Below are 115,343 nucleotides of genomic sequence, written 5' to 3'. Positions count from 1 at the left end.
AACTGTCTGACGATGACCCGCAGGCACGGCAAAAAGCCTTAATGCAGATGCAGGCCGGGATCGATCGCGCTACGCGTCTGGTCGATCAGTTACTGACGCTTTCGCGCCTTGACTCCCTCGACAATCTTCAGGATGTGGCGGAAATCTCGCTGGAGGAGTTGCTGCAATCTGCGGTGATGGATATCTACCATTCGGCCCAGCAGGCGCATATTGACGTACGTTTGCAGATTAACGCGCATGGCATCACATGTACCGGGCAACCGCTGTTACTCAGCCTGATGGTGCGAAATCTGCTGGATAATGCGATTCGCTATAGTCCCCGGGGAAGCATTGTGGAAGTGACGCTCAACGCCCGCAATTTTAGCGTCAAAGATAATGGTCCTGGTATTGCGCCGGAAGTTCTGATGCACATTGGAGAACGCTTTTATCGCCCACCAGGGCAAAGCGTGACCGGCAGTGGTCTGGGGTTGTCAATTGTTCGTCGCATCGCGACCTTACACGGAATGTCAGCCTCGTTTGGTAATGCGCCGCAAGGTGGCTTTGAAGCTAAAATCAGTTGGTAACTGCGTTATTATTGCGCGGTCAGCAAAAGACTTTGCACATTTTGCTAATTTCACCGTACCGATCATCAGCGTAGAATCGGCCTCAAACGTTATTCTTTGAGGACACAAAATGAGCAATATCCTGATTATCAACGGTGCGAAAAAATTTGGCCACTCTAATGGGCAATTGAATGACACCCTGACCGAGGTCGCGGACGGTATCCTGCGCGACCTCGGGCATGATGTTAGAGTCGTACGCGCTGACAGCGATTATGACGTGCAGGCAGAAGTGCAGAACTTCGTCTGGGCAGACACCGTTATCTGGCAGATGCCGGGTTGGTGGATGGGCGCGCCGTGGACGGTGAAGAAATACATCGATGACGTGTTCACTGCCGGGCACGGTACGCTGTACGCCAGCGATGGTCGCACGCGTTCAGATGCGTCAAAAAAATACGGTTCCGGCGGACTGATTCAGGGCAAAAAATACATGCTGTCTCTGACCTGGAACGCACCGATGGAAGCCTTCACTGAAAAAGACCAGTTCTTCCATGGCGTTGGGGTTGATGGCGTTTATCTCCCGTTCCATAAAGCAAACCAGTTCCTGGGAATGGAAGCGCTGCCGACCTTTATCACCAATGATGTGATTAAAATGCCGGATGTCCCGCGTTATATCGCAGAATATCGCAAGCATCTGAACGAAATTTTTGGTTAACTGGTAACCTGGAATTAGAAGGAGTTAACCATGCTTACCGTTATTGCAGAAATCCGTACACGTCCAGGTCAACATCACCGCCAGGCGGTACTGGATCAGTTTGCTAAAATCGTTCCGACCGTACTGAAAGAAGAAGGCTGCCACGGCTACGCGCCGATGGTCGATCATGCTGCTGGCGTCAGTTTTCAGACGACAGCCCCGGATTCAATCGTCATGATTGAACAGTGGGAAAGCATCGCCCACCTTGAAGCGCATTTGCAGACCCCGCATATGAAAGCCTACAGCGAAGCCGTCAAAGGCGATGTGTTGGACATGAATATTCGTATTCTTGAGTCTGGCATTTAAGTTTGTCGATTTGCCGGATAACGCCACCAACAGACGTATCCGGCTTATACCGCAATCCTCAGGCCCGGTAAGCGCAGTGCCACCGGGCATTCTTTACCAGTAAAGCTTCCAGCTCTGAGTGAAGCGCATTAACGCCTCAACGTAGAAATAATCCCCCCAGCTTGCGCACTCATCGACCCCTTTGTTGCTCGACAGGTGATACACCGAGTGTTTCAGTATACCGTTCCCCTGCTCATCTTTGCCCATCAGATAGTGCCTGGTCAGTGAAGACATAATCCCCATCGCCCACTGCAGATAGCGCTCGCGATCCGGGTCGGTCACCGGCAGATGTTTAATCAGCTCCAGCAGTCCGCAGACGGCAATCGCTGCCGAAGATGAATCGCGCAGCGCATCTGTCCCGACTAATGCCAGATCCCAATGGCAAACGGCATCTTCCGGCAGACGATTAAGAAAATAGTTGGCCAACTTTTTCGACAGTTGCACCATCTGGTTATCGCCGGTGTAAATATAGCTCAGCAGAAAACCATAAATTCCCCATGCCTGCCCACGTGACCAGCATGAATCGTCGGCATAACCCTGCTGGGTATTACCGTAACGCGGCGCGCCGGTTTGCACGTCCATATAGTAGGTGTGGAAGGTCGACGCATCCTGGCGGATCAGGTATTTTGCTGCCTGCGCAACGTGGGCCTTTGCCGCATTCGCAAAACGCGGATCGCCCGTTTGCTCGCTTGCCCAGTACAACAGCGGCAGATTCATATTGCAGTCGATAATCATCCTCCCGGCCTGCTCGGGATCACGAAGATCGCCCCATGCCTGGATGATCTGCGCCTTTTCATGAAAACGCTCCAACAGCGCTTCTGCCGCCATCAGGGAAAACCCTCGCGCATCACGATTACCCGTCAATCGCCAGGCCGCCACGCAGGAAAGTGTGTAGAGGAATCCCAGGTCGTGGGTGTTGGTATCGTGGCGTCCGGCAATACGCAAGCCAAACGAACGCACATGTTTCTCCGCCATCTCACGAAATTTGCTCTCACCACTCATTTCCCACGCCAGCCATAACTGCCCGGTCCAGAAGCTGGTCGTCCATTCCACATTCTCTGTCAGCGGGTAATAACCTTGCACACAGGTTTCGGCAGGAAATTGTTCACCGAACTCCGTTAAATGACGGCTAATCAATTCGAGGACATGTTCCCGGGCGCAACGCATTTGATCCTGAAAGCTGCCGGGATTGACCGGGCTACCAGGAAATGCGCGCAACGATTCCTCAACGATATGATTTAACATATTTCGGATCCTTATTACGTAAATTATTTTGCAGGATTATTTTCAGCAATATCGAGAGCGATATTTTTGCCTTGTTTGCTCTGACAGGCAGATAAAGTAAATGCCGATATCAATGTAAAGGTCAGCGCCACAATGCCCATAATGATATATGTCTTCTCAAAACCGATCCGGTCATACATTAATCCAGCAGGTGATGAAACTACCACGTTACCGACATACAGCATGGCCTGATAACCCAGTAAATACATGGTCGCATTTACCCGTTTATCAAAATGCTCGGCAATATATTTAAAGACGGAAACCAGTAATAAACAGATCTCCAGACCGTATAGCGGTTTCAGCACAGAAATGAGCAGATGAGAGTCGCACAGACCGGAGATAACCAACCGTGCGCCCACCAGCAGCCCAACAATCAGCAGGCCACGCTTCGCGCCAACATAATTGACGAATAACGGGATGACCATGTACATGACAAATTCCATTCCCGACTGCACGGTCCCCAGATAGCCAAACACGGCGTTCCCTTCATGCACATCCGAGAAGAAAGTAACGAAGTAGCGGGAGAACTGCTGCTCAGCGATGAACATCATCCACGCTACGCCTGCAACATACAGGCAGAAAGCCCAGAATTTGCGATTTCGCAGCAGGGCGTACACATCCGCCGGGGCGATTTTCTCTTTGGTTAACACCTGCGAGGCGTTGGCCGCATTGACATTGACTTTCAGACTCAGCAGAACAACCAGCATCACCACCGACGCCACGCTGCCGAGCATAAAGTTATAGGCCGGAGAGAGGTTAAATAGCAGGCCAGAGAACGATGACGCCACTGCCCAGCCAAGTGACCCCCACATGCGGATTTGCCCAAACTCCATGCCGTTCAGGCGGCTGTAGCGATCGGAATACGATTCACAGGCAGCCACCCCGGCATACCACGCAAAGCTTAAGTAAATCGCGCCAACGATAATGCCCAGCATTGTATTGGACAGTAATAATGGCTGATAGACATAAATAAAAAAGGGTGCCATTAGTGCAGACATCACCACGACAAAATAGAGCAGATATTTACTCATCCCTATTTTATCGAGAATATAGCCATAAATAGGTTTCAGAATAACCGAAAAAATACCATTCACGGCAAATACGGTGCCGATCACCGTACCACTCAATTGCGCTTTTTGCCCTAACCAGATAGCCAGCAGACCAATACTTGCAGACCACGTAAAGAAATAGAGGAATATAAAACTACTTATTTTATAATATTCAGTGCGATTTCCCATTGAACTATTTTTCATACCATCCTCGCTATAAAAAGAACGACAACTGGCGTGCACTTTCAGGCTGCTGAATAACAACCTGGCTATTGTTGATAGAAAGCAACGGAACGGCGGCGTACTGTATTTGTTGTCCACTTGCGCTTACGGCGCAGCAAAGCCAGCTTTCGCCCTGTGGGATTTCGGCGGTAAGCACAGGGATCGAGGCGCATTCAGGGAACATGATGCTGCTGTTTGGCGGCGTGACCACGTTGCCAGGCTGACAAACTATGGACGGTGAAAGATCAACGATAACGCTGGTTCCATTACGTGCCGCAATGAGACAGCCGCGATCGCGTAGCTGAGGCTCGGCTTTCATTACCGCAAATCCCCCTTCCACCGTTTGCAGGCTTCGCGCGCTGTGAATACGGTGCAAACGAAGATGCCACTCACCAAACGGGACCAGCCATGTATCAAGGGTAACGTCATGCCAGGGAGACCAGCGGGACCAGATAAAATTCTCATCAACCCGAACGTCATCGCACTGACGACGGCCACGATAGTAGCCATCGCCGTCTGCCAACAGCAGCATAGAGTCACAGGCCGCATGTTTGATGCCGTAACGGCCACGCTCAATGGTGAAACCGAAACGGCTGGAGTAGGCGAATTTGGTGTATTTGGCTTCGGTATTGACGTAATTGTTCAGTTCAAGCTGGCCTGAGGTCAGCATCGTGACATGTTCAGAATGCTCACTGTGCTGCATGATCTGCGCAGCATGCGTAATCACCCGTTTTTCATCAAGTACGGGTAAGGCCTGCTCTTCAGCCTGCCAGAAGGGATGCTTCTCGGGCAGAGCGAGGATCAAAAAGACCTTCAATGCCCAATAGGGCGATCCCGGCGAGTTGTAATCTTCGCACATCGCCAGGTTCGGGTAGGCAAACCCCAGTGTCAGAATGCCATCACGATCGAAAATCGGCTGCTTCTGCCACCAACGCAGATGACGTAGGATTACGCCTTTAATGACGCCTGGCGAAAAGACATCCAGTTCAGCAAACGCTACTGCGCTCCAGAACGCAACCATGGCAAAGCGGTAGGTCAGGCTGCGACCAAACGGCACCGATGCGCCGTCTGCTGCGGACAGATAAATGAAATCTTCGGCAAACAGACGCGAGCGCTCACGCAGAGTGGCGGCGCGATCGGCATCATCGGGGCTTAGGGTGGCATACAACAGGCCATAAAAGTGGAAGGCCATTGAGATGTAGTAATCTTTTGGACGCCCGGGACCATCGGAATACCAGCCGTCGCCAAGATAATAGGCTTCCATCAGCTCAAAACGGCGATCGATAGCAGCCTGGTCATAAGGCAGACCCGCCCGCTTGAAGCCAAGCTGAACGATAATCGCAAAGTAGTTCCAGTTGCTGTCCGGCATTTGTGCATCGGTTATCTGGTTCAGCCAGCGGTGCAAATTTTCGCGTTCACGCAGGGAGAAACAGTCCGTCAGTTGCGTCTGTAACAATGCCAGACCCAGACCATATGCCGCCATCTCGACCAGGCGCTGATCGTACGGGCCGGTATCACCCCAGTAGTGTGGACTTTGCGGGTCGGTGCCAAGTTTTATCGCCTGAATGTATTTTTCGGCATACGGCGCATCAGCCCCGCCCGCCATCAGCGGAAACAGTCCCCACAGCGCCCGGGAAAGTCCTTCCATACAGGCAATATCCACGCTGTAGTGAGCACAGGTATTGCCAAGTGAAAACTGAGCCTGTCCCGCCGGAAACTGCTGATCCAGCGCACGCAAAATGGCGTTAACAGCGCACGTTACGTCTTCGCGTGATGACAATGGATTTGATTTTTCTTCAGTTGCTGACCACATACTCTGCCCCTCTGAATTAAGTGGCTAAAGAATAGTGAATCGCAGAGCCGCAGAAATGTTACGCCAATCACACCACTGTCATTAAAATAAAACAGCGATTGATAAAATTTAAAAATAGGGTTTATAAATGACTATTCGGCGGCAAAAATTTAAATTTATTGCACTATGAGCTTATCCTCACAGCAAGAACATCTGGAGCTGATCGCCCTCAACGATGCGATTGCATCGTTCAGTCGTTTATTCGCCAATACGGTGCGTTACCACCACTGGCATCAGTGTCTGGAAGTGCTGTATGTGGAAGAAGGCTTTGGCGTGGTCACGGTTGACCATAAGCAGTTCACTATGCGACCAGGACGGATGTTCTTTTTTCCGCCGTTTACCCTACACAAGATATGGGTCGATGAGCAGGCGCGGGATGTTTATCGGCGTACCATTATTCATCTCGATCAACATGCGGTGTTGAAGGTGCTACGCGACTTTCCGCAAACTCAACAGCATCTGCAAAATCTGAGCGTGCGCGGCAGCGAAGCATGGGTCGTCGACGCGGCGGATATCCACACACATATTGATTTTCTTTTCAGCCGTTATGAAAAAATGGCCACTCAGAAGCCGCTTAACACTGAACACGTTGCCTGCCTGTTAGTTAATTTATTCAGCCTGTTACCCGAAGATAATGGCAATATGCTGGAAATTAGCAGCGGAATAGCCAGCCAGGTGATGTTCTGGCTGGATGAGCATTACACCCACAAATTTAGTCTGGCGGCGCTGGCGCAGGAATTGAATAAATCAAAAAGCTATGTTTCCCGCCGCTTTCAGATGGAAACGGGCGAGAGCATTCTCGACTATCTCAATACTCTGCGGCTGCGTAAAGCCTGTGAAGCGCTGTTACACAGTGAAATCAGCGTGCGGGAAGTTGCTCAAAAGGTAGGGTTTTCAGAGGTAACGTATTTTATCAGCGCCTTCGGCAAAGGTATTGGCGAGACGCCGCTCCAGTATCGCAAAAGGCATAAAAATAATCCGTAGGCCCGATAAGCGTAGCGCCATCGGGCAAGAACGCATCGCCGGATGGCGGCGTAAACGCCTTATCCGGCCTACAAATAGCGCTCCCGTAGACCCGATAAGCGCAGCGCCATCGGGCGGATTATCCTTCGAGATCCGCCAGGTCGCCTTTCTCCTGCAACCAATTACGACGATCTTCAGAACGCTTCTTGGCCAGCAGCATATCCATCATCGCGTTGGTGCGCTGATCGTCTTCATCATCAATGATGAGCTGCACCAGGCGACGGGTGTTCGGATCCAGCGTGGTTTCGCGCAGTTGCATCGGGTTCATTTCACCCAGACCTTTAAAGCGCTGCACGTTCGGCTTGCCTTTCTTGCGCTTTAACTGCTCCAGTACGCCCGCTTTCTCTTCTTCCGTCAGCGCGTAATACACCTCTTTCCCGAGGTCGATACGGTATAACGGCGGCAGCGCCACGTAGACGTGACCGTGTTTCACCAATGTGCGGAAGTGTTTCACAAACAGCGCGCACAGCAGCGTGGCGATGTGCAGACCATCGGAGTCCGCATCCGCCAGGATACAGATCTTACCGTAACGCAACTGGCTCAGGTCGTCGCTGTCCGGATCGATACCGATCGCCACCGAAATATCGTGCACTTCCTGCGAGGCCAGCACTTCATCAGAAGATACTTCCCAGGTATTGAGGATCTTACCTTTGAGCGGCATGATCGCCTGATATTCACGATCACGCGCCTGTTTGGCCGATCCGCCCGCTGAGTCACCTTCGACGAGGAACAGTTCGGTGCGATTGAGATCCTGCGCGGTACAGTCCGCCAGTTTCCCCGGCAGCGCCGGACCGCTGGTCAGCTTTTTACGTACCACTTTTTTCGCCGCGCGCAGACGACGCTGGGCGCTGGAAATCGCCATCTCAGCCAGCAGTTCGGCTGACTGCACGTTCTGGTTCAGCCACAGGCTGAAGGCATCTTTCACCACGCCAGAGACAAATGCCGCGCACTGGCGCGAGGAGAGGCGCTCTTTGGTTTGCCCGGCAAACTGCGGATCCTGCATTTTCACCGACAGCACGTAGGCGCAGCGATCCCAGATATCTTCCGCCGACAGCTTCACGCCGCGCGGCAGGATATTGCGGTATTCGCAGAACTCGCGCATCGCATCCAGCAGGCCCTGACGCAGACCGTTAACATGCGTACCGCCCTGCATGGTTGGGATCAGGTTTACATAGCTTTCGGTCAACAGCTCGCCGCCTTCCGGCAGCCAGAGCAACGCCCAGTCAACGGTCTCTGTCTCACCGCTAAAATTACCGATAAACGGTTTTTCTGGCAGCGTCGGCAGGCCATTCACCGCTTCGCTCAGATAATCATTCAGACCATCCTGGTAGCACCAGCGCTGTTCGCTATTGTTGACCTCATCTTTAAAAGTGATCTCAACACCCGGACACAATACCGCTTTAGCTTTCAGTACATGCGTTAAGCGCGAAACGGAAAAACGCGGGCTGTCGAAGAAAGTTTCATCCGGCCAGAAGTGCACGCTGGTTCCGGTATTGCGTTTACCGCAGGTCCCGACAACCTGTAAATCCTGCACCTTATCGCCGTTCTCAAACGCGATGTTGTACACCTGCCCGTCGCGACGTACGTTCACTTCCACACGCTTCGACAGGGCATTGACCACAGAGATCCCCACCCCATGCAAACCACCAGAGAACTGATAGTTCTTATTGGAGAACTTACCACCCGCATGTAAACGGCAGAGGATCAACTCAACCGCCGGAACACCTTCTTCAGGGTGAATGTCTACTGGCATGCCGCGGCCATCATCAATGACTTCCAGAGATTGGTCGGCATGTAAGATCACGTCCACACGTTTTGCGTGGCCCGCCAGTGCTTCATCCACACTGTTATCAATCACTTCCTGCCCAAGGTGGTTCGGACGGGTTGTATCGGTGTACATCCCCGGGCGACGGCGTACCGGCTCAAGCCCAGTGAGTACCTCAATGGCATCAGCGTTATAAGTTTGCGTCATGGTTTAAATAAGCAATTCGAATTGATCGTCAGAAACTGTGCAGTCCAAGAAAATCGACAATCTGGTTGAAATAATCTTCGAAGCCCGTGAATGCGTGGTTTCCGCCCTCAGTCACTGTCTGACGGCAGGAGGCGTAATACGCCACCGCCTGGCGGTAGTCCAACACTTCATCGCCCGTTTGTTGGAGCAGCCAGATTAAATCCGGCGCTTCCAGCGGGTCAATCTGCATGACTTTAAGATCGTAAATATGGCGTGACTCTAGCACATATTGCTGCCCCGTGTAGGGGTTCTCGTTTTGACCGAGATAGTCGACCAGCAGTTCATAAGGCCGGACCGCCGGATTCACCACCACCGCTGGCAGCATAAAACATTGTGACAGCCAGGTGGCGTAATAGCCGCCCAACGAGGAACCGACAATCCCCAGCGACTCGCCGCCATGCTCAAGAACGATCGATTCCAGCATCTCTGCGGCCTGAGCAGGATACGGCGGCAGCTGCGGTACGATCATCTCAACGTGCGGATGGTGTTCCGCCAGCCAGCTTTTCAGCAAACATGCCTTCGCCGAACGAGGAGAACTGTTAAATCCGTGGAGATAGAGAAGTGTAGACATCAGTAACCTTCTGAAGCGGTATCAGGGTGGAACCGATTACCCTGCAGACGACACACCTGAGTCTGCAACGTACCGTCAGCAAATAGCTCCAGCGTACGCCAACCGGGGCTGATGGTATCTAACGTGAAATTAGAACAATGCGGCTTAAACTGCACGCAGGTCGACGGCGTCGCCAACAGGCGGCGACCGTTCCAGTCCAGATCCAGTTCCTGATGAATATGCCCGCAGAGCAGATACTTCGCGCGCGGGTAGTTCACCAGCACGTTGTCCAGTTCGGCGGCATTGCGCAGACTGTGCTGATCGAGCCAGCTGCAGCCCGCAGGCAGAGGATGATGATGCAGAAGCAGCAAAGTATTGCGTTCAGGCGCATCGGCGAGTTTACGCTCCAGCCATTCGAGCTGAAATTCGCTTAACTCGCCGTGGGGAACGCCAAACACCTGACTGTCCAGCAACAAGATTTGCCACTGTTCGCCAATGAAGACGCGCTTAGCCGGGGAAATGCCAGCTTCCTGCAGCGCGCTGTACATTGCAGGCTGAAAATCATGATTACCTGGGAGCCAAACGCAGGGCGCACGAAAACTTGCGATGCCCTCAGCAAAATGCTGATAAGCCGCAGCGGATTGATCCTGCGCCAAATCACCAGTCGCGACGATCAGATCGTACTCTGGCGACTCAGCATGTATTGCATCCAGTACGGATTGATAGCTGTCCCAGGTGTTCACACCCAGCAGCGTTTCATGCTTTTCGGCAAACAGGTGAGTGTCTGTAATTTGTAAGATCCTGACTCTGGCCTCACCAGCCAAAGGAAGGGTTAACAGGCTTTCCAAATGGTGTCCTTAGGTTTCACGACGCTAATAAACCGGAATCGCCATCGCTCCATGTGCTAAACAGTACCGTAACCAGTCGGCCAGAAACTGGTTAATTTGATGCTTTTCGTCGCGTTGATGCAACTTTTTATTTGGATAATCATACCGCGCTTTGAAGCGAAAGATCTGCTGACTTGAACACACTTCAGCGACCCTCGCATCATGATACAGACGCACGGTTAACGACGGCAGGCTCCAGTAAGTCACAGCCGGTGCCGTTTGTTCGATCGCGACAAGCGTAGTGTATCGGGTCGATTCAACGATCGTTAACCGATATTGTGCGTTTGCCACCTGATAGCTCACTGTTTCGCCGGCTGCGTCATTACGCGGCAACAGGCGGCGCAATTGCGAATAATTGGTTTCGCACAGGCGCATCATTTCAGGGAAGTCAGGTGTGTAACGCTTCATTTTTTCCACTCAGTTTTTAACTCTTGATAGTGCAGCTGTAACCATTGCAAGGCGATGACAGAAGCCGCGTTGTCGATTATCCCCTCTTCTACCCATTGATAAGCCTGTTCCCGGCTCACCACATGAACACGAATATCTTCGTTTTCATCAGCCAGACCATGAATTCCGCTCGCGGTCGTGGCGTCCACTTCACCCACCATAATCGATGAGCGTTCGCTGGTGCCTCCCGGGCTTGCCAGATAACTTAGCACCGGTTTTACGCGTTTAACGTTAAGCCCAGCTTCTTCCATCGCTTCACGGCGCGCGACATCTTCAACACTCTCGCCTTCTTCGATCATCCCGGCCACCATTTCCAGTAGCCATGGGCTGGCGCTGGTATCAAACGCCGCGATGCGGATCTGCTCGACCAGCACAACTTCGTCCCGCTCAGGGTCAAAGGGTAGCAAGACTGCCGCGTGTCCGCGCTCAAAAATTTCGCGCTTTACCTCACCGCTCATCCCACCGTTAAACAGGCGATGGCGGAATCGATAAAGATCCAGTGAAAAAAATCCGCGGTATAGCGTTTCTCGTGCAATAATTTCTACATCATTTTTAGTGAAAGTCATTGGCAAGTTGTCTGGTTTACGCATTGTGCTGTCCTGAAACCAATAGTGTTTAAAATGTGAATTTCAAGGTCGTTTGACTGATGTTTCAACGCCCTTGTGTTAAATTGATGCAAATTAACGCCGTATGGCACGTAACGCCAACTTTTTGCAGTGGCGGATTCTGCTAGAATCAGCAAATATTTTTACAATTTGATCAGCGCTAAATACTGCTTCACAACAAGGAATGCAAATGAAGAAATTGCTCCCCATCCTTATCGGCCTGAGCCTGTCGGGGTTCAGTACTCTGAGCCAGGCAGAAAACCTGATGCAGGTTTATCAGCAAGCACGCCTGAGCAACCCGGAATTGCGTAAATCCGCCGCCGATCGCGATGCTGCATTCGAAAAAATTAACGAAGCGCGTAGCCCATTACTGCCGCAACTGGGATTAGGTGCCGATTACACCTACAGCAATGGCTACCGTGATGCAAATGGCGTCAACTCCAACGCCACCAGCGCATCTCTGCAGTTAACTCAGTCCATTTTTGATATGTCAAAATGGCGTGCCCTGACGCTGCAAGAAAAATCAGCGGGCATCCAGGACGTGACCTATCAGACCGATCAGCAAACGCTGATCCTGAATACCGCCACCGCCTATTTTAACGTACTGAACGCGATTGACGTGCTGTCTTACACCCAGGCACAGAAAGATGCGGTTTACCGTCAGTTAGATCAGACCACTCAGCGTTTTAACGTTGGCCTGGTCGCTATCACTGACGTGCAGAACGCCCGTTCACAATACGATACCGTGCTGGCAAACGAAGTTACCGCGCGCAACAATCTGGATAACGCGGTGGAACAGCTGCGTCAGGTAACCGGTAACTACTACCCGGAACTGGCTTCGCTGAACGTTGATGGTTTTAAAACCAACAAACCGCAGGCGGTGAACGCACTGCTGAAAGAAGCGGAAAACCGCAACCTGACCTTATTGCAGGCGCGTTTAAGCCAGGATCTGGCGCGTGAACAGATCCGCCTGGCACAGGACGGTCATTTACCAACTCTGGACCTGACCGCATCTACAGGTGTGTCTGACACCTCTTACAACGGTTCCAAAACTAACAATAACGCCCAGTATGACGACAGCAACATGGGCCAGAACAAAATCGGTCTGACCTTCTCGCTGCCTATTTATCAGGGTGGAATGGTTAACTCGCAGGTGAAACAAGCACAGTACAATTTTGTTGGCGCAAGTGAACAACTGGAAAGCGCACACCGCAGCGTAGTGCAGACCGTTCGTTCTTCGTTTAACAACATTAATGCGTCCATCAGTAGCATCAACGCGTACAAACAAGCGGTTGTTTCTGCGCAAAGTTCTTTGGATGCAATGGAAGCCGGTTATTCCGTTGGTACACGTACCATCGTGGATGTATTGGATGCCACTACCACGCTGTACAACGCTAAGCAACAGCTGGCTAATGCGCGTTATACCTATCTTATCAATCAGTTAAACGTTAAATCCGCGCTCGGTACGCTGAACGAGCAGGATCTTGTGGCCCTGAACAATACGCTGGGTAAACCGGTATCCACTACCCCGGATACGATCGCCCCGCAAAACGCGCAGCAAGACGCCGCAGCGGATGGTTATACGTCCAACAGCACGACGCCGGCGGCGCAGCCGACAGCAGCACGTACAACCAGCAGCAACGGCACCAACCCGTTCCGTAATTGATGCTGATGACGGGGCTTCGGCCCCGTCTGAACGTAAGACAACGTAAAGATCCGCCCCTTCCTACGCATTCTCGCCTCTTCCCGCTTCAATTTCGACCAGTCATCCTCTATTCTGAGCAGTATTTACCACTGGGTCCTGGAAGACATAAATGAAACGGACAAAATCGATACATCACGCCTCGTTCCGCAAAAGCTGGAGCGCACGCCACCTGACTCCTGTCGCCCTGGCAGTTACCGCTGTGTTTATGCTCGCGGGCTGTGAAAAGAGCGACGAAACGGTTTCGCTTTATCAAAACGCGGACGACTGCTCGGCAGCGAATCCGGGTAAAAGCGCCGAATGTACTACCGCGTTCAACAATGCGCTGAAAGAAGCGGAACGCACCGCGCCAAAATATGCCACTCGCGAAGACTGTATCGCCGAATTCGGCGAAGGTCAGTGCCAACAGGCACCTGCGCAAGCGGGTATGGCGCCGACCGGCGAAGGCCAGGCTCAGGCGCAGAACCAAAGCAGCGGCAGCTTCTGGATGCCGCTGATGGCAGGCTACATGATGGGCCGACTGATGGGCGGCGGTATGGGCGCGCAGCAACCGCTGTTCAGCTCGAAAAATCCGGCCAGCCCAGCATACGGCAAATACACTGATGCCAGCGGTAAAAACTACGGTGCAGCGACGCCGGGTCGTACCATGACCGTGCCGAAAACCGCCATGGCGCCGAAACCAGCCACCACCACTACCGTCACCCGCGGCGGATTTGGCGAATCTGTGGCTAAACAGAGCACTATGCAGCGTAGCGCCAGCGGCACCACCACACGTTCAATGGGCGGCTGATGGTCATGGAAAGAGTCAGTATTGTTGAGCGCCCGGACTGGCGCGATAAGGCCACCGAATACGGTTTCAACTTTCACACTATGTACGGCGAGCCGTACTGGTGTGAAGACGCGTACTATAAGCTCACGCTTGCTCAGGTTGAAAAGCTGGAAGAGGTCACCGCAGAGCTGCATCAAATGTGCCTCAAAGTGGTGGAAAAGGTCATCGCCAGCGATGAGCTAATGACCAAGTTTCGCATTCCAAAGCATACCTGGGGCTTTGTTCGTCAGTCCTGGCAGACACAGCAGCCGTCACTTTATTCGCGTCTGGATCTGGCGTGGGACGGCACGGGTGAACCCAAACTGCTGGAAAACAACGCCGATACGCCAACGTCACTGTACGAAGCCGCGTTTTTCCAGTGGATCTGGCTGGAAGATCAGCTCAATGCCGGCAACCTGCCGGAAGGCAGCGATCAGTTCAACAGTCTGCAGGAAAAGCTGATCGAGCGCTTCACCGAGCTGCGTGAACAGTATGGTTTTCAGTTGCTGCATCTGACCTGCTGTCGTGATACGGTCGAAGATCGCGGAACGATCCAGTACCTGCAGGATTGCGCTGCCGAGGCTGAGATCGCCACTGAATTCCTTTATATCGAAGATATTGGCCTGGGTGAAAAAGGTCAGTTCACGGATATGCAGGATCAGGTTATTGCTAACCTGTTCAAGCTCTATCCGTGGGAATTCATGCTGCGTGAAATGTTCTCCACTAAGCTTGAAGACGCGGGCGTTCGCTGGCTGGAACCGGCCTGGAAGAGCATTATCTCCAACAAGGCGCTACTCCCGCTGTTGTGGGAAATGTTCCCGAACCATCCGAACCTGTTGCCTGCTTATTTCGCCGAAGACGACTATCCGCAGATGGATAAATTCGTCGTTAAGCCAATCTTCTCGCGTGAAGGCGCTAACGTCTCCATCATTGAGAACGGGAAAACGATCGAAGCCGTGGAAGGGCCGTATGGCGAAGAAGGTATGATCGTCCAGCAGTTCCATCAGCTCCCGAAATTTGGCGACAGCTATATGCTGATCGGCAGCTGGCTGATTAACGATCAACCTGCTGGCATCGGCATTCGTGAAGACAGAGCATTGATCACGCAGGATCTCTCGCGCTTCTATCCGCATATTTTTGTCGAATAATCGTTGTGCCGGGTGAGGCGAATCCGTCACCCGGCATTTCTCATCCAATCTGTACCGACAACATACTTAAACTGCCCATCTCAATCCCGTCGACAGGAATAGTCACCGGCTCTTTGCCATCCCACGCGCCCAATACATACAGCAGCGGCAGATAGTGATCTGGCGTCGGGTTCGATAACGATCCACCTTCATGATCGAGATAGTTGACCAGAGGGTGCTGTTCAACCGGTCCCTGCCATGTCAGGTTTGCCTTCACATAATCGTTGAATGAGGTCGCCCACGGGTATGGCGTGTTCTCACCGTGCCAACGCGCAGTACGCAGGTTGTGTACCACGTTGCCGCTGGCCACCAACATAATGCCTTCATCACGCAACGCCGCCAGTTTGCGCCCCATCTCAAAATGCCAGGCCGCAGGTTTGGTACTGTCGACGCTTAACTGCACCATCGGAATGTCCGCATTCGGATACATCTTGATCAGCACCCCCCATGAGCCGTGGTCAAATCCCCACGCTTCCTGGTCTAAGGTCACTGGCACCGGAGCAAGCACCTCAACCAGATGCTGCGCCAGTTCCGGTGAACCGGGGGCCGGGTAATGCGTGTCATACAAAGCCTGTGGAAAACCGCCAAAATCGTGGATTGTTTTTGGCGCTTCCATCGCCGTCACGCCTGTTCCACGGGTAAACCAATGCGCCGACACCACCACAATGGCTTTCGGACGCGGCAACGTTTCCCCCAGTTGCTGCCAGGCACGGGTATAAACGTTATCTTCCAGAACATTCATCGGGCTACCGTGGCCCAAAAACAATGCTGGCATACGAGCTGAAGACATGATGATATCCTTACTGAGGGAGTCATTTTGATACCATCACAATACGCTTTTTCGGTTAATGAAGAACTCAGATAACCATGATGAAGATCATCAGTTATTTTGACGATCTGGCCCGGACAGCAGATTGATAAGGAGTTAGATTTGTCGATGTCAGTACCTTTACTTCTGACTTTACTGGCAGGCGCCGCCACGTTTATCGGCGCATTTCTCGGCGTGCTGGGGCAAAAACCCTCTAATCGCGTTCTTGCCTTTTCTTTAGGTTTCGCCGCCGGGATCATGTTACTGATTTCTCTAATGGAGATGCTACCTGCTGCGCTGGCGGCTGACGGCATGTCGCCGGTGTTGGGTTACGGGATGTTTATTGTGGGCCTGCTGGGCTACTTTGGCCTCGACCGTATACTGCCGCATGCTCACCCTCAGGATCTGGTGCAAAAAACCACGCAGCCTTTACCCGGTTCCATCCGGCGTACCGCGATTTTATTAACGCTCGGCATCAGCCTGCACAACTTCCCGGAAGGAATTGCGACATTTGTTACTGCCAGCAGCAACCTCGAACTGGGCTTTGGTATCGCCCTTGCCGTCGCATTACACAATATTCCTGAAGGATTAGCCGTGGCGGGTCCGGTCTATGCGGCTACGGGATCTAAACGCACCGCGATATTCTGGGCCGGGATTTCGGGCATGGCGGAAATCTTGGGCGGCGTGCTGGCGTGGTTAATTCTCGGTAGTCTGATTTCGCCGGTAGTAATGGCGGCGATAATGGCGGCCGTTGCAGGTATTATGGTCGCGCTGTCCGTCGATGAATTGATGCCATTGGCAAAAGAGATCGACCCCAATAATAATCCCAGCTATGGGGTATTGTGCGGAATGTCGGTGATGGGGTTAAGTCTCGTCATTCTCCAGTCTATGGGAATCGGCTAATCCAGAGGGCGGATGCCACCCTGCAAGTTTAACAGCATCCGCTCATCCATAGCAGAACGCGAAGGACTATTCCTGTCCCTTAACCGCGCCGTTATCTTCGCCAGGTCGACGAAAGAGTTTGTTACGCGCCTCAAGCAGCGCATCTCTGTCCTGGCGGAACGCACGACAATAACGCTTCATATGACAATAATAACCCACCGCAACGAGTGCAATTAATACAATCCAATACCAGGCAATAAACATTCTTTTACCCTTAATATTTAACATCATTAAACATTTAACGTTAAAATTTTACACTACCTTATTCTGACCTACTCCTATAGTGGCATATTCCAGAAACAAATATATGATTTCGATCATATAAATAAGCGACTACGCTAATAGCCCAAATCGTTATAGAAAATTAAACTATGTCGACAAGATCACACAATGCAATAATAAATATTGTTCTTAAAATGTCTCACTCATACTATCCAAAAATAATAAAAATTAGAATCTGCAGAATAATACGCCTCATCAATATTAATTGATTCATCATCAAAGCAGCATCAGTAATACTATTCTTTGATTAATTAACATCGGAAAAACATAATATATTCAGCATCATTATATTTACAGGTGATATAAGGAGATATATCCATGTTTACGCAATACCGAAAAACATTTCTCGCTGGAACGCTGGCACTGACGTTTGGATTAACTGTGGGAAATTCATTTGCCGCAGGTTTTCAACCCGCCCAACCCGCAGGAAAACTGGGCGCAATAGTTGTTGATCCTTATGGAAATGCCCCACTTACCGCACTGATTGAATTAGATAGTCACGTTATCTCGGATGTTAAAGTCACCGTTCATGGTAAAGGTGAAAAAGGGGTCCCGGTTACTTATACCGTTGGCAAAGAATCACTCGCCACTTACGATGGCATTCCTGTTTTTGGCCTTTATCAAAAGTTCGCTAATAAAGTTACCATTGAATATAAAGAAAATGGCAAGGCCATGAAAGAAGATTACGTGGTGCAAACATCCGCCATCGTTAATCACTACATGGATAACCGTTCTCTTTCTGATTTACAGCAAACTAAAGTTATTAAGGTAGCCCCCGGCTTTGAAGACCGTCTGTATCTGGTGAATACCCATACTTTCACCGCGCAGGGCGCAGAATTCCACTGGCATGGTGAAAAAGACAAAAATGCCGGCATCCTTGATGCGGGTCCCGCCGGTGGCGCATTACCCTTTGATATCGCCCCTTTCACCTTTGTCGTCGATACGGAAGGTGAATACCGTTGGTGGCTGGATCAGGATACCTTCTATGATGGCCATGACATGGATATCAATAAGCGCGGTTACCTGATGGGCATTCGGGAAACACCACGCGGAACCTTCACCGCCGTGCAGGGCCAGCACTGGTATGAATTCGATCTGATGGGACAGATTCTGGCCGACCATAAGCTACCGCGTGGATTCCTGGACGCTTCGCATGAATCGATCGAAACGGTCAATGGCACCGTGCTGCTTCGCGTGGGTAAACGCGATTATCGCAAGGAAGATGGCATTCACGTGCATACCATCCGCGACCAGATTATTGAAGTCGACAGATCTGGTCGCGTTGTTGACGTATGGGATCTGACAAAAATTCTCGACCCGATGCGTGACGCCCTGTTGGGAGCGCTGGACGCGGGCGCGGTATGCGTCAACGTCGACCTCGCTCACGCAGGCCAACAGGCGAAACTGGAGCCAGATACACCCTACGGTGATGCCCTCGGCGTTGGTGCGGGTCGTAACTGGGCTCACGTCAACTCCATTGCCTATGACGCTAAAGATGACTCTATCATTATCTCTTCCCGTCATCAGGGAGTCGTAAAAATTGGTCGTGATAAACAAGTGAAGTGGATCCTGGCGCCATCTAAAGGCTGGAATAAAGCGCTGGCAAGTAAGCTGTTAAAACCGGTAGATGCTAAAGGCAACGCGCTGAAATGTGATGAAAACGGCAAGTGTGAAAACACTGATTTCGATTTTACCTACACCCAGCACACCGCATGGCTCTCCAGCAAAGGGACATTAACCGTTTTTGATAACGGCGATGGTCGTGGACTTGAACAACCGGCTTTGCCGACGATGAAATACTCCCGTTTTGTCGAATATAAAATTGACGAGAAAAAAGGAACCGTTCAGCAAATTTGGGAATACGGAAAAGAGCGCGGCTATGATTTTTATAGTCCCATCACCTCGGTTATCGAATATCAAAAAGATCGCGACACCATGTTTGGCTTTGGTGGATCGATTAATTTATTTGATGTTGGACAGCCGACCATTGGCAAAATTAATGAAATTGACTACAAGACCAAAGAAGTCAAAGTTGAAATTAATGTCCTTTCCGATAAGCCAAACCAAACACACTACCGTGCATTACTGGTCCACCCACAACAAATGTTTAAATAATCACGTTAGATTAAGGATTAATTATGTCATCTAAATGGATCGCTTCATTATTTAAAAGCGTGGTATTAACCGCCGCACTTGTCTCACCGTTTGCCGCATCGGCTTTTACCGAAGGCACTGATTATATGGTGCTGGAGAAACCAATTCCTAATGCGGACAAGACGTTAATCAAAGTATTCAGCTACGCCTGTCCGTTCTGCTACAAATACGATAAAGCCGTAACGGGCCCCGTGTCAGAAAAAGTCGCCGACGTAGTTACCTTCACACCGTTTCATCTGGAAACCAAAGGAGAATACGGCAAACAGGCTAGTGAAGTATTTGCGGTAATGATTAATAAAGACCAGGCGGCAGGAATTTCATTGTTTGACGCCAAATCTCAGTTCAAAAAAGCCAAGTTCGCATATTACGCAGCCTACCATGACAAGAAAGAACGCTGGTCAGACGGTAAAGATCCTGCCTCATTCATTAAGACGGGGTTGGATGCTGCGGGTATGAGTCAGGCGGATTTTGAAACCACACTGAAGGAGCCAGCTGTCCAGCAAACGCTGGAGAAATGGAAAGCGGCATATGATGTCGCCAAAATTCAGGGCGTACCGGCTTACGTCGTCAACGGCAAATACCTGATCTACACCAAAAACATCAAATCCATTGATTCTATGGCTGAGCTTGTCAGAGAGCTGGCGGCAAAATAAACAGGGACCCGGCTATGGCTTTCATTAAAGGATTGTGGCGAGACTTATGTATTGCACCGGTTGATACCCTGGTGAGATGGCAGGAACGGCGCTTTCTGTGGTTACTGATGGCTTGCGCAATGGGTGGGTTAATTATTCTGGCGCACTCATTCTTCCAAATCTATCTCTACATGGCCCCCTGCGAGCAATGTGTATACATTCGCTTTGCCATGTTCGTGATGGTTTTTGGTGGGCTGATCGCGGCGATAAACCCTAAGAATATTGTTCTGAAGCTCATCGGCTGCATCGCGGCATTTTACGGCAGCATCATGGGCATTAAGTTTTCCATCAAACTTAACGGCATTCATTATGCAGTACATAACCCGGACCCGGATTCGCTCTTTGGCGTACAGGGATGTTCCACCGATCCGACCTTCCCGTTCAATTTGCCACTGGCAAACTGGGCGCCGGAATGGTTTAAGCCCACAGGAGACTGCGGTTATGACGCACCTGTCGTTCCCGATGGCGTGGCGCTCAGCAGTATGCAAAAGTGGTTTGTCGATCTGTACCAACAATCCGAAGGTTGGTATCTCCTGCCGCCGTGGCATTTTATGAATATGGCGCAGGCCTGCCTACTGGCCTTTGGCGTATGTTTGCTGCTATTAGTGATTATGAGCGGTGCCTGGGCAATCAAGCTGACCAGAACTAAATAGTCAGGCTGCAATAACAAAAAACCGAAGCCAGAAAACTGACTTCGGTTTTTTTAATCTTCTACAGCAGGCGCGGTAACGCGCTATCAGCTGGCTTTACGCTCATGTGCCTGACGGTAAGCCACCAGATCTTCGATAGTGACCACAGCCATATTATGCTTGCCGGCAAATTCGATGCACTCCGGCGCGCGCGCCATGGTGCCATCGTCATTGGTCAGTTCGCACAGTACACCTGCGGGTTTAAAGCCTGCCAGCGTCATCAGATCGATGGTGGCTTCAGTATGACCGCCGCGAGTCAACACACCGCCTGCCTGAGCGCGCAGCGGGAAAACGTGTCCCGGTCGGTTCAGATCGGAAGGTTTTGCGCCATCCTTAATTGCCGCACGTACCGTAGTAACACGGTCTGCAGCGGAAACGCCGGTAGTCACGCCTTCTGCGGCTTCAATGGTCACGGTAAAACCGGTACCGTAAGCACTGGTGTTATTTTCCACCATCATTGGCAGATCGAGCTGTTTGCGTCGGTCTTCAGTGATGCACAGGCAAACAATACCACTGCCGTGACGGATGGTTAGCGCCATCTGTTCAACGGTCATGGTCTCTGCCGGGAAAACCATATCGCCTTCGTTTTCACGATCTTCGTCGTCAAGCACCATCACACCGCGTCCTTCACGCAGCGCAGACAGCGCATGTTCAACACGTTCGAAAGGCGTACCAAAAGAGGAAAGTAGCGTCTGATTCATGGTAAAAAAACCTCACTAAAATTATGGTTACCAGAATCAGGGCAGTCTTAGGAGTACCGTCTAAGCGGCAAAAAAATAACGTGAGCGGGTCCATGCCCGACTGGATCGTTACTCTCTCCCATCCGGACTTTAACCGTCGGCCCCGGAATTACACCGGATCTGCTGACCTTTGAGTTTGCACTCAAAGCGCTCGCGGGCTTTCAGCATTAAGCTGATTTACCGCCGGTGGGGAATTTCGCCCCGCCCTGAGAATAAGCGGGTTAACTATAACGCTATTGATTACCTTCATCAACGCCTTTACTCGACTTAGCTTCACACAATTCTGGTTTATGCCTGCGCCCATTCGCACTACAATAAGCAGCAACACGTACCAGTTCAGGGAAACCACAATGATTGACCCGAAAAAAATTGAGCAAATTGCTCGTCAGGTTCACGAGTCGATGCCGAAAGGGATCCGGGAGTTTGGGGAAGACGTCGAGAAGAAAATTCGTCAAACGCTGCAGTCACAACTGACCCGTCTGGACCTGGTAAGCCGTGAAGAGTTTGATGTGCAGACTCAGGTTTTGCTGCGTACCCGTGAAAAGTTGGCGCTGCTTGAACAACGCCTGACTGAGCTGGAAGTGCGTGAAAAAACGGCAGAAGTTAAGCCTGCCCCTGCGCTCCCCTCAGTCGATCCGCAAGAATAAAAACGACAACGGGCCGCAAGGCCCGTTTTTTGTTAGTGTTCCAGTTCGAGTTTCTTCGCCTCTGTCGCCTGCTGGCAGTACAGCGCATAACGTTTACAAAACCAGCTACGATGTTCCTCATCCATATTGCCCGTGACGGCCTGGATATCAACAGGGTGGCCCTCAGCCTGCATCCTGGCAAAACTGCGGGCCAGGAAATCGAAATTGTTCATTGAATACATGTTGCTGTGCATGAGCATACCCTCCAGTTATTGAATATCTGCTAAGGCCATATGCTTTTTCTAGTTTCAGTATTTCCCTATACGCGAAATGGTTTTGTACATAATGTGCGCAAATTTATAGCCCAGGCTCACACTTTCCTATGAAACCTACGCCTCGTGCTGAGAGTGAAAAGATGCTGTAGCAAAACGCGACAATCGCCGCCTTTGAGACAGAGCGTCATCATAAAGCTGAACCGCTGAAAAACAGCCCACAGCCTGTTGAGAAAACGACTGAAGAATAAGAAACAGAAATGCCGGATGGCAGCGCTTACGCGTTTTATCCGCCATCCGGCAAACTTCCCGGCGATTATTTATCGCTGTCTTTTTGGATCTTTTTGATGATATTGGTCGTTGAGCAGCCGTCTTCGAAGTTCAGCACCAGCACTTCACCGCCGTTCGCCCACACCTCTTTGCTACCCGCAATATCTTCCGGCTTATAATCGCCGCCTTTTACCAGCAGATCCGGCAGGATGCCCGCAATCAGACGTTGCGGTGTATCTTCTTCAAAAGAGACCACCCAATCGACGGCCTCCAGCGCACCCAGTACGATCATCCGCTGTTCCAGCGGGTTGACCGGACGCGTTTCGCCTTTCAAACGTTTGGTCGAAGCATCGCTGTTTACCGCTACGATCAGGCGATCGCCCAGCTTGCGCGCGTTTGCCAGATAGGAGACGTGACCCGCATGCAGGATGTCGAACACCCCGTTGGTCATCACGACTTTCTCACCGCGTTTGCGGGCGCTGGCAACGGCCTGTTTCAGCTCAGATTCGCTCATCACGCCAAAGCCAGTATCTGCCCGACCTCGCACGGCGTTTTCCAGTTCAATGGGAGAAACGGTGGAAGTCCCCAGTTTACCTACGACAACACCGGCTGCGGCGTTAGCAAAGTAGCACGCTTCTTCCAGAGAGTTACCCGCCGCAAGCGTCGCCGCAAGCACGCCAATAACCGTATCGCCCGCGCCGGTCACGTCATACACTTCCTGCGCCTGGGTCGGCATATGCAGCGGTGCTTTACCCGGTTGCAGCAGCGTCATCCCCTGCTCGGAACGCGTGATCAGCAAAGAGGAAAGGTCAAAATCAGCAATCAATTTCATGCCGCGTTCCACCAGCTCATCTTCGCTTTTGCACTTACCAACAACCGCTTCAAACTCAGACAGATTCGGCGTCAGCAGCGTGGCGCCACGGTAGCGTTCAAAATCGGTTCCTTTCGGATCGATAAGCACCGGAACTCCGGCCTTACGCGCCAGCGCAATCATCTGCTGGACGCTTGCCAGCGCGCCTTTGGCGTAATCAGAGAGCACCAGCGCGCCGATAGAACCCAGCGCCTGATTAATACGCTCGTGCAACGGCTGCGGATCCACACCTTCAAAACCTTCTTCGAAATCCAGACGAATCAGCTGCTGGTTACGGGAAAGCACGCGCAGTTTGGTAATCGTCGGATGGGTCGGTACGGAGACGAAATCACATTTTACGTTCACATCCGCCAGCGTTTTGCTCAGCGCACGCGCCGCGTCATCAATACCAGTCAGGCCCACCAGACGCGAATTCGCTCCCAGGGAGGCAATGTTCATCGCCACGTTTGCTGCGCCACCGGGACGTTCTTCGATGGTATCCACTTTCACCACCGGAACCGGCGCTTCAGGCGAAATACGGCTGGTAGGACCGTACCAGTAGCGATCCAGCATCACATCACCGACAACCATTACTCCTGCACGTTCAAACTCTGGCAGCGTTACTTTCATTCCTGTCTCCTGAGAGATTCTCTGAGGGTCTTAAAATTTGCGCGCGATAATAGCACACTTCACTCGGCAACCAGCCACTTCTGCCAGCTGTCGCGCACCAGCGTGCGTTCAGCCTCAAAGCACTCTGGCGCCACATGGCCCGGAAGCTCCTGCAAGGCAAGATGGTGAAGTTCATCACGCAGCGTCGTATAAGCACGGGTAAGCGCCAGCGCCTCCTGCTCATCCATAATGTCGTTTTGCGCCAGTAATTCCAGAATGCGCACGTTATCCGACCAACGCGTCAGCTTCGGTTTTTCATGGGCATAGCGCAGCACCAGGTATTGCGTAATGAACTCAATATCGGTGATGCCGCCTTCGTCCGCTTTGATATCAAAACGATCGCGATGCTTATTGCCCAAATGGGCACGCATTTTCTCACGCATTTCGCGCACCTCGGTTTGCAAGGTTTTTCCGTCACGGACGAGGGTCATGATAGCGCGACGCACCGCGTCAAACTGAGAGGTCAACTGCGGGTCACCGTACACTACGCGCGCACGCACCAGCGCCTGATGCTCCCATGTCCAGGCTTCATTGCGCTGGTAATCGGCGAAAGCGTCCGCTGATGTTACCAGCATCCCCGCCGCACCGGACGGACGCAGTCGCGCATCCACTTCGTACAAAATACCGGAGGAGGTACGGGTGCTGAAAAGGTGCATAATGCGCTGCGCAAGACGCAGATAGAACTGTCGCCCGTCAATCTCACGTTCGCCATCCGTCATGACATCCATCGGACAATCGTGCAGGAAGATCAGATCGAGATCCGAGCTATAACCCAGCTCCCAGCCGCCCAGCTTGCCATAGCCGACCACGGCAAAACCGCGTCCCTCGCGATCGCCAATATGGGTGGGTTGCCCGTAGCGAGCGACCATCTGCGTCCACGCCTGCTGGACTACCGCATCGATAATGGCTTCCGCCAGCCAGGTTAAGTGATCGCTCACCTTCATCACCGGCAACGTACCGGCGATATCAGCCGCGGCAATACGTAACAGCTGGGTTTGCTTAAACTGACGCAGCGCTTCCAACTGTTGCTCTTCGTCATCTTCCGGCACGCGCAGTAAATACTGACGCAGCTCATCACGGTAGGCATCTGTCGCCGTGGGTTGATACAGCGTGTTCGGATCCAACAGCTCGTCGAGCAACAGCGGATACCGCGCCAGTTGGCTGGCGACCATCGGCGAGGCGGCACACAGTGAAATCAGGTGTTTGAGCGCGCCGGGAAATTCGCTCAGCAGCTCCAGATAGGTTGTACGGGTGACAATGCCCACCAGCAGCGGCGTAATGCGCGACAGCGGTACCGAGGCGTCGTCACGCGAACAGACATCGCTCAGCAGATGCGGCATTAGATGATCCAGCACCTGGCGTCCGCGCGGGCCAATGGTGCGTTTATCCAGCTCTTTACGGAAATCCGCGATCAGCGACAGGACGCGTCGCCGATCGTCATCCGCCAGATGCGTCAGCACCGGCGTGCTGTCATCTTCCTGTAAGGCGTCCTGCCACAATTCGCGCCACTGTTCTGACAGTGACTCCTCCTGTGTTTCGGCTTCGTCATCGCCAATCAACTCGTTAAATACCCGACGCACATTGTGCATATGGCCAGCCAGCACATCTGTCAACTGCTGCCAGTCATCAACGTTCATTCCCCACGCCAGCCGCGCACGATTCAGTTCATCACCCGGCAGCGTCTGGGTCTGTTCATCATTGATGCTTTGCAGCAGGTTTTCCAGACGGCGTAAATAGAGATAGGCTGCGCGCAATTGCTCCGCATCAGTATCTGGCAACAGGTTTAATGCATTGATGGCGCTCAGCGTCGGTAACAGCGAGCGGGATTGTAGCGACGGCTCGCGTCCGCCGCGAATAAGCTGGAATACCTGCACGATAAATTCGATTTCACGAATACCGCCCGCCCCCAGCTTAATGTTGTCCTTCAGTCCGCGACGGCGCACTTCACGGGCAATCATCCCTTTCATGTTACGCAGAGACTGGATCACGCTGAAATCGATATAACGACGGAAGACAAACGGTCGCAGCATGGCGCGGAGTTCATTGACGTAAGTGCCATCGGCATCGCCCATAATGCGGGCTTTGACCATTGCATAACGTTCCCAGTCGCGGCCTTGTTCCTGGTAATAATCCTCCAGCGCGGAGAAGCTCAGCACCAGCGGACCACTGTCGCCAAATGGGCGTAGGCGCATGTCCACCCGATAAACAAAGCCATCCATTGTGGGCTGATCCAGGACCTTGATGAGCCGCTGGCCCATACGGGTAAAGAACTGCGCGTTATCCAGCTCGCGTCGCCCGCCCTGCGTACTGCCGTGCTCCGGCCAGGCAAAAATCAGGTCGATATCGGAGGAAAAATTCAGCTCGCCGCCGCCCAGTTTCCCCATGCCTAAAATCAGCAGCGGTTGCGCAACACCGTCTGGATTACAAGGCGTTCCCCATTCGCGACAACAAGCGGCGTATAACCAGTCACGCGCGGCAACGATCAGCGTTTCAGCCAGATGGCTTAGCTGCTGCAAGATACTCTCTTCCGTCACCAGCGACAGCGTCTGCACCCACGCGATACGCACCATAATACGACGGCGAAACAGGCGTAGCTCACGCATCAGCGCGTTTTCGTCGCTGACCTCGGTCAAAGCCTGCTGTAACCAGGCGGCATAATGTTGCCATTCGTCCACCTGAGGCGCTGCGCTTTCCAGCTCCAGCAGCCATTCAGGATGGGCAATAAGGCTGTCGCGGACAAAATCACTGAATGTAAGCACTGACTTCGCCTGCACGCTAAGCGAGGACTCAGATATTGTTGTTGGCAGCCGCTCAACAACGGTCGGCCAGTACTGCTGTAACGGTGAAGAGAGCTGCTTCATTTATGAGTTATCCTTTGAATAGCGCCAGATGGCGGCCTCAGTCCTGATTATCGTTTTCCGCTGTGCAGCCAGAACGGTTCCAGCGCGATTGCCTCATTGCGGAAGTGTTCAATTTCAACATATTGGTTGGCCGCAATGGCGTGACGCAGGCCCTGCCAGTTGGCGATCCATTCCGAGGCGACATTTTCGTCATAATATCCCGCCAGCATCAGCATGCTATCAATGTTGCGCGTCAGGCGTGGAAGCTGATCGGCATACTGATCGCCCAGCGGCTGAGCAAACGCGGTTTTCAGTTCAGCGGCATGGCGCGAGAGATGAATATCTGAGAAACGCTTAAAGGAGTCGGCAATTTTACCCTGCGCCTTCGCATCAAGGAACGGCTGCCACCCTTTGGTTACCAACCATTCGGTCAGCGCCAGTTTTGCCATCGCCGTTTGTGTGCTGTAAACCGCCGAAACGGCAGAAACGTCCGACGCCATAATCGCTTCCGACTGGGTCAGCAAATCGCGTAAGTGAGCACTCGCTTTTCGTGGCACAATACCGCCAAAAAGCATCAGAATGTGGCGCACCAGGCCCATTGCCCCCAGTACCTCGGCTTTTGCCCCCTTGACGCCACGTACCCACAGCTCTTCATGGTACTGCCACTGTGATAATGCCAGCTCCAGCGCCGCTTCCAGGCCTTGCTCGATGCTCGCCTTCGCGGGAACCCGTAAAATGCGCGTCGGTTTGAGTTCACGCGGCGCATTCCCCTGCGCTAAATGATAGCCGCGCGCCGCTTTGCTCAGGCTACCCTGCCGTAAACCAGTTTGTGAAACCAGCTGGTTTGCCAGCTTCAGTACCGCACGGGTATCGCCGCTTAGCAGTTCCAGTTCAAGCTCACAGATAGGTTCAGCAAACTCGCCCGCTTTCACTTCCCCAAGGTCGAGGGCTATCTCAATCCGGCTACCGTCGACATCAAGGCACCATTTCTCACGGTAAAAATCGGTGCTAAACAGCGGCTGCACCTGAGAAGCGAGTTCCATGGGTAGCTTGCCATCCGGCCAGACTTCAGCGGGAAACAGGGCGAGATCCAGCTCAGGCGTGCTCAGCGCAACGTTATATTCTGGTCGCTGATGCAGACCGCCCGTTACCCGTCCGGCAATTTTCATGGTCATTTCATAATGACCGTTTTCACCGCGAATACGCAGTCCCATATCGTGACCACGCAACCAGGCATCCGGCGTTTCGTAGTAGATATTCAGCAACTGGCTGGGCGCGTGATGCTCTCCTCCCAGCGTATTCAGACGCTCACGTAGCGCATCTACAGCATCACTATTGACGATAAATTTTAATTCGATTTCCTGGGCCATGGTCTTGTACTTATGGGTTATGTCACAGTTGAGAAAACTGACTGCGAACTAAGTTCGTTCTTAATGGTCAAGTAGATAGTATTTTGCGCCAAATTGCCATGCAACGAGCAATTTGACGGGCGTAAAAGTTTCGGGTGGTGGCAAAAAGAACACAGATGATTCCGATTGATGTCGAATGCTTTGCGTAGAGACACTGATGCCACTACTATCGTTCCACTTTCTATGACAATAACGACAGCCTGATGCCAAAATTACGCCTGATTGGATTAACTTTACTCGCACTTAGCGCCACTGCAGTCTCACATGCCGAAGAAAAGCGCTATGTCTCTGACGAACTGAACACCTGGGTCCGCAGCGGTCCGGGAGATAATTATCGCCTCGTGGGTACGGTTAACGCCGGCGAGGAAGTCACGCTTTTACAGACTGACGCCAACACCAACTACGCCCAGGTGAAAGACAGCACCGGACGTACCGCCTGGATCCCGCTGAAAGAGCTGAACAGTACGCCGAGCCTGCGCACCCGCGTTCCCGATCTGGAAAACCAGGTTAAGACGCTGACAGATAAGCTCAATAATATCGATACCACGTGGAATCAGCGCACCGCCGATATGCAGCAAAAAGTGGCGCAAAGCGACAGTGTGATCGACGGGCTGAAACAAGAAAACCAGAAGCTGAAAAACGAACTTATCGTGGCGCAAAAGAAGGTCAGCGCAGCCAACCTGCAGCTTGATGACAAACAGCGCACCATCATTATGCAGTGGTTTATGTATGGCGGCGGTGTGCTGGGTCTTGGTCTGCTGCTCGGCCTGGTTCTGCCACACATGATCCCAAGCCGTAAACGCAAAGATCGCTGGATGAACTGAATCGCCTTCTCCGCCACACTGACATATGATTAAGGGATGATTTTTTTCAGAAGGAAAGTGGCGTGAAGATTTATCTGGTCGGTGGTGCTGTTCGGGACGCGCTAATAGGGCTACCGGTTAAAGATAAAGATTGGGTTGTTGTCGGCGCCACGCCGCAAGAGATGCTTGACGCGGGCTACCAGCAGGTAGGCCGCGATTTTCCCGTGTTTCTCCATCCGCAAACCCGGGAAGAGTATGCGCTGGCGCGTACCGAACGTAAATCTGGTTCGGGTTATACCGGGTTCACCTGCTACGCCGCAGCGGATGTCACGCTGGAGGACGATCTTCAGCGTCGCGACCTGACTATCAACGCGATGGCCCGCGATGACGACGGGGAGATTATCGACCCCTATAACGGACGCAGCGATCTGGAAAACCGCCTGCTGCGCCATGTTTCTCCCGCCTTTAGCGAAGATCCGCTACGCGTGCTGCGCGTGGCGCGCTTTGCCGCCCGCTATGCACACCTCGGTTTTCGTATCGCTGACGAAACCATGACATTGATGCGCAACATGACCGCTGCCGGTGAACTGGAGCATCTGACGTCAGAGCGGGTGTGGAAAGAAACGGAAAACGCCTTAACCACCCGTAATCCCCAGGTATTCTTTCAGGTTCTGCGCGACTGCGGCGCATTGCGCGTCCTGTTCCCGGAAGTTGATGCCCTGTTTGGCGTTCCCGCGCCCGCGCAGTGGCACCCGGAAATCGATACTGGTATTCACACCCTGATGACGCTGTCGATGGCGGCCATGTTAAGCCCCGAGGTTGACGTGCGCTTTGCCACGCTGTGCCACGATCTTGGCAAAGCATTAACGCCTAAAGCGCTGTGGCCACGCCATCACGGTCACGGTCCGGCGGGCGTCAAGCTGGTCGAGCAACTGTGTCAGCGCCTGCGCGTGCCAAATGACATCCGTGATTTAGCCAAACTGGTGGCCGAGTTCCACGATCTCATTCATACCTTCCCCATCCTGCAGCCAAAAACCATCGTGAAACTGTTTGATTCCATCGATGCCTGGCGTAAACCGCAGCGTGTAGAGCAAATCGCCCTGACCAGCGAGGCCGACGTGCGTGGGCGTACCGGCTTTGAAGCGGCGGATTATCCACAAGGGAGACTACTGCGTGAAGCCTGGCTGGTTGCGCAGGCGGTGCCAACGAAAGACGTCGTTGAGGCCGGATTTAAAGGTCAGGAAATTCGGGAGGAGCTGACGAAACGGCGAATTGCGGCGGTGGCCAGTTGGAAAGAGCAGCGTTGTCCGAAACCCACCACCTAAACGGATATAACCCGTAGGCCGGATAAGGCGGAACGCCGCCATCCGGCACCACGGTAAGTCATCAGAAGAACACGACGTAAACGGCGGCCGCCACAATAAAGCGGTAAATCGCAAACGGAATAAACGAGATGCGTTTAATCAGTTGCAGGAAGGTTTTGATCGCTACCAGCGCCACGATAAACGCCGTCACGAAACCGACTGCAAACATCGGAATATCTGACGCGCTGAGGAACGACCAGCTTTTGTAGAGATCCAGGGCCGTCGCGCCCATCATCATCGGTACCGCAAGCAGGAAAGAAAACTCAGATGCCGCGTAACGGCTGACCCCCATCAGCATACCGCCAGAAATCGTCGCCCCAGAGCGGGAAAAACCCGGCCACAGCGCCAGACACTGGAAACAGCCAATCATAAACGCCTGACGATAAGTCATATCATCCAGCCCCGGCGCGCGCGGCTCTTTCGGCTTCAGGCATTCTGCGGCTATCAGCAGCACGCCCCCTACCACCAGCGCATACATCACGTTGATCGGGTTAAACAGTGATTTGATTGTATCGTGGAAAACCAGACCGAGGACAACGGCCGGAATCATCCCGAGCAGGATATGTCCCAGCGTCAACCGACCTTTGCCAGTCCCTTCGTGTTGGACCTTGCCAAAGTGAATGCCAATCAGGCCAAACAGACGTCGCCAGAACATCACTACGACGGCCAGAATAGAACCCAGTTGGATAACCACTTCAAATGTTTTTGCGGTATCGCCCTCAAAACCCAGCAGGTGGCCAACAATAATCATATGGCCGGTACTGGAAACGGGTAAAAATTCCGTCAATCCTTCGACCACACCCAAAATTGCCGCCACCAGCAGCGAGTGCATATCACTCATTAATAAACCCCTAGATAGAGAAACCACGGCAAAAAAGAGCCGACGAAAGGACCCTTTTATACCCGTTTGTTTTAGAAATTATTAAATTAATTATTTTCTTTCAGATTACTGCCACGCTCAATGATAACCCCGACGTTTGCCGCACGCGCCACCGCGCCAGGTTTACTGAGTTTGATACGCACCCATGGGGAATTAAAGCGACTAAGCAGGAGGTCAGCCACTTCTTCCGCTACGCGCTCTACCAGAGCAAAACGCCCGCCTTCCACATGATTAACAACCGTTTGAGCAATATCAGCATAGCTCAGGCAATCAGCGACATCATCGCTTTTAGCCGATTTACGGTTATCCCATGCCATTTCGATATCGAACACCAACTTTTGCTCGATTGTCTGTTCCCAGTCGTAAACACCGATGGTGGTGATTACTGAAAGTTGCTCTATAAATACAATATCCATCACGACCCGCCTGCTTTTTGGCTAACCCGGATACCACTTCCGGCGAAATATGCGTATTATCCACAGAAGTAGCGTTTTACACGACATTTTCAAAACGGAACAGCTTATGAGTGCAATCGCGCCTGGAATGATTATCTTCGCGTACCTCTGCGGCTCTATTTCCAGTGCCATTCTGGTATGCCGCCTCGCTGGATTGCCGGACCCGCGTGACAGCGGCTCTGGGAATCCGGGCGCGACAAACGTGCTACGCATAGGTGGCAAGGGAGCCGCCGTCGCCGTACTGATTTTCGACGTACTGAAAGGCATGTTGCCCGTCTGGGGTGCCTATGCGCTAGGCGTCAGCCCCTTCTGGCTGGGATTGATAGCGATCGCCGCCTGTCTGGGACACATCTGGCCGGTATTCTTCGGCTTTAAAGGTGGGAAAGGCGTTGCCACCGCCTTTGGCGCAATTGCGCCAATTGGTTGGGACTTAACGGGCGTAATGGCGGGAACCTGGCTGCTGACTGTCTTACTCAGCGGCTATTCGTCATTGGGCGCTATCGTCAGCGCGCTGATTGCTCCCTTTTATGTCTGGTGGTTCAATCCCCAGTTCACCTTCCCGGTTTCCATGTTGTCGTGCTTAATTCTGCTACGTCACCATGACAACATTCAGCGTCTGTGGCGCCGTCAGGAGCCGAAAATCTGGACCAAACTGAAGAAAAAACGCGAAAAAGATCCTGAGTGACGATACTGCCGGATGGCGGCGCTTAAGCGTCTTATCCGGCCTGAGGGACGTGATACCCTTCAATTGGCTTACCCAATCGGTGCTGACACCACGTCGCCAGAAACTCCACACAGACGCGAAGCTTCACGCTGCGATACAGCGGCTCCTGATAAACCGCCCAGATATTGGCGCTTTGTGCATAGTCCGGAAGTACACGCACCAGTCCACCGCTTGCCAAAAACGGTTGTACGTCCCATTCGGAACGCAACATGATCCCTTTTCCCTGCAGCGCCCACTGCAACACAATCTCACCGCTGTTCGATGAAAGGTGCCCAGCTACCTTGACCGATTTTTTCTCCTGGCCGTTATCCAGCTCCCACACTCCGTGGGTCATATCGCGTTCTTTGGTGACCAGGCAATCATGCCGACTTAATTCCTGTAGCGTCATCGGCTCGCCATATTTTTGTAAATAGGTCGGGGCCGCACACAATATTCTTTTGTTTTTCGTTAACAAATGCGCAATATAATAATCAGGAATTTCATCATTAATACGAATATCCAAATCGATATTATCCTGCGCCAAATCAATTTGCCGATCGTAAAGCTCAAAATGCACCTGTAATTCAGGGTAGCTATGCATCAGTTCGGTAATGGCCGGCGCAATATAGCTGCGCCCAAAACCAAAGCTACAGCCGATACGAATCATCCCCGCCGGGCGCGTTTTGATTTGCGTGACGTCATCAACCAGATGCTGGTAGCCCGCGAGGATCGTCTGTGCATGTTCATAGCAACGTTGACCACTCTCAGTTAACGCCACGCCGCGCGCAGAGCGGTTAAGCAACGTCGTCCCCAGCGTGGATTCGAGGATTTGAATACGTTTTGTCACAAACGCTGGCGTCTGTCCCAGCGTGGCGGCAGCGGCGCTAAAGCTGCCGCTATGAACAATTTCAACCAGCACCTGCAGGTCTTTCGCCAGGGGATACGTGTTCAGCATGGTCGGTATATCCGTAATGTTGTTAACCGCAGTGTAATTCTCTCACGCGTATTAAACCCTGCCTTTGCGCAATTTTTATTGCCTTATTTGGACATCATTCACGAACTGTTAATTGGATATTCACAGTGGCAAATAATATAAATCCCTATTTTTAGTGGTAGTTTGTGGCGGAGAATTTATTTCCAGAAAATAAAAGAACTGGAGTTTACAAGATGAGCAATCAAAATAACCAAAATGCGATAAATACGCTGACAAACATTGTCGCGAATTTTACCGCCATGATTTCTACCCGTATGCCCGACGACGTAGTGGATAAATTAAAACAGCTGCGTGAAGGCGAAGACTCGCCGATGGGTAAAATCATCTACCACACCATGTTTGACAACATGCAGAAGGCAATCGATCTGAACCGTCCGGCCTGTCAGGACACCGGCGAGATTATGTTCTTTGTAAAGGTCGGTTCCCGTTTTCCGCTGTTGGGTGAACTGCAAAGCATCCTGAAACAGGCCGTTGAAGACGCCACGGTCAAAGCGCCACTGCGCCATAACGCGGTAGAAATTTTTGACGAAGTGAATACCGGCAAAAATACCGGCACCGGTGTGCCGTGGGTCACCTGGGACATCATTCCTGATAATGATGACGCGGAAATCGAAGTCTACATGGCTGGCGGCGGCTGTACCCTGCCAGGACGCTCGAAAGTGTTAATGCCTTCAGAAGGCTACGAAGGCGTAGTGAAATTTGTCTTCGAAAATATCTCCACATTGGCCGTTAACGCCTGCCCGCCGGTGCTGGTGGGCGTAGGCATTGCCACCTCAGTAGAAACTGCCGCAGTACTCTCCCGTAAAGCGGTGCTGCGTCCTATCGGCTCACGTCATCCCAACCCCAAAGCGGCCGAACTGGAACTGCGTCTTGAAGAAGGACTTAACCGCCTGGGTATTGGTCCGCAAGGGTTGACCGGCAATAGCTCCGTGATGGGCGTGCATATCGAATCCGCCGCGCGCCATCCGTCGACTATCGGCGTTGCTGTTTCCACCGGCTGCTGGGCGCACCGTCGCGGCACGCTGCTGGTTCATGCTGATCTCTCCTTCGAAAATCTGTCTCACACCCGGAGCGCGTTATGAAAAAGATCCTCACAACCCCGATTAAAGCCGAAGATCTGGAAGATATTCGCGTTGGCGATGTCATTTACCTGAGCGGTACGCTGGTGACCTGCCGCGACGTGTGCCACCGTCGCCTGATCGAACTAAAGCGCCCAATTCCTTATGACCTGAAGGGCAAGGCTATTTTCCACGCCGGCCCAATCGTGCGTAAGAACGGTGAAAAATGGGAGATGGTCTCCGTCGGTCCAACCACCAGTATGCGTATGGAAGCCTTTGAGAAAGAGTTCATCGAGCAGACCGGCGTCAAACTGGTGGTCGGTAAAGGTGGTATGGGACCGTTGACAGAAGAAGGCTGCAAGCAGTTCAAAGCACTGCACGTGATCTTCCCGGCAGGTTGCGCCGTACTGGCGGCTACTCAGGTTGAAGAGATTGAAGAAGTGCACTGGACGGAGCTGGGCATGCCGGAATCCCTGTGGGTGTGTCGGGTCAAAGAGTTCGGCCCGTTGATTGTGTCTATCGACACCCACGGCAACAACCTGATCGCCGAAAACAAAAAGCTGTTCGCTGAACGCCGCGATCCCATCGTGGAAGAGATCTGCGAGCACGTGCATTACATCAAATAATCCTTCCGGAGAGGCGCAGCGCCTCTCCCCTTTCGCAGGGATATCACAATGGCACCTTTAGCTGGTTGGTGGCGATACCTGGCTCCGCTGGTGGTCATCGCCATTATTGCTGTTTTACCCGTTCCCACCGGTCTTGAGAGCCACACCTGGCTCTATTTTGCCGTCTTTACCGGTGTGATTGTGGGGCTCATTCTGGAACCTGTACCCGGCGCGGTAGTGGCGATGATTGGTATTTCGATCATCGCCGTGCTTTCACCGTGGATCCTGTTCAGCCCGGAGCAACTCGCGCAGGACGGTTTTAAATTTACCGCCAAATCGCTGTCGTGGGCCGTGTCTGGCTTTTCTAACTCGGTTATCTGGCTGATTTTCGCGGCCTTTATGTTTGGTACCGGCTATGAGAAAACCGGCCTCGGTCGGCGTATCGCGCTAATGTTAGTAAAAAAGATGGGGCACCGGACGTTATTCCTCGGCTACGCGGTGATGTTCTCTGAGCTGATCCTCGCCCCCGTTACGCCTTCCAACTCCGCGCGCGGAGCCGGAATAATCTACCCGATTATCCGCAACCTGCCGCCGCTGTATAACTCCCAGCCCAATGACGCCAGTTCACGTTCTATTGGCTCCTACATCATGTGGATGGGCATTGTCGCCGACTGCGTCACCAGCGCGATTTTCTTAACGGCGATGGCGCCGAACCTGCTGCTGATCGGCCTGATGAAAGGCGCATCTCATACGTCGCTCAGTTGGGGCGACTGGTTCTTGGGTATGCTGCCGCTGAGCATTTTACTGGTGTTGATCGTGCCCTGGCTGGCATATGTGCTGTACCCGCCGGTACTGAAATCCGGAGATCAGGTACCGCGCTGGGCGGATACAGAGTTAAAAGCGATGGGACCGCTCTGCGCACGTGAGAAAAAGATGCTCGGGCTGATGGTCGGCGCGCTGGTGTTGTGGATCTTCGGTGGCGATTATATTGACGCCGCGATGGTCGGTTACAGCGTGGTGGCATTGATGTTGGTGCTGCGCATCATCAGTTGGGATGACATCGTCAGCAATAAAGCCGCATGGAACGTCTTTTTCTGGCTGGCCTCGTTAATAACCCTGGCGACCGGGCTGAATAACACCGGTTTTATTACCTGGTTCGGCAAGCTGCTGGCAAACGGGCTGAGCGGCTATTCACCGATCATGGTGATGGTGGCGCTCATCGTGGTCTTCTATCTGCTGCGCTACTTCTTTGCCAGCGCCACGGCGTATACCTCCGCCCTCGCACCGATGATGATCGCCGCCGCGCTGGCGATGCCGGAAATCCCGTTACCGGTCTTCTGCCTGATGGTCGGTGCCGCTATTGGCCTGGGCAGTATTCTGACTCCCTACGCCACCGGCCCAAGCCCTATCTACTACGGCAGCGGCTATTTGCCAACGGTCGATTACTGGCGGCTGGGCGCTATTTTTGGCCTGATTTTCCTCGTGCTGCTGGTGATCACCGGTCTGGTCTGGATGCCCCTCGTTTTACTGTAAAACCCCATTGGGGCGACCTCTTGTCGCCCCTTTATCCATAAGCTTCTCATATGATCGATTTCCCGATGCGCTGAGGCATACTTTTTTGTATGCAAACACCCTCTTGCTGATAAGGGAAACGCTCTGGACACGCTGGCGCACGAGACACTCACACGAGGCTGGCAGGCCGAACTGGATCTGCACTTTACCCTCACCGGACACAAAACGGTGCTCGCCTCGGCGCGTCACTATGGACCTTTGACGGTTCAACGTCCGTTTTATCCCGAAGAAGAGGTATGTCACCTCTATTTGCTTCATCCACCTGGCGGGATCGTCGGCGGGGATGAGCTACATATTTCCGTATCACTCGATGAAAACAGTCATGCGTTAATCACTCAGCCCGGCGCGGGAAAATTTTATCGCAGCCGTGGGCCGCAGGCGTTGCTACGCCAGCATTTCACGCTCGCCCCGCACGCCACGCTGGAGTGGCTGCCGCAGGATACGATCTTCTTTCCCGGCACTAATGCCACCGTCCAATCCGTATTTCATCTGACGTCCGCAAGCCATTTGCTGGCCTGGGATCTGCTGTGTCTCGGACGCCCTGTCATGCAGGAAACGTTCTGCCACGGCACGCTACAAAACCGTCTGGAAGTGTGGCGGGATGGGCAACCGCTGCTGATAGAGCGTTTGCAGGTGCAGGCAGGGGATCTGCATGGGATCGCACATCATCCCTGGGTCGGTACGTTGCTGTGTTATCCGGCCAGCGAACAGATGCTGGAGGGGACGCGCGAGCGGCTTACGCCACTGGGGGATTATGCCGGGGCAACGCTTAACGACTCGCTGCTGACAATTCGATTTCTGGCGAACGACAACCTGATTGTTCAGCGCGTTATGCGTGACATCTGGCAATTTCTGCGCCCGCTAATGACACACAAAGCGCCCATGCTACCGCGAATCTGGCAAACCTAAGAGGCCCATTATGGAACTGACCCCCAGAGAAAAAGACAAGCTGTTGCTGTTTACCGCCGCGCTGGTGGCGGAACGTCGCCTGGCCCGCGGGCTGAAGCTGAATTACCCGGAATCAGTGGCGCTGATTAGCGCTTTCATCATGGAAGGGGCGCGCGACGGGCAAACCGTGGCCGCGCTGATGGAAGACGGGCGTCACGTGCTGCGCCGCGATCAGGTGATGGAAGGCGTACCAGAGATGATCCCGGATATTCAGGTTGAAGCCACGTTTCCGGACGGTTCGAAGCTGGTCACCGTCCACAACCCGATCGTCTAAGGAGCGGCAATGAACCCAGGTGAGTATCAGATCTCAGCAGGCAACATTGCGATCAATCAGGGGCGCGAAACCTGCACGATCGTAGTGGAAAATCACGGCGACAGACCCATCCAGGTGGGATCGCACTATCACTTTTACGAGGTGAACCCGGCGCTGCGCTTTGACAGGGCGGCTACGCGGGGCTTCCGTCTGAACATTGCCGCAGGTACAGCGGTACGTTTTGAACCGGGGCAAAAGCGCGAAGTCGAACTGGTGCGCGTCGCTGGCGCACAAAGGATGGTGGGTTTTCGCAGTGAAGTGATGGGCGCGCTGGAGGCAGATAATGAGTAACATTTCCCGCCAGGCGTACGCCGACATGTTTGGCCCAACCACCGGCGATAAAGTGCGCCTGGCGGATAGTGATCTGTGGATCGAGGTGGAAAAAGACTTCACCACTTACGGCGAAGAGGTCAAATTCGGCGGCGGAAAAGTGATCCGCGACGGTATGGGCCAGGGACAAATGCGCGCCCAGGCGTGTGTGGATCTGGTGATAACCAACGCGCTGATCGTTGATCACTGGGGGATCGTCAAAGCGGATATCGGCATCAAAGACGGCAGGATCTTCGCCATCGGCAAAGCGGGTAATCCCGATATTCAGCCCGACGTCACGATCCCGATAGGCGTAGGAACAGAAGTCATCGCCGGAGAAGGCAAGATCGTCACCGCGGGCGGCGTGGATACGCATATTCACTGGATCTGCCCACAGCAGGCGCAAGAAGCGCTGGTTTCAGGCGTGACGACGATGATCGGTGGTGGTACCGGTCCGGCCGCAGGCACTAACGCCACCACCTGCACACCGGGCCCGTGGTACATCGCCCGCATGCTGCAGGCGGCAGACACGTTGCCGGTTAACATCGGTTTGCTGGGCAAAGGCAATGGTTCAAACCCTGACGCCCTGCGCGAGCAAATCACTGCCGGCGCCATTGGCCTGAAGATCCACGAAGACTGGGGCGCCACGCCTGCCGCTATCGACTGTGCGCTGACCGTGGCCGACGAAATGGACATTCAGGTGGCGCTGCACAGCGACACGCTCAATGAGTCCGGTTTTGTTGAGGATACGCTGGCAGCGATCGGCGATCGCACCATTCATACTTTCCATACCGAAGGCGCAGGTGGCGGCCATGCGCCGGATATCATCACCGCCTGCGCACATCCGAATATTTTGCCCTCCTCCACCAACCCGACGCTGCCTTATACCGTCAACACCATCGACGAGCATCTCGACATGTTGATGGTCTGCCACCATCTCGATCCAGATATCGCTGAAGACGTCGCCTTCGCCGAATCGCGCATTCGCCGGGAAACGATCGCTGCCGAGGATGTGCTGCATGACATTGGCGCGTTTTCCCTGACCTCGTCCGATTCACAGGCGATGGGGCGCGTGGGCGAAGTGATCCTGCGCACCTGGCAGGTGGCGCACCGCATGAAGGTTCAGCGTGGCTCGCTGGCGGAAGAAACGGGCGACAATGACAACCTGCGCGTTAAACGCTACATCGCCAAGTACACCATCAATCCGGCGTTGACCCACGGTATCGCCCACGAAGTCGGCTCCGTTAGGCCTGGCAAACTGGCCGATCTGGTGCTGTGGTCACCGGCCTTTTTTGGCGTAAAACCGGCGACCATCGTGAAGGGCGGGATGATCGCCTGCGCGCCGATGGGTGATATCAACGCCTCAATCCCTACCCCGCAGCCGGTGCATTACCGCATGATGTTCGGCGCGCTTGGCGCAGCGCGGCATCACACCCGTCTAACCTTTATTTCACAGGCTGCCGACGCGCAAAACGTCCCGCAGCAACTTAATTTGCAAAGCGCTATCGCCGTCGTCAAAGGCTGCCGGACGGTAAAAAAGGCTGACATGATCCACAACGCTCTGCAGCCTAATATCACCGTCGATGCCCAGACCTACGAGGTACGCATTGACGGTGAACTGATTACCAGCGACCCGGCAGACGTTTTGCCGATGGCGCAACGCTATTTCCTGTTTTAAGGAGTGAGGATGATCTACCTGACCCAACGCCTTGACCACGCCCACCGCGTCACCGCAAGCGTCACGCTACCCATTGATGTTCGCGTAAAAAGCCGCGCCAGAGTGGCACTGAGCGATGGCCGCGAAGCCGGCTTAATGCTACCGCGCGGTTTACTGTTACGCGGCGGCGATCTGCTGACTACCGACGATGGCCGCGAGGTGATCGAAGTGATCGCCGCGCCGGAGTCGGTTTCCGTCGTGCGCTGCGCCGACCCTTTTTTGCTCGCCAAAGCCTGTTACCACCTTGGTAATCGCCACGTACCGTTGCAGATCCTGCCCGATGAGCTGCGCTACCACCACGATCATGTGCTGGACGATATGCTGCGCCAGTTCAACCTCGAGGTGGCGTTTGCCCAGTTGCCGTTTGAGCCGGAAGCGGGTGCCTATGCGAGCGAGTCACACGGGCATCATCACGGCCATGCGCACTGATGCATAGCACCCAACAGCTGCGCCTGATGCAGCTCGCCAGCAGCAGTCTCCCGGTGGGATCGTTTACCTGGTCTCAGGGTCTGGAGTGGGCGGTGGAAATCGGCTGGGTGAAAAGCGTCGATGACTTCTCTGACTGGCAAATTCAGCAGATGGAGCACAACTTTTTTACCGTTGACCTACCGTTGCTGGCGAGATTGTATCGCGCCTGTGAGCAGGACGATCTCGCCGCCGCGCGCCGCTGGACCGCTTACCTGCTGGCCTGCCGGGAAACCCGCGAACTGCGGGATGAAGAACGCAGCCGGGGCCTCGCCTTTACGCGGCTGGTCACCGACTGGGAACCAGACTGTTCCCGGGATTGGCGCACGCTCTTTGCCGATAGCCAGCTGTGCGGTATGGCCTGGCTGGGCGTACGCTGGAAAATCCCCCTGACGAATCTGGCGTTAAGCCTCGGCTACAGCTGGATTGAGAGCGCCGTGATGGCAGGCGTCAAACTGGTTCCCTTTGGCCAGCAGGCGGCTCAGCGATTGATTATTTCGCTTAGCGATCGTTATGCGCAAGGTCTGGCACAAGCGCTGGCGTGTCCTGACGCCTGCCTCGGATCCGCAACGCCGTTAGCCGCCATCGCGTCTGCCCGGCATGAAACCCAATATTCCCGCTTATTCCGTTCCTGAGGAGAAAAAATGAGTAACTACAAGCATCCCCTGCGTGTGGGCGTTGGCGGCCCGGTTGGCTCGGGCAAAACGGCGCTGCTGGAAGCGTTATGCAAAGCCATGCGCAACAGCTATCAATTGGCGGTAGTGACCAACGATATCTACACCAAAGAAGATCAGCGCATTCTCACCGAGGCGGGCGCACTGGAGCCTGAACGGATCGTCGGCGTGGAAACCGGTGGCTGCCCACATACCGCCATCCGCGAAGATGCGTCGATGAATCTGGCCGCCGTAGAAGCGCTGAGCGAGAAATTCGGCAATCTGGATCTGATTTTTGTGGAAAGCGGCGGCGATAATCTGAGCGCTACCTTCAGCCCGGAACTCGCGGACCTGACGATCTATGTGATCGACGTTGCTGAAGGCGAGAAGATCCCGCGTAAAGGTGGTCCGGGGATCACCAAATCCGATTTTCTGGTGATCAATAAAACCGATCTGGCTCCTTACGTCGGCGCATCGCTGGAGGTGATGGAGCGCGATACCTTGCGCATGCGCGGCGAGCGTCCGTGGACGTTTACTAACCTGAAAGCGGGCGACGGTCTGGCGACGATTATTGCGTTTCTGGAAGAGAAAGGAATGTTGCGGGTGTAGCGTGGTTTATCGCCGGGAGGCGGCTTCGCCTGACCCGGCCTACGGTTTTGTTGGCCCGGTAAGTAAAGCCACCACCGGGCAAAAAACTCACGCCGCCGGTAATTCCGCCAGCGGCCAGCGTGGACGTACGGTCACGCCAAGATCCGCCGTTGCGCCCGCTTTAAAACGCACCATACCCGCGTAGGCGATCATCGCCCCGTTGTCGGTACAAAATTCCGGGCGTGCATAGAACACTTCGCCGCGGCGTTTTTGCATCATTTCGGCAAGCTTCGCGCGCAGCGTGCGGTTAGCGCTCACGCCCCCCGCCATCACCAGACGTTTAAAACCGGTGTGATCCAGCGCGCGTTTGCACTTGATCATCAGCGTATCAACCACCGCATCTTCAAACGCTCGGGCAATATCTGCACGCGTCTGATCGTCATTTTCGTTATTACGAATCGTATTCGCGGCGAAGGTTTTCAGGCCGGAGAAGCTGAAATCCAGTCCCGGACGGTCGGTCATCGGACGCGGGAAGACAAAGCGTTTTTCCACACCCTGTGACGCCAGCTTAGACAGCATTGGGCCGCCAGGATAATCCAGCCCCAGCAGCTTGGCGGTTTTGTCGAACGCTTCACCTGCCGCATCATCAATCGATTCGCCCAGTAATTCATACTGACCGATACCGGTGACGCTGATCAATTGTGTGTGCCCGCCGGAAACCAGCAGCGCGACGAACGGAAAAGCAGGAGGATTCTCTTCCAGCATCGGCGCCAGCAGATGCCCTTCCATATGGTGCACAGGAATTGCCGGCACGTCCCAGGCGAACGCCAGTGAACGTCCTACGGTTGCACCGACCAGCAGCGCGCCAACCAGACCCGGACCTGCAGTGTACGCCACCGCATCGATCTCTTTCGCCGTCAGTCCCGCTTCTTTCAGCGCGGCCTGAATCAACGGTACGGTTTTACGTACGTGATCGCGCGAGGCCAGTTCTGGCACTACGCCGCCGTAGTCAGCGTGTAATTTCACCTGACTATACAATTGGTTGGCTAAAAGACCTTTTTCATCGTCGTAAATGGCGATGCCGGTTTCATCGCAGGATGTTTCAATACCCAGTACACGCATGACTTGTTTTACCTCGCTCTATTACCGCGCAGTGTAGGACCAATGCGGGTTGATGTAAAACTTTGTTCGCCCCAGGCGCATGCCTCGTGTATACTCCTTGTCCTTATAAAAGTCCCTTTCAAAATCGCGTGGGTGCTTTACAAAGCAGCAGCAATTGCAGTAAAATTCCGCACCATTTTGAAATAAGCTGGCGTTGATGCCAGCGGCAAACCGAATTTATTAAAGGTGAGAGTTACATGCCGGTAATTAAAGTACGTGAAAACGAGCCGTTCGACGTAGCACTGCGTCGCTTCAAGCGTTCATGCGAAAAAGCAGGTGTTCTGGCGGAAGTTCGTCGTCGTGAGTTCTATGAAAAACCGACTACCGAACGTAAGCGCGCTAAAGCTTCTGCTGTGAAACGTCACGCGAAGAAACTGGCTCGCGAAAACGCACGCCGTACTCGTCTGTACTAATCCATTGAGAGCTAAGGCTCTCAATTCAGACTGAGTTGTAGTTGTAAGGCCGTGCTTCCGGAAGGAATGCGCGGCTTATTTTCGTTTATACACGTCATCATTCAAGCTGCCTCAGTGTTGGCTGCAGTCGCTCACCCCAGTCACGTACTTGCTGTACGCTCCTGAGGATTCGCTTCCTTGCCGCCTTGATGCATCCTGAATGATTTTGTGTATATGAGTCATCAAAAAACAGGGGCTTATGGCTGGACGAATTCCTCGCGTTTTTATTAATGACCTGCTGGCAAGAACCGACATCGTCGATCTCATCGACGCGCGGGTAAAGCTGAAAAAGCAGGGCAAAAATTATCACGCGTGCTGTCCGTTCCATAACGAAAAAACCCCCTCTTTCACCGTAAACGGTGAAAAACAGTTTTATCACTGCTTTGGGTGTGGCGCGCATGGCAACGCCGTCGACTTTCTCATGAACTACGACAAGCTCGAGTTTGTGGAAACCGTCGAAGAACTGGCCGCAATGCACAACCTTGAAGTGCCCTATGAAGCAGGCAGTGGCCCCAGTCAGATAGAGCGCCATCAACGGCAAAGCCTTTATCAATTGATGGACGGCCTGAACACTTTTTATCAACAGTCTTTGATGCAGCCCGCCGCTACCCCTGCGCGCCAGTACCTGGAAAAGCGAGGATTAAGTAGCGACGTTATCACCCGTTTTGCTATTGGTTTTGCGCCCCCCGGCTGGGACAACGTCCTGAAACGGTTTGGCGGCAATGCTGAGAATCGCAAATCGTTGGTCGATGCGGGGATGTTGGTCACCAACGATCAGGGACGCAGTTACGATCGCTTTCGCGAACGGGTGATGTTCCCCATCCGCGACAAACGTGGTCGGGTCATTGGTTTTGGTGGACGCGTGCTGGGCGATGCCCTGCCGAAGTATCTGAACTCCCCGGAAACCGATATTTTCCATAAAGGTCGCCAGCTGTATGGCCTTTATGAAGCCCAGCAGGATAACGCCGATCCGCAGCGCCTGTTAGTGGTGGAAGGCTATATGGATGTGGTAGCGCTGGCGCAATACGGCATTAACTACGCCGTGGCATCTCTTGGGACGTCAACCACCGCCGATCACATCCAGCTGTTGTTTCGCGCGACGAACAACGTGATTTGCTGCTACGACGGCGACCGCGCCGGACGCGATGCAGCATGGCGCGCGCTGGAAACCGCACTGCCCTATATGACAGACGGCCGCCAGCTACGCTTTATGTTTTTACCTGATGGCGAAGACCCCGATACGTTAGTGCGTAAAGAAGGGAAAGAGGCCTTTGAAGCCCGGATGGAGCAGGCGTTGCCGCTCTCCGCGTTTTTATTTAATAGCCTGTTGCCACAGGTGGATTTGAGTACCCCGGACGGACGCGCACAGCTCAGCACGCTGGCGCTGCCGCTGATCACTCAGGTGCCGGGCGAAACGTTGCGCATTTACCTGCGACAGGAGTTGGGAAACAAGCTCGGCATTCTGGATGACAGTCAGCTTGAACGTTTAATGCCAAAACTGGCAGAAAATGGCGCTTCCCGCCCTGTTCCACAGCTAAAACGTACGACCATGCGTATACTTATAGGGTTGCTGGTGCAGAATCCGGACCTTGCTCCACTGGTTCCGCCGTTAGGCGCACTGGACAGTAATAAACTGCCTGGACTTGGCTTATTCAGAGAACTGGTCAACACTTGTCTGGCTCAGCCAGGCCTGACCACCGGCCAACTGTTAGAGCACTATCGTGGCACAAATGATGCTGCAACCCTTGAAAAACTGTCGATGTGGGACGATATAGCAGATAAAGATATCGCAGAAAAAACCTTCACCGACTCACTCAACCATATGTTTGATTCGATGCTTGAACTGCGCCAGGAAGAGTTGATAGCTCGTGAGCGCACACACGGTTTAAGCAGCGAAGAACGCCGGGAACTCTGGACGCTGAACCAGGAACTGGCCAAGAAATAGCTGAAAGACAAAAGTATTTAACGGCTTAACTGCCGAATATCGATCGGGAAGCCCCCGACAGCCGCACGGAGAGGCAGCGGCAAAATATAAGTATGCCCTCGTTTTGCCGTTGGCGGTTTTACCGCCCAACACCAATCAAACGAATTAAGTGTGGATACCGTCTTATGGAGCAAAACCCGCAGTCACAGCTGAAGCTTCTTGTCCAACGTGGTAAGGAGCAAGGCTATCTGACCTATGCCGAGGTCAATGACCATCTGCCGGAAGATATCGTCGATTCAGATCAAATCGAAGACATCATCCAAATGATCAATGACATGGGTATTCAGGTGATGGAAGAAGCACCTGATGCCGATGATCTGCTGCTTGCTGAAACCTCCAACAGCACCGATGAAGACGCGGAAGAAGCGGCTGCCCAGGTTCTGTCCAGCGTTGAGTCCGAAATCGGCCGTACAACTGACCCGGTCCGCATGTACATGCGTGAAATGGGTACCGTTGAACTGTTAACCCGTGAAGGCGAAATCGACATCGCTAAACGCATCGAAGACGGGATTAACCAGGTTCAATGCTCCGTAGCCGAATACCCGGAAGCCATCACCTACCTGCTTGAGCAATACGATCGCGTAGAAGCTGAAGAAGCGCGTCTGTCCGATCTCATCACCGGCTTTGTCGATCCGAACGCGGAAGAAGACATGGCGCCAACGGCGACCCACGTCGGTTCTGAACTCTCTCAAGAAGAGATGGATGAAGATGAAGACGAAGATGAAGAAGATGACGACGACAGCAGCGATGACGACAACAGCATCGACCCTGAATTAGCGCGTGAAAAATTCGCTGAACTTCGTACCCAGTACGAAATCACCCGCGACACGATCAAGGCCAAAGGCCGCAGCCATGCTGCCGCGCAGGAAGAAATTCAGAAGCTGTCTGAAGTGTTCAAACAGTTCCGCCTGGTGCCTAAACAGTTCGACTACCTGGTAAACAGCATGCGCGTCATGATGGACCGCGTGCGTACTCAGGAACGTCTGATCATGAAGCTCTGCGTTGAGCAGTGCAAAATGCCGAAGAAAAACTTCATCACCCTGTTCACTGGCAACGAAACCAGCGAAACGTGGTTCAACGCGGCCATCGCGATGAACAAACCGTGGTCTGAAAAACTGCACGACGTGGCAGATGACGTTCACCGCGGTCTGCAGAAACTGCAGCAGATTGAAGAAGAAACCGGCCTGACCATTGAGCAGGTTAAAGACATCAACCGTCGCATGTCCATCGGTGAGGCGAAAGCCCGTCGTGCGAAAAAAGAGATGGTTGAAGCGAACTTACGTCTGGTTATCTCTATCGCTAAAAAATACACCAACCGTGGTCTGCAGTTCCTCGATCTGATTCAGGAAGGCAACATCGGTCTGATGAAAGCGGTTGATAAGTTTGAATACCGTCGTGGTTACAAGTTCTCCACCTACGCAACCTGGTGGATCCGGCAGGCAATTACCCGCTCTATCGCGGATCAGGCGCGCACCATCCGTATCCCGGTGCATATGATTGAGACCATCAACAAGCTCAACCGTATCTCCCGTCAGATGCTGCAAGAGATGGGCCGCGAGCCGACGCCGGAAGAGCTGGCCGAACGTATGCTGATGCCGGAAGACAAGATCCGTAAAGTGCTGAAGATCGCCAAAGAGCCTATCTCCATGGAAACGCCGATCGGCGACGATGAAGATTCGCATCTGGGTGATTTCATCGAGGATACCACCCTCGAGCTGCCGCTGGACTCTGCGACCACCGAGAGCCTGCGTGCCGCAACGCACGACGTGCTGGCTGGCCTGACCGCCCGTGAAGCGAAAGTGCTGCGTATGCGTTTCGGTATCGATATGAACACCGACCACACGCTGGAAGAAGTGGGTAAACAGTTCGACGTTACCCGCGAACGTATCCGTCAGATCGAAGCGAAGGCGCTGCGTAAACTGCGCCACCCGAGCCGTTCTGAAGTGTTGCGTAGCTTCCTGGACGATTAATCTCGCCGTATAAGTTCAAACGCCACCGCAAGGTGGCGTTTTTATTTACATCCCGCGCATGACCAGCGCGTCATCCAACTCGCGATACGCCTCCACCAGCTTATCCAGTGTAATCCGGCTCAATCCGCTGGGATTTGGCAATACCCAAATCTGCGTCGCGCCAATGGTCAGCGTCTGCTTTCCCCACTGCGCTCCACGCTGACTGAAGCCTTGCTCGAACGCCTGCTTACCAAGGATCGCCAGCGCGGCAGGCTGATAGTCATCAATCTTTTCGATAAGCTTACGGCCACCGCTACGCATCTCCTGTAGCTTCACTTCATTAGCCTGCACCGTCGGTCTGTCGACAAACTTGGTCACGCCACAGCGGAAGTCCAGCAGGTGTTGCGCCTCTTCTGGTTTGAGCTGGCGATCGGTAAATCCCGCCTGATGGATGACCTTCCAGAAGCGATTGGCGGGATGCGCAAAGGGGAACCCCGTACCTGCGGAAGATAGCCCCGGATTGATGCCGCAAAACACCACCCGCAGCCCCGGTGCCAGTATGTCCTTAACCATAATTACTCCGAACAATACATCAGAGTAACAGTATAACGGACTGAAAATACATTGTTTATAAAATCAGCATCCGTACGCTTATGTCTGGATTGCAACGCAGAGTTACTTTATAATCCACCGCCACGGCCCCTTAGCTCAGTGGTTAGAGCAGGCGACTCATAATCGCTTGGTCGCTGGTTCAAGTCCAGCAGGGGCCACCAAATTTCAATAAGTTACACAGACCACTCAACTAATTCAATTTGCCAGGATACCTATAGGATACCTTAGCAAAGTAGTTTCAGGTATCAGTGCAGTTATCTTTGCCCATTGAAAATGACTTCAACACTATCTTTTCGAAGCAGGCAGGCTTTAGTATGAATGTTTTCATTAGCTGGTCAGGTGATACTAGCCATCGTGTGGCGAAAGTTTTAAGAGATTGGATCCCAAGTGTAATCCAAGCGGTAGAACCGTATGTATCCTCGGAAGATATTGATAAGGGTACAAGATGGTCTAGTGATATTGCTACCGAACTAGATAAATCATCTTATGGAATTATTTGTCTAACGAAACAAAACATCCATGCTCCATGGATTAATTTTGAGGCAGGAGCTTTAGGCAAAAGCGTAGATAAAAGCAAGGTAAGTCCATTCCTTTTTAGGATGAATCCTTCAGACGTTAATGGTCCACTTTTACAATACCAATCTACCCGTCATGATAAAGATGATATTTATAAACTGATGTTATCTATAAACTCATCATGTGGTGAGCAGGCCCTTGACAATGAAAGATTAAATAAAATCTTTGAAGTCTGGTGGCCTAACCTCGAAAAAAATCTAGACGAAATCCCTGCAGAAGTAGTTGAACAAGCCTCAACAAAACAAAATTCATCGCCAAAATCTGCTGATCTTGAGAAGTTTTCTAAAATATTTGAAGAACTGTTAGACCTAAGCAGAACCAATCATCAGCTATTAAGAAATCCAGAAAGCTTGTTACCTAAGGACTATCTTGATTTTGTTTTGAATAATAAACCAAAAGATGGCGAACGTGAATTACCACACGTCATTAGAGATGCCTTTGATAGGTTCAGAATTTTAGAAGAACTCATTTTAGAATTATCTACAGATGAAAACCTAACAGAAATACGTCAAGCACTGATTGACCTTAAGCGGCCGATTAATTATTTAACTAATAATTATCTTGACACAGGAAAAATCCGCTCACGTAGAATAACAAGAGCAGTTTAATACAAAAAAGACGCGTTAACGATGCGTCTTTTTTAAAACCATACTTCACATAATATTCCCAACGGACAAAATTATAACGATATTAATAATAAACACCGTGTCATTTAATACTTACATCAACCTACATTGGTCATTTTCCAAGTTTCATTCGAGTCATTCTCCGCAATTTTTTGGGCCATTTCATCACGCAGATCGTCGATAATTGATTGCACACGGCTAACAGCCGTTGGCGTAAGTGCACAGTCGCGTTCCAGAATATCAGGGAGCGTTTCCAGCACCATGACGACAGCTTTTGCTAGGAAAGAGTATTCGCGGACCACCTCATCTGCCGGAATTAGATCCCGCGCAGCTTCTTCAAATTTAAGCCTTTCATTTTCTGACTGATACCAGGCTTTCCTGTCCTGCGGAGACATTTCCCCATTTTCTTTCATTGAGGGCGTAAGTATGGCTTGTAATGCTGCCCCAAGCTCGTACAGCTTCAGGTTTTCTCCATTCCCGCCCACCAACTCAAGTTCACGCAATCGACGTGCCACAAGATTACGATTCATGCCCACCAGCTCAGCCAGCTGCGTAACATTGACCTGCATCCTGCTCAGTTCCATTTCACACCCCGCTGCACGGTCACTTTTGCAGCAAAAGCAACTCGTATCTTTTAATATCAATAAATTAACTAAGTGCTGCTGCACGCATAAATTGTCAAAAACCAGCCGTTTTCCGCGTGTTCCCGTCCCCTCGGTGTACATAATCGCCGGGAGGACCCGAAAAAAGGCGGCCCGAAGACCGCCAAAAGGATTACCACCAGAATTCATTAAGCCCCTTCCGACTTCACCAGGCCGCGCCAGTCAAGTGGAGCAACTCCCGCATCGATACGTACCTTGAACGTTACACCATCAACGGTGAAGCCCTGCTGTTGCTCCAGATATGGCGTTTCAATGCCATCCAGATAAGCCACCTCAATTGTGTCTTCCCCCTGTCCCGCCAGCATGTACCAGGCTTTAAGACTTTCAGCATCCAGCCGCGGCTCAGTAATTACAGTCAGCGCATCGTTATACGGGTTGAATACACCGCTGTTCTGCGCTTCAGGTAACGAGGTGGAACGAATCAGTTGATTGGCCTTATCCTCGAGTTCAACCGGAACCAGCAGGAAGCGCGGCGGGATATTCAGAACAGCACCAGCGCCGTTTTTCTGCATACGCATCGCTTTTCGCCCGGCACTCAGCCCCGGGATATCCAGTGCAATCTTCATCAGGTTGTTATGTGCAGCATCGAAAATCGCTTTGCCATCGCCCATTTTGGGATTGCCCAGCAACACGGCATAGACCAGATCCCCGACCGTACGGCTTGCGGCCGCGCCCATTTTTTGAGGAATGCTCGTTAAGGCACTCATATCATCGTTAATGATGGCCTGGCGATCGATACTGAATAGTTCGCCGTAAGTCGCGAGAGCAATTGGCTCGCTACGATCTGAGGTCGTGGCATATTTATATTCAGCCCCTGGGCGAACCTCTCGCAGCGACTTGAAGCCGTCCAGCCCCGTCCGATGGGATACTTTGAAATCAGGCAGCGTCCCTTTTTTCGTCCACTGCTGGAATGTTTCAGGCGAGTTATCCCAGCCTTTCAACAGAGATTTATTCGCAACGTCTGCCAGGATGCCACCAAAATCACTGCTGCTGTGTGTAAACGCCATTCCGACCATACCCAACGGATTGCCCGGTATACCACTTACACCACGATCCACCAGCGAAGCTCGCGCCAGTTCCCGCAGCGTATAGCCGTTATAGCGGTTATCTTTTTCAGCTTTTTCCAGCCCTGTACGCGCCAGCAATGCCGCCTTAACTGAGTCCCCTACAATGTTCCCGTTTCCTGAGTACACGTTATATGCTCCTGGTCCGGCACACGGTGTCGTTCCCGCAGCCAGATTGGTTAGAATTTTTTGTCTGGCCTGCGCCTCGGTGATGCAGCCGCTCACAAACTCAGCCCGGATACCGGCGGCCCACTCATGCCCCGCAAAAGCAGCAAAAAGAACGTCTGCTTTCTGCTCTGTGTTTTCTGTCTGGCTGGTGGTCTTCATCGCTTCGCGTAGTTGATCCGGCGTGCGGGTAAATTTTGCCACCAGCGAATCACAGCCCGGCGCCATTGCGAACATCCGCCCTTCTGCCGGGTAGATTTCATCCACAAAACCTTTTTCTTTTGCCTCCGCTGCCGTTAACCAGGTTTCAGCATCCATCATGGCCTTTACTTCTGACTCGGGAAGACCGGATTTAGCTACATAGGTGGCCAGCATCGTTTTACCGATTTTTTCCAGCACTTCCGCATGACGTTGCATATCCCCGGCTTCACCCGCCATCACTCCCCACGGATTGTGAACCATCCACCAGCCGTTATCGGCTATAGCGACGCGTTTAGCTCCAAGTGCAACGATGGTCGCCATTGATGCGGCAATACCATCAATCCGGGCTACTGTATGGCCTTTGTAACCGCGTAAGGCGTTAAAAATCGCCATTCCGTCAGTAACGTTTCCGCCACCGCTATTGATTGCGACTGTTACCGGGCCTTGTGCCACCTGTAAGGCATCACGGAAGCGTTTCGCAGTCATCCCTTCTATCGGTTCATACAGTGATATTTCCATTGCAGACCAGCCTTACAGCGCACCGGGCGCGTTGTTTTTTGCAGGAGCCATCCCCAATTTTTCACGCAGCAGGGAACGGGCAAGCCAGCCAATGGTGGGGGCATTACCGGGGATACCTTCACGCTCATAGCGCTGGCGAATTTCTTCACGCATACGATTGAGCACTAAGGTGGTTTCATCATCGATATATACCGACATTGCTTTCTGTTTAGTCACTTCTGGGTCTCCATATGTACTAGATGTACATACAGTATTGATCAATAAATGTGGTAATTAAACTGTTATTTACCATAAAAAGTGGTAACAGAGTTTTGGATGTAAAAAAACCGGCTAATGCCGGTTCATTCTTGTTGCCGATAGTTAATCTTTATTAACGAGATCAACTTCTGGGTCGACAATGATAAGAGAAAGTCTTGTTGCTAGTTTCAGATAACGTTCAGCTTCATCTCGTGTTAATTCGAAATCTCTTAAATGTGCGGCTGAATTTCGCAAATGCCGCATTTTTTCTACTAATTTAGCGGTGTTCTTATCTATTCTATGTTCACGAGCCAACCAATCTAAAAAAAGAGGAATGTTTATGCGAGGGATCGCCGCGCCCTGAACGAACCCAGCTTTACCTGCGGCTTCCTCAATTAATAGCCATGACTCCATTATTGCAGCTCGAGGAGAAACATCAGCGATTCGTTGTAGAGCAGATAATCTGCGAGCAAACTCGGTATCTTCATCGTGTACGGCATCTTGAATATTTACTACTGGAGTATCAACAGCCAGTGCCTCAGCCACATCAAGATTTTCAGCGAATTCCGCCTCAGCGCTCCCCATTTTGATACGAGATAATCTTAGTATAAGAGACTTAACATCATCACCGTATTTTTTAATAAACCAAACGGTTACTCCGGGCCAAACCAGAACCGACACCAAATCAACTATCGTAGACATTTATGTTCCTCAGGCACTCTCCATAGGCCTCATTTTCCCTCTTAGCTGCTTAATCTGAAAGTACAAAATTAAAAAATATACGTTTAAGTGTTCACCTGTTCACCATCACGGATTTTTTAATTAAATTCATGTGGTTATGTGGTGAATACTCTTCTTTCAGGTATTCACTAGTGTTCACCCTACTATTCACCATTTAGAACGAAAAATAGTCAAAAGGTGAACAGGTGAATACTTGGTGAATACTTAATAAATAAGTGTTCACCCCTTAACCCGTTGTTATAGATAAACTTTTTAACAGGGTGAATACTGGTGAACACTTTATCCATAACTTTACTCTATCCCACCACTGTCAGAAACACTGTTACATAATGGCATCCAGTCGTCTGAATCATCGTGCAGAGTTACGTTGGAACGTATCCCATGCTTTGTTTTCCGCTTCTGGTACTCCTTACCATATTCAGCCATTGCGCCAGGCATATCTGTTCCGAACCGCATCAACGAAACGGGCCTGTTGAGACCATTGGCTCGCATGTATGCGAGGTAGGCGTGATAAAGATACTTTCGTGGGCTGAATGGCACTATCTCGGCATTACCGATAAGCATCCCGTCACATACTACCGACGCCATCAGGTAGCCGCAGAAGTCCACCAGCGAATCACCTTCACGTTTTATTGCCAGAGCCTCTTCTGATTTCTGCTGTTCATACAATAGACGTCTGGCTTCGTCCTGGTCTGCAAAACGTGTAAGCAGATGGCGGATAACTACAGCCAGTTCCCCTTCTATTTTTTCTGCCAGCATCGAGTCTCGCTCGTTTTCCGGTACAACCTCTGAAAAGTTGAATATCACCCGTCGCCGCGAGATCCCCCCGCTGCGGTCGCTGAATGTCATAGCATTGTTGTTGACCGCCAGCACCACTGCCGGAATACGGGTTGAATATGGCGCTTTATGTTTCGGATCGATAGACACCTTGTCACCACCCGTTAACAATGGTATCGCCGTACTCAACCTGTCCACGTTCGGCTGGTGGGAGGTTTTCGAGCTTTGTTTTCGTAAATTTGAATGTTTCCACAAACACTCCACACCAAGCGATCGGGGTATCCTGCAAATCGCTTGTTTTGCTCTAGGATACCTATAGGATACCGCAAAGGAGTATTTTAGAGTATTTCTGGTTATTTATACAGTATTTCAGTATCAATTAAGTTACTGAAAATTATAGATAAGTATTTTAAGGTAAGAAGTTGCATTCTAACTCATAATCGCTTGGTCGCTGGTTCAAGTCCAGCAGGGGCCACCAAATAAAACAAGGGCTTAGATAAGAAATTATCTAAGCCCTTTTTCTTTGCGTCAAATTTGGGTCAGGTAAGGTTTTGATTCCTTTCTACCTTAGATATCAGAAATGTCATCCAGCCACGACTATCAGAGTAATGCTTGACTAAATCAGAAAGCCTTTAGCTCTGATAAATTACACTAAGTCTGGATTAACACCTTTTTAGTGGACGTGTTCATTATTACCAGCCGCCCAGAGAACGGTTGATGCCCTGAAGAGCTTGTGTCTGCTGCTGCATCAGCATCATTTGCTGTTGCTGCTGTATCTGCTGGTTTGCCTGCTGCATCTGCTGATTGTTATACGCGTCTTGTTGCGCTTGCTGGGCTTGCATCTGCTGCCCCATTTGCCCGATTGCCGCCCATGCAGCTTGTGATCGCGTGGTCTCGGCTTGTTCCTGAGAAAGCTGGTTAACACCAGCCTGTGAAAGCGCCTGGCAAGTTTCTTTTGGTACACTCAATACACCGCCGTGCGCATCCATACGTTTCTGTGCTTCATTACCAACTTCAAGCATACGATTTGAATCACCCGCCGCCATTGAATAACCGTAGGTGGTACAAAGTTCTGCATCAGTCATCTGCATAGCTGGTTTAAGTGGAGTCGTCGAGCAACCCGCCAAGAAAGATATGGAAACTGCTATTGCAAGGGCTATATTTTTTGCTTTCATCATCACTTTTCTTTTGGTCTGTTTTACACCGTAGAGCGGTTATTTACTTCCTGCCGCTTGCGGTATTGTTTTTGGGTTTTATGTTCCAGATATAAGCTGGATAACTGTACTCATGCTGCATCCATCACTATTATTAGGTTCTTCAGCATTGTAGCCACTGCCGGTTATCTGGTTTGCCAGTTGGCCGCGTTGCCCCCTGGACTTACTCATCCTGTACGTCACGATATTACCGTAGCGGTAGACACGTACAGTCTCGGTGCTAAACGTTGCAACAGTGGTGCTGGTTGTATACCAATGATTCATACATAGTGTTGGCACAATAAGAAACCTCTACGATAATTGCAGATAATGGTGTTTTATTCATTTGAACTTTAACTCTATGATTTATCTTATCTCAGCCAGACTTATTTAAAATAAAAACAACTACCTATCGATTAAAACGGTACTAACACAATACAAGAATAAAAATCACAATATCAATCAATAACTATGCTGCATAAATATTTCTCATCACACAAATATAAACAACAATCACACACCCGGTTAACAGGATATCAATCTTAATTAATTTATATTTAATCTCGACTATTGCGGATTTAACAATTAAAAGACCCACGAGAAAACGTGGGTTAGCAATCTAATTAATCAGTATATTAGTTTTAGTAGCAGGTACCGCCTGCATGGTGGCTACCAGTACCGCCATGCGGATGAGTGCCTGCCGGGCAAGCTTTAGCAACGCCAGTGAATGCTGCGACAGCCAGAACGGCAGCAAGGATAATTTTTTTCATTTTTCGCTATCTCATTTTTGGAAGAATTCCCCGGCTCTGCGAGGAATGATATTTATCTGATTGTTGTAATAGTCTCGTACAACAAACTGCGAAAATCTACGGCAGCTTCTTCTTTTCAGCAACCCAAAAAAGATATCCATTGTGAAAAAAGCATGGAAGCCTGTGAAAACAAATTCCTTTAGCTATTCGTGCTTTGAAAAATTGTTTCAATACTTGATATGGAGTTAACAAATAAGAGCAGGAATGCCTCAAGCTCCGTTTATCATTCCGCGCGTTGCTATTTGGTTACAGAACTTTCCGGCCCAGTCTTAGACATTATCTAACCATTACGGTGCCACTCGTGAATATGCCCAAAAATCAAGGTTGCAGGCAGTTGATGTCTGATAAATTACTGCTCATACAACATGAGCAACAGCCCTGACTCCAACGCATCCATTTCAGCAGTTTCGGTAATATCCAGCTTATTCGCTAAAACTAAATCAACTGAACCAGGCTGATAACGCTCTGCCTGTTTGCATCGAAATGTGAAATGAGTACCAAGAAAAACAAGTAGGCGAGCAAAGAAGGTGTATCACGAGACACGCCGATTAAGGCAGTTACATACGAAAGGTAACCCTTCTGGACGCCGCCATCCTTAGATGGAAACGTCCGTTAGCGTTTTATTCAATAGTCAGCTCACACGAGTTCTTTGAGCTGCTCCTGCATATAGGTCGAAAAATACTCTGGGTTTTTGATAAGGATGCGGTTACCGGAGGCGACTTTTTCTGCCCATCCGGCCACTTTTTTCGTGAACTCAGGATTCCATCCCTCCTGCTCACCCCGTGCCATCACAACTTCCGGACTCGCTGGCACACCTAAGTCATGCAAATACTTTAGAATTCCCTTAGCGGTGCTTTCATCCATTGAATGGGGTACTGACGCCGAAGTGTTCATACCACCAATAAAATCCAAGGCTTTTTCAATTGCTGTTGGCATGCTCTTATCCTTAAAATTAACCACGTGAGAGACACCTTGATACTATGTACCCAACTCCGCCGGGATATCAAAGAGAACATCGCCTTTCTTTGACTTACCCCGCAGCTAAACGCTTGCGCGGCTGTTTTCTGCACTATTTTTTGGCTTCTCCGGCTAAAACCAGCCCGGTCGCCACCGCATTGCGCGGGCCTTCAGTACCACGGATATTACCCTGCCCAGCGACAACGCCGTACTGCGCCAACGCATCGGTGATCATCTGCGGAATTTCAAAATCCAGCGATGAGCCACCTACTAGCACCACAAAAGTGATATCGCGAATCGAGCCACCGGGCGAGACCTGACGTAACGCGCGTAGACAGTTGGTCACAAAGACTTTCTCTTTGGCCTGACGGCGCACCAGACGAATCTTCTCCAGCGAGGTCTGGTTATCGACCGGGATCAGCTCGCCCTCTTTCAGATACACCACTTTGGCAAATACTGACGGGCTGAGCGGTTCACGAAAAAACTCCACCGCGCCGTTCTCGTGGCGAATGCTGAACAGGCTCTCCACTTTGGCCAGCGGGTATTTTTTAATTTCCTCTGCCAAAAACGGATCGCTTAAGCCCAGTTCCGTTTGAATTAGCAGGCTGACCATATTCCCCGCCCCGGCAAGATGTACCGCCTTCACTACGCCGTCGCTATTAATAATGGCGGCATCGGTGGATCCTGCGCCTAAATCGAGGATCGCCAGCGGAGCGGCGCATCCAGGCGTCGTTAACGCGCCAGCCACGGCCATGTTGGCTTCCACACCACCGACTTCAACTGGGGTATTTAACCGGGCGCTTAGCTCGCTGGCGATAGCCTGCATCTGTAAGCGATCGGATTTCACCATCGCCGCAATGCCAACGGCGTTCTCCATTGAACATTCCCCGGCAATGCCACCCTGCACCGCGCGGGGAATAAACGTATCCACCGCCAGAAGATCCTGAATATGCACGGCGTTCATGTCATGACCAGTCAGCGAGGCCATTACCTTACGTACCCGCTCAAGCATCCCGCCCGCGTGCGTACCTGCTTCACCGCGAATATCGCACACGGGCGCACAGGCGCTCATCGCCTGCATAATGGCCTGCGCGCCCTGCGCTACGTCGGCTTCACCGCCGCGCTTTTCGCCACGGATAAAGATCTTACCCGCCGGGATCGTTCGCGACTGCACATCCCCCTGCGGCGTTTTCAGCACCACGGCGGAGCGGTTACCAATCAGCGCTCTGGCGATGGGGACGATGGTTTGCGTTTCCTCCGGCGTCAGGGCAAAAAAGGTTGCGATACCGTAAGGATTCGACAATACCCGCACCACCTGCCCGGCGGCCGCCACTTCCACCGCCGCCAGCACGCCTTCCGGCACCTTCTCAAGTAAGGTGACTTCATCAACCACCGGCATTGCCCGACGCAGGCGATTGTTGACCAGTACGCCATCATCCTTTTTCAGGATCGCCGCCACCACGTTGATCCCACGATCCAACGCCGCATTGATAAGCCAGACCGCTTCAAGGAAATCGATCTCTTCGCCCACCAGCGGGATCCAGCCCTGCGCAAAGCAATCCTCGCTCAGTGATGCCAGCTTATCCACGCTGATGGTGGTTCCCATCCCCACGCCGACGCCACCCGGCGTTTGCGGGTTATGGCCAATCATTGTCGATTCAGTAATGATGGTTTCAGTGATGGTTTCCATCGCCACATCGCCAATCACCGGCGCGGCCTCATTGATGCAGATTTTCGCCACGTCCTGAAGCGACCACGGTGTTTTATCCAGTGCCTGCTGCAGAGAAGCGACCACCCCGGCAATGTTGTCCCGCGTCCCTTTCATGCCCGTGGTGGCGACAATCCCGCTGGCGATAAACTGCCCATGCTGCGCCAACGCCACTTCGGTGGTGGCGTTGCCGATATCAATCCCGGCGATTAACGGCATACCTCCCTCCGTCACTGGCTACCTTTACGCAGCTTGTTTCTCTGCTGATACACCTCTGCCGACTCGCGGACAAAGGCAGCGTTCACCGTGGCATGCCAGGTGTGCTCCAGCTCATCGGCAATCGCCTGTAGTTCCGCGAATGAAGAACGAAACGGACGTAGCGCATTATAGATTTCCAGAATACGAGCATCCGGGATGGCAATCAGTTCCGCCGCGCGACGGAAATTGCGCGCCACGGCGTGACGCTGCATCTGTTCGGCAATCTGCGCCTGGTACTCCAGCGTTTGCTGAGAAATACGCACATCCTGCGGCCCGACCTTGCCTGCCAGCACATTCTCAAGGGTAATGTCGGTTAACGGTTTCCCGCCAGGCGTCTGGATTTTCTCCGGGCAGCGGGTGGCTAATGGGTAATCCTGCGCGGTCATGATGTTGTCGTTCATGGTCATTCCCTCACCAGTGCAATATGCAGCGTGACAGGCGCAGCATCCTGCACCACATGTTTGGTTTCTTTGATGTGAAACAGCGCGGCCTTGGCCATAAATTTAGGGCGCACCATCTGGTCATTGACCACCGGCACCGGCGAAGGCGACTCTTTGCGTGCATAGCGCGCGGCGTTTTTACCGATCTGGCGATAGGTTTCCAGCGTCAGCAGCGGAGCCTGAGAGAACAGTTCAAGGTTACTCAGCGGCAGCAGATCGCGCTGATGAATCACCGTGGTTCCCTTCGACTGGATACCAATTCCGATGCCGGAACCGCTAAGGTTTGCCGCGTCCCACGCCATAAAAGAAACATCCGAGGTGCGCAGAATTCTCACCACCCGCGCATGCAGCCCCTCTTCTTCGATCCCCGCCACCAGCTCTTTAAGAATCGCCTTATGCGGCATATCAATCAGAGTCTTGTGCTGGTGCTTATCAAAGGCCGGACCGACACCAATCACCACTTCATCTACGCGTTCGTCCGCTTTAGCCGCTTCGCCTTCGCTTACCTGCAAGGTGAAAACCGGCTTACATTCAGTTGTGCATTCCACGGTGTACCACCTTATTCAATTGAGCCAGGCTGAACCACGCCCGCGATATTTTTAATTTCCGCCCAGCGCTCGGCGGAGATGCGATAGCCGGTGCCTGGTCCCTGATAATCATTAATGTCGTTAACGGCGCTTACCACCTCAAACTGGCGATCCAGAATGGCCGACGTTTGCAGGTAATCACCGGTGACGCGCTGTCTCAGCATATTGAGAATGTTACTGGCGATATCTTCGAAGCCGCTACGGCTTAGCGCGCCGACGATATCCAGCCCGGTGATATTGCGCTTCATCATCTCTTCCACGGCGGCCAGATCTTCCACCACATTGCGCGCGGGCATATCTTTGCTGCCGTGAGCATAAGTGGCGGCCTCAACTTCCTCATCGCTAATCAGCGGCAGGCCCAGTTCGCGGAACACCGCCTGAATGGCGCGTGCCGCCTTGTTGCGGATGGCGATGGTTTCTTCTTCGGTTACAGGACGCAGACCACCGTCAACCATCAGATCGCGTTGCAGAATGTTGTAATCATCGAAGTCTTCCGCGTCGAAGTTCGACCCGGCAAACATGTTGTCGTAGTTCGGTACGGCGCTATAGCCGGAGAAGATAAAGTCGGTGCCGGGAAGCATTTGCATCAGGGTACGGGCGGTACGGCGAATATCAGAGTGGGAAAAGGTCTGGTCATTGGCGGAGGCCACTTCAAGGTCGAGCATTGAGGCAATCAGGTTTTCCGCCAGCACCGCGCGGATCCCCGACGGCACCGCGCCGGTCATGCCAATACAGCTGACCGCACCGTTTTGCAGCCCCTGTACGCCCGCGCCTTTGGTGATAAAGATGCAGCGCGACTCCAGATAGAGCATCGATTTACTCTCGGAATAGCCCATCAGCGCTTCCGAACCGGTGCCAGAGGTGTAACGCATTTTCAGTCCGCGAGACGCATAGGCCGAGGCGAGAAACGCTTTGGACCACGGCGTATCATCGCCGTCGGTAAACACCGACTCTGTACCGTATACCGACACGGTTTCGGCGTAGCTGGTTAACCCGCACATCCCCAGCTCCAGCTCAGTCGCCTCCTCAACGGAACATTGCGTGAGCACGCCGGGGCGACCGCACTGGGAACCGACCAGCAGCGCCAGGGCGTTAAACGGTGCATAGCGGGCGATCCCGACCGTCGTTTCCTGTTCTGAAAAACCACGGATCCCCGCTTCAGCCGCATCGGCGGCAATCTGTACCGGGTTGTCTTTCAGGTTGGTGACATGGCACTGGTTGGACGGCGTGCGTCTGGCGCGCATTTTTTGCAGCGCCATCATCATTTCCACCACGTTCATTTGCGCCATCACCTCCACCGCTTTCGCCGGGGTGATAGCGGTGGTAATAGCAACAATCTCTTCCCGGCTAACGTGGATATCCACCAGCATTCTGGCGATCTCCAGCGCGTCGAGCCGCATTGCCCGTTCAGTTTCAGCTACGTTAATCGCGTAGTCGGCAATAAAACGGTCAATCATGTCGAACTCGGCGCGGCTCTTGCCGTCCAGCTCAACAATACGACCATTCTCTACCTTCACCGACGAAGCCGGATCGTAGGGGCTTTCCATGGCGATCAGCCCCTCTTCAGGCCATTCGCCAATCAGCCCATCCTGATTTACAGGGCGCTTCGCAAGCACTTCGAATCGTTTTGATCTTCTCATAGTTTATGGACTCAAAAGATAAAAAATAGGGACGCCGGGCCGTATTGCCGGGGACACACCACCCGGCATTCGCCTTTCATCAGCAATGGCCGAACTCTAAATGAGCACAGCAATAAAAAAATAAAATTAATTTCGTTCCAATTTGGCACGTAATAAAAATTCATCGTTCCATATTGAAACGGTTCTCAGGAATATCCGGAGCGAATTGTGACGAAGTTAAATGATCATTATCAATAAACACCAACACACAAAATTAAATTAATACTTTTTAAATTTTCACCCTATTGACTTAATAACGCGCGGCGAGAAAATAAAGCCAAACCCAATGATAAAAAAATAGCTGTATCGCGATATTTTCGTGACCTCAGCCCTACAACATTTTCAGGAGAGACTGTGAATAAGAGCCAACCAATCGCCACCATTACGCTGGCGGCGGCGAAAAAAATGGCGCAGGCCGTCGAGGCTAAAGCGCTTGAGATCAACGTGCCGGTGGTCTTTTCCGTGGTGGATCGCGGCGGCAACACGCTGCTGATGCAACGCATGGACGACGCGTTCGTCACCAGCTGTGATATTTCTCTTAATAAAGCGTATACCGCCTGCTGTCTGCGGCAGGGGACCCATGAAATTACCGACGCGGTACAACCGGGTGCGTCACTATATGGTTTACAGCTAACGAATCAACAGCGCATTGTTATTTTTGGCGGCGGATTACCTGTCATGTTAAACGATAAATTAATCGGTGCTGTCGGCGTAAGTGGCGGTACTGTCGAACAAGACATGTTATTAGCACAAACCGCACTGAATTGTTTCTCTGAATTATAATTTAAATCTAAGAAGGTAAATTATGAGCTATCGTATGTTTGATTACCTGGTGCCAAATGTGAACTTTTTTGGCCCGAATGCTATTTCCGTCGTTGGCGAACGCTGCAAACTGTTGGGTGGTAAAAAAGCGCTGCTGGTGACTGATAAAGGTCTGCGAGCCATTAAGGACGGCGCGGTTGATAAAACCCTCGAACATCTGCGTGAAGCCGGTATTGACGTGGTGGTGTTTGACGGCGTCGAGCCAAACCCTAAAGACACCAACGTGCGCGACGGCCTGGAAGTTTTTCGTAAAGAGCAATGCGATATCATCGTTACCGTCGGCGGTGGTAGCCCGCATGACTGCGGTAAAGGCATCGGCATCGCAGCGACGCACGAAGGCGATCTCTATAGCTATGCCGGGATTGAAACCCTGACCAATCCGCTGCCGCCGATCGTCGCGGTGAATACCACCGCCGGTACCGCCAGCGAAGTCACCCGCCACTGCGTGCTGACCAATACCAAAACCAAAGTGAAGTTTGTGATTGTCAGCTGGCGCAACCTGCCGTCGGTTTCCATCAATGACCCACTGCTGATGCTCGGCAAACCTGCGCCACTGACTGCGGCAACCGGAATGGACGCCCTGACTCACGCCGTTGAGGCCTATATTTCAAAAGATGCCAACCCGGTTACCGACGCCGCCGCTATCCAGGCAATTCGTCTGATCGCCCGCAACTTACGCCAGGCCGTAGCGCTGGGCAGCAACCTGAAAGCTCGCGAGAACATGGCCTATGCCTCTTTGCTGGCGGGTATGGCCTTCAACAACGCCAACCTTGGCTACGTTCACGCGATGGCGCATCAGCTTGGCGGTCTGTATGACATGCCGCACGGCGTAGCAAACGCCGTCCTGCTGCCGCACGTGGCACGCTATAACCTGATCGCTAATCCGGAGAAATTTGCCGACATCGCGGAGTTTATGGGTGAGAACACCGATGGTCTGTCCACCATGGATGCCGCTGAGTTGGCGATTCGCGCCATCGCTCGCCTGTCAGCCGATATCGGTATTCCGCAGCATCTGCGCGAGCTGGGCGTCAAAGAAGCCGATTTCCCGTATATGGCGGAAATGGCGCTGAAAGACGGCAATGCCTTCTCCAACCCGCGTAAAGGGAACGAGAAAGAAATTGCCGAGATCTTCCGTCAGGCATTCTGATCAATAAGGGGGCGCAATGTCACTTTCATCACCGGGCGTACATCTGTTTTATCACTCACGCTGGCAGGATACGCGCGAGCTTGATGAACTATGCTGGGGGCTGGAAGAGCAAGGCGTCCCTTGCCGGACAATCTGTTGCGACGAGCATGACTGCGCGCTGGCCCTCAGCAAGCTGGCGGCTAAAAGCTCAACGCTACGCGTGGGTCTCGGCCTCAGCGCCTGTGGTGATATTGCCCTAACCCACGCCCAGCTACCCGAGGATCGGGCGCTGGTCTGCGGGCATATCGCCGCCGGGATAGCCCACATCCGCACACTCGGCGCCAATGCAGGCCAACTGGTCAAAGTGCTTCCCTTCAGCGAGATAAAATAAATGTACCGCATCTATACCCGAACCGGTGATAAAGGCACGACCGCGCTGTTTGGCGGCAGCCGTATCGACAAAGACGACATCCGCGTTAACGCCTACGGTACGGTGGATGAACTGATTTCCCAGCTTGGCGTCTGCTATGCCAGCTCGCGCCAGGCAGAATTACGCCAGGATCTGCATGCCATCCAGAAGATGCTGTTTGTGCTGGGGGCGGAACTCGCCAGCGATGAGAAAGGTCTCGCCCGCTTAACGCAGACGATTAACGCCGAGGATATTCAGGCGCTGGAGCAACTTATTGACCGCAATATGGCGCAGAGCGGCCCCCTGAAAGAATTTGTCATTCCGGGGAAAAATCTGGCATCGGCACAGCTACACGTTGCGCGCACCCTGGCACGTCGGCTGGAGCGGATCCTCATCGCGATGGACAGAACGCTGACGTTACGCGATGAACCCAAGCGTTATATCAACCGGCTGTCGGATGCGCTGTTCTCCATGGCCAGAATCGAAGAAACTACTCCAGATGTTTGCGCTTAAACTGGCTGGCGTCGATGTCGTACTGCTTCATCTTACGCCACAAGGTGGTGCGACCAATATTCAGCAGTTGCGACATCTCCTGTACTCGCCCACTGGTGACGCGGGCGGCATGGATAATCGCCTCTTTTTCGATAGCGGTAAACGTCAGGCTGGCAGGCAGCAGGGAAGACGCCGTCTCCAGACCGGGACGCTCGGCAAACAGATAATCAGGTAAATTACTCAGCCGGATATGCCCGTTATCGCTACTGATAGCGATGTTTTCGATAATGCTGTTCAGCTCGAAGTCATTGCCCGGCCACGAATAAGCCACCAGTTGTGCCAGCGCGTCATCGTCGATCTTCAGGCTGTATGAAAAGCGTTTTTTCAGGCTATTCAGTCGCGTATAAATCAGCGAGGGAATACTGTTACGCCGCGCTCGTAGCGGCGGGATAACAATCTCAAAAGAGTGCAGCGCGTAATACAGTTGGCGGCTAAAGCGGTTTTGCTCCACCAAATTAGCGAGATCAACCGTAGTGGTGGCGATCACTTTCACATCCACCGGAATCAGCCGACGGGCATCAAGACGGGTTAACACCCCCTGCTTGATCACCTGTAGCAGCGCGGATTGCAGCTCCGGCGCCAGATATTCAATTTTCTCCAGAAACAGCGTGCCGCCGTTCGCCAGCTCAAGGCGGCTCAACCGACCATTTTCATCATCGGTGGGCGCACTGCCCATAAAATCCTGCCCCAGCACGCTGTTGGCATACAGCTGACAGTTCACGGCGATATACGGCCCGCTGGCGCGTTCGCTTTCATTGTGAATGGCCTGGCTCAGCAACTCTTTCCCGACGCCCTCTTCCCCACACAGCAGGATCGGGAAACTCCCCCTTGCAGCCTGGCGACCAAAATGGATCAAGCGTCGGGTTTCTGGATCGTCCGTCGACATCTGCTCAAAGGTGTGGCTCACCTTACCAAGCTGGCTGGTCATCAGCTGACGCATTTGCTCCACCGGGTGCAGCAGCAGGATAAAGCTGTTGCCCTGCTCCTCAACAATCGGCTTCAGGGTGATAACAGCATCAACAAACTGGTGCTGGCTTTCAAAAGTGACTTCGACGTGATTCAGACCGCGGGCATGTTTAATTGCCCGACGCAGCAGCATGGGCATATTGAGCAGGTCGTGAATGTTTTTGCCCTGGCTGGCCTGCGCATCGAGATGCAAAAGCAGCGCCGCGCGCGCATTGAGGAACTGCAACACCCCCTGCTCATTCCAGGCCATCACGCCATCATCCATGCTCTCCAGCAGCCCGTACATCTGGTTCAGATGGCGGTTGGATTCTGCCAGCAGGCTGTCGGTCAGCAATGAATTGCCGACTTCTCTGGCAATCGCCAGCGTCAGGGATAAATCAGAAACGGACTCATGCTCTACCAGACAGCATAATGAGATGGAGCCAAACAGACGCCCATGGTTATCGAACACTGGCGTCGAGCAAAACGACCACGGATGCAGCGCCTGTTTAAAGTGCTGAGCGCCAGAGGTTTTTGTCGGCTGGCCCGGCATTGTCGCCAGCGACAGCGCACAGCTGCCGATAATGCTTTCCGCGCAATAGCTGCCGTCGCGAAACCCAAGCTCCGCCAGCTGTTCTATCGTCTGCGGATCGCCGCAACGGCTGAGAATACAGGCCGATTCATCCAGAATCAGCAGCGCGCACGGACGACCGTCCATAAACTCCCAGGCATCTTCCAGCGCGGCCTGCGCAATCGTGAGCAGCGCCGTCTTACGACGACAAATCGACTCAAAGGTCAGCCCTTGCGCCTGATGCGGCGCCTGCCAGGTTTCCCGCTGCATGAACTTGCTGCAACGATGCCAGGACTGGGCGAGAACCGAAGAGACTTCCTGCCCGATGCTATGCGTATGCGCCGTCATATCCATTTCCGCTGTTTTACCATAGACAACCCCTCCGGCAGAGACTGTCAGAGGGGGAGAAGATGCTGGGTAAATTTACCGATGCCCGATTAACGCGCCAGCCACTGCTGTCCCAGCAGGTCTGCCGTCAAAATAGCGGCATGTACGCTTTCAGGCGTCACCGGGAACGGCATATTGTGAATGGTTTCACCTTCTGCGCAGGTGGCTTTAGCCACGGCCATGATCTTGCCATCAATGTCATCTTTTACGCCCATTTCCGCTAACGTTACCGGCAGGCCCACTTTCTGACAGAAATTCAGCACGGTTTCGATCTCTTCCATCGGGCTGTTCTGTAGCACCAGCTGCGCCAGCGTACCAAAGGCGACTTTTTCACCGTGGTACAGATGGTGGCACTCTTCCAGAATCGTAAAGCCGTTATGGATGGCATGTGCCCCCGCAAGTCCGCTGCTTTCAAAACCGATACCGCTGAGATAGGTGTTGGCTTCGACAATACGTTCCAGCGCATCGGTCACCACGCCAGCCTGGGCGGCTAAGCGTGCCTTTTCGCCTTCCGCCAGCAGGGTATCATAGCACAGGCGCGCCAGGCTCAGCGCCGCCACGGTGGACTGCCCGCCCGCCATGCTGGTCGCCCGAGCGTCATAACAGGCTTTCGCTTCAAACCAGGTCGAGAGCGCATCGCCCATCCCGGCCACCAGCAGACGTACCGGCGCTTTGGCAATAATTGCGGTATCCATCACCACCATATCCGGGTTTTTCGGGTAGATCAGATACTCTTCAAACTCACCCGCTTCGGTATAGATAACGGACAGCGCGCTGGTTGGCGCATCGGTAGATGCGATAGTTGGGATCACCACTACCGGCAGCTTCTGGTAATAACCAATCGCTTTGGCGGTATCTAACGTTTTCCCTCCGCCAATCCCAACCACACCACGGCAACCGTGTTTTTTCAGAATGGCAATCAGGCGATTAATTTCAACATGGCTGCATTCACCGTTGAAGCGTTCCGCGTGGCAGCTAATGTCATGGCTGTGCAGGCCATTGAGTACCTTTTCTCCCGCCAGCTTCATCACGAAGTCGTCCGCAATCACGAAAAAGCTGTCCGCCAGATTTTTAGCGTATTGACCAAATAAGGTAGAAGCGTCAGGACCCTGGAGATATTTGGCTGGAGATTGAATAACTTTTAGCATTCCTTTCATCCTCAAATAAGTACATGTTTTTACATGGTGAGCCCTGGCGTTAACCCGTTTAGCCTGATGTTGACGGCGAAAGCGGACGTACCGGAGCGATGTAATAACTGTATGGCGAGGCGTGCACAAAAAAATCTTTCGTCATTTTGTTCTGATATGGAACAGATAAAAATGACATGCGTTTCATATTGGAACACTTAACCACAAAAATAATGAGGTTTGCGATCTCGATCCGTTCCTTTACCGCGAAATCACCGACAAACACGATGATAAATTTCCCCAATTACGCGCCATCCTGCGTAAAACCCCGCAAAAAAGACTGACTGCGCCGTGTGGCCTGCTCTGCTCCCAGGAGAAAAAAGTCGAGCTGGTTCGCATTGTGATGATTTCTCGCCTAATTCAGTTTCATTTCGGAACAAAAAACAGCAATCACGTTTCGTAATGAAACTCATTTTCGCGTTGTTTTTTTCCATGCTGACTTCGCCAGAATCTCTCTATCGCCTCCGCACCATGAACATGCATTCGGGGGTTTGTCTTACACTCAACCTCGAGGAGCCGTTATGTCTCAATTCTTTTTTAATCAACGCCCCCATCTCGTTAGCGACGTGATCGACGGTACAATTATCACCAGCCCGTGGAATAACCTGGCGCGTCTGGAGAGCGATCCGGCCATTCGCATCGTGGTTCGCCGCGACCTTAACAAAAATAACGTGGCGGTGATCTCCGGCGGCGGTTCAGGACACGAACCCGCGCACGTTGGGTTTATCGGCAAAGGAATGCTGACCGCGGCGGTCTGCGGCGACGTGTTCGCCTCCCCGAGCGTGGATGCGGTACTGACCGCTATTCAGGCAGTGACCGGTGAGGCTGGCTGTCTGTTGATCGTGAAGAACTACACTGGTGACCGTCTTAATTTCGGTCTCGCCGCCGAGAAAGCGCGACGCCTGGGCTACAACGTTGAAATGCTGATAGTCGGTGACGATATCTCCCTGCCGGATAACAAACATCCGCGTGGCATTGCGGGAACCATCCTGGTGCATAAAATCGCCGGCTATTTCGCTGAACGCGGCTATAACCTCGCCACCGTCCTGCGTGAAGCGCAGTACGCAGCCAACAACACCTTCAGCCTGGGTGTTGCGCTTTCCAGCTGCCATCTGCCGCAAGAAACCGACGCCGCGCCGCGCCATCATCCGGGTCATGCAGAGCTGGGCATGGGGATTCACGGCGAACCGGGAGCCTCGGTTATCGATACGCAAAACAGTGCGCAGGTGGTGAATCTGATGGTGGATAAGCTACTGACGGTCCTGCCTGAAACCGGCAGAGTGGCGGTGATGATTAACAATCTTGGCGGCGTGTCCGTTGCGGAAATGGCTATTATCACCCGCGAACTGGCAAGCAGTCCGCTGTACCCGCGTATCGACTGGCTGATTGGTCCGGCCTCGCTGGTCACCGCGTTGGATATGAAAGGATTCTCACTGACGGCCATCGTGCTTGAAGAGAGCATCGAAAAAGCGCTGCTGACCGAAGTGGAAACCAGCAACTGGCCGACTCCCGTCCCACCGCGTGAAATCAGCTACGCGCCATCATCCCAGCGCAGCGCGCGCGTGGAATTCCAGCCCTCTGCCAACGCGCTGGTCGCCGGGATTGTGGAGCTTATCACCGGAACGCTTTCCGGTCTGGAAGCACATCTCAACGCGCTGGATGCCAAAGTCGGCGATGGCGATACGGGTTCAACCTTTGCCGCTGGCGCGCGTGAAATTGCCAGTCTGCTGCAGCGTCAGCAGCTTCCGCTGGATGACCTTGCCACACTGTTCGCGCTGATTGGCGAACGTCTGACCGTGGTGATGGGCGGTTCCAGCGGCGTGCTGATGTCTATTTTCTTTACTGCCGCCGGGCAGAAACTGGAGCAGGGAGCTAACGTTGCCGAAGCGCTGAATACAGGTCTGGCGCAGATGAAGTTCTACGGCGGCGCAGACGAAGGCGATCGCACCATGATAGATGCCCTGCAACCCGCACTGACCTCACTGCTGGCGCAGCCGCACAACCTGCATGCCGCTTTTGACGCCGCGCAAGCCGGAGCCGAACGAACCTGCCTGTCGAGCAAAGCCAATGCAGGTCGCGCATCGTATCTGAGCAGCGAAAGCTTGTTGGGTAATATGGACCCCGGCGCGCATGCCGTCGCAATGGTATTTAAAGCGCTGGCAGAGAGTGAATTGAGCTAAGCCATAAATGCCTGATGCGCTTCGCGCATCAGGCAGAACGTTAACGATAAACGCGGAGGCCACCCTCGACGCCGCGGCTAAACAGTACCTGCCAAAGCTCAATATCTCTGGCGCGGAAAGCCCCGGCGCAGGCGCATAAATAGTAATTAAACATTCTTCTGAAGGTGGCGGAGTAACGTGAAGACAGCTCCGGCCATGCCTGATTAAAACGCTCGTGCCAGGCCATCAGCGTTTTATCGTAATCGCTGCCAAAGTTATGCCAGTCTTCCATAACAAAGCGCGATTCGCTGGCCTCGGCAATATGCGAAATCGCCGGTAAGCAACCGTTCGGGAAAATGTATTTATTGATCCACGGATCGACGCTCATCCCCTTTTTGTTGCTGCCAATGGTATGCAGCAGGAACAGCCCGTCCGGTTTTAAACAACGGTCGGCGATGCTGAAATAGGTGTCGTAGTTTTTCGGCCCGACGTGTTCGAACATCCCCACGGAAACAATGCGATCGTAGTGTTTATCGAGGTCACGATAATCCTGCAGCAGAATGTTAACGTCCAGCCCTTCACAGCGCTGTTGCGCCATTTTCTGCTGCTCTTTAGAGATAGTGACGCCTTCGACCGCCACGCCATAATGACGCGCTGCATATTCCGCCAGTCCGCCCCAGCCACAACCGATATCGAGTAAACGCATACCCGGTTTGAGTTGTAGCTTCTCACAAATCATTTTCAATTTGGCATTTTGCGCTTCGTCTAATGTGGTGGCGTCTTTCCAGTAACCACAGGAATATTGCATGTGCGGATCCAGCATCAGCGCAAAAAGATCGTTCCCAATATCATAATGCTCTTTACCGACAATCCACGCGCGGCTCCGCGACTGCAAATTAAACAGGCGGGCGCTGGCAATGCGTAAAATATCTTTCAGGTTGCCCGGCATTTGCTGGTCGAGTTTTGCTTTGAGAATTTTGCAGAACAGAATATCGAGCCGCTCGCAGTCCCACCAGCCTTCCATATAGCTTTCACCCAGCCCTAACGAGCCTTGTTGCAGTACCCGCTTAAAGAAACCGGCATGATGAAGCTGAATATCCCAGGCACGAGAGCCATTAATCTGGATATCCGCTTGCGAAAGCAGCTCTTTCCCCATTCGGGTCCAGTTATCATTTGTTTCATTGACGATGACAGCATCTGAACAAAGCGTGTTCATGGTATTTACCAAAGTGGGCTAAAAATCGTTACGCAAGATTATTATGGAAAACTGAATGCATGTATTATGATCTGCGGACAAGATCTATCGAATATCGGACACATCACCGGGAGCATTGACGATTTATTTATGGAGACTCTCGCGCAAAAACAGTGGAATTCATTTCCCGATAACTCCATTACGGAGCTGCCGCAGGACGTGTACTTCCGTTCTTATGTCCTGGAAGCCAACCATCATGTTCCGCTGCATTCGCACTCTTTTATGCAGTTTCATTTCGCCCGTAAAGGCAGCATGCGAATTGATGTCGCCGGCAAATGCTGGATAATTCCAGCGCATTATGGCATCTGGATCCCCAATAATACCGAGCATGCGGTCTGGGCACTGGATGATGTGTATTTAGAGAATCTGGATATTAAGCCGGGTTTTCTTGAAGAGAGCATCAATGAATGTAAAGTGGTGGCGATCAGTGATTTCGCCAGAGAGTTTATTCATTACGCCACCAATTTAATTTCGGGCCATTATGATAGCCAGTCAAAAGAGGGTAAGCTGGTTAGTGTTCTGGTCGATATTATTCTGCAGCTCCCGGAAGTCGCTTTTGTATTACCCTGGCCGCACGATCGCGAATTAACCAAAGTGTGCCGGACAATTCAGGAATCCCCGGCCCTGGAGCATTCGGTTGAATACTGGGCACAGCATCTGGGCATGTCAGCCCGTACCTTTTCACGCCATTTCAAAAAAGAAACCGGATTGCCCTTCAGCGTCTGGAAGCAAAAAATGCGTATTCTGGAATCGGTATTAATGCTGAAAAAAAATAAAAGCGTAACTGCCGTGGCGCTGGATGTGGGGTATTCCAGCACCGCGGCATTTAGCTATGCATTTCGCCAGGCGTTTGGCGTGCCGCCATCGAATTACTGATTAACGGCGTTGATGCCAGTAAGCCGTTGCGCGCACCAGTTGCTGATCGAACGCCTCGGTTTCAAAGCGAACGCTGAGGTTTTTTACCGCCTTGCCTTCGCCGGTAATCCAGATGAAATAATCGTCTGCGGGCACGTTCAGCCGCGATAAATGTTCGTTCACCACCTGTTCGTCATGGCCGATAAACCACTGAATAGTAAACTCGTCGAGATGGGCAAAATAGTCCTGATACGCCGCATCCTGCACGTTTACCAGCGTCGTTACGTTCGGGCGTACCGCTAAACGGCTGAGCGACTCCAGCCGTCGGCGCAGCGCGGGCATGCCTGATTCATCACACACGTAAACCTGATACGCATAATCCTCTGGCACCACCAAAGAACCGCGCGGACCACCGATCGTCAGCTTGTCACCCTCGCGAGCATTCATCGCCCATGTGCTCGCCACGCCACCGTCATGAATATAAAAATCCAGCGCCAGCTCATGGCGCGCTTCGTCATACAACGGCGTGTAGTCACGGGAGAGCGGACGTACGCCGTCAGCCCAGACAATGCCTTCATCGGTGACAACAGGCGGCACAAAATGGCTGCCCGGCTCCGGGAAAAAGACCTTGGTATGGTCATCAAAACCGTGCGAGCTAAAACCGTCCAGCGCGTCACCGCCCAGTACGATGCGCTGAAAACCCGCGCTAATACGTTCTACGCGCAGGACGGTAAGTTCACGGAAGCGCAGTTCATTGCGAACGCGCTGTGGGTAGCGTGAGGTGTTTTTTGTCATTTTTTCGCCTTCGTGAAGATAATACGATATATCTAAATTTATTTTTAAATGATAATGATTGCTAATCAAAAAGATTGCAAGCACTTTTTTGATATAGTCAGCTTGTGATTAAACAGCGATCAGCAATCCATGAAAACCATTAATAATCATCAAATTAAACAAAAATTATTTTATAGACTTGCAAGCCGATAAACTTTAGATATAAATTAGATATATCTAAACAACATCAGGAGACGATGATGCAAAACCATCATGAAGGTTGCTGTAAACATACAGAGCACCAACACGAAGGCTGCTGCAAGGGTGAAGGACATCACCACGAAAGCCGCCACAGTGAGCACCATGCAGGCTGCTGCAAAAGTGAAGAGCATCGCCACGCAGGCTGTCACCAGGAACATCACCACGAACAGGGTTGCGGACGCCGCCACGGTCGCGGCGGAGGTGGTGGTCGTCGCCAGCGCTTCTTCGGTCACGGCGAATTACGCCTGGTGATTCTGGATATCCTGACCCGCGACGCCAGCCACGGCTATGAACTGATTAAAGCGATTGAAACCCTGACCCAGGGTAACTACACCCCGAGCCCGGGCGTTATCTATCCGACGCTGGATCTGTTGCAGGATCAGGCCCTGATCGCCATCAGCGACGAGGAAGGCGGGCGTAAGCAAATTGCCATCACGACTCAAGGTCTGCAGTGGCTGGATGAGAACCGCGAACATCTGGAACATATCCACGAACGTATTAAAGCCCGCTGTGTGGGTTTTGAATTACGTAAAAATCCACAGATGAAACGCGCGCTGGAGAACTTCAAAGCTGTGCTGGACCTACGCGTCAATCATGGTGATACCAGCGAGGCGCAGATCAAAAAAATCATTGGTATTATCGATCGCGCCGCGCTGGACATTACTCAGTTAGATTAATCTGCGCAGCAGGCGGAACCCGTGTCCGGCGTTGCGCCTGCTGTGGTTAAGATTAATGCAACACCGTGACCGCATCTTCCAGACGACCCGCGCGATGTTTCACCATCGCGGAAATCTGGGCACTCTCTTCAACCAGTTCGGCGTTTTTCTGCGTGATGCTACTCAATTCATTCACCGCACGAGTCAGGCTGGAAAGACCATCGGACTGTTCCAGCGTTGAGTGGCTGATTTGGGCGATCAACTGAGTGACGTTTTGCACCTGCGCCACAATATCGTCCATCGTGCGCCCCGCGGCGTGCACCTGATCGGAGCCGGACTGCACCTTATCGGCGCTGGCATCAATCAGCTTGCGAATATCATTGGCTGCACTGGCGCTACGACTGGCAAGATGACGCACTTCTCCCGCCACTACGGCGAAGCCTTTGCCCTGCTCGCCCGCCCTCGCGGCTTCAACGGCGGCGTTCAAAGCCAGAATATTGGTCTGGAAAGCAATATCGTTAATCAGCGTGGTAATGGTGCCGATCCGCTGAGTGCTGTTGGCAATATCATCCATGGTTTTGATGACGGTATCCATCGCCTCGCCGCCGTGCGTTGCCGCGCTGCTGGCAGCAATCGAGAGTTTATCGGCTGCGGCGGCGGTCTCAGAATTTTGTTTCACCGACGCCGCCATCTGATTCATGGTGGCCACCGTTTCCTGCACATTCTCTACGGTCTGCTGCGTATGCTTGTTTAAATCATCACTGCCTTTCGCCAGCGTTTCGCTGTCGCTGCGCACACAACTCACCTGGCTGGAGACATCATGGATGAGCCAACGGCACATTAACCCCAGTTGCCCCACCGCTCGCAGCATCAAGCCCAGTTCATCGCTGCGGTTAAGATGCGACACGCTGTTGCGCTCACCGGTCGCCACTTTCAACGCCTGACACGCGACATTCTCGATGGGACGCACAATTTGCCATTCGAAAATAGCCGTCCCCAGCAGCATTACCAACGCACTCATCAACAGTAACGGCCATTCGGCGCCCATTTGCTGCAATGCGGTCGCCAGTACGACAAACATCAATGCCATCACGCTGCGTACCCGCCAGCGAATCGGCAGTGCCGGGAGTTTACCCAGCCAGCCTTTGCGTACCACCAAACCTTTATGAATACGTCGGTTGCAACGTCCTTCATTCAGCGCCTTATATAAAGGCTCTACTGCCGCAATCTCTTCGTCAGTTGCCCGGGTGCGAATCGACATATACCCGGTCACTCGCCCTTCCCGCACCATCGGCACCGCGTTGGCCCTCACCCAGTAGTGATCGCCATTCTTACGCCGGTTTTTCACAATGCCGCTCCACGGCTCACCCTGTTTGAGGGTGTACCACATATCCGCGAATGCCGCTTTTGGCATGTCCGGATGACGAACCAGGTTGTGCGGCTTATCGAGCAATTCATTCAGTTGATAGCCGCTGACCTGGACAAAGGTATCGTTAGCATGAGTGATATAGCTTTGTAAGTCGGTGGTGGACATGAGGGTGATATCATCATCCAGCGGTGTATTTTGCTGACTAACGTAGGGATGAGCAGACATGATTGCGTCCTGTGCAGGTTATCTGGTTGTTAACTCTTTCGGCTTATGTTATTTCGGCGATAATTTTTTTATCTTTAGTTGTTAAATTTGATTTAGATCGCAATTTGCGATTAAACCTCAAAATCTGTACGCATTCTAATTCATTGATTTAAAGTACTTTCATTAAGTAACTATTCAATTACGCTTCTTCTCCGCACCGTCACAGTGCAAATATTGCCCATTTTTAGCGCAAATACGCGTTTATTCGATCTGTTTTCAGGTGTCAAATCTGGGCAAAATGCCAGCAAATGTTAAATACCGGCATTAAATGTTGCACAAATAAGATGTTTCCTGGTGTTTATCCCGATTTTTGCTATGCGCGCCGGAATGGCGCAATCCCTGCAATACTTAAATCAGTATCATGTGATACGCCAGCTCCGGGAGCATATTTTGAACAGGTTACCTTCCAGCGCATCGGCCCTGGCCTGCAGCGCACACGCACTGAATCTCATCGAAAAGCGCACGCTTGATCATGAGGAAATGAAATCATTAAACCGAGAGGTGATTGAGTACTTTAAGGAGCATGTCAATCCGGGGTTCTTAGAGTATCGAAAATCTGTAACTGCAGGCGGGGATTACGGAGCCGTAGAGTGGCAAGCGGGAAGCCTTAATACGCTTGTCGACACCCAGGGACAGGAGTTTGTTGATTGCCTGGGCGGTTTTGGCATTTTCAACGTGGGGCACCGTAATCCAGTCGTGGTTTCCGCCGTACAGAACCAACTCGCGAAACAACCTCTGCACAGCCAGGAGTTACTTGACCCGTTGCGGGCCATGCTGGCAAAAACCCTCGCCGCACTGGCGCCCGGTAAACTGAAATACAGTTTTTTCTGTAACAGCGGGACCGAGTCGGTTGAAGCCGCCCTGAAGCTGGCGAAAGCGTATCAATCGCCGCGCGGTAAATTTACATTTATTGCCACCAGCGGCGCATTCCATGGTAAATCCCTCGGCGCGCTATCCGCCACGGCGAAATCCACCTTCCGTAAACCCTTTATGCCGCTGCTGCCGGGATTCCGCCATGTGCCATTTGGCGATATTAACGCGATGCGTACCATGCTCAGCGAGTGTAAAAAGACCGGTGACGACGTCGCCGCCGTGATCCTTGAGCCTATTCAGGGCGAAGGGGGCGTGATCCTGCCGCCGCAAGGGTATTTGACCGCCGTTCGTAAGCTCTGTGATGAGTTTGGCGCACTGATGATCCTTGACGAAGTGCAGACCGGCATGGGTCGTACCGGCAAAATGTTCGCCTGCGAGCACGAAAACGTGCAGCCGGATATTATGTGTCTGGCAAAAGCGTTGGGCGGCGGCGTGATGCCGATTGGCGCAACCATTGCCACCGAAGAGGTGTTCTCCGTCCTGTTCGATAATCCTTTCCTGCATACCACTACGTTTGGCGGCAACCCGCTCGCTTGTGCGGCGGCGCTGGCCACCATTAACGTCCTGCTGGAGCAAAATTTACCGGCTCAGGCAGAGCAGAAAGGCGATATGTTGCTGGATGGTTTCCGCCAGCTTGCGCGGGAATACCCGGATCTGGTACACGATGTACGCGGCAAAGGCATGTTGATGGCGATTGAGTTTGTCGATAATGAAATCGGCTATAACTTTGCCAGTGAGATGTTCCGCCAGCAGGTGCTGGTCGCCGGGACGCTGAACAATGCCAAGACGATCCGCATCGAACCGCCGCTAACGTTAACGATCGAGCAATGCGATCTGGTGTTGCGATCAACACGCAAAGCCCTGGCAGCATTACGGGTGAGCGTGGAGCAGATGTAATACCTGTCGGATGGCGCTGCGAGTATCTGACCTACGAAAGTGTGTCCTTTGTAGGCTCAGGCGTAGCCGCCATCCGGCAAATTCGTTCTCTGGCTCCACTCCTTTTTTGAATCCCATCACAATCACGGCATTCCCCTTTTCCCTTTTACGCTGCGACGGCTAAATTATTAACTCATCCGACCACATAACAATAATTTTACATACTGGACACGTTTATGAGCTATCCGTCGCTGTTCGCCCCGCTCGATTTAGGCTTCACCACGCTTAAAAACCGCGTGCTGATGGGTTCAATGCATACCGGGCTGGAGGAATATCCCGACGGGGCAGAACGGTTGGCCGCGTTCTATGCCGAACGCGCCCGTCACGGCGTGGCTCTGATTGTGACCGGAGGCATTGCGCCATCGTTATCCGGCGTGGGTATGGAAGGCGGCGCGGTGCTGAATGATACCAGCCAGCTCGCGCATCATCGCGTGATTACCGATGCCGTGCATGACGAAGGCGGCAAAATCGCTCTGCAAATCCTGCATACCGGGCGTTACAGCTATCAGCCGCATCTGGTGGCGCCTTCTGCCATTCAGGCCCCCATCAACCGTTTTACGCCGCATGAACTGACGCACGATGAAGTGCTGCAGCTGATTGAGGATTTTGCCCACTGCGCGCAGCTGGCGCGAGAAGCGGGCTACGATGGCGTGGAAGTGATGGGCTCGGAAGGGTATCTCATCAACGAATTCCTGACCCTGCGCACCAATCAGCGCGACGACGAATGGGGCGGTGATTATGCCAACCGCATGCGTTTTGCCGTCGAGGTGGTACGGGCAGTACGTCAGCGTGCCGGCAATGACTTTATTATTATCTTCCGCCTGTCGATGCTCGATCTGGTAGAAAACGGCGGCACCTTCGAGGAAACAGTCCAGTTGGCGCAGGCTGTAGAAGCCGCAGGCGCAACCATTATCAACACCGGTATTGGCTGGCACGAGGCGCGTATCCCCACCATCGCCACCCCGGTGCCGCGGGGTGCATTTAGCTGGGTGACGCGCAAGCTGAAAGGTCATGTGACGATCCCCCTGGTCACCACCAACCGCATTAACGATCCTAAAGTCGCCGATGACATTCTGGCCCGCGGCGATGCCGATATGGTGTCGATGGCCCGTCCGTTCCTCGCCGACGCCGAACTGCTGTCAAAAGCGCAAAGCGGACGAGCGGATGAAATCAATACCTGTATCGGTTGCAACCAGGCCTGCCTGGATCAGATCTTCGTCGGCAAAGTCACCTCTTGTCTGGTGAATCCACGCGCCTGCCATGAAACCAAAATGCCGATCGTTGCGGTAACTGTGCCGAAAAATCTGGCGGTTGTCGGCGCGGGTCCTGCTGGCCTCGCCTTCGCCATTAATGCCGCCGCGCGCGGGCATCACGTGACGCTGTTTGACACCCATAGCGAGATTGGCGGACAGTTTAATATCGCCAAACAGATCCCCGGCAAAGAAGAATTCTATGAAACCCTGCGCTACTACCGTCGGATGATCGACGTGACGGGCGTGACGCTAAGGCTGAACCACATTGTCACCGCGCGCGATCTGGAAACTTTTGACGAGGCAATCCTCGCCAGTGGGATCGAACCACGGATGCCACCGATCGCGGGGATCGATCACCCTAAAGTGCTGAGCTATCTCGACGTCCTGCGCGATAAAGCGCCGGTGGGCAAACGCGTTGCCATCATTGGCTGCGGCGGGATCGGCTTTGATACCGCCATGTATCTGAGCCAGCCAGGCGATCCCACCAGCCAGAACATTGCTGAGTTCTGTGTGGAATGGGGGATCGACACCAGCCTGCAACAGCCTGGCGGCTTACGCCCGGAAGGTCCGCACTTATCCCGCAGTCCGCGTCAGATAGTGATGTTGCAGCGCAAGGCCAGCAAACCGGGGCAAGGTTTAGGTAAAACGACGGGCTGGATCCATCGCGCCACCCTGCTCTCACGCGGCGTGAAAATGATCCCGGCGGTCAGTTACCAGAAAATTGATGATGATGGGTTACACGTTGTGTTGAACGGCGAACCAGTGATCTTTAACGTGGATAACGTGGTGATTTGCGCCGGACAAGAGCCACGCCGTGAGCTGGTCGAACCGCTCCACGCGGCAGGTAAAACAGTGCATCTGATCGGCGGCTGCGATGTGGCGATGGAACTGGATGCCCGGCGCGCCATTGCGCAAGGCACCCGACTGGCACTGGAAATTTAACTCTATGTAGGATTAATCGATGAATAACGCTGGGGAAAGGCCAAATCGTGCAGACAGCTTTTTAGCATGCTCCAGCGTTAGTTTTCGCTGGCCATTTAAAACTCGCGACACCATCGATTTGCTGCCTATTTCGTCTGCAAAATCGGAAAGCGTCAGATGATACTGATCCATAAGGGTGCGCAAAACCGCAATACCCGCCGGAATAGCCTCAATCTCTTCCCGTAATGCACGTAATTCCGGCTGATTGTCTTCATATGCGCGGATGCGAACACACAACAGGTCAACCAGCGGATTTGTTGGGTCGCTTATCAGTAATTCGGCCACCAGTTCCAGAGCGTAACGATGATCGGCTTCAGTGGGGTTATCTCCCAGAAGGGGGATTTCTGCAACCAATGTCTTTGTTGCTTTAAGGGCTCTTGCTGACATCATAACCATGATTTTTTCCCCTTCGTTCTGTGCCTATCTGTAAACCTGTCGTACTCGGTGTGGTTAAAGATGTGTCTAATGTAAAACTTCTGACTTTCAAAAAAGATCAACGCAATAACTCTAATATTATTGTTAGCTATATTTACTACGTAGTGCTTATCAAGATATTTGAAGTTATCCAGTGAGGGATAAAATTCCCTCAGTGCTTCTGGCGTAGGGCAGTATGCTTTCGCAATAGTCTTAGCAAATAACTTAATTTCTTTTGCATACTGAGGAAATCTTTCACATCCCTCGTCAATTGCGATCATTGAAATCAGGTGCATTCTTTATCACGTCCGTTGACAAATTGGCAATATCATAACACGAGTTGCCAAATTGGCAACACCATGAGCTTGTATAAATCCGCGTAACGATACGCCGGAGATCACCACAGATGTAGGGGGCCAACGGAGAGAGTTTATGGTTTGCGAACACGATTCCAAAACCATGCCGGATAAGGCGCTCACGCCGCCATCCGGCACTCGCGATTACCGACGACGACCTAATTTCACCGCTTTCAGAATCACAAACTTATTATTGGTGGCGATGGTCTCGCAGTTACCAAAAATCTTCTTCAGCTTATGGAAGTAATCGAGGTGACGGTTCGCCACAATATACAGCTCACCGTTAATCTTCAGGCAGCGGCGGGCGTGATGGAACATCTCCCAGGCGATATTGTCGGTCAGCGCGTGCTTCTGATGGAACGGCGGGTTGCACAGGACGGCATTAAAGCGGAACGGCTCAACCCCGGACAGCGCGTTGTTAATCATAAACTCGCAGCGATCCAGCGCCTCAGGCATATTGCTTTCGACGTTCAGACGACTTGACGCCACCGCCATCGGCGATTCATCCACAAACACCACGCTGGCTTGTGGGTTTTTCTCCAGCAATGTCAGGCCAATCACGCCATTCCCACAGCCGAGATCGACAATCTCCCCTTCAAGATTTGCAGGCAGGTGCTCGATAAAGAAGCGCGCGCCGATATCCAGCCCGGTACGAGAGAAGACGTTGGCGTGGTTATGGATAGTCCAGTCGGTGCCTTCCAGTTTCCAGCTCAGCGTTTGCGAAGCAGCGGCCAGTTCAGGTTTGCTGAACGTACAGTTGATCAGACGGGCTTTTTTCCACGCCAGCGTCGTGGTGGTTGGACCCAACACCTTTTCAAACAGCTCCAGCGTCGAGGTATGAATGTCGCGTGCTTTCGCTCCGGCAATAATCCGCGTTTGCGGCGTCACCACTTCACGCAGCGCGCGTAACTGCTGCTCCAGCAACGCCATGGTTTTGGGGACTTTAATCAGTACCACGCCCGGCGCCTGCGGGTATTCCGCGGTGCTGTCGAGGAACTTGACGCTCGACTCGGCGATATCGTTGTGACGCAGGTTTTCACGCGTCGCCAGCTCGCTTAAGTAGGAGTCGCCAATGCTGTATGGCGTATGTTCCGCCAGCGCACAGCCCAGCGCGCCAAAGGTATCATTCAGGATCAGCACCGGGCCGCTAATCTCGGTATCGTCCAGCTGTTGCAGCAGATATTCATCCGCCGCTTCCCACGCCAGAAGCGGGTTAACGTCATCCGTCTCCGGGAAACGTTTAAGTGACAGCGAACGGAAACCGTTGTCTATGTGGCTCATCGGCCCTCCTGAATGGTAAAATTTCGGCATATCCCTGAAAAGGGTGCGTGAGTATACACTTTTATGATTTGCGTGGACATTAATGAACCAACTAACTTATCTCCAGGGCTATCCTGAGCACTTACTCGCCCAGGTTCGAACCTTGATTAGCGAGCAGCGTCTGGGTGCAGTGCTGGAGAAGCGCTATCCGGGTACGCATGACTTCGCGACCGACAAAGCGCTGTGGCAATACACCCAGGATCTGAAAAACCAGTTTCTGCGCAATGCTCCACCGCTGAATAAGGTGATGTACGACAGCAAGATCCACGTTCTGAAGAATGCGCTGGGGCTGCATACCGCCGTCTCCCGCGTGCAGGGCGGCAAGCTAAAAGCCAAAGCGGAGATCCGCGTGGCGACCGTTTTTCGCAATGCCCCGGAACCCTTCCTGCGTATGATCGTGGTCCATGAACTGGCGCATCTGAAAGAAAAAGAGCATGACAAAGCGTTTTACCAACTGTGCTGTCATATGGAACCTCAGTACCATCAACTGGAGTTCGATACCCGCCTGTGGTTAACGCAACAATCGTTAAAGCAAAGTGCGTAGTCGCGCACTGGCTTTGTCTTCAAGGCATGTTAAATTGACGAAAGGATCCCTTTTAGCAGCCTGAAGGCCTTTATGATACGTTTCGCAGTAATTGGCACAAACTGGATCACCCGCCAGTTTGTCGATGCCGCCCATGAAACCGGCAAGTATAAGTTAACCGCAGTTTATTCCCGCAGTCTTGAGCAGGCACAGACCTTCGCCAACGATTACCCTGTCGAGCACCTGTTTACCTCGCTGGAGGCGATGGCCAATAGTGATGCGATTGACGCCGTCTACATCGCCAGTCCAAACTCCCTGCACTTCCCGCAGACAGAGCTATTTTTGCAGCACAAAAAGCATGTCATTTGCGAAAAGCCGCTGGCCTCAAATCTGGCGCAAGTTGAAGCCGCTATCGCCTGCGCGCGCGAAAATCAGGTGGTGCTGTTTGAAGCATTTAAGACCGCCAGCCTGCCTAACTTCCTGCTGTTGCAGCAAGCGTTACCCAAAGTGGGCAGAATCAGGAAAGCGTTTATCAATTACTGCCAGTACTCCTCGCGTTACCAGCGTTATCTGGACGGTGAAAATCCGAATACGTTTAATCCAGCGTTCTCTAACGGTTCGATTATGGATATCGGCTTTTACTGCCTGGCCTCAGCGGTTGCGCTGTGGGGAGAGCCGCTAAGCGTGCAGGCCAGCGCCAGCCTGCTGGAAAGCGGTGTGGATGCCCACGGCGTGGTCGTACTGAATTACGGTGATTTCAGCGTCACACTCCAGCACTCCAAAGTCAGCGACTCGGTATTAGCCAGTGAAATTCAGGGCGAGTCGGGTTCGCTGGTCATTGAGCATATCTCTGAGTGTCAGAAAGTGTGCTTCGTGGCGCGTGGTGGCAAAACGCAGGATCTTACGGTGCCTCAGCATATCAATACGATGCTGTATGAGGCAGAGGCTTTTGCTCATCTGGTTGAATCCGGCGAAGTGGATCATCCGGCACTGAGCGTCAGCCGTATTACCGCCAAACTGCAAACGGAAATTCGCCGTCAGACCGGCGTGATTTTCCCGGCAGATGAAACGGCGACATCGCTGACTGCGTAAAGGTATGTAAAACAAATGTTGCAGGCCATTGACTGCATGCATGGCCTGTAATATTTTGTAACCCGCAAAGGGGAGTAACTTCGTTGTCGGTTGATCGTCATTACGATGTGTGCAAAACCACATCCGGTCACCGGGCGATAACAAAGGAATACGCTATCGTATTCCTTTGTTGTTGTAAGTGAGACCTTGCCGAATGGCAAGGTCTATGCATAAAAAGCAGCGGCTAACGTCATTCGGCGTTGGCCGTTTTTTTATGCATGGGGGAATTATGAATACTGTCGGCACACCGTTGTTGTGGGGCGGCTTCGCTGTTGTGGTGGTGATTATGTTGGCCATCGACCTGTTGCTGCAGGGTCGTCGTGGCGCACATACCATGTCGATGAAGCAGGCGGCGGCCTGGTCCATCGTCTGGGTCACGCTGTCGTTACTGTTTAACGCCGCATTCTGGTGGTACCTGGCCCAAACGCAGGGCCGCGCCGTTGCCGACCCACAGGCGCTGGCGTTTCTTACCGGCTATCTGATCGAGAAATCACTGGCGGTAGATAACGTCTTTGTCTGGCTGATGCTGTTCAGCTACTTCTCGGTACCGCCTGCGTTGCAGCGTCGGGTACTGGTGTACGGCGTACTGGGCGCGATTGTGCTGCGTACGATTATGATCTTCGCAGGTAGCTGGCTTATCGCCCAGTTCGAATGGCTGCTGTACGTGTTTGGCGCGTTCCTGCTGTTTACCGGCGTGAAGATGGCACTGGCGAAAGAAGATGCTTCCGGTATCGGCGACAGACCGTTAGTCCGCTGGCTGCGTAGTCATTTACGCATGACCGATACCATCGAAGACGAAAAATTCTTCGTGCGTAAAAACGGACTGCTGTTCGTCACGCCGTTGATGCTGGTGTTGATTCTGGTTGAGCTGAGTGATGTCATTTTTGCCGTCGACAGTATTCCGGCCATCTTCGCCGTCACAACCGACCCGTTCATCGTGTTGACCTCAAACCTGTTTGCTATTTTGGGTCTGCGTGCGATGTACTTCCTGCTGGCTGGCGTGGCAGAGCGTTTCTCCATGCTGAAATACGGCTTGTCGGTCATTTTGGTGTTTATCGGTATTAAGATGCTGATCGTCGATTTCTATCATATCCCGATCGCTATCTCGTTAGGCGTGGTGTTCGGTATTCTGTTCGTTACGCTGGTCGTGAATGCGTGGGTTAATCACCAGCACGATAAAAAGCAGCAAATACAGTAAGTTTCATCCGCTAGCTGAAAAAGCCCGACAGCACACTGCGTGCGTCGGGCTTTTTGTTTATCATGTCAAATTAATGTTAATTTAAAGTTATAAAACATGATCTGAACGCAAAAATCAGGAGATTTCGCTTCCCGGGACTTCATCTTTCCTTATACTCAACCAGGCAAACACTTTGTTACATCCAGAAAGATGCATCATCAGAATGCACACTGGATGGGCAACAACACAATGAAAGGATTACTACATGACTACGCAACGTTCATCGGGGCTATTCTCGCGTTTGGCGCAAGGGAGCCTGGTTAAACAAATTTTGATCGGTTTGGTACTGGGGATATTGTTGGCGCTGGTGTCAAAACCTGCTGCAGAAGCCGTCGGGCTGTTGGGTACGCTGTTCGTTGGCGCATTAAAAGCCGTGGCCCCTGTTCTGGTCCTGATGCTGGTTATGGCGTCCATCGCCAACCACCAGCACGGACAAAAAACCAATATCCGTCCAATCCTGTTCCTTTACCTGCTCGGTACTTTTTCCGCAGCGTTAGCAGCGGTTGTCTTCAGCTTCGCCTTCCCGTCCACACTGCATCTTTCCAGCAGCGCCAGCGACATCGTACCGCCATCCGGCATTGTCGAAGTGATGCGTGGCCTGCTGATGAGTATGGTTTCTAACCCGATTGATGCCCTGCTTAACGCCAACTATATCGGCATTCTGGTATGGGCCGTCGGCCTGGGCTTTGCGCTGCGTCATGGGAATGAAACGACCAAAAATCTGGTCAATGATATGTCCAACGCCGTCACCTTTATGGTGAAGCTGGTGATTCGTTTCGCGCCAATTGGGATCTTCGGCCTGGTCTCCTCCACGCTGGCAACCACCGGTTTTGCCACGCTTTGGGGCTACGCTCAGCTGCTGACCGTGCTGGTAGGTTGTATGCTGCTGGTAGCGCTGGTGGTTAACCCGCTGCTGGTATTCTGGAAAATTCGCCGTAACCCGTATCCGCTGGTGCTGGCCTGTCTGCGTGAAAGCGGCGTGTATGCCTTCTTTACCCGCAGCTCCGCGGCAAACATTCCGGTGAATATGGCGCTGTGTGAGAAGTTGAATCTGGATCGTGATACCTACTCGGTTTCTATTCCGCTGGGGGCCACCATCAATATGGCGGGTGCAGCGATCACCATTACCGTGCTGACGCTGGCGGCGGTGAATACGCTGGGTATTCCGGTCGATTTACCGACAGCGCTGTTACTCAGCGTGGTGGCTTCGCTGTGTGCCTGCGGCGCATCGGGCGTGGCGGGTGGTTCTCTGCTGTTAATCCCCCTGGCATGCAACATGTTCGGGATTCCGAATGATATCGCCATGCAGGTGGTTGCCGTTGGCTTTATCATCGGAGTGCTGCAGGACTCCTGTGAAACGGCATTAAACTCTTCTACAGACGTCCTGTTTACCGCTGCTGCCTGTCAGGCAGAAGACGAACGTCTGGCCAACAACGCCCTGCGCGGCTAATCTCTGCTCCCCTCCGTCATCGGGCGGAGGGGTTACTATCTTGTACGCTTTTTTCAATTTTGAACGGATCAATTCCGCGTTTTTGCATCCGCCGGAAGCGAATAATATTCAAGCCGTTCATCATCAGAAAACTCCCTTCGATCATCGTCCCGCCAATCGATCCCAGCCAGAAGTTATGGATAACCCAGCAAGCGGTTGCGCACCACATAACGCAACGCACGGTTAACCCCTGGCAGCGAAACAGCGCCCAAGTGCTGGCCAGCGTGCCGATTATCGGCAACAGCTCCATCGCATGCTGTAATTTCGCAAGCCCGAGAACCAAGGTGAGGATAATAAAAACGGTCATTACCCACAGTTTGCGGGTATGCATCGAGACGAGTGTGCGGATGGTATTAAGCTCGGCACTCATTCCTGCAGGCCAGGCGCCCATCAGGAAAAAATGCACGCCAATGGTGGCGCTATAGACAGCGAGTTGCAGCCGGAACCGACGCTCATCGCGATTGAAAAAGGTGGTAATGCCGATTAGAAAGGCGATGACACCTACGCCCTGGGCCAGCCAATACGCGGTCATGCAAGCAACCCCAATTCTATCTCGTAGGCCGGATAAGGCGAGTTCGCCACCATCCGGCAACGGTTTGTGCCTGATGGCGCTGCGCTTATCAGGCCTACGGTTTGCGCAGACCTGTATGCAGGTACCATCAGGTATTTACTACAACGTTACGCCGCTTTTAAATATCGCTAACTCTCTAAAATCATTCCGCTCGTTGCAGGTTTGCTTACCGTTGGCGAAATCGACGATGGTATCGACAAATTCTTCCAGTAACTGCGGCATCGCTTTGCCGTGGATCAGTTGTCCGGCATCAAAATCGATCCAGTGCTTTTTCTTCGCTGCCAGCTCGCTGTTGGTAGCAATTTTCACCGTCGGCACAAATCCACCGTACGGCGTACCGCGACCGGTACTGAACAGCACCATATGACAGCCCGCTCCAGCCAGTGCACTGGTGGCGACTGCGTCGTTACCCGGCGCGCTCAGCAGGTTCAGACCGTGCGTTTTCAGGCGTTCACCGTAGCGCAGTACGTCCACCACCTGGCTGGAGCCTGCTTTTTGGGTACAGCCGAGAGATTTATCTTCCAGGGTGGTGATACCACCCGCTTTGTTGCCCGGCGATGGGTTTTCGTAGATCGGCTGGTCGTGAGCAATGAAGTACTGTTTGAAGTCATTCACCATAGTGACCAGCTTGCCGAACGTTTCTTCGTCACGGCAGTGGTCCATCAGCAACTGCTCGGCGCCGAACATTTCCGGTACTTCGGTCAGCACGGTGGTGCCGCCGTTGGCAATGACATAGTCGGAGAAGCGGCCCAGCATCGGGTTGGCGGTAATACCGGACAGGCCGTCAGAGCCGCCGCATTCGAGACCAAACTTCAGCTCGCCCAGCTTACCGGGTTCACGCTTATCGTTACGCATCACGTTGTACAACTGGTGAAGATGTTCGATCCCCGCTTCCACTTCGTCTTCCTGGTGTTGGCAGACCATAAAGTGAACGCGATCGGGATCGTACTCGCCTAAGGTTTCACGAAAAGCGTCAACCTGGTTGTTTTCACAGCCGAGACCGACCACCAGCACTGCGCCCGCGTTCGGGTGGCGCACCATGTTTTGCAGCATGGTGCGGGTGTTGATATGGTCGTCACCCAGTTGCGAGCAGCCGTAGGTGTGGCTGAAGAGATGCACGCCGTCGATCCCTTCGGCATCGTTGGTCTCTTTCAGGAAGCGATTCTGCATCTGACGGGCCATGGCGTTGACGCAGCCTACTGTCGGCAGGATCCACAGTTCATTACGCACGCCAACATCGCCGTTGGCACGACGGTAGATCTGTACATCACGATCCGCCGGTTGCGCCTCAGGTTCCTGAAAGTCGGGTTGATAGCTATATTCATCCAGATCGCTCAGATTGGTACGCGTGTTATGAGCATGAATATGCTCGCCCGCCGCGATATCAGCCAGAGCATGGCCGATCGGCAGGCCATATTTCATGACGTTCTCACCCTGCGCGATATCGCAAAGCGCGAACTTATGCCCACGAGAGACCGCCTGGCGCAGGGTTACCGCCTGCCCGTCAACGGTAACTTCGGTTCCTTCAGCCAAATCAGCGAGCGCTACCGCAACGTTATCCAGCGTATGGATCTTGATGTATTGCATATCAACCCCGGACCTTAGTTCAGTTCAATGGCGAAGTAATCGCGCGCATTGTTGAAACAAATGTTTTTCACCATTTCACCCAGCAGTTGGATGTCGGCTGGGGCTTCGCCCGCAGCAACCCAACGACCGATCATCTGGCACAGAATACGACGGAAGTATTCGTGACGGGTGTAAGACAGGAAGCTACGGCTGTCGGTCAGCATGCCGACGAAGCGGCTCAGCAGGCCCAGTTGCGCCAGCTGTGTCATCTGACGTTCCATCCCGTCTTTCTGATCGTTGAACCACCAGCCGGAACCGAACTGCATCTTGCCCGGCATGCCTTCGCCCTGGAAGTTACCGATCATGGTGCCCAGCACTTCGTTATCGCGCGGGTTCAGGCAGTACAGAATGGTTTTCGGCAGCAGGTTCTGTTCGTTCTGCTTGCTCAGCAGTTTGGACAGCTCTTCCGCCATCGGACGGTCGTTGATGGAGTCGAAGCCGACGTCCGCGCCCAACAGTTTGAACTGACGTAGGTTGTTATTACGCAGCGCGCCGATGTGGTACTGCTGTACCCATTCGCGACGTGCGTATTCTGCACCGAGGAACACCAGTACAGCGGTTTTGAACTGGGCAACTTCGTGCTCGCTCAGGGTTTCACCGGCCAGACGACGCGCCAGGATGCTATCCAGCTCCGCTTCGTTAGATTCCGCGAAAAGTACAACGTCCAGCGCGTGGTCAGACACTTTACAGCCGTGAGCGGCGAAGTGGTCCAGGCGTTTGGTCAGCGCGGTCTGCAGGTCAGCGAAACGACGGATATCGGTGTCAGAGACTTCACCGAGCTTGGCCATGTAATCGTTAAAGGTCGCCAGTTCGATGTTGAAGGCTTTATCCGGACGCCAGCTTGGCAGCACTTTTACGTCGAAGGAGCCGTCTTTAGCAACGGCCGCGTGGTGCTCCAGAGAATCGATCGGGTCATCGGTGGTGCCGACCATTTTCACGTTCATCTGCTTCATGATACCGCGCGCGGAGAATTGATCCTGCGCCAGCAGTTCGTTGCACTGGTTCCAGATTTCGTCAGCCGTTGCCGGAGACAGCAACTTACCTGTAATACCAAACGGGCGACGCAACTCGAGGTGGGTCCAGTGGTACAGCGGGTTACCGATAGTGTGCGGAACCGTAGCGGCCCAGGCATCAAACTTCTCACGATCGGAGGCATCGCCGGTACACAGGCGCTCAGCAACGCCGTTGGTACGCATCGCACGCCACTTATAGTGGTCACCCTTCAGCCAGATGTCATACAGGTTATTAAAACGGTAGTTTTCAGCGATTTGTTGCGGTGGTAAATGGCAGTGGTAATCGAAGATCGGCTGGTCTTTGGCGTAATCATGATACAGACGGCGGGCAAATTCGGTATCCAGCAGGAAATCTTCAGTCATAAACGGGGTCATTATCGTCTTCCTCTCAACGAGTGCGTCAGATTGCTTATGTTTTGATGTTGACAAAGTTATCACACCAATTTCCACACACTGAAGATATTTTCGTGAGTTAGATCAACAAATGATGACAAAAAAATTACTCTCAAAGAGGTAAATCATGCCTCAAGCCGCGCCAGCACTGGCTTTGCTGAATCGAAATAATGACCACACGAAGATTCACACTTTTGTGATGGCACTCACCTTTTAAAGTTGTATGACAAGTTATCTTTTGGCCGTCGCGATACATAAGTCGACGGAATGCAAATTACCGATGTATCACCATCGGATTGACCGGTACGGAAACCGAATTAGCACAACTATTGACATGGCAACGTTCGGGGAGTACCGGCTTTTTTTTCGGTTCCCCCCTCGTAAAAGAACATCCTCCGCTCTGAACTGGAAGATGACCGCTCGTTCGCGGACATAACAAAACGATGAGGTTTTACATGCGTAAAATTAAAGGGTTACGTTGGTACATGATCGCACTGGTGACGCTTGGCACCGTGCTGGGTTACCTGACACGTAACACTGTGGCGGCAGCTGCGCCGACTCTGATGGAAGAGTTACACATCTCCACTCAACAGTATTCCTATATCATCGCAGCGTATTCTGCTGCTTACACCGTAATGCAACCCGTTGCTGGCTACGTGCTTGATGTTCTCGGCACGAAAATAGGTTACGCGATGTTCGCCGTTCTGTGGGCCGTCTTCTGTGGCGCGACCGCACTGGCTGGCAGCTGGGGTGGCCTGGCGTTGGCGCGAGGCGCTGTAGGTGCCGCTGAAGCCGCAATGATCCCGGCCGGTCTGAAAGCCAGTTCTGAATGGTTCCCGGCAAAAGAGCGTTCAATTGCCGTCGGTTACTTCAACGTCGGTTCTTCTATCGGCGCGATGATCGCCCCGCCGCTGGTGGTCTGGGCTATCGTCATGCACAGCTGGCAAATGGCATTCATTATTTCCGGTGCCCTAAGCTTCATCTGGGCGATGTCCTGGCTGGTGTTCTATAAACACCCACGCGACCAGAAAAAACTGTCTGACGAAGAACGTGATTACATTCTGAACGGCCAGGAATCACAGCATAAAAACACGACCTCGAAGAAAATGTCGCTCGGCCAGATCCTGCGTAACCGCCAGTTCTGGGGCATCGCGCTGCCGCGTTTCCTGGCTGAACCGGCGTGGGGGACTTTCAACGCCTGGATCCCGCTGTTCATGTTTAAAGTCTACGGCTTTAACCTGAAAGAAATCGCCATGTTTGCCTGGATGCCGATGCTGTTTGCTGACCTGGGCTGTATCGTTGGGGGTTACCTGCCACCGCTGTTCCAGCGTTGGTTTGGCGTAAACCTGATCGTGTCCCGTAAAATGGTGGTCACCATGGGCGCGCTGCTGATGATTGGCCCAGGGATGATTGGTCTGTTCACCAGCCCGTACATCGCTATCGCCCTGCTGTGCGTCGGCGGCTTTGCTCACCAGGCGCTGTCCGGTGCGCTGATTACACTCTCTTCTGACGTATTTGGTCGTAATGAAGTGGCAACCGCGAACGGTCTGACCGGTATGTCCGCCTGGCTTGCCAGTACGCTGTTTGCCCTGGTCGTTGGCGCGCTGGCCGACACCATCGGCTTTAGCCCGCTGTTCGCCGTGCTGGCGGTATTCGACCTGCTTGGCGCGTTAGTCATCTGGACGGTACTGCAGAACAAATCAGCCAGCGAGATAGATTCAGGTCCGCAAACTGGCGATCCCGCGACGCAAAGTTAACCGGATGCGATACACAAAGGTTATATAATGCTAAGCCGTCAGTTATCTGGCGGCTTTTTTGTCCTCGCGAGTGGAGGCGTAATCGCAAAAGTGGTATAACAAATATAGTCTGCCGTATCATGCCTGGAGCGCATATGGAAATCACCGAACCACGCCGTTTATACCAACAACTTGCCGCTGATCTTAAAGAACGCATCGAGCAGGGTGTCTATCTGGTGGGTGACAAACTCCCCGCCGAGCGCTTTATCGCCGATGAAAAAAATGTCAGCCGTACCGTGGTTCGTGAAGCGATTATCATGCTGGAAGTTGAGGGCTATGTTGAGGTGCGTAAAGGATCGGGGATCCACGTCATCTCTAACCAACCCAAACATTATGTTGCTCCCGACGAAGGTTTGGAATTCGCCAGCTACGGTCCTTTTGAATTGCTGCAAGCGCGTCAACTTATTGAGAGCAACATCGCCGAGTTTGCCGCCACCCAGGTGACCAAGCAGGACATTATGAAACTGATGGAAATCCAGGAGAAGTCGCGCAACGAAAAAAGCTTTCGTGACTCCGAGTGGGATCTCCAGTTCCATGTGCAGGTTGCGCTGGCCACGCAGAACTCCGCCCTGGCCGCCATCGTGGAAAAAATGTGGACTCAGCGTATCCATAACCCCTACTGGAAAAAACTGCACGACCACATCGACTCGCGTACGGTCGATAACTGGTGCGATGACCATGACCAGATCCTACGGGCGCTGATTCGCAAAGATCCCCATGCCGCTAAACTGGCGATGTGGCAGCACCTTGAGAACACGAAGCAGATGCTGTTTAACGAAACCAGCGATGATTTTGAGTTCAACGCGGACCGTTACCTTTTTACTGAAAATCCGGTCGTTCATCTCGATACGGCTGCTAACGGCGCAAAATAATCAATCTTATCGATACAGGCGTGACGGCACGCCTGTACCTGATGCTGAGTAAGCATTAGGTATAAAATGTCAGCCTGTGTAAATCCTCTCGCCTCCCTCTAATGCGATAAGCAAAATCAGAGTTCAGCAACCGTAATTTCTATAACGGACAACGTTGACCTTTGTTACAATTAGATGCTATTTGAATTTTTGTGTTTAAGAGCTTGCTAACTTCACAACTTCACAGGGAACAGTTCAGGCCGTGAATTTGTATCAGACCGCGCACCTTGCAAAAAACATCAATAAAATCGCGGCGTTACAAAATCCAGAAAAACCGGCATGACGATAACCGATTCTCCAGGAATATTGAATGGAACTACTGACTCAATTACTGAATGCTTTATGGGCTCAGGATTTTGAAACTCTGGCCAATCCTTCCATGATTGGCATGCTCTATTTTGTACTATTTACCATTTTGTTTCTGGAAAATGGACTGCTGCCAGCTGCGTTTTTACCCGGCGACAGTTTGCTGGTACTGGTCGGCGTACTTATTGCCAAAGGCGCAATGGGTTTTCCGCAAACAGTACTGCTACTCACCACCGCGGCCAGCCTCGGCTGTTGGCTCAGTTATATCCAGGGGCGATGGCTGGGGAATACCCGCACCGTACAAAATTGGTTGTCGCACCTTCCTGCGCATTATCATCAGCGCGCACATCATCTTTTTCATAAGCATGGCTTGTCTGCGCTGCTGGTTGGTCGCTTCATTGCGTTTGTCAGAACATTATTGCCGACCATCGCAGGGTTATCCGGCCTGAATAATGCGCGCTTTCAGTTCTTTAACTGGATGAGCGGATTGCTTTGGGTCCTGATCCTCACAACGCTTGGCTATCTGCTGGGTAAAACGCCGGTATTTCTTAAGTATGAAGATCAGCTCATGTCTTGCCTGATGCTGCTTCCTGTGGTGTTACTGGTGTTTGGTCTGGCTGGTTCACTGGTTGTGCTGTGGAAAAAGAAATACGGGAACCGAGGATAAATTATGCTGAAATCATGCATAACGTTCCGACGACTTGCCTGGACCACTACCTTTATGCTGTTTATCGGCGCGCTGCTCCTGACCTGGTCGGTTATTCGTCAGCAGGAGTCAACGCTTGCCATTCGCGCAGTAAACCAGGGAGCCAGCATGCCTGATGGCTTCTCTATCTGGCATCACCTGGATGCCAACGGCATTCGCTTTAAAAGCATTACTCCGCAAAATGACGCGCTGCTGATCACTTTTGATTCCAGCGCGCAGAGCGCAGCCGCCAAAGTCGTGCTGGACCGTACGTTACCGCATGGTTTCGTTATTGCTCAGCAGGATGATGATAATCAGGCGGTGCAGTGGTTATCCCGCTTACGTGATACCCCGCACCGTTTTGGTTAATCTCCAGGAATCTGAATTAGATCACTCACTTTGGTGATTTCACCGTTTAGCGCCTATGATTAATAAACTGGGATTGTGACCCAACGTTTTATTAATCTGGAGCATCGACCGCACGCCACAACGTCGAATCACAATGGAAGGTTCAAGAATGAAATACCGCATCGCTTTGGCTATTAGCCTTTTCGCTCTCAGTGCCGGCAGTTACGCCACCACCCTCTGTCAGGAAAAAGAACAGGATATTCAGCGGGAGATTAGCTATGCCGAAAAGCACAACAATCAGAACCGCATCAATGGTCTGAACAAAGCGCTTAGCGAGGTTCGGGCTAACTGTACTGACAGCAAACTGCGCGCCGACCATCAGAAAAAAATCGCAGAGCAGAAAGATGAGATAGCCGAGCGTCAAGATGATTTAGCCGAGGCGAAGCAAAAAGGCGATGCGGATAAAATTGCCAAACGCGAACGTAAGCTTGCCGAAGCTCAGAATGAGCTGAAAGAACTCGAATCACGCGATTACTAAGTACGGTAACTACCCACTCAACTGGAGAAAACTATGTCGAAAGATAATGCTACGGACAACCTGCGCGCTGAGCTGAAATCTCTTGCGGATACGCTTGAAGAAGTACTTAGCTCCTCTGGCGATAAGTCGAAGGAAGAGATGAGTAAAATTCGCAGCAAAGCCGAACACGCCCTGCGGGAGAGCCGTCATCGCCTGAGTGAAACCAGCGATGTGATTGCCAAACAGACCCGTGAAGCCGCGGCCAAAGCCGATAACTATGTACGCGAAAACCCATGGACTGGCGTCGGGATTGGCGCTGCAGTCGGTGTGGTGCTTGGTGTACTGCTGTCGCGCCGTTAACAATGGCTGACTCTCAACACGCACAAGGTCCAGGCAAAAGCGTACTGGGTATTGGACAGCGGATCCTGACGATTCTCGTTGAGATCGTAGAAACGCGGTTGCGGCTGGCCGTCGTGGAACTGGAAGAGGAAAAATCAAATCTCATCCAGATCCTGCTGATGCTTGGGCTGACCATGCTGTTCGCGGCGTTTGGGCTGATGAGCCTGATGGTGCTTATCATCTGGGCCATTGATCCGCAATATCGCCTGAACGCAATGATTGCCACCACCGTTGTGCTGTTGGTTATGGCGCTTATTGGCGGGATATGGACTCTGCGTAAAGCGCGCGAAACAACGCTGCTACGCCATACGCGCCACGAACTCGCAAACGACAGGCAGGCCCTGGAGGATGATGCATAATGAGCAGTAAAGTCGAACGTCAACAACGTAAGGCGCAACTGCTTGGACAGATCCAGCAGCAACGGCTGGATCTGTCTGCTACTCGCCGCGACTGGCTGGAGGCCACCGAAGTCTACGATCGTGGCTGGAAAACGCTGTTGAACCTACGTGGCTGGGTGTTAGTGGGTAGCAGTATCATGGCAGTTCGTACCATTCGTAATCCTAATCTGCTGGTACGCTGGGCTAAGCGCGGTTTTAGCGTCTGGAGCATCTGGCGTCTGGTTAAAGCGACCATCAGACAGCAGCAACTGCGCGGCTAATCCCTCTCACTCCCCCTAACCTCAAAATTTTTGAAAAAATTTGACAGTTTTCCTTGCTAACAATTGTCATTAAGCACGTTTATGATTCTCTCCATCGACAGCAACGACGCGCTCTGCAGCGTCGTTGCACACAAAACAAAATAAGCCGCCTGAGTGGTTTCCTGGAGTGAATGATGAATAAATTAGAAGATGTTGGTGTACTGGTAGCGCGCATTCTGATGCCAATCCTGTTTATTTCCGCAGGCTGGGGCAAAATCACCGGATATGCGGGTACCCAACAGTATATGGAAGCCATGGGCGTGCCTGGTTTTATGTTGCCGCTGGTCATCCTGCTTGAGTTTGGCGGTGGTCTGGCAATCCTGTTCGGCTTCCTGACCCGTACTACCGCGCTGTTCACCGCAGGCTTCACGCTGCTGACAGCATTTATCTTCCACAGCAACTTTGCGGAAGGCGTGAACTCTCTGATGTTCATGAAAAACCTGACCATCGCAGGCGGTTTCCTGCTGCTGGCTATCACTGGTCCGGGCGCATTCAGCATCGACCGCGTTCTGAATAAAAAGTGGTAAGCGAGCTATACTGAACACACCAAAAAGCGAGGGGACATCTCCTCGCTTTTGCTATCTGAGGAGGCGATAAAATGGGACAACTGATTGACGGCGTATGGCATGACACCTGGTATGATACCAAATCAACCGGGGGAAAATTTCAACGTTCAGCATCGGCTTACCGCAACTGGCTCACCGCGGATGGCGCACCGGGTCCAACGGGCGAAGGGGGATTCGCTGCCGAAAAAGACCGCTATCATCTCTACGTTTCTCTGGCCTGTCCGTGGGCGCACCGTACGCTGATTTTGCGTAAGCTCAAAGGGCTGGAACCGTTTATTTCCGTCTCCGTTGTACATCCGCTGATGCTGGAAAACGGCTGGACCTTTGACGATACCTTCCCGGCTGCAATCGGCGATACGCTGTATCAACACGAGTTTCTTTACCAGCTCTATCTGCACGCCGATCCGCATTACAGCGGTAGGGTAACCGTCCCGGTGCTGTGGGATAAAAAAAATCACACCATTGTCAGCAACGAATCTGCGGAGATCATCCGCATGTTTAACACCGCTTTTGATGCTTTGGGCGCAAAAGCTGGGGATTACTATCCGCCAGCCCTGCAAAGTCAAATCGACGAGCTGAATGGCTGGATTTATGACAACGTCAATAACGGTGTGTACAAAGCCGGATTTGCCACCAGCCAGGAAGCGTACGACGACGCCGTGGAAAAAGTCTTCCAATCCCTGGCGCGACTGGAGCAAATCCTGGGGCAGCATCGCTACCTGACCGGCAACCAGTTAACAGAAGCAGATATTCGCCTGTGGACCACACTGGTACGTTTTGATCCCGTGTATGTGACCCATTTCAAGTGCGACAAACACCGGATTAGCGACTATCTGAACCTGTACGGTTTCCTGCGCGACATCTACCAGATACCGGGCATTGCGGAAACCGTCAATTTCGATCACATCCGTAATCACTACTTCCGTAGCCATAAAACCATTAACCCGACTGGTATTATTTCTGTTGGGCCGTGGCAGGACCTTAACGAACCCCACGGGCGTGACGAGCGTTTCGCATGATTTACACGGGTCTACTTTGGGGTAATGCCGATTAGTTAAGCATGTATGGCGAACATGTGATTTTTGCTCAGGGTTCCGTTCACCTCAGCGGTGTCATTTCTTTGAAACGCCGTTACCCGTGAACGTGCAAGGGAGGCTCACCGCCGCCTCCCTTGCAACCCTGGCTCCCGGCGGGAAAATCGTCGCTGCGCGATTCATTCGTTTTATGCCGTCTGCCTGTCGGGTCGGGGCCGAGCCTGCATCCCTGCAGGCCGTCCCCTCTGCCCGCACCCCTGCGGGCAGACCCGGTCAGCCGTCAACGCCTCATCGATTTTCAGCCGGACATGGGTCATCGCTTCAACGCTCTGACTTCCAGTAAAATCTGTTTTGCTGTTCAGATATATTCAAATAAAAATACAGATGGTCAGGTGTGGCTGGTCCGGCTGAAAATTGCCGACGTGTTTCCGTAAGGCCGGGAGAACCCGCAGGGATGCGGGTTCAGGGCGCGCTTTGCAAGGACGCGTCATCGCGCCCGGCCCGAAAGCCTGAAGGAATAAGCGGAGGACAAAATTGCCGGGAGCAATTTTGAACAGAGCTTACGCTGGCCCCGAAGGGGTGAGCCCCAGGGATGGGGCGAATATTCCACGAAGTGGCAATTTTCCGTGCCGGGTAAAGGGCGTGGCGGAGAACGCCCTTTACACGTTCACAGGAATCGATGTCTCAGAGAAACGATGAACATAAGGTGAACGGAACCCTTTCTCTGAGAGCGCATATTCATCACTTCTACCATACAGGCGATAGTTTCTGAAACTAAGGCGTTCACTGATAAGTATTACCCATCAGCGGGCCAAATAATTAACACATCAAATATTTACCATCATTTCATTCACGGCTATTCTTAATTTGATTACTTTAAAAACAAGTAATTGAATGCAGAACGAGGCAAAAATGGATTGGTATTTAAACGTATTAAAGAATTACTTTGGTTTTGGTGGTCGCGCACGTCGTAAAGAATACTGGATGTTTGTGCTGGTCAACATCATCTTCACGTTCGTGCTGGGTATCCTGGACAGAATGCTTGGTTGGGAACGCGCCGGAGGGGAAGGCATACTAACAACGATTTATGGGGTTCTGGTGTTTATCCCCTGGTGGGCGGTACAGTTCAGGCGTTTGCATGACACCGATCGTTCAGCCTGGTGGCTGCTGGTGCTGCTGATCCCGATCGTTGGCTGGTTGATTATCATCATTTTCAACTGTCAAAACGGGACTCAGGGGAGTAACCGCTTCGGGCCCGATCCCAAACAGTTATCCTGACGTAGCATATGTAGATGCCTGATGGCGCTGCGCTTATCAGGCCTACAACATACTCCGTCTTCCAGGCCGGATAAGGTGCTTCGCACCGCATCCGGCGTAACAGTCCGGCTATTTACCCACAAACAGTTTGGGGATTTCCCGCAGACACCAGGATTTCGCCTCACCCATACTGTCTCGCCGCCAGGCCATAATGATATCAATTTCACTTGTCGACTCAGGGCTTACTACCCGCAACCGACCAGCCGCAATATCCTCTTCCACCAGCGGGTAAGGCATCGTCGCCACACCCAGTCCGGCTAACAGCGCCTGACGTTTATCTTCTATCGAACTCACCGTCAGACGAGGTTGTTTATCCAACAGTTGCACGGTCAACACCGGACGTTCACGGGCGGTATCTGCAACCGCGATACCACGGTATTTCACGCGGGTGACTTCCGATAATGGTTCCGGCTCCTGATGGATAGGATGATCCGGTGCCGCCACATACACGTTCATCAACGAGTACAGCTTGCGCGAGTTGATTTCGGAAGATGAGCGAAAATGCATATCCGGCGCAATCACGATATCCGCTCTCCCTTGCTCCAGACGCTCCCACGCCCCGGCCAGAACTTCAGTGATAACGGAAAGCTGGGTATTGGCCTTCCCGGCAAGCCTGTCGATCAGCGGGAAAAACGCCGCCGTCGGCACCAACGCTTCGGTCACGATGGTCAGATGCGTTTCCCACCCACGCGCCAGCGCTTCGGCATCGGTAGTCAGCTTATCCGCAGCTTCCAGCAGGACGCGTCCACGCTCCAGCAGCATACGCCCGACGTTGGTGAATTTTGTGCGGTGACCTGAACGGTCAAACAAGACGACGTCCAGCTCTTCCTCCAGCTTCTGCATGGTATAGCTGAGGGCTGAAGGAACCCGCCCCAGTTCATCTGCCGCGGCGGCAAAGCTACCGCGTCTGTCTATTGCGTCCATGACGCGTAACGCTTCAAGCGTTAAAGCCCTTTCTTTGGCCATCTCGTTCTCATTCAGGAAATTTGAACATACCAGGCAGAATATCTGGCTAACAATGCAGCGTCTAGCCATTTAACATAAAAGGAAGTAAAGAGAGGTCAAGAACTATGATTACTACCCGTACAGCCAAACAATGCGGACAGGCAGACTACGGCTGGCTGCAGGCCCGTTATACCTTCTCCTTTGGACACTATTTTGATCCTAAACTGCTGGGTTATGCCTCGCTGCGAGTTCTGAACCAGGAAGTTCTGGCACCGGGGGCCTCTTTCCAGCCACGTACCTATCCGAAGGTAGATATCGTCAACCTGATCCTCGAAGGGGAAGCTGAGTACCGCGACAGCGAAGGCAACCATATCCAGGCTAAAGCGGGCGAAGTGCTATTGCTCGCGACACAGCCCGGGATCAGCTATAGCGAACACAATATCAGCAAAGATAAGCCGTTAACCAGAATGCAGCTCTGGCTGGATGCCTGCCCGCAGCGTGAAAATGCCTGCGTGCAGAAAGCCATGCTGAGTGCCGGTAAGCATCAACTGCTGGCCTCGCCGGACGGTGAGCAAGGCAGCCTGCATCTGCGCCAACAGGTTTGGGTGCATCATGTTGAGCTGCAACAAGGCGAATCGCTCAGTTTTCAGTTACATGGGCCTCGCGCTTATCTCCAGTCGATCCACGGCAGATTCCATGCGGTGACGGCTGGAGCCGAAAAAGAAGCCCTCACCTGCGGCGATGGCGCATTTATTCGTGACGAAACTAACATAACGTTAGTCGCCGATACCCCGCTACGTGCTTTGCTGATAGATTTGCCCGTATAGTCATGGAAAACAATGGAGTACGACTATTGAGCAAGAAAAAAACAAAAAAACGCCAGCCGCAGGTTGAGCCGCAAAAACAGGACACGGCGACTTTCGGTTATGAAGAAATGCTGACAGAACTGGAAGCGATTGTGGCCGATGCCGAGCTACGGCTCGAAGACGAAGAAGCCGCCTGAAAAGGCGGCTCAGGCTGATGCCGGGTAGCGGCTGCGCCTTACCCAGCCTACAGATTAATGCGCTTTACTGGCCATGATCTCAATGATCTGCTTGTCGGTTTCCTGCATTGACCGACACGCCAGTGCGCACAGGTTAGTGATAGATTGCTCCACATTATGCGCCACAATCCCTTCGTTACCCGTTACAGCAGTATCGTCCAGAGCCATCAGCACCGCTTTCCACGCCGCAGATGCGCTGGTTGAGACTTTCATCGCGCAGCTGTTTGAGGCGCCATCGCAAATCATTCCGCTCACGTCGCCAATCATGCTGCTGATCGCCATCGCTATGGTGTTGTAGCGCCCATCGACAATCCATGCCATACCCGCCGCAGCGCCCATCGCCGCCGTGGTTGCCGCACACAGTGCGGACAAACGTGGAAGCTGATGATGGATGTAGATTGCGCTCAGGTGAGACAGCATCAGCGCACGCGCCAGTTTTTCCTCATCCGCGCCAAAGTGCTCAGCAACCACCATCACCGGAACAGTGGCGGTAATACCCTGATTACCGGAGCCGGAATTACTCATCGCTGGCAGCGTCGCCCCGCCCATTCGCGCATCCGATGCCGCACTGGTACGGATCAGAATGGCGGTAGATAGATCGTCTGCCAGCAGGCCTCGCGCGCACTGCTTCTCAAGCGTGGTTCCGATGTGCAAACCCCAGTTACCGCGCAGCCCTTCCTGAGACAACGCCCCGTTCAGTTTTGCCGCATCGAGAATAAAGCGGATTGACGCAAACGGCACCGCATTCACAAACGCCAGAATCTCTTCCAGCGACGTGTGAGACAGCACCGCCAGCGGTGATTCCTGCTCCTCTTCCTGAGTGCTCTCTTCTGTCGCGAACACCACGCCTGTGTTGGTTTCAATGCGCACAACGTTGGTATGGCCGCCAACAATGGTCACGCACGCCCATCCTTCAGCGCTGTACACTTTCGCACGGGAAAAAAGAATATCTTCGCAAGGCTCTTGCAGCATCACCGTAACCTTCCCGGCGCTCAGCATCGCTTTGGCCTGCGCCACCGCCTCAGCCGAAGCGTCTTTCAGCACTTCCAGCCCGGCTTTGGCGTTACCACCGATCGCGCCCAGCGCGGCGGCAATCGGTAACCCCACCATGCCAGTCCCCGGAACGGTCACACCCAGGCCATTTTTCATCAGGTTTGGCGAGACCCACGCATCAATGCGTTCAACCGCGCCGTCCAGCTCAGACGATGCGACCGCCGCCGCCAGAGCCAGAGAGATAGGTTCCGTGCAGCCCAGCGCGGGCTTCACTTCTTCCTGCACTGCGCGAATAAAACTATCCCATAATGGATTCAATGTAGTCTCAAACATAACAACAACCTTTGCTCAGATAACTCAGGAAAATGCCAGGAACGGAGAAACGCACAGCAGCAAGCCCGTGATAATAATCAGATACAGGGAAGCGCCTTTGTATTTGTGCAGTGCAGGAACTTTGTAGACCAGCCACGCCGGGATCAGACAACCCACCATGCCGAAGATTGGACTACAAATAGACGTGAAGCTCAGTACCGGCGCATTGAGCACAATTGCGCTCCAGGCCAGCAGAATGGCGAAAACCATAATGCCGCGCTGCACCAGGGTTTCATTGATTTTCTCGGCTGGCATTTTACGGCGCAGCACGTTCATCACGATCCCCTGAGTAGCTTCACGGAAGCCTAAATAGACGCCGAAGAAGGCAGTCATTACGGCAAAGATGTTCAGGATAACGCTGACGATTTTCACCCAACCAGCACCATCGCCGCTGATAAACTGCGCAGCAATCGCCAGAGCGGAAATGTTCTGCTCATAGGCTTTAACCGCTTCGTCGTGGCCCATCGCCAGCGTGAAGGAAACGGCGTAGAAAAAGACCGTAACGAACAGAATACCAAACGCGATATTCATAGCGCGCAGCGCTTTATGACGCGCCACCTCAATGGATTTTTCGCGAGAACGATATGAGATAACCATTGGGCTAAGAGTCTGAATAAACAGAATCGAGGTCAGCGTAAACGGCAGCGTGATAATCGCGTTTTTGATCAGCAGCGCCATCGGCGGCAGCGAACCTACGTTATATAAATGCCACATCCCTACCATCGACACGCCAAGCGCCGCTACCACCAGCAGCTTGGTCAGTACCATACCGGTAGAAATTTTAAACAGCAGTTTTTCCCCGCGAGACGAGATGGCCACCAGGATGCAAATCAGCACCAGGCCATAGAACGGGCTGTCGGACAGTAAGCCTTCAGTTACGCCAAACGTGTGCAGATAGGAGGCGCTGTCGTTAGTGATGGCGGTGGAATAGACGAACATCCAGATGACCAGCATCACAAAATACAATGCACCCAACAGGATGCCCCAGTTTTTACCCAGGTAGCCGCTGATCACGCTCGGGTAGTCTTTGCATTCTGGGGATTCAGCCAGCGTATTGATAAACAGACGCTGGAACAGATACATGGCAGGGTAGCCGATGATAGAGGAGAGTAAGAATACCCACAGCCCCATCAGTCCTACCTGGACGGGAAGAAAAACAATCCCCGCGCCGATTGCCATACCGATACTCATAATGACCCAGCCGGTGTCCGTACTGTCGAATTTAATGGCTTCGCGCCATTCGCTTTCGGTCATTCCCGCCCGACGTGCCGGAGCAGATGCGTCGAGTATTACGCTGCTATTCGTTGCCGTTTCCATAATTTCCCGCTCAATGTGTAGGTAGAGGTTTTTTTATTTTTTTCGTACTGCTTAATGCGATACGCAGTACATAAGGTGCAGGTGAGCTATTGGAGTAATGAAGAAATCATACGCGCAGGATCAGAGAAAAACTTCACAAACAAACCCCTGTAATTTCTAAAAGTTAAGAAATATTTTCTCTTTTATATGCATATGTGGGATTTAAATTCTATATTTGAAGCAGATCACAACAAAAAAATGCGCACTAAAGTGCTAATGCTGATCAGTTAACACCTCACCTTCTGCGTTTTTTGTTAAAACAGCAAAACAGATTTAACTGGAAGTCAGAGCGTTGAAGCGATGACCCCGGTCCGGCTGAAAATCGATGAGGCGTTGACGGCTGACCGGGACTGCCCGCAGGGATGCGGGCAGAGGGGACGGCCTGCAGGGATGCAGGCTCGGCCCCGACCCGACAGGCAGACGGAATAAGACGAATAGCTCGCGCAGCGACGATTTTCCCGCCGGGAGCCTGGGATGCAAGGGAGGCGGCGGTGAGCCTCCCTTGCACGTTCACGGGTAACTGCGTTTCAGAAAAATGACAGCGCTGAGGTGAACGGAACCCTGAGTAAGAATCACATGTTCTCCATACATGCTTAACTGAGCGAAATTACACTAAAGTGCACCTTTTCTATCATGCCAAATTGATGGACTCATTGCCGGATGGCGGAGCTTACGCCTTATCCGGCCTACAAACGCACCCTTTCATCTCAGGTACAAACCACTTTAATCGCCAGGCCACCGCGCGAAGTTTCACGGTACTTGTCATTCATATCTTTGCCCGTTTCGTACATGGTCTCGATCACTTTATCGAGCGAAACGCGTGGCTCAGACGTCCGACGTAACGCCATACGCGCGGCGTTAACGGCTTTTACCGCGTTGATCGCGTTGCGTTCGATGCACGGTATTTGCACCTGTCCGGCGACCGGGTCGCAGGTCAGCCCCAGGTTATGCTCCATGGCGATTTCCGCCGCAATGCATACCTGCGCAGGGCTACCGCCAAGCAACTCCGTCAGCCCGGCTGCCGCCATGGAACAGGCTACGCCAATCTCTCCCTGACAGCCCACTTCGGCACCAGAAATAGAGGCATTCATCTTATACAGCGCGCCTATCGCTCCTGCTGCCAGCAAATATCGGGCAATCGAGTTCGCATTCACCGGACGGCGGAATTTGTCGTAATAGGCCAGCACGGCGGGAATTATCCCGCATGCGCCGTTGGTTGGCGCGGTAACAACCCGACACCCGGCGGCGTTTTCTTCGCTCACGGCCAGCGCGAACATGTTGATCCAGTCGATCACGTTCATCGGGTCACTGGACAGATTATCACTGGAAACCAACAGTCGCCGCAGCGCCACGGCGCGACGCGGGACGTTCAGCGGGCCCGGCAGGACGCCTTCGGTGTTCATGCCGCGCTCAATCCCGGCGTGCATGACGTCCCAGATGGCGGCAAAACCAGCATCGATTTCCTCTTTGCTGCGCATCGCCAGTTCGTTTTGCATCATCAGGCCGGAAACAGACAGCCCGTTGCGCTCGCACAGCTTCAGCAGTTCGCTGGCGGAATGAAAATTGTAGGGTACGGGTGTTTCAACGTCATGCACCTGACCAAATTGCTCCTCTTCGACGATAAAACCGCCGCCGATGGAGTAATAGGTTTTACTTAACAGTGTCTCGTTACCATGCCACGCGGTAATACGCATACCATTTTCATGGCGCGGCAGCGTTTCGCTATGAAAGAGAATATTTTCGTCTGGGGAGAAATCGACAATATGCGTACCCTGAGCAACCGGCAAACGTCCGGTACGGGCCACTTCCTGAGTAAAACCAGGGATTGAATCTATATTAACGTTTTGCGGACTGTTACCGGCCAGTCCCATCATGATGGCGACGTCTGTCGCATGACCTTTGCCGGTCAGAGAGAGCGATCCATAAAGATCGACCACGATATGCGTGGTCCTGAAGAGTTCCCCGCTGCTGACCAACAGATCGATAAAGCTTTTACCTGCGTTCATTGGCCCCACGGTATGGGAGCTGGAAGGTCCAATGCCAATCTTGAAAATATCGAATGCGCTAATCATATCCACACCCTCGGATTGCCGTTCAGTGAAGACCAGGTTTCACACTCATTAAGGATCGGGGCGATCCTGCGATCGCCCCGCAAGGGATTACAGCGTATCGCCACGCACGGCGATGGCTTCAATCTCCAGCTTCACATCCTTTGGTAAGCGGGCGACCTGTACGCAGCTGCGCGTAGGGTAGATTGCCTTGTGCTCATCAAAAAACTGCTGGTACACCTGGTTAATGGTGGCGAAGTCGTTCAGGTCAGAAACGAAAACGGTGGTCTTGACGATATCGCTCACCTTCAAACCGGCGGACTCGACAATCGCTTTCACGTTTTCCAGGCTTTGACGCGCCTGATCGGCCACGTTTTCTGCCACTTCACCGGTCTGTGGACACACCGGAATCTGACCTGAGGTCAACACCATACTGCCCAGATCCACACCCTGTACGTAAGGTCCAATCGCCCCTGGCGCACATTCGGTTGCAATAACTTTTCTCATAACCCCTCCGGCGTTACAGCGCCTGGGTGAAAGTACGTGAAATAACGTCCTGCTGCTGTTCGCGGGTCAGCGCGTTGAAGCGCACCGCATAACCAGACACGCGGATCGTCAGGTTCGGATAGTTTTCCGGGTGCTCAATGGCATCCATCAACATTTCACGGTTCATAACGTTAACGTTCAGATGCTGCCCACCTTCCACATGCGCTTCATGGTGGAAGTAACCATCCAGCAGCCCGACCAGGTTGGTTTTACGCACGCTATCTTCTTTGCCCAGCGCAGCCGGCACAATGGAGAAGGTGTACGAAATACCGTCTTTGGCATAGGTAAACGGCAGTTTGGCGACCGAGGTTAACGACGCCACCGCACCTTTGCGATCGCGGCCGTGCATCGGGTTTGCCCCTGGCGCAAACGGCGTACCTGCGCGACGTCCATCCGGCGTGTTACCTGTTTTCTGGCCGTACACCACGTTGGAGGTGATGGTCAGAATGGACTGCGTCGGCACCGCGTTACGGTAGGTTGGCAACACCTTAATTTTTTTCATAAAGCGTTCGACCAGGTCGCAGGCAATGCTGTCTACGCGCTCGTCGTTGTTACCGTATTGCGGATAGTCGCCTTCGATTTCAAAATCGATCGCCAGACCGTTTTCATCACGAATCGGTTTCACGCGGGCGTATTTGATAGCCGACAGCGAATCCGCCGCCACGGACAGCCCCGCCATTCCACAGGCCATCGTGCGATAAACATCACGATCGTGCAGCGCCATCAGCGAAGCTTCATAGCTGTACTTGTCGTGCATGTAGTGGATGATGTTCAACGCGCTGATGTACTGCACGGCCAGCCAGTCCATAAAGTGGTCCAGGCTCTCCATCACCGTGTCGTAATCCAACACGTCATCCATCAGCGGCGCAGTTTTCGGTCCGACCTGGATTTTTAGTTTCTCATCCACACCGCCGTTGATTGCGTACAGCAACGTTTTGGCGAGGTTGGCGCGCGCACCGAAGAACTGCATTTGCTTGCCGATAACCATCGGGCTGACACAGCAGGCAATGGCATAGTCATCGCTGTTAAAGTCAGTACGCATCAGATCATCGTTTTCGTACTGTAAAGACGAGGTGATGATGGACACCTGAGCGGCATATTTTTTGAAGGCAATCGGTAGCTGCTCGGACCACAGTACCGTCAGGTTCGGCTCAGGCGCCGGCCCCATGGTGTGTAGCGTATGCAGGTAGCGGAACGAGTTTTTGGTCACCAGCGTACGACCATCCAGCCCCATACCACCGATGACTTCGGTCGCCCAGATAGGGTCGCCAGAGAACAGGGTGTCGAATTCCGGCGTACGCAGGAAGCGCACCATACGGATCTTCATAATGAAGTGGTCGATCAGCTCCTGCGCCTGCTGCTCGTTTAAAATTCCCGCTTTGAAGTCGCGCTCAATGTAGATGTCGAGGAACGAAGCGGTACGGCCCAGCGACATAGCGCCGCCGTTCTGCGATTTCACCGCAGCCAGGTAAGCAAAGTAGACCCACTGCACCGCTTCCTGTGCATTACGTGCCGGACGAGAGATATCGCAGCCGTATTTCGCTGCCATTTCCTGCATTTGCAGCAGAGCGCGACGGTGTTCTGACAGTTCTTCACGCAGACGAATCGTGGCTTCAAGATTCTGCCCCCACTCCAGATTCGACTGAAGATCGGCAAACTGCAGTTCACGCTCACGCACCAGGTAGCGGATACCGTACAGCGCAACGCGGCGGTAGTCACCGATGATGCGGCCACGACCATAGCCGTCCGGCAGACCGGTCAGTACGCCGGATTTACGGCAGCGCAGCATATCCGGAGAGTAGGCATCGAATACGCCCTGGTTGTGGGTCTTACGCAGGTCAGTAAACAGGTATTCAAAATTAGCATCCATCTCACGACCATAAGCATCAAAAGAGCTTTTGATCATGTTGATGCCGCCAAACGGATGCAGGGCGCGCTTGAGCGGCGCATCCGTTTGCAGACCGACGATTTTTTCCAGTTCTTGTTCAATATAACCGGCGTCATGCGCGGTTATCGTGGTGGCAATATTGGTATCGAAATCAACCGGCGCATGGGTCGAGTTTTCAATACGGATGCCCGCCATAACTTTTTCCCACAACGCCGTAGTTGCTGGCGTTGCTTCGGCGAGGAAAGATTCATCCCCTTCATAAGGCGTGTAGTTGTGCTGAATAAAATCACGGACATTAATTTCTTCTTTCCAGTCCGTACCTTTAAAGCCATTCCAGGCTTCGGCATACAGCATATCGCTGGTATCGATATTTACCTTCATGAAAAATAATCTCTCTGCTGAAAATTAATTATGCAAATGCTACTGGGATATTAATTTTGCCTAACGCAATGGCATCACGAGCAATCATTTTCTCTTCATTTGTGGGAATCACCGCACAAATAACACGAGCATCCTTATTAGAGATAATTCTTTCGCCATGGGAATTTGGCAGACTATTCATCTCGCTATCGATATTTACACCTAAAACGGCCAAATGCTCGATAACCAAACGGCGAATTAATACTGAGTTCTCACCGATTCCGCCGGTGAAAATAATGCCATCAAGACGATGCAGCGATGCGGCATGTCCGGCGATGTGACGCGCAATACGATGCACAAACGTTTTAATCGCCAATTGCGCGCGCTCATGTCCTTCGTGCCAGGCTTTTTCTAACGTACGTAAGTCAGAGGACAGACCGGAAATACCCAGCAAACCGGACTCTTTATTCACTACGCGCTCAAGGTCGCCGAGCGTCTGGTTGGTTTCAGCGGCAATCCACGCCATCGCGCCGAAATCCACGTCGCCGCTGCGTGTGCCCATCATCAGCCCTTCCAGCGGCGTCATGCCCATCGAGGTATCAACGCTCTGCCCGTTACGTACCGCACAGATAGACGCGCCGTTGCCCAGATGCGCCACAACCAGACCAGAATCATCATTCTGCAGATCCAGAAGTTCATGCGCTCGTTGCGAAACATAGCGATGCGACGTGCCGTGGAAACCGTAACGACGAACGCCTAACTCCTCAAAATATTTCCACGGTAAACCGTACAGATAGGCTTCTGGGGCCATCGTCTGGTGGAAGCTGGTATCAAATACCGCGACCTGCTGCACGCCTGGGAAAAGGTGCTGAGCAGATTCAATCCCGCTCAGGTTCGCATAATTATGTAGCGGTGCTAATGGCGATACCCGGCGAATATTGTCGATAACTTCCTCAGTAATAATTGCTGATTCGGTAAAGATATTTCCGCCGTGGGCAATGCGGTGGCCAATTAAGGCCACACTGTCCATTAAATTACGTTTTTCCAGTTCAACGGCAATCGCTTTTAATGCGTCTTCGTAGCTGTGGTGAGCCAGCTTCGCTGGCTCTCCTCCATTAATTGCTATGAACGCATTTTCAGAGTTAATACCGTCTGCAATTCCCGCCATTAAAACTTCGCAGTTTGCTGCATCGAGCACTGAGAATTTAATGGAAGATGAACCACAGTTAATAACCAGTACTACCGGAAACTCATTCATTTCACTACTCCGCTCATCCTGAGCTTAAGGATTAAAACAGTTTGTAGACAATGTTCAGGATGGTCAGCAGACCAATCACGGTAACAAACACGTTATCCAGACGGCCACGGTATTTCGCCAGTGATGGCGCTTTACGGATGGCATACATCGGCAGCAGGCAGAGCAGAGAGGCAATAATCGGCGCGCCCATTGCTTCAATCAGGTCCAGGATGTTCGGGTTGGCGTATGCCACAACCCAGGTGGAACCCATGATGAAGATCATGCTGATGGTGTTGAGCTTGCCCATGGAAACTTTGGTTTTATCGCCTTTGTAACCAAACTTCAGCACCAGACCGTTCAGACCTTCCAACGTCCCCAGATAGTGGCCGAAGAAAGATTTGAAGATAGCAACCAGGGCGATGATTGAAGCACCGTATTCCAGAATGGTGGCGAAGGTAGACTTCGTACCGGACAGTGAAGCGAAGTGGTTCGCCAGGTAAGACAGCACTGGAATGTTTTGCGCTTTCGCATCCGCCATGTTTGCCGGAGAGAGCGTGAACAGGCAGCTAAAGGCGAAGAACATTACTACCGCAACCATCAGCATACTGGCGCGGGAGATGATTTTAGAACATTTCTGCTCGGTGAATTCGCGACCGTAATCTTTCTCATACTCTTCGCGTTTAGAGACTACGAAAGAAGAAACGATTGGCGAGAAGTTGAAAGAGAACACCATGATGGAAATACCCAGCCATACGGTAACCAGGATGCCGTCATGGCCAGTCAGGGCGATATTGCTGATATCCACCTGATCGATAACCGCAGAGTTCCAGTAAGGAATCAGCGACAGAGAGATAAGCACCAGGCTGGCAATGAACGGCCATACCAGGTAGCTCATCACTTTAACCATCAGATCTTTACCAAACCAGATGACGAATGCCATCAGCAACAACAGGAACAGCGCCACGAAGCCACGGTTCAATGCTGGCATCTGCAGCTGGTTTTCCCAGAAGGTCATAAAGGTGTTGGTAATGGTGACGCCATAAATCCACAGCAGCGGACAAATCGCAAAGAAGTAGAGGAACGTGATAACCACGCCGCCCGTTTTACCAAAGTGTTCTTCAACCGTTTCTGTGATGTTACCGGAAGGGTTAGAACCGGAAAGACACAGGCGTGCCAGCGCACGGTGGCAATAGAAAGCGATGGGGTATGCTAACACCAGCATGATCAGAATGGGGATCAGTCCGCCAAAACCTGCGCGGATAGGGAAGAACAGCACCCCTGCGCCGATGGCTGTACCAAATAAACCCAGTGTCCAGGTGGTGTCCGATTTGCGCCAGGACGACTGCTTTGTCTGGCTGGATACAATGCTATCAGTAGTACTCATATCCTATCCTCAACGAAGTATATTAAGCGTCAACTAAACCAGTAATTTGAGATACACGAGAAAGATCGATATTACCGCCAGAAATAATGCTGACTGTTTTTCTGTTCTGGATATAGCTATCTAATTTCCCGCTTAATAATGCTGCGCATGCCAGCGCACCGGCACCTTCAGTCACAACTTTATTTCGCTGAATTAATGCCACCATGCTGTTGCGAATTTCATCTTCGCTGACCAGGACAATGTCATCCACCAACTCACGAACGATTTCATACGTTAAAGTACCCGGGCGAGAGACGTCACAACCATCCGCCAGGGTGCCGGTCGTTCGGTGCGTGGTTATTTCTCCAGCGCGGAAAGAAGCCGCCATGCCGTGAACGTTTTCAGACTGTACGCCAATAATTTTAATGGTCGGGTTAATAGATTTAATTGCCACCGCAATACCTGCAATCAGTCCGCCGCCGCCAATTGGCACAATCACGTTATCGACATCGTACAGATCTTCCAGAATTTCCAGACCAATAGTGCCCTGACCGGCAATCACTTTCGGGTCATCATAGGGCGGAATAAAGATACGGCCTTCCGTTTCCACAATCTCGCTAACCTTCGCGATAGTGTCGTTGAAGTTATCACCGTGCAGCACAACTTCCGCGGAATAATCGCAGGTTGCCGCCACTTTAGACTTCGGCGCGCCTTTCGGCATCACCACTTTGCCGTCAATTCCGAGCATGGCGCAGGAGAGAGAAACCCCTTGCGCATGGTTCCCTGCAGAGCAAGCCACCACGCCTTTACATCTTTCCGCTTCGGTTAATGAACTGAGCTTGTTAAAAGCGCCGCGGATTTTAAATGAACCGGTACGCTGCATATTTTCAAACTTGAGGAAAATTTCCCCTTTGCAACGTTCACTAAAATAGTTAGAGCGAGGCATTCCCGTTTTATATATTTTCCCCGCCAGTCTTTTTTTCGCTTCGAGGATATCTTCAATTGCAACTGGGAGATCGTATGTAATGTGCATTAGAACCTCTTACCTGGGTATTAAATTAAATAGATAGCCGTAACCATTGTCAGATATAGACAGATGGCGTTGAGTCCGTGTTAAAACAAATTCAATCTTTAATCAACTTCAATTAATTGCCTTCGTCTTCGACAATTATATGATGAATATTCTTTGGCTAATTCCACCAAAATAGATGCTGCTTTTTTAATTCGATAATTTTTCGACCACACGGCGGCATAACGCGCGACGGGTAACGTCTCTTGTACCGGGATAGTAATAAACTGGTTTGAGCCAAACGGTGTGGTCATATCACAGGGAATTACAGTTAAGAAATCAGCATTGAGAACAAGATTATAAATGGTGACGACGGAGTCAGTATTAACGATGTTTTCACTGCTGATGCCATTATTTTGTAACGTAGTTAGAAGTTCGCGGTAGTATCCCATATTCGTTTGTGGCAACACCCACTGTTCGTTTTTCAACGCGCTCAGCGAGGTGATGCCGGTGCATGTTCGGGACTTGCTGGCGACCAGTATAAAGTCTGACTCAAAGAGCGGCTCAACATGGAGATCCTGTAGTTTCATCTCATCACTCAGCGTACCGATAGCGAAGTCGAGGCGCCCATCACGAAGCGCGGGTAAGAACGAGGAGAGCTGCGCTTCATACATGGAAACCTGCGCCTTCGGAAACACCTCTTTAAATTTTTTAATCATGCCGGACATGATGGTGAAGGCGATCAGTGAAGGAAAGCCAAACGACACATCAACCACCGCGTTACTCGTCATGCTGTTCATCTCATCAACCATGTTTTTCATTTCACGAGTAATGGATTCAGACCATGAGAGCATCACCTGGCCTGCCTGAGTCAAAGTAACACCGGTATTTTTACGCACCACTAACTCAATACCAAAATAAGCCTCAACATCATTAATGATTTTGCTGACCGCTGGTTGAGTTAAACCTAATTCTTTTGCAGCCGAACCGATAGAACCACTTCTAATGACTTCCTGAAAGACCACTAAGTGCTGTGTTTTAGGGAGAGAAATAGTATTCATATCGTCCTGCTCTAATAACTTTGTTGACGGCAGGAAGTGTACCAAATTAAGCAAACGAGGATATGTGCGACCACTCACAAATCCCCTTCCATTACGTTTTGTAAGATTATTATTAAATTGATAATTGCTTATTAATCATATAGATAGAAAATATCGATCTCACTTAACCCTGACTTTAATCAAAAAAAGATGGGGGGATAACGATTTTTTATGGCTATAACGACATCATTTTATCTGTTATTTCTTCGAACCATGAAAGGCTATATTTCAATCAATTACAGAGTAATTACCGGTAAAAAATGCGTTTAAATTTAATAAGTAATTTATCAAATATAATTATATTTTATCGTTTATGGTGTTTAAATAACGCCATGCATCACATTTTTTTGCCTTGTTTGTTTGTAAAAAAACATTACATTTATCAATATTTAAACCAATAAAAACAAACCGTCATCATATGCAACATTATATTAACACTAATTTTGCGCACTTTGTCAGCAACTAATTTTGTGATGGCGATCGATTGCGCGTGATTATTCTCGATAAAAACGTATCGCATAGCGTTTTGTGTTGTGCATCACAAAACAAGAAATATCCCGAGAGACATTTCCTCTTATAAAAGAAGTCAGGAACATTAATAAGAACGAAATAAAGGTTAGATGAGTGGGAAATAAACGTCGGATTTGTGGTGAATCTATCGCAACGCTATCAGGAAAACATTTGCCGGATGGCGGCGTAACCACCTTATCCAGCCTACAAAACCCGTTCCATACACCCAGTAGGCCTGATAAGCGCAGCGCCATCAGGCATGACAACCTACTCAGAAAGCAAAAACCCCGCCGAAGCGGGGTTTTATAAAGAGTGAAGCTGACCGATAAGTCAGGAAAAATCAACCATACGTCAGGCATCTGTGGCGTTTGTGTTGTCTTGTATCACAGACTGTATCCCACTTTGTATCACAACGATAGTCCTGAAATTTACTCGCTATCAGCCGTGTCGAAGCTTTTGCTGTACGGGCAATGTTTCGACTTCGTGATATAGGTAAACGTGTAAATGCTATTGCTATAAACACAGAGAGTCCGACCATTTTCCATCGTCGATTGATCTGGGTTACTCATCGTTATTCGACCCGCGCTGGCGTTAAACGGCAACAACAAACTGCAAAACATCAATACAGAACCTTTCATCCTTAACCCCTCAATGTTCGTTTTTCACCAATCACGACTACTTAGCAATCTTCAATCTCCTTAGACGATTATAGTAACCATGTTGATCAATTTTACCGATCAATTTTATAGAATCGATCGATTAAAGTAATTTAATAACATCCATGTGTTTGCCTATGGTTCACAAACTTTACTCAACTAATGAGGCTGTTATGAAAAAGATTGTTGCGGTATTTCTGGGGGTTAGCATGTCCAATTGCGTGCTGGCGAGTGATGGATCGCCTGAACTGAAATCAGAAAGCCAGGCTGTTATTCGTAATGCTGGTTATCAATGTGACAAAGTGAATGGTGTCTTCCCTGCTGCTTTTGGTGGCTCAGTCACTGTGTTCTGCGATGACGTATATCAGTACATAATTAAGGACAAAGGCGGGCGGTATACCGTCGAAGTTAATGATTAAGGACTTGTATCATGGCAATGAGGTCTTGCAGAGAGTGTGGGCAGAAGGTTTCTTCAGAAGCGAAAGTGTGTCCAGGTTGTGGTGTTAAAAAACCATATCAGTCTCCCGTGAGAGGATTCATTTTTTTAGGTTTCATCGCAAGCGCGATTTATAAAGGATGTAGTGGCGGAGGTAGCGAGAATACGGGGAACTCCTATTACTCGAATGATGTAGCTAGCAACGATGCCCCAACAAGCCAGCCATTTGTTGCGCCTGAAACTGCAAAGGTAAAGAAAGCTGCGTCGGTGAACCTTATGCCAGTATCAACTACACCATTCACTCAATCTCAAGTCTGTAAGGCAGCAATTGCAGGTATGTTTGGTAAGAATGTGGGTAAAACTCAAGTAGCCAAAACGAAAACGGCTGGAGTGTTTACTGTTTCATACATCCGCCCTTCGGATAACCAGCGTTTTTCATTCGACTGTAAATTATCTGATAACAACGTGATTTGGAAAGAGTCAAGTCAAAGTTCTAACCGTTGGCGGGGCACTGGTAATGTTGAATTTAATGTGGTGTTTATGGTTCGAGATAACGAACTCACAGTGAAAGAGTTACACGCGGACTCTGACGATGTAACGTACAAATTCAGAATGAAAGATTTCCGATGACCCATCTCAGGGGCTGCATCTAGCGGCCTCCTTTCGTAACGTCATGTTGAAAACAAAACAAGATATAAGATCAGCTAAACGGCTCCATATTTATTGAATTAGTTACTCATTCTCTTGACCAAATATCCTTTTGAAAATATTGATAACCAACTGATAATATGAAGGTTTAATCAGAGTAATCTGAGGAGGTTATTCTGCTAACCCAGTCAAACATGATCTGCATATGGTTGCCATTAGGTCTAATCATTCCGACTTGACAAGCATTAACGCCAGTTGTTTCCCCTATCAGAATACGCCCATCTAGCATATGTACTTTTATACCCACCCCTTGTTTAAAGCACTTATTGCAGATAGAGAAAAAGTCTTTCCTTGTTGGGTCACATGGCTGAACATTAAAAACATCAGCAGCAATAAGTCTTGCGGTTAAACTTTCGCCAATCGGCAATTCTTCGAGTGATGCGAGAAACTCAAGTTTTACCTCAATCCTATTGCTTCCCTTAGCTTCATCAGATGCCAAGATCATATTTTCTTTCTGATTAAACTTTGAAATATAACCGATTATTGATTGCCCGTTGCCGCTTACCAACTTTACAGGATAATCATTGAAGCGTAGAAATTGTATCCTGCGAGCAAGCATAGAATATTCCCGAGGCCATTTTTCCGCTTCTCGACCATATGAGATGTCATTCATAACTGTTGTACCTTAGAACCAGTTTTAGCACATTAAACAAAAAAGCCCCGCAATCACGGGGCTTAGTACTATAAACTATATTAACGCAGCAGAGACAGTACGTTCTGGGTCGTCTGGTTTGCTTGTGCCAGAACAGAAGTACCCGCTTGTTGCAGGATCTGTGCACGAGACATGTTAGATACTTCGGTCGCGTAATCAGCATCTTCGATACGGCTACGGGCAGAAGTCAGGTTGTTAACAGTGTTGCCCAGGTTAGTGATGGTAGAATCGAAACGGTTCTGTACCGCACCCAGGTCTGAACGCAGAGCGTCAACTTTAGCCAAAGCATTATCCAGCGCTTTCAGCGGATCCTCAGTCGCTACAGATTTGGTTTTCGCTTCAGTCGTCATCTTCCCATCAGCAGTCTGGTAAATAATTGAGCCAGTACCATTTGTTACTGCGCCATTTGCATGGGCAAAGTAGTTCACAATCTCTTTATCAGTGGTAGTAATTTTACCGTCCTGACCCACAAAGGCTGCCACTGCCGTTGGTCCAGTAGTCTTGTCATTGTCGTATTTAACAACACCACCAGCTACAGTAAACTCT

Annotated in this window: 112 protein-coding genes, 1 tRNA gene, 2 pseudogenes and 1 riboswitch (1 of these 116 running past the window's edge); of the genes and pseudogenes, 58 read left to right on the top strand and 57 right to left on the bottom strand. The window is 52.1% G+C overall.

Features of this window, described 5'->3' with window-relative positions:
* From qseC to FDX04_RS07740, 3 genes are all read left to right on the top strand, one after another.
* Positions 1-563, top strand: partial view of a quorum sensing histidine kinase QseC gene (qseC, locus tag FDX04_RS07750; RefSeq protein WP_137370709.1) — the final stretch only. Its footprint begins 787 nt before the window's first position; the window shows 563 of its 1,350 coding nt (coding positions 788-1,350); its start codon lies off the left edge, out of view; its stop codon occupies positions 561-563.
* 109 nt (positions 564-672) lie between these two features.
* Positions 673-1,254, top strand: coding sequence for an NAD(P)H-dependent oxidoreductase (locus FDX04_RS07745; protein WP_137361714.1), 582 nt, complete (start codon positions 673-675; stop codon positions 1,252-1,254).
* A gap of 30 nt (positions 1,255-1,284) precedes the next feature.
* Positions 1,285-1,599 (top strand): putative quinol monooxygenase, encoded by a 315-nt coding sequence (locus tag FDX04_RS07740; protein ID WP_103769733.1) that lies wholly within the window; start codon positions 1,285-1,287, stop codon positions 1,597-1,599.
* Positions 1,600-1,692: 93 nt separating this feature from the next.
* Here FDX04_RS07740 and FDX04_RS07735 read toward each other — a convergent pair whose 3' ends face one another.
* From FDX04_RS07735 to FDX04_RS07725, 3 genes are read right to left on the bottom strand one after another with little or no spacing between them, the layout of a single operon-like run.
* Positions 1,693-2,883 carry a glycoside hydrolase family 88 protein gene (locus FDX04_RS07735; protein ID WP_137360705.1) on the bottom strand — a complete coding sequence of 397 codons (1,191 nt, stop codon included), beginning with the start codon at positions 2,881-2,883 and terminating at the stop codon, positions 1,693-1,695.
* Between the two features lie 23 nt (positions 2,884-2,906).
* A complete protein-coding gene (locus tag FDX04_RS07730) occupies positions 2,907-4,175 on the bottom strand; it encodes an oligosaccharide MFS transporter (RefSeq protein WP_137360704.1) in 1,269 nt (422 codons plus the stop codon).
* Between the two features lie 10 nt (positions 4,176-4,185).
* Positions 4,186-6,006, bottom strand: a complete 1,821-nt coding sequence (locus FDX04_RS07725) for a DUF2264 domain-containing protein (protein ID WP_137370708.1) — start codon at positions 6,004-6,006, stop codon at positions 4,186-4,188.
* Positions 6,007-6,171: 165 nt separating this feature from the next.
* Between FDX04_RS07725 and FDX04_RS07720 the strand changes: the two genes are divergently transcribed.
* Positions 6,172-7,029, top strand: coding sequence for an AraC family transcriptional regulator (locus tag FDX04_RS07720; protein ID WP_137360702.1), 858 nt, complete (start codon positions 6,172-6,174; stop codon positions 7,027-7,029).
* Between the two features lie 118 nt (positions 7,030-7,147).
* Here the strand turns inward: FDX04_RS07720 and parE are convergent, their stop codons facing one another.
* The 5 genes from parE to nudF are packed head-to-tail and all read right to left on the bottom strand — an operon-like array spanning position 7,148 to position 11,553.
* Positions 7,148-9,040, bottom strand: a complete 1,893-nt coding sequence (gene parE / locus FDX04_RS07715) for a DNA topoisomerase IV subunit B (RefSeq protein WP_137360701.1) — start codon at positions 9,038-9,040, stop codon at positions 7,148-7,150.
* Positions 9,041-9,068: 28 nt separating this feature from the next.
* Complete coding sequence (gene yqiA / locus FDX04_RS07710) at positions 9,069-9,650, bottom strand: esterase YqiA (protein WP_038633915.1); 582 nt, start codon at positions 9,648-9,650, stop codon at positions 9,069-9,071.
* On the bottom strand, positions 9,650-10,477 hold the full coding sequence (cpdA, locus tag FDX04_RS07705; protein ID WP_137360700.1) for a 3',5'-cyclic-AMP phosphodiesterase: 828 nt from the start codon (positions 10,475-10,477) through the stop codon (positions 9,650-9,652). Before cpdA ends, yqiA begins: the two co-directional genes overlap by 1 nt.
* A 24-nt stretch (positions 10,478-10,501) precedes the next feature.
* A complete protein-coding gene (locus FDX04_RS07700; RefSeq protein WP_003024582.1) occupies positions 10,502-10,924 on the bottom strand; it encodes a DUF1249 family protein in 423 nt (140 codons plus the stop codon).
* Positions 10,921-11,553, bottom strand: a complete 633-nt coding sequence (gene nudF / locus FDX04_RS07695; RefSeq protein ID WP_038633920.1) for an ADP-ribose diphosphatase — start codon at positions 11,551-11,553, stop codon at positions 10,921-10,923. Before nudF ends, FDX04_RS07700 begins: the two co-directional genes overlap by 4 nt.
* A 205-nt stretch (positions 11,554-11,758) precedes the next feature.
* Between nudF and tolC the strand changes: the two genes are divergently transcribed.
* From tolC to FDX04_RS07680, 3 genes are all read left to right on the top strand, one after another.
* Positions 11,759-13,234, top strand: a complete 1,476-nt coding sequence (gene tolC / locus FDX04_RS07690; protein ID WP_042311027.1) for an outer membrane channel protein TolC — start codon at positions 11,759-11,761, stop codon at positions 13,232-13,234.
* A 148-nt stretch (positions 13,235-13,382) separates the two neighbouring features.
* A complete protein-coding gene (locus FDX04_RS07685; protein ID WP_006688037.1) occupies positions 13,383-14,060 on the top strand; it encodes a DUF1190 family protein in 678 nt (225 codons plus the stop codon).
* A 5-nt stretch (positions 14,061-14,065) separates the two neighbouring features.
* Positions 14,066-15,226, top strand: coding sequence for a glutathionylspermidine synthase family protein (locus FDX04_RS07680; protein WP_042311167.1), 1,161 nt, complete (start codon positions 14,066-14,068; stop codon positions 15,224-15,226).
* Between the two features lie 40 nt (positions 15,227-15,266).
* Here the strand turns inward: FDX04_RS07680 and ygiD are convergent, their stop codons facing one another.
* Positions 15,267-16,055 carry a 4,5-DOPA dioxygenase extradiol gene (ygiD, locus tag FDX04_RS07675; RefSeq protein ID WP_137370707.1) on the bottom strand — a complete coding sequence of 263 codons (789 nt, stop codon included), beginning with the start codon at positions 16,053-16,055 and terminating at the stop codon, positions 15,267-15,269.
* A 147-nt stretch (positions 16,056-16,202) separates the two neighbouring features.
* Between ygiD and zupT the strand changes: the two genes are divergently transcribed.
* On the top strand, positions 16,203-16,976 hold the full coding sequence (zupT, locus tag FDX04_RS07670) for a zinc transporter ZupT (RefSeq protein WP_038633928.1): 774 nt from the start codon (positions 16,203-16,205) through the stop codon (positions 16,974-16,976).
* 66 nt (positions 16,977-17,042) lie between these two features.
* On the opposite strand, the gene FDX04_RS24140 is transcribed toward zupT, so the two are convergent.
* Entirely contained in the window at positions 17,043-17,219 is a 177-nt protein-coding gene (locus tag FDX04_RS24140) for a hypothetical protein (RefSeq protein ID WP_064507033.1), read from the bottom strand.
* A 396-nt stretch (positions 17,220-17,615) separates the two neighbouring features.
* Between FDX04_RS24140 and FDX04_RS07665 the strand changes: the two genes are divergently transcribed.
* From FDX04_RS07665 to dsbI, 3 genes are read left to right on the top strand one after another with little or no spacing between them, the layout of a single operon-like run.
* Positions 17,616-19,412, top strand: coding sequence for an aryl-sulfate sulfotransferase (locus tag FDX04_RS07665; protein ID WP_137360698.1), 1,797 nt, complete (start codon positions 17,616-17,618; stop codon positions 19,410-19,412).
* Between the two features lie 23 nt (positions 19,413-19,435).
* Positions 19,436-20,104, top strand: a complete 669-nt coding sequence (locus FDX04_RS07660; protein ID WP_137360697.1) for a thiol:disulfide interchange protein DsbA/DsbL — start codon at positions 19,436-19,438, stop codon at positions 20,102-20,104.
* Between the two features lie 14 nt (positions 20,105-20,118).
* Positions 20,119-20,796, top strand: coding sequence for a protein-disulfide oxidoreductase DsbI (dsbI, locus tag FDX04_RS07655; protein ID WP_137360696.1), 678 nt, complete (start codon positions 20,119-20,121; stop codon positions 20,794-20,796).
* Between the two features lie 83 nt (positions 20,797-20,879).
* Here dsbI and ribB read toward each other — a convergent pair whose 3' ends face one another.
* Positions 20,880-21,533: a 3,4-dihydroxy-2-butanone-4-phosphate synthase gene (gene ribB, locus FDX04_RS07650; RefSeq protein ID WP_038633931.1), complete on the bottom strand. Its 654-nt coding sequence runs from the start codon at positions 21,531-21,533 to the stop codon at positions 20,880-20,882.
* Positions 21,534-21,639: 106 nt separating this feature from the next.
* A riboswitch (FMN riboswitch) is annotated at positions 21,640-21,790 on the bottom strand.
* A 132-nt stretch (positions 21,791-21,922) separates the two neighbouring features.
* Here ribB and ubiK point away from each other — a divergent pair.
* The gene (gene ubiK, locus FDX04_RS07645; protein WP_137360695.1) at positions 21,923-22,219 is read left to right on the top strand and encodes a ubiquinone biosynthesis accessory factor UbiK; all 297 of its coding nucleotides are present in this window, start codon (positions 21,923-21,925) and stop codon (positions 22,217-22,219) included.
* 32 nt (positions 22,220-22,251) lie between these two features.
* Here the strand turns inward: ubiK and glgS are convergent, their stop codons facing one another.
* The 4 genes from glgS to FDX04_RS07625 form a co-directional block, all read right to left on the bottom strand.
* Positions 22,252-22,458, bottom strand: a complete 207-nt coding sequence (gene glgS, locus FDX04_RS07640) for a cell surface composition regulator GlgS (protein WP_087856824.1) — start codon at positions 22,456-22,458, stop codon at positions 22,252-22,254.
* A gap of 328 nt (positions 22,459-22,786) precedes the next feature.
* The gene (gene hldE / locus FDX04_RS07635) at positions 22,787-24,220 is read right to left on the bottom strand and encodes a bifunctional D-glycero-beta-D-manno-heptose-7-phosphate kinase/D-glycero-beta-D-manno-heptose 1-phosphate adenylyltransferase HldE (protein WP_038633941.1); all 1,434 of its coding nucleotides are present in this window, start codon (positions 24,218-24,220) and stop codon (positions 22,787-22,789) included.
* 59 nt (positions 24,221-24,279) lie between these two features.
* Complete coding sequence (gene glnE, locus FDX04_RS07630) at positions 24,280-27,120, bottom strand: bifunctional [glutamate--ammonia ligase]-adenylyl-L-tyrosine phosphorylase/[glutamate--ammonia-ligase] adenylyltransferase (RefSeq protein WP_137370706.1); 2,841 nt, start codon at positions 27,118-27,120, stop codon at positions 24,280-24,282.
* Positions 27,121-27,167: 47 nt separating this feature from the next.
* Positions 27,168-28,469 (bottom strand): inorganic triphosphatase, encoded by a 1,302-nt coding sequence (locus FDX04_RS07625; protein ID WP_137360693.1) that lies wholly within the window; start codon positions 28,467-28,469, stop codon positions 27,168-27,170.
* A 242-nt stretch (positions 28,470-28,711) separates the two neighbouring features.
* On the opposite strand from FDX04_RS07625, the gene FDX04_RS07620 reads away from it, so the two are divergent.
* Together FDX04_RS07620 and FDX04_RS07615 are read left to right on the top strand one after the other, a co-directional pair.
* Entirely contained in the window at positions 28,712-29,332 is a 621-nt protein-coding gene (locus tag FDX04_RS07620; RefSeq protein ID WP_048232822.1) for a TIGR04211 family SH3 domain-containing protein, read from the top strand.
* Positions 29,333-29,394: 62 nt separating this feature from the next.
* Complete coding sequence (locus FDX04_RS07615) at positions 29,395-30,636, top strand: multifunctional CCA addition/repair protein (RefSeq protein ID WP_079225982.1); 1,242 nt, start codon at positions 29,395-29,397, stop codon at positions 30,634-30,636.
* 61 nt (positions 30,637-30,697) lie between these two features.
* Here the strand turns inward: FDX04_RS07615 and bacA are convergent, their stop codons facing one another.
* Complete coding sequence (gene bacA, locus FDX04_RS07610) at positions 30,698-31,516, bottom strand: undecaprenyl-diphosphate phosphatase (protein ID WP_042311049.1); 819 nt, start codon at positions 31,514-31,516, stop codon at positions 30,698-30,700.
* Positions 31,517-31,602: 86 nt separating this feature from the next.
* Positions 31,603-31,971, bottom strand: coding sequence for a bifunctional dihydroneopterin aldolase/7,8-dihydroneopterin epimerase (folB, locus tag FDX04_RS07605; protein ID WP_042311051.1), 369 nt, complete (start codon positions 31,969-31,971; stop codon positions 31,603-31,605).
* Between the two features lie 106 nt (positions 31,972-32,077).
* Between folB and plsY the strand changes: the two genes are divergently transcribed.
* Positions 32,078-32,695 (top strand): glycerol-3-phosphate 1-O-acyltransferase PlsY, encoded by a 618-nt coding sequence (gene plsY, locus FDX04_RS07600; protein ID WP_003024662.1) that lies wholly within the window; start codon positions 32,078-32,080, stop codon positions 32,693-32,695.
* A 31-nt stretch (positions 32,696-32,726) separates the two neighbouring features.
* Here the strand turns inward: plsY and FDX04_RS07595 are convergent, their stop codons facing one another.
* Positions 32,727-33,668, bottom strand: a complete 942-nt coding sequence (locus FDX04_RS07595) for a LysR family transcriptional regulator (protein WP_137370705.1) — start codon at positions 33,666-33,668, stop codon at positions 32,727-32,729.
* A gap of 212 nt (positions 33,669-33,880) precedes the next feature.
* Between FDX04_RS07595 and ttdA the strand changes: the two genes are divergently transcribed.
* The 10 genes from ttdA (at position 33,881) to ureG (ending at position 41,956) form a co-directional block, all read left to right on the top strand.
* The gene (gene ttdA / locus FDX04_RS07590; RefSeq protein WP_038633966.1) at positions 33,881-34,789 is read left to right on the top strand and encodes a L(+)-tartrate dehydratase subunit alpha; all 909 of its coding nucleotides are present in this window, start codon (positions 33,881-33,883) and stop codon (positions 34,787-34,789) included.
* Positions 34,786-35,391: a L(+)-tartrate dehydratase subunit beta gene (gene ttdB, locus FDX04_RS07585; protein WP_137370704.1), complete on the top strand. Its 606-nt coding sequence runs from the start codon at positions 34,786-34,788 to the stop codon at positions 35,389-35,391. The genes ttdA and ttdB overlap by 4 nt, the downstream gene beginning before the upstream one ends.
* Positions 35,392-35,439: 48 nt before the next feature.
* Entirely contained in the window at positions 35,440-36,903 is a 1,464-nt protein-coding gene (locus tag FDX04_RS07580) for an anion permease (RefSeq protein WP_137370703.1), read from the top strand.
* 123 nt (positions 36,904-37,026) lie between these two features.
* The gene (locus FDX04_RS07575; RefSeq protein WP_212734320.1) at positions 37,027-37,851 is read left to right on the top strand and encodes an urease accessory protein UreD; all 825 of its coding nucleotides are present in this window, start codon (positions 37,027-37,029) and stop codon (positions 37,849-37,851) included.
* Between the two features lie 10 nt (positions 37,852-37,861).
* The gene (locus tag FDX04_RS07570) at positions 37,862-38,164 is read left to right on the top strand and encodes an urease subunit gamma (RefSeq protein ID WP_003024678.1); all 303 of its coding nucleotides are present in this window, start codon (positions 37,862-37,864) and stop codon (positions 38,162-38,164) included.
* Positions 38,165-38,173: 9 nt separating this feature from the next.
* Entirely contained in the window at positions 38,174-38,494 is a 321-nt protein-coding gene (locus tag FDX04_RS07565; protein ID WP_137360690.1) for an urease subunit beta, read from the top strand.
* Positions 38,487-40,190 carry an urease subunit alpha gene (gene ureC / locus FDX04_RS07560; protein ID WP_137370702.1) on the top strand — a complete coding sequence of 568 codons (1,704 nt, stop codon included), beginning with the start codon at positions 38,487-38,489 and terminating at the stop codon, positions 40,188-40,190. The genes FDX04_RS07565 and ureC overlap by 8 nt, the downstream gene beginning before the upstream one ends.
* 9 nt (positions 40,191-40,199) lie before the next feature.
* Positions 40,200-40,658 carry an urease accessory protein UreE gene (gene ureE / locus FDX04_RS07555; RefSeq protein WP_042311069.1) on the top strand — a complete coding sequence of 153 codons (459 nt, stop codon included), beginning with the start codon at positions 40,200-40,202 and terminating at the stop codon, positions 40,656-40,658.
* Positions 40,658-41,329, top strand: coding sequence for an urease accessory protein UreF (locus FDX04_RS07550; RefSeq protein ID WP_137370701.1), 672 nt, complete (start codon positions 40,658-40,660; stop codon positions 41,327-41,329). Before ureE ends, FDX04_RS07550 begins: the two co-directional genes overlap by 1 nt.
* A gap of 9 nt (positions 41,330-41,338) precedes the next feature.
* Positions 41,339-41,956, top strand: coding sequence for an urease accessory protein UreG (gene ureG, locus FDX04_RS07545; protein WP_137370700.1), 618 nt, complete (start codon positions 41,339-41,341; stop codon positions 41,954-41,956).
* 87 nt (positions 41,957-42,043) lie between these two features.
* Here ureG and tsaD read toward each other — a convergent pair whose 3' ends face one another.
* Complete coding sequence (gene tsaD / locus FDX04_RS07540) at positions 42,044-43,057, bottom strand: tRNA (adenosine(37)-N6)-threonylcarbamoyltransferase complex transferase subunit TsaD (RefSeq protein ID WP_042311072.1); 1,014 nt, start codon at positions 43,055-43,057, stop codon at positions 42,044-42,046.
* A gap of 236 nt (positions 43,058-43,293) precedes the next feature.
* Between tsaD and rpsU the strand changes: the two genes are divergently transcribed.
* The 3 genes from rpsU to rpoD all read left to right on the top strand — a co-directional run bounded on the left by rpsU (position 43,294) and on the right by rpoD (position 47,502).
* Positions 43,294-43,509: a 30S ribosomal protein S21 gene (gene rpsU, locus FDX04_RS07535; protein WP_001144069.1), complete on the top strand. Its 216-nt coding sequence runs from the start codon at positions 43,294-43,296 to the stop codon at positions 43,507-43,509.
* Positions 43,510-43,747: 238 nt separating this feature from the next.
* Positions 43,748-45,493 (top strand): DNA primase, encoded by a 1,746-nt coding sequence (gene dnaG, locus FDX04_RS07530; RefSeq protein ID WP_038633998.1) that lies wholly within the window; start codon positions 43,748-43,750, stop codon positions 45,491-45,493.
* A gap of 164 nt (positions 45,494-45,657) precedes the next feature.
* Positions 45,658-47,502, top strand: coding sequence for an RNA polymerase sigma factor RpoD (rpoD, locus tag FDX04_RS07525; protein ID WP_038634001.1), 1,845 nt, complete (start codon positions 45,658-45,660; stop codon positions 47,500-47,502).
* Positions 47,503-47,547: 45 nt separating this feature from the next.
* Here rpoD and mug read toward each other — a convergent pair whose 3' ends face one another.
* Positions 47,548-48,054, bottom strand: coding sequence for a G/U mismatch-specific DNA glycosylase (gene mug / locus FDX04_RS07520; protein WP_069324359.1), 507 nt, complete (start codon positions 48,052-48,054; stop codon positions 47,548-47,550).
* A gap of 124 nt (positions 48,055-48,178) precedes the next feature.
* On the opposite strand from mug, the gene FDX04_RS07515 reads away from it, so the two are divergent.
* Positions 48,179-48,254, top strand: a tRNA-Ile gene (locus tag FDX04_RS07515).
* Between the two features lie 153 nt (positions 48,255-48,407).
* The gene (locus FDX04_RS07510; protein WP_137370699.1) at positions 48,408-49,277 is read left to right on the top strand and encodes a TIR domain-containing protein; all 870 of its coding nucleotides are present in this window, start codon (positions 48,408-48,410) and stop codon (positions 49,275-49,277) included.
* A gap of 116 nt (positions 49,278-49,393) precedes the next feature.
* On the opposite strand, the gene FDX04_RS07505 is transcribed toward FDX04_RS07510, so the two are convergent.
* The 13 genes and pseudogenes from FDX04_RS07505 to FDX04_RS07450 all read right to left on the bottom strand — a co-directional run bounded on the left by FDX04_RS07505 (position 49,394) and on the right by FDX04_RS07450 (position 61,253).
* Positions 49,394-49,879 (bottom strand): DUF1441 family protein, encoded by a 486-nt coding sequence (locus FDX04_RS07505; RefSeq protein ID WP_137370713.1) that lies wholly within the window; start codon positions 49,877-49,879, stop codon positions 49,394-49,396.
* A 206-nt stretch (positions 49,880-50,085) separates the two neighbouring features.
* Positions 50,086-51,906, bottom strand: a complete 1,821-nt coding sequence (locus FDX04_RS07500; protein WP_137370698.1) for a ClpP-like prohead protease/major capsid protein fusion protein — start codon at positions 51,904-51,906, stop codon at positions 50,086-50,088.
* 12 nt (positions 51,907-51,918) lie between these two features.
* Positions 51,919-52,122 carry a hypothetical protein gene (locus FDX04_RS07495; RefSeq protein WP_249935513.1) on the bottom strand — a complete coding sequence of 68 codons (204 nt, stop codon included), beginning with the start codon at positions 52,120-52,122 and terminating at the stop codon, positions 51,919-51,921.
* A 144-nt stretch (positions 52,123-52,266) separates the two neighbouring features.
* Positions 52,267-52,845 (bottom strand): DUF4145 domain-containing protein, encoded by a 579-nt coding sequence (locus tag FDX04_RS07490; RefSeq protein ID WP_137370697.1) that lies wholly within the window; start codon positions 52,843-52,845, stop codon positions 52,267-52,269.
* 330 nt (positions 52,846-53,175) lie between these two features.
* A pseudogene (locus FDX04_RS07485) lies at positions 53,176-53,838 on the bottom strand (primase-like DNA-binding domain-containing protein); the annotation flags it as partial.
* 515 nt (positions 53,839-54,353) lie between these two features.
* Positions 54,354-54,839 carry a hypothetical protein gene (locus tag FDX04_RS07480; protein WP_137370696.1) on the bottom strand — a complete coding sequence of 162 codons (486 nt, stop codon included), beginning with the start codon at positions 54,837-54,839 and terminating at the stop codon, positions 54,354-54,356.
* Between the two features lie 656 nt (positions 54,840-55,495).
* Complete coding sequence (locus FDX04_RS24595; protein ID WP_256372417.1) at positions 55,496-55,624, bottom strand: hypothetical protein; 129 nt, start codon at positions 55,622-55,624, stop codon at positions 55,496-55,498.
* 311 nt (positions 55,625-55,935) lie between these two features.
* Positions 55,936-56,084, bottom strand: a pseudogene (locus tag FDX04_RS24655) (cell filamentation protein Fic); the annotation flags it as partial.
* Positions 56,085-56,299: 215 nt separating this feature from the next.
* Positions 56,300-56,623, bottom strand: a complete 324-nt coding sequence (locus tag FDX04_RS07470; protein WP_001573898.1) for a DUF1889 family protein — start codon at positions 56,621-56,623, stop codon at positions 56,300-56,302.
* 109 nt (positions 56,624-56,732) lie between these two features.
* The gene (locus FDX04_RS07465) at positions 56,733-58,547 is read right to left on the bottom strand and encodes a diol dehydratase reactivase subunit alpha (protein WP_137370695.1); all 1,815 of its coding nucleotides are present in this window, start codon (positions 58,545-58,547) and stop codon (positions 56,733-56,735) included.
* Between the two features lie 11 nt (positions 58,548-58,558).
* A complete protein-coding gene (locus FDX04_RS07460; protein ID WP_061382555.1) occupies positions 58,559-58,987 on the bottom strand; it encodes a diol dehydratase small subunit in 429 nt (142 codons plus the stop codon).
* 2 nt (positions 58,988-58,989) lie between these two features.
* Entirely contained in the window at positions 58,990-59,574 is a 585-nt protein-coding gene (locus tag FDX04_RS07455; RefSeq protein WP_137360680.1) for a propanediol/glycerol family dehydratase medium subunit, read from the bottom strand.
* A gap of 11 nt (positions 59,575-59,585) precedes the next feature.
* Positions 59,586-61,253 (bottom strand): propanediol/glycerol family dehydratase large subunit, encoded by a 1,668-nt coding sequence (locus FDX04_RS07450; protein WP_137360679.1) that lies wholly within the window; start codon positions 61,251-61,253, stop codon positions 59,586-59,588.
* Between the two features lie 393 nt (positions 61,254-61,646).
* Here FDX04_RS07450 and FDX04_RS07445 point away from each other — a divergent pair, with 393 nt between their 5' ends.
* Genes FDX04_RS07445 through FDX04_RS07430 form a run of 4 tightly spaced genes read left to right on the top strand, consistent with a single transcriptional unit; the run spans position 61,647 to position 64,162 of the window.
* Positions 61,647-62,075 (top strand): heme-binding protein, encoded by a 429-nt coding sequence (locus FDX04_RS07445; protein WP_007372190.1) that lies wholly within the window; start codon positions 61,647-61,649, stop codon positions 62,073-62,075.
* Between the two features lie 22 nt (positions 62,076-62,097).
* Positions 62,098-63,261 carry a 1,3-propanediol dehydrogenase gene (gene dhaT / locus FDX04_RS07440; RefSeq protein WP_042311086.1) on the top strand — a complete coding sequence of 388 codons (1,164 nt, stop codon included), beginning with the start codon at positions 62,098-62,100 and terminating at the stop codon, positions 63,259-63,261.
* A gap of 16 nt (positions 63,262-63,277) precedes the next feature.
* Complete coding sequence (locus tag FDX04_RS07435; RefSeq protein ID WP_137370694.1) at positions 63,278-63,631, top strand: glycerol dehydratase reactivase beta/small subunit family protein; 354 nt, start codon at positions 63,278-63,280, stop codon at positions 63,629-63,631.
* Positions 63,632-64,162 carry a cob(I)yrinic acid a,c-diamide adenosyltransferase gene (locus FDX04_RS07430; RefSeq protein WP_042311088.1) on the top strand — a complete coding sequence of 177 codons (531 nt, stop codon included), beginning with the start codon at positions 63,632-63,634 and terminating at the stop codon, positions 64,160-64,162.
* Here FDX04_RS07430 and dhaR read toward each other — a convergent pair.
* Entirely contained in the window at positions 64,140-66,065 is a 1,926-nt protein-coding gene (gene dhaR / locus FDX04_RS07425; RefSeq protein WP_061382556.1) for a dihydroxyacetone kinase operon transcriptional regulator DhaR, read from the bottom strand. The genes FDX04_RS07430 and dhaR overlap by 23 nt on opposite strands.
* Positions 66,066-66,154: 89 nt before the next feature.
* The gene (locus tag FDX04_RS07420; RefSeq protein WP_007372185.1) at positions 66,155-67,252 is read right to left on the bottom strand and encodes a glycerol dehydrogenase; all 1,098 of its coding nucleotides are present in this window, start codon (positions 67,250-67,252) and stop codon (positions 66,155-66,157) included.
* A gap of 560 nt (positions 67,253-67,812) precedes the next feature.
* Between FDX04_RS07420 and FDX04_RS07410 the strand changes: the two genes are divergently transcribed.
* Positions 67,813-69,471: a glycerone kinase gene (locus FDX04_RS07410; RefSeq protein ID WP_137360677.1), complete on the top strand. Its 1,659-nt coding sequence runs from the start codon at positions 67,813-67,815 to the stop codon at positions 69,469-69,471.
* 40 nt (positions 69,472-69,511) lie between these two features.
* Here the strand turns inward: FDX04_RS07410 and cfa are convergent, their stop codons facing one another.
* Positions 69,512-70,666, bottom strand: a complete 1,155-nt coding sequence (cfa, locus tag FDX04_RS07405) for a cyclopropane fatty acyl phospholipid synthase (RefSeq protein WP_137360676.1) — start codon at positions 70,664-70,666, stop codon at positions 69,512-69,514.
* A 66-nt stretch (positions 70,667-70,732) separates the two neighbouring features.
* On the opposite strand from cfa, the gene FDX04_RS07400 reads away from it, so the two are divergent.
* Positions 70,733-71,581, top strand: a complete 849-nt coding sequence (locus FDX04_RS07400; protein WP_137360675.1) for an AraC family transcriptional regulator — start codon at positions 70,733-70,735, stop codon at positions 71,579-71,581.
* Here the strand turns inward: FDX04_RS07400 and FDX04_RS07395 are convergent, their stop codons facing one another.
* Entirely contained in the window at positions 71,582-72,355 is a 774-nt protein-coding gene (locus FDX04_RS07395) for a siderophore-interacting protein (protein WP_137360674.1), read from the bottom strand.
* 236 nt (positions 72,356-72,591) lie between these two features.
* Between FDX04_RS07395 and FDX04_RS07390 the strand changes: the two genes are divergently transcribed.
* Complete coding sequence (locus FDX04_RS07390; protein ID WP_162267385.1) at positions 72,592-73,272, top strand: PadR family transcriptional regulator; 681 nt, start codon at positions 72,592-72,594, stop codon at positions 73,270-73,272.
* 52 nt (positions 73,273-73,324) lie between these two features.
* Here FDX04_RS07390 and FDX04_RS07385 read toward each other — a convergent pair whose 3' ends face one another.
* Positions 73,325-74,845 (bottom strand): PAS domain-containing methyl-accepting chemotaxis protein, encoded by a 1,521-nt coding sequence (locus tag FDX04_RS07385; RefSeq protein WP_061382477.1) that lies wholly within the window; start codon positions 74,843-74,845, stop codon positions 73,325-73,327.
* A 429-nt stretch (positions 74,846-75,274) separates the two neighbouring features.
* Here FDX04_RS07385 and ygjG point away from each other — a divergent pair, with 429 nt between their 5' ends.
* Entirely contained in the window at positions 75,275-76,654 is a 1,380-nt protein-coding gene (ygjG, locus tag FDX04_RS07380; RefSeq protein ID WP_170972922.1) for a putrescine aminotransferase, read from the top strand.
* 215 nt (positions 76,655-76,869) lie between these two features.
* Positions 76,870-78,888 carry an NADPH-dependent 2,4-dienoyl-CoA reductase gene (locus FDX04_RS07375; RefSeq protein WP_137360673.1) on the top strand — a complete coding sequence of 673 codons (2,019 nt, stop codon included), beginning with the start codon at positions 76,870-76,872 and terminating at the stop codon, positions 78,886-78,888.
* A gap of 12 nt (positions 78,889-78,900) precedes the next feature.
* Here the strand turns inward: FDX04_RS07375 and FDX04_RS07370 are convergent, their stop codons facing one another.
* From FDX04_RS07370 to rlmG, 3 genes are all read right to left on the bottom strand, one after another.
* Positions 78,901-79,317 carry a type II toxin-antitoxin system HigA family antitoxin gene (locus tag FDX04_RS07370; RefSeq protein ID WP_137360707.1) on the bottom strand — a complete coding sequence of 139 codons (417 nt, stop codon included), beginning with the start codon at positions 79,315-79,317 and terminating at the stop codon, positions 78,901-78,903.
* Entirely contained in the window at positions 79,314-79,637 is a 324-nt protein-coding gene (locus FDX04_RS07365) for a type II toxin-antitoxin system HigB family toxin (RefSeq protein ID WP_137360672.1), read from the bottom strand. The genes FDX04_RS07370 and FDX04_RS07365 overlap by 4 nt, the downstream gene beginning before the upstream one ends.
* 204 nt (positions 79,638-79,841) lie before the next feature.
* Positions 79,842-80,978 carry a 23S rRNA (guanine(1835)-N(2))-methyltransferase RlmG gene (rlmG, locus tag FDX04_RS07360; RefSeq protein ID WP_137360671.1) on the bottom strand — a complete coding sequence of 379 codons (1,137 nt, stop codon included), beginning with the start codon at positions 80,976-80,978 and terminating at the stop codon, positions 79,842-79,844.
* Positions 80,979-81,060: 82 nt separating this feature from the next.
* Here rlmG and FDX04_RS07355 point away from each other — a divergent pair, with 82 nt between their 5' ends.
* The 4 genes from FDX04_RS07355 (at position 81,061) to sstT (ending at position 85,358) form a co-directional block, all read left to right on the top strand.
* On the top strand, positions 81,061-81,561 hold the full coding sequence (locus tag FDX04_RS07355; RefSeq protein WP_042311118.1) for a M48 family metallopeptidase: 501 nt from the start codon (positions 81,061-81,063) through the stop codon (positions 81,559-81,561).
* 72 nt (positions 81,562-81,633) lie between these two features.
* Positions 81,634-82,632 carry a Gfo/Idh/MocA family protein gene (locus FDX04_RS07350; RefSeq protein ID WP_137360670.1) on the top strand — a complete coding sequence of 333 codons (999 nt, stop codon included), beginning with the start codon at positions 81,634-81,636 and terminating at the stop codon, positions 82,630-82,632.
* Between the two features lie 268 nt (positions 82,633-82,900).
* Complete coding sequence (locus FDX04_RS07345; protein ID WP_038642882.1) at positions 82,901-83,869, top strand: TerC family protein; 969 nt, start codon at positions 82,901-82,903, stop codon at positions 83,867-83,869.
* A 244-nt stretch (positions 83,870-84,113) separates the two neighbouring features.
* Entirely contained in the window at positions 84,114-85,358 is a 1,245-nt protein-coding gene (sstT, locus tag FDX04_RS07340; RefSeq protein WP_061382487.1) for a serine/threonine transporter SstT, read from the top strand.
* A gap of 16 nt (positions 85,359-85,374) precedes the next feature.
* Here the strand turns inward: sstT and FDX04_RS07335 are convergent, their stop codons facing one another.
* The 3 genes from FDX04_RS07335 to uxaC all read right to left on the bottom strand — a co-directional run bounded on the left by FDX04_RS07335 (position 85,375) and on the right by uxaC (position 88,982).
* Positions 85,375-85,929 carry a YgjV family protein gene (locus FDX04_RS07335; protein ID WP_137370693.1) on the bottom strand — a complete coding sequence of 185 codons (555 nt, stop codon included), beginning with the start codon at positions 85,927-85,929 and terminating at the stop codon, positions 85,375-85,377.
* Between the two features lie 138 nt (positions 85,930-86,067).
* Complete coding sequence (locus FDX04_RS07330) at positions 86,068-87,555, bottom strand: UxaA family hydrolase (RefSeq protein ID WP_042311128.1); 1,488 nt, start codon at positions 87,553-87,555, stop codon at positions 86,068-86,070.
* A gap of 14 nt (positions 87,556-87,569) precedes the next feature.
* Positions 87,570-88,982 carry a glucuronate isomerase gene (uxaC, locus tag FDX04_RS07325; RefSeq protein WP_042311130.1) on the bottom strand — a complete coding sequence of 471 codons (1,413 nt, stop codon included), beginning with the start codon at positions 88,980-88,982 and terminating at the stop codon, positions 87,570-87,572.
* 473 nt (positions 88,983-89,455) lie between these two features.
* Between uxaC and FDX04_RS07320 the strand changes: the two genes are divergently transcribed.
* The 11 genes from FDX04_RS07320 (at position 89,456) to FDX04_RS07265 (ending at position 97,537) form a co-directional block, all read left to right on the top strand.
* Positions 89,456-90,757, top strand: a complete 1,302-nt coding sequence (locus FDX04_RS07320) for an MFS transporter (RefSeq protein WP_042311133.1) — start codon at positions 89,456-89,458, stop codon at positions 90,755-90,757.
* Positions 90,758-90,891: 134 nt separating this feature from the next.
* Complete coding sequence (gene exuR, locus FDX04_RS07315; RefSeq protein WP_038634073.1) at positions 90,892-91,668, top strand: transcriptional regulator ExuR; 777 nt, start codon at positions 90,892-90,894, stop codon at positions 91,666-91,668.
* A gap of 349 nt (positions 91,669-92,017) precedes the next feature.
* Positions 92,018-92,680: a DedA family general envelope maintenance protein YqjA gene (gene yqjA, locus FDX04_RS07310; RefSeq protein WP_003024820.1), complete on the top strand. Its 663-nt coding sequence runs from the start codon at positions 92,018-92,020 to the stop codon at positions 92,678-92,680.
* Positions 92,681-92,683: 3 nt separating this feature from the next.
* Positions 92,684-93,067 carry an EnvZ/OmpR regulon moderator MzrA gene (gene mzrA, locus FDX04_RS07305; RefSeq protein ID WP_042311135.1) on the top strand — a complete coding sequence of 128 codons (384 nt, stop codon included), beginning with the start codon at positions 92,684-92,686 and terminating at the stop codon, positions 93,065-93,067.
* Between the two features lie 148 nt (positions 93,068-93,215).
* Entirely contained in the window at positions 93,216-93,584 is a 369-nt protein-coding gene (locus FDX04_RS07300) for a DUF1090 domain-containing protein (protein ID WP_038634079.1), read from the top strand.
* Between the two features lie 33 nt (positions 93,585-93,617).
* Positions 93,618-93,923, top strand: coding sequence for a YqjD family protein (locus FDX04_RS07295; protein WP_006687949.1), 306 nt, complete (start codon positions 93,618-93,620; stop codon positions 93,921-93,923).
* 2 nt (positions 93,924-93,925) lie between these two features.
* Entirely contained in the window at positions 93,926-94,321 is a 396-nt protein-coding gene (locus tag FDX04_RS07290; protein WP_137360669.1) for a phage holin family protein, read from the top strand.
* Positions 94,321-94,620 (top strand): YqjK-like family protein, encoded by a 300-nt coding sequence (locus FDX04_RS07285; RefSeq protein ID WP_038634085.1) that lies wholly within the window; start codon positions 94,321-94,323, stop codon positions 94,618-94,620. Before FDX04_RS07290 ends, FDX04_RS07285 begins: the two co-directional genes overlap by 1 nt.
* A 173-nt stretch (positions 94,621-94,793) precedes the next feature.
* Positions 94,794-95,186, top strand: coding sequence for a DoxX family protein (locus FDX04_RS07280; protein WP_137360706.1), 393 nt, complete (start codon positions 94,794-94,796; stop codon positions 95,184-95,186).
* 71 nt (positions 95,187-95,257) lie between these two features.
* A complete protein-coding gene (yqjG, locus tag FDX04_RS07275) occupies positions 95,258-96,244 on the top strand; it encodes a glutathionyl-hydroquinone reductase YqjG (RefSeq protein ID WP_137370692.1) in 987 nt (328 codons plus the stop codon).
* Positions 96,245-97,171: 927 nt separating this feature from the next.
* Positions 97,172-97,537: a DUF805 domain-containing protein gene (locus tag FDX04_RS07265; RefSeq protein ID WP_038642883.1), complete on the top strand. Its 366-nt coding sequence runs from the start codon at positions 97,172-97,174 to the stop codon at positions 97,535-97,537.
* Positions 97,538-97,645: 108 nt separating this feature from the next.
* Here the strand turns inward: FDX04_RS07265 and yhaJ are convergent, their stop codons facing one another.
* A complete protein-coding gene (gene yhaJ / locus FDX04_RS07260) occupies positions 97,646-98,542 on the bottom strand; it encodes a DNA-binding transcriptional regulator YhaJ (RefSeq protein WP_042311140.1) in 897 nt (298 codons plus the stop codon).
* Between the two features lie 104 nt (positions 98,543-98,646).
* On the opposite strand from yhaJ, the gene FDX04_RS07255 reads away from it, so the two are divergent.
* Together FDX04_RS07255 and FDX04_RS24135 are read left to right on the top strand one after the other, a co-directional pair.
* Positions 98,647-99,348, top strand: coding sequence for a pirin family protein (locus tag FDX04_RS07255; protein WP_042311142.1), 702 nt, complete (start codon positions 98,647-98,649; stop codon positions 99,346-99,348).
* 26 nt (positions 99,349-99,374) lie between these two features.
* On the top strand, positions 99,375-99,524 hold the full coding sequence (locus tag FDX04_RS24135) for a hypothetical protein (protein WP_165406919.1): 150 nt from the start codon (positions 99,375-99,377) through the stop codon (positions 99,522-99,524).
* Between the two features lie 54 nt (positions 99,525-99,578).
* Here FDX04_RS24135 and FDX04_RS07250 read toward each other — a convergent pair whose 3' ends face one another.
* The 10 genes from FDX04_RS07250 to FDX04_RS24420 form a co-directional block, all read right to left on the bottom strand.
* Positions 99,579-100,889, bottom strand: coding sequence for a serine dehydratase subunit alpha family protein (locus FDX04_RS07250; RefSeq protein ID WP_137370691.1), 1,311 nt, complete (start codon positions 100,887-100,889; stop codon positions 99,579-99,581).
* A 24-nt stretch (positions 100,890-100,913) separates the two neighbouring features.
* Positions 100,914-102,245 (bottom strand): amino acid permease, encoded by a 1,332-nt coding sequence (locus FDX04_RS07245; protein ID WP_038634097.1) that lies wholly within the window; start codon positions 102,243-102,245, stop codon positions 100,914-100,916.
* Between the two features lie 746 nt (positions 102,246-102,991).
* On the bottom strand, positions 102,992-104,356 hold the full coding sequence (tdcG, locus tag FDX04_RS07235; RefSeq protein WP_042311189.1) for an L-serine ammonia-lyase: 1,365 nt from the start codon (positions 104,354-104,356) through the stop codon (positions 102,992-102,994).
* A gap of 87 nt (positions 104,357-104,443) precedes the next feature.
* Positions 104,444-104,839, bottom strand: a complete 396-nt coding sequence (locus FDX04_RS07230; RefSeq protein ID WP_003828585.1) for an enamine/imine deaminase — start codon at positions 104,837-104,839, stop codon at positions 104,444-104,446.
* 13 nt (positions 104,840-104,852) lie between these two features.
* Positions 104,853-107,147, bottom strand: a complete 2,295-nt coding sequence (gene tdcE, locus FDX04_RS07225; RefSeq protein ID WP_137360665.1) for a 2-ketobutyrate formate-lyase/pyruvate formate-lyase — start codon at positions 107,145-107,147, stop codon at positions 104,853-104,855.
* Positions 107,148-107,175: 28 nt separating this feature from the next.
* Positions 107,176-108,384, bottom strand: a complete 1,209-nt coding sequence (tdcD, locus tag FDX04_RS07220; RefSeq protein ID WP_038634108.1) for a propionate kinase — start codon at positions 108,382-108,384, stop codon at positions 107,176-107,178.
* 31 nt (positions 108,385-108,415) lie between these two features.
* A complete protein-coding gene (tdcC, locus tag FDX04_RS07215; RefSeq protein ID WP_006687934.1) occupies positions 108,416-109,747 on the bottom strand; it encodes a threonine/serine transporter TdcC in 1,332 nt (443 codons plus the stop codon).
* Positions 109,748-109,769: 22 nt separating this feature from the next.
* Positions 109,770-110,759 (bottom strand): bifunctional threonine ammonia-lyase/L-serine ammonia-lyase TdcB, encoded by a 990-nt coding sequence (gene tdcB / locus FDX04_RS07210; protein WP_042311192.1) that lies wholly within the window; start codon positions 110,757-110,759, stop codon positions 109,770-109,772.
* A 98-nt stretch (positions 110,760-110,857) separates the two neighbouring features.
* Positions 110,858-111,796 carry a transcriptional regulator TdcA gene (tdcA, locus tag FDX04_RS07205; RefSeq protein WP_042311194.1) on the bottom strand — a complete coding sequence of 313 codons (939 nt, stop codon included), beginning with the start codon at positions 111,794-111,796 and terminating at the stop codon, positions 110,858-110,860.
* A gap of 977 nt (positions 111,797-112,773) precedes the next feature.
* Entirely contained in the window at positions 112,774-112,983 is a 210-nt protein-coding gene (locus FDX04_RS24420) for a hypothetical protein (protein WP_071681678.1), read from the bottom strand.
* A gap of 191 nt (positions 112,984-113,174) precedes the next feature.
* Between FDX04_RS24420 and FDX04_RS07195 the strand changes: the two genes are divergently transcribed.
* Positions 113,175-113,420 (top strand): hypothetical protein, encoded by a 246-nt coding sequence (locus FDX04_RS07195; protein WP_057687788.1) that lies wholly within the window; start codon positions 113,175-113,177, stop codon positions 113,418-113,420.
* An 11-nt stretch (positions 113,421-113,431) separates the two neighbouring features.
* On the top strand, positions 113,432-114,067 hold the full coding sequence (locus FDX04_RS24415) for a zinc ribbon domain-containing protein (protein WP_243759838.1): 636 nt from the start codon (positions 113,432-113,434) through the stop codon (positions 114,065-114,067).
* Between the two features lie 166 nt (positions 114,068-114,233).
* Here the strand turns inward: FDX04_RS24415 and FDX04_RS07185 are convergent, their stop codons facing one another.
* Positions 114,234-114,758, bottom strand: coding sequence for a phase 1 flagellin transcriptional repressor (locus tag FDX04_RS07185; protein WP_096282489.1), 525 nt, complete (start codon positions 114,756-114,758; stop codon positions 114,234-114,236).
* An 80-nt stretch (positions 114,759-114,838) separates the two neighbouring features.
* The coding region (locus tag FDX04_RS07180; RefSeq protein WP_256372416.1) for a flagellin at positions 114,839-115,343 on the bottom strand (505 nt) is incomplete at its 5' end.

Source organism: Citrobacter sp. wls615 (assembly GCF_005281355.1).
Taxonomy (GTDB): domain Bacteria; phylum Pseudomonadota; class Gammaproteobacteria; order Enterobacterales; family Enterobacteriaceae; genus Citrobacter; species Citrobacter werkmanii.
Note: the sequence above shows the minus strand (reverse complement) of the source record. Positions and strands in the feature narration are given on the sequence as shown.

What these genes read in the sequence shown, in the direction of transcription:
- dhaR (WP_061382556.1), bottom strand. Translation starts at nt 66,065, where the DNA reads ATGACGGCGCATACGCATAGCATCGGGCAGGAAGTCTCTTCGGTTCTC.
- FDX04_RS07480 (WP_137370696.1), bottom strand. Translation starts at nt 54,839, where the DNA reads ATGATGAAAGCAAAAAATATAGCCCTTGCAATAGCAGTTTCCATATCT.
- FDX04_RS07295 (WP_006687949.1), top strand. Translation starts at nt 93,618, where the DNA reads ATGTCGAAAGATAATGCTACGGACAACCTGCGCGCTGAGCTGAAATCT.
- ubiK (WP_137360695.1), top strand. Translation starts at nt 21,923, where the DNA reads ATGATTGACCCGAAAAAAATTGAGCAAATTGCTCGTCAGGTTCACGAG.
- FDX04_RS07740 (WP_103769733.1), top strand. Translation starts at nt 1,285, where the DNA reads ATGCTTACCGTTATTGCAGAAATCCGTACACGTCCAGGTCAACATCAC.
- FDX04_RS07490 (WP_137370697.1), bottom strand. Translation starts at nt 52,845, where the DNA reads ATGTCTACGATAGTTGATTTGGTGTCGGTTCTGGTTTGGCCCGGAGTA.
- ribB (WP_038633931.1), bottom strand. Translation starts at nt 21,533, where the DNA reads ATGAATCAGACGCTACTTTCCTCTTTTGGTACGCCTTTCGAACGTGTT.
- FDX04_RS07505 (WP_137370713.1), bottom strand. Translation starts at nt 49,879, where the DNA reads ATGGAACTGAGCAGGATGCAGGTCAATGTTACGCAGCTGGCTGAGCTG.
- sstT (WP_061382487.1), top strand. Translation starts at nt 84,114, where the DNA reads ATGACTACGCAACGTTCATCGGGGCTATTCTCGCGTTTGGCGCAAGGG.
- FDX04_RS07410 (WP_137360677.1), top strand. Translation starts at nt 67,813, where the DNA reads ATGTCTCAATTCTTTTTTAATCAACGCCCCCATCTCGTTAGCGACGTG.
- uxaC (WP_042311130.1), bottom strand. Translation starts at nt 88,982, where the DNA reads ATGACCCCGTTTATGACTGAAGATTTCCTGCTGGATACCGAATTTGCC.
- tolC (WP_042311027.1), top strand. Translation starts at nt 11,759, where the DNA reads ATGAAGAAATTGCTCCCCATCCTTATCGGCCTGAGCCTGTCGGGGTTC.
- FDX04_RS07390 (WP_162267385.1), top strand. Translation starts at nt 72,592, where the DNA reads ATGATGCAAAACCATCATGAAGGTTGCTGTAAACATACAGAGCACCAA.
- glgS (WP_087856824.1), bottom strand. Translation starts at nt 22,458, where the DNA reads ATGCTCATGCACAGCAACATGTATTCAATGAACAATTTCGATTTCCTG.
- FDX04_RS07230 (WP_003828585.1), bottom strand. Translation starts at nt 104,839, where the DNA reads ATGAGAAAAGTTATTGCAACCGAATGTGCGCCAGGGGCGATTGGACCT.
- FDX04_RS07680 (WP_042311167.1), top strand. Translation starts at nt 14,066, where the DNA reads ATGGAAAGAGTCAGTATTGTTGAGCGCCCGGACTGGCGCGATAAGGCC.
- FDX04_RS07400 (WP_137360675.1), top strand. Translation starts at nt 70,733, where the DNA reads ATGATCTGCGGACAAGATCTATCGAATATCGGACACATCACCGGGAGC.
- FDX04_RS07330 (WP_042311128.1), bottom strand. Translation starts at nt 87,555, where the DNA reads ATGCAATACATCAAGATCCATACGCTGGATAACGTTGCGGTAGCGCTC.
- FDX04_RS24595 (WP_256372417.1), bottom strand. Translation starts at nt 55,624, where the DNA reads ATGAAAAAAATTATCCTTGCTGCCGTTCTGGCTGTCGCAGCATTCACT.
- tdcA (WP_042311194.1), bottom strand. Translation starts at nt 111,796, where the DNA reads ATGAATACTATTTCTCTCCCTAAAACACAGCACTTAGTGGTCTTTCAG.
- FDX04_RS24420 (WP_071681678.1), bottom strand. Translation starts at nt 112,983, where the DNA reads ATGAAAGGTTCTGTATTGATGTTTTGCAGTTTGTTGTTGCCGTTTAAC.
- folB (WP_042311051.1), bottom strand. Translation starts at nt 31,971, where the DNA reads ATGGATATTGTATTTATAGAGCAACTTTCAGTAATCACCACCATCGGT.
- FDX04_RS07355 (WP_042311118.1), top strand. Translation starts at nt 81,061, where the DNA reads ATGAACCAACTAACTTATCTCCAGGGCTATCCTGAGCACTTACTCGCC.
- FDX04_RS07320 (WP_042311133.1), top strand. Translation starts at nt 89,456, where the DNA reads ATGCGTAAAATTAAAGGGTTACGTTGGTACATGATCGCACTGGTGACG.
- FDX04_RS07625 (WP_137360693.1), bottom strand. Translation starts at nt 28,469, where the DNA reads ATGGCCCAGGAAATCGAATTAAAATTTATCGTCAATAGTGATGCTGTA.
- FDX04_RS07335 (WP_137370693.1), bottom strand. Translation starts at nt 85,929, where the DNA reads ATGACCGCGTATTGGCTGGCCCAGGGCGTAGGTGTCATCGCCTTTCTA.
- FDX04_RS07430 (WP_042311088.1), top strand. Translation starts at nt 63,632, where the DNA reads ATGTACCGCATCTATACCCGAACCGGTGATAAAGGCACGACCGCGCTG.
- tdcC (WP_006687934.1), bottom strand. Translation starts at nt 109,747, where the DNA reads ATGAGTACTACTGATAGCATTGTATCCAGCCAGACAAAGCAGTCGTCC.
- FDX04_RS07620 (WP_048232822.1), top strand. Translation starts at nt 28,712, where the DNA reads ATGCCAAAATTACGCCTGATTGGATTAACTTTACTCGCACTTAGCGCC.
- tdcE (WP_137360665.1), bottom strand. Translation starts at nt 107,147, where the DNA reads ATGAAGGTAAATATCGATACCAGCGATATGCTGTATGCCGAAGCCTGG.
- FDX04_RS07510 (WP_137370699.1), top strand. Translation starts at nt 48,408, where the DNA reads ATGAATGTTTTCATTAGCTGGTCAGGTGATACTAGCCATCGTGTGGCG.
- FDX04_RS07265 (WP_038642883.1), top strand. Translation starts at nt 97,172, where the DNA reads ATGGATTGGTATTTAAACGTATTAAAGAATTACTTTGGTTTTGGTGGT.
- FDX04_RS07300 (WP_038634079.1), top strand. Translation starts at nt 93,216, where the DNA reads ATGAAATACCGCATCGCTTTGGCTATTAGCCTTTTCGCTCTCAGTGCC.
- tdcD (WP_038634108.1), bottom strand. Translation starts at nt 108,384, where the DNA reads ATGAATGAGTTTCCGGTAGTACTGGTTATTAACTGTGGTTCATCTTCC.
- FDX04_RS07435 (WP_137370694.1), top strand. Translation starts at nt 63,278, where the DNA reads ATGTCACTTTCATCACCGGGCGTACATCTGTTTTATCACTCACGCTGG.
- ureC (WP_137370702.1), top strand. Translation starts at nt 38,487, where the DNA reads ATGAGTAACATTTCCCGCCAGGCGTACGCCGACATGTTTGGCCCAACC.
- exuR (WP_038634073.1), top strand. Translation starts at nt 90,892, where the DNA reads ATGGAAATCACCGAACCACGCCGTTTATACCAACAACTTGCCGCTGAT.
- FDX04_RS24140 (WP_064507033.1), bottom strand. Translation starts at nt 17,219, where the DNA reads ATGTTTATTGCCTGGTATTGGATTGTATTAATTGCACTCGTTGCGGTG.
- FDX04_RS07450 (WP_137360679.1), bottom strand. Translation starts at nt 61,253, where the DNA reads ATGAGAAGATCAAAACGATTCGAAGTGCTTGCGAAGCGCCCTGTAAAT.
- tdcG (WP_042311189.1), bottom strand. Translation starts at nt 104,356, where the DNA reads ATGATTAGCGCATTCGATATTTTCAAGATTGGCATTGGACCTTCCAGC.
- FDX04_RS07565 (WP_137360690.1), top strand. Translation starts at nt 38,174, where the DNA reads ATGAACCCAGGTGAGTATCAGATCTCAGCAGGCAACATTGCGATCAAT.
- FDX04_RS07570 (WP_003024678.1), top strand. Translation starts at nt 37,862, where the DNA reads ATGGAACTGACCCCCAGAGAAAAAGACAAGCTGTTGCTGTTTACCGCC.
- FDX04_RS24415 (WP_243759838.1), top strand. Translation starts at nt 113,432, where the DNA reads ATGGCAATGAGGTCTTGCAGAGAGTGTGGGCAGAAGGTTTCTTCAGAA.
- FDX04_RS07685 (WP_006688037.1), top strand. Translation starts at nt 13,383, where the DNA reads ATGAAACGGACAAAATCGATACATCACGCCTCGTTCCGCAAAAGCTGG.
- FDX04_RS07735 (WP_137360705.1), bottom strand. Translation starts at nt 2,883, where the DNA reads ATGTTAAATCATATCGTTGAGGAATCGTTGCGCGCATTTCCTGGTAGC.
- dhaT (WP_042311086.1), top strand. Translation starts at nt 62,098, where the DNA reads ATGAGCTATCGTATGTTTGATTACCTGGTGCCAAATGTGAACTTTTTT.
- tsaD (WP_042311072.1), bottom strand. Translation starts at nt 43,057, where the DNA reads ATGCGTGTACTGGGTATTGAAACATCCTGCGATGAAACCGGCATCGCC.
- glnE (WP_137370706.1), bottom strand. Translation starts at nt 27,120, where the DNA reads ATGAAGCAGCTCTCTTCACCGTTACAGCAGTACTGGCCGACCGTTGTT.
- FDX04_RS07290 (WP_137360669.1), top strand. Translation starts at nt 93,926, where the DNA reads ATGGCTGACTCTCAACACGCACAAGGTCCAGGCAAAAGCGTACTGGGT.
- FDX04_RS07500 (WP_137370698.1), bottom strand. Translation starts at nt 51,906, where the DNA reads ATGGAAATATCACTGTATGAACCGATAGAAGGGATGACTGCGAAACGC.
- FDX04_RS07385 (WP_061382477.1), bottom strand. Translation starts at nt 74,845, where the DNA reads ATGTCTGCTCATCCCTACGTTAGTCAGCAAAATACACCGCTGGATGAT.
- FDX04_RS07745 (WP_137361714.1), top strand. Translation starts at nt 673, where the DNA reads ATGAGCAATATCCTGATTATCAACGGTGCGAAAAAATTTGGCCACTCT.
- ttdA (WP_038633966.1), top strand. Translation starts at nt 33,881, where the DNA reads ATGAGCAATCAAAATAACCAAAATGCGATAAATACGCTGACAAACATT.
- nudF (WP_038633920.1), bottom strand. Translation starts at nt 11,553, where the DNA reads ATGCGTAAACCAGACAACTTGCCAATGACTTTCACTAAAAATGATGTA.
- ygiD (WP_137370707.1), bottom strand. Translation starts at nt 16,055, where the DNA reads ATGTCTTCAGCTCGTATGCCAGCATTGTTTTTGGGCCACGGTAGCCCG.
- FDX04_RS07365 (WP_137360672.1), bottom strand. Translation starts at nt 79,637, where the DNA reads ATGCACCTGATTTCAATGATCGCAATTGACGAGGGATGTGAAAGATTT.
- FDX04_RS07660 (WP_137360697.1), top strand. Translation starts at nt 19,436, where the DNA reads ATGTCATCTAAATGGATCGCTTCATTATTTAAAAGCGTGGTATTAACC.
- FDX04_RS07255 (WP_042311142.1), top strand. Translation starts at nt 98,647, where the DNA reads ATGATTACTACCCGTACAGCCAAACAATGCGGACAGGCAGACTACGGC.
- FDX04_RS07185 (WP_096282489.1), bottom strand. Translation starts at nt 114,758, where the DNA reads ATGAATGACATCTCATATGGTCGAGAAGCGGAAAAATGGCCTCGGGAA.
- yqiA (WP_038633915.1), bottom strand. Translation starts at nt 9,650, where the DNA reads ATGTCTACACTTCTCTATCTCCACGGATTTAACAGTTCTCCTCGTTCG.
- FDX04_RS07420 (WP_007372185.1), bottom strand. Translation starts at nt 67,252, where the DNA reads ATGCTAAAAGTTATTCAATCTCCAGCCAAATATCTCCAGGGTCCTGAC.
- bacA (WP_042311049.1), bottom strand. Translation starts at nt 31,516, where the DNA reads ATGAGTGATATGCACTCGCTGCTGGTGGCGGCAATTTTGGGTGTGGTC.
- yqjG (WP_137370692.1), top strand. Translation starts at nt 95,258, where the DNA reads ATGGGACAACTGATTGACGGCGTATGGCATGACACCTGGTATGATACC.
- rlmG (WP_137360671.1), bottom strand. Translation starts at nt 80,978, where the DNA reads ATGAGCCACATAGACAACGGTTTCCGTTCGCTGTCACTTAAACGTTTC.
- zupT (WP_038633928.1), top strand. Translation starts at nt 16,203, where the DNA reads ATGTCAGTACCTTTACTTCTGACTTTACTGGCAGGCGCCGCCACGTTT.
- FDX04_RS07465 (WP_137370695.1), bottom strand. Translation starts at nt 58,547, where the DNA reads ATGCCGTTAATCGCCGGGATTGATATCGGCAACGCCACCACCGAAGTG.
- cfa (WP_137360676.1), bottom strand. Translation starts at nt 70,666, where the DNA reads ATGAACACGCTTTGTTCAGATGCTGTCATCGTCAATGAAACAAATGAT.
- FDX04_RS07345 (WP_038642882.1), top strand. Translation starts at nt 82,901, where the DNA reads ATGAATACTGTCGGCACACCGTTGTTGTGGGGCGGCTTCGCTGTTGTG.
- FDX04_RS07370 (WP_137360707.1), bottom strand. Translation starts at nt 79,317, where the DNA reads ATGATGTCAGCAAGAGCCCTTAAAGCAACAAAGACATTGGTTGCAGAA.
- FDX04_RS07725 (WP_137370708.1), bottom strand. Translation starts at nt 6,006, where the DNA reads ATGTGGTCAGCAACTGAAGAAAAATCAAATCCATTGTCATCACGCGAA.
- FDX04_RS07195 (WP_057687788.1), top strand. Translation starts at nt 113,175, where the DNA reads ATGAAAAAGATTGTTGCGGTATTTCTGGGGGTTAGCATGTCCAATTGC.
- dsbI (WP_137360696.1), top strand. Translation starts at nt 20,119, where the DNA reads ATGGCTTTCATTAAAGGATTGTGGCGAGACTTATGTATTGCACCGGTT.
- rpsU (WP_001144069.1), top strand. Translation starts at nt 43,294, where the DNA reads ATGCCGGTAATTAAAGTACGTGAAAACGAGCCGTTCGACGTAGCACTG.
- FDX04_RS07395 (WP_137360674.1), bottom strand. Translation starts at nt 72,355, where the DNA reads ATGACAAAAAACACCTCACGCTACCCACAGCGCGTTCGCAATGAACTG.
- ureG (WP_137370700.1), top strand. Translation starts at nt 41,339, where the DNA reads ATGAGTAACTACAAGCATCCCCTGCGTGTGGGCGTTGGCGGCCCGGTT.
- plsY (WP_003024662.1), top strand. Translation starts at nt 32,078, where the DNA reads ATGAGTGCAATCGCGCCTGGAATGATTATCTTCGCGTACCTCTGCGGC.
- FDX04_RS07665 (WP_137360698.1), top strand. Translation starts at nt 17,616, where the DNA reads ATGTTTACGCAATACCGAAAAACATTTCTCGCTGGAACGCTGGCACTG.
- mug (WP_069324359.1), bottom strand. Translation starts at nt 48,054, where the DNA reads ATGGTTAAGGACATACTGGCACCGGGGCTGCGGGTGGTGTTTTGCGGC.
- ttdB (WP_137370704.1), top strand. Translation starts at nt 34,786, where the DNA reads ATGAAAAAGATCCTCACAACCCCGATTAAAGCCGAAGATCTGGAAGAT.
- FDX04_RS07350 (WP_137360670.1), top strand. Translation starts at nt 81,634, where the DNA reads ATGATACGTTTCGCAGTAATTGGCACAAACTGGATCACCCGCCAGTTT.
- yhaJ (WP_042311140.1), bottom strand. Translation starts at nt 98,542, where the DNA reads ATGGCCAAAGAAAGGGCTTTAACGCTTGAAGCGTTACGCGTCATGGAC.
- FDX04_RS07550 (WP_137370701.1), top strand. Translation starts at nt 40,658, where the DNA reads ATGCATAGCACCCAACAGCTGCGCCTGATGCAGCTCGCCAGCAGCAGT.
- ureE (WP_042311069.1), top strand. Translation starts at nt 40,200, where the DNA reads ATGATCTACCTGACCCAACGCCTTGACCACGCCCACCGCGTCACCGCA.
- FDX04_RS07595 (WP_137370705.1), bottom strand. Translation starts at nt 33,668, where the DNA reads ATGCTGAACACGTATCCCCTGGCGAAAGACCTGCAGGTGCTGGTTGAA.
- FDX04_RS07720 (WP_137360702.1), top strand. Translation starts at nt 6,172, where the DNA reads ATGAGCTTATCCTCACAGCAAGAACATCTGGAGCTGATCGCCCTCAAC.
- FDX04_RS07375 (WP_137360673.1), top strand. Translation starts at nt 76,870, where the DNA reads ATGAGCTATCCGTCGCTGTTCGCCCCGCTCGATTTAGGCTTCACCACG.
- tdcB (WP_042311192.1), bottom strand. Translation starts at nt 110,759, where the DNA reads ATGCACATTACATACGATCTCCCAGTTGCAATTGAAGATATCCTCGAA.
- FDX04_RS07460 (WP_061382555.1), bottom strand. Translation starts at nt 58,987, where the DNA reads ATGAACGACAACATCATGACCGCGCAGGATTACCCATTAGCCACCCGC.
- FDX04_RS07250 (WP_137370691.1), bottom strand. Translation starts at nt 100,889, where the DNA reads ATGTTTGAGACTACATTGAATCCATTATGGGATAGTTTTATTCGCGCA.
- FDX04_RS07245 (WP_038634097.1), bottom strand. Translation starts at nt 102,245, where the DNA reads ATGGAAACGGCAACGAATAGCAGCGTAATACTCGACGCATCTGCTCCG.
- hldE (WP_038633941.1), bottom strand. Translation starts at nt 24,220, where the DNA reads ATGAAAGTAACGCTGCCAGAGTTTGAACGTGCAGGAGTAATGGTTGTC.
- parE (WP_137360701.1), bottom strand. Translation starts at nt 9,040, where the DNA reads ATGACGCAAACTTATAACGCTGATGCCATTGAGGTACTCACTGGGCTT.
- mzrA (WP_042311135.1), top strand. Translation starts at nt 92,684, where the DNA reads ATGCTGAAATCATGCATAACGTTCCGACGACTTGCCTGGACCACTACC.
- FDX04_RS07285 (WP_038634085.1), top strand. Translation starts at nt 94,321, where the DNA reads ATGAGCAGTAAAGTCGAACGTCAACAACGTAAGGCGCAACTGCTTGGA.
- FDX04_RS07700 (WP_003024582.1), bottom strand. Translation starts at nt 10,924, where the DNA reads ATGAAGCGTTACACACCTGACTTCCCTGAAATGATGCGCCTGTGCGAA.
- yqjA (WP_003024820.1), top strand. Translation starts at nt 92,018, where the DNA reads ATGGAACTACTGACTCAATTACTGAATGCTTTATGGGCTCAGGATTTT.
- FDX04_RS07730 (WP_137360704.1), bottom strand. Translation starts at nt 4,175, where the DNA reads ATGAAAAATAGTTCAATGGGAAATCGCACTGAATATTATAAAATAAGT.
- FDX04_RS07280 (WP_137360706.1), top strand. Translation starts at nt 94,794, where the DNA reads ATGAATAAATTAGAAGATGTTGGTGTACTGGTAGCGCGCATTCTGATG.
- FDX04_RS07580 (WP_137370703.1), top strand. Translation starts at nt 35,440, where the DNA reads ATGGCACCTTTAGCTGGTTGGTGGCGATACCTGGCTCCGCTGGTGGTC.
- rpoD (WP_038634001.1), top strand. Translation starts at nt 45,658, where the DNA reads ATGGAGCAAAACCCGCAGTCACAGCTGAAGCTTCTTGTCCAACGTGGT.
- dnaG (WP_038633998.1), top strand. Translation starts at nt 43,748, where the DNA reads ATGGCTGGACGAATTCCTCGCGTTTTTATTAATGACCTGCTGGCAAGA.